Below are 113908 nucleotides of genomic sequence, written 5' to 3'. Positions count from 1 at the left end.
GAGGGCGGCCGGGGCGGGTCGATCGTGCTGACCAGCTCGACGGCCGGGCTCAAGGGGACGCCGAACACGATCCACTACACGGCGGCCAAGCACGGCGTCGTGGGCGTGATGCGGACGCTGGCCAACGAGTTCGCCCAGCACTCGATCCGGGTCAACAGCGTGCACCCGACCGGGGTGGACACCGTGATGATCCAGAACCAGAAGACGTGGGGGCTGTTCGCACCGGACGACCCGGCGCCCTCGCGGGAGAAGGCGGCGCCGATCTTCGAGTCGACCAACGCGCTGCCCGTCCCGTGGGTGGAGCCGGTCGACATCTCCAACGCGATCCTGTTCCTGGTCTCCGACGAGGCGCGCTACATCACCGGCGTGACCCTCCCGGTCGACGCCGGCTACACGGTCAAGTGACCACCGGGGCGGCCGGGGGGACACCCCGGCCGCCCCCTCACGACGGGACCCCATGGACCACACCACCCTCGACGTGCGCGCCGTCCGCGAGCGCGTCGCCACCCACCTCGTCGGCCGCGACCGCGAGCTCGACCTGCTGCTGGCCGCCGTGGCGGCCGGGCGCGACGTCCTCGTCGAGGGCCCGCCCGGGACGTCGAAGAGCACCCTGCTGCGGGCGATCACCGCCGAGTGGGGCATCCCCCTGCTGCTGGTCGAGGGCAACGCCGACCTCACGCCCACCCGGCTGGTCGGCCACCACAACCCGGCCCGGGTGCTCCGCGAGGACTACACCCCGGACAACTTCGTGGCCGGGCCGCTGGTGGAGGCCATGCGCACCGGCGGCTTCCTCTACGTCGAGGAGTTCAACCGGGCACCCGAGGACACCCTCAACACCCTGCTCACCGCGATGGCCGAGCGGACGATCACGGTGCCCACGGTCGGCACCGTCGAGGCGGTCGGCACCTTCCGGGTGATCGCCTCGATGAACCCCTACGACGCGGTCGGCACCACCCGCATGCCCACCTCCGTCTCCGACCGCATGTGCCGGCTGGCCGTCGGGTACCAGGACGCCGAGGCCGAGCGCGGCATCGTCGCCCGCCGCACCGGCATCACCGAGCGCCGGCTGGTCACCGACGCGGTCGCGCTCACCCGGGCCACCCGGGAGCGGGACGACGTCCGGCAGGGCAGCAGCGTGCGCGGGGCCATCGATCTCGCCCTGGTCACCGCCCAGCTGGCGGCGATGCGCGGCGTCGCCGTGCCCGACACCGACGAGCTGCGCGGCCTGCCCGTGGACTACACCGGCACCGTGTGGGACGCGATGGTGGTCGCCCTCAGCGGCCGGGTGCACCTCGACGAGATCGCCGAGCGGACGCCGGAGGGCGTGCTGCGGGAGATCTGGGAGGACCACTTCCTGCTGCAGCCGGCCGCGGCGGAGCCCGGTTGAAGAGCCGTCGAGGCCGACTCGCCGGTCACCCGCCGGGACCGGCCCGGGGCCCCGCGCGGGATGCGGCCGCTGCGCCGCCGTCCCAAGCAGCTGACCGAGCAGCCCAGCACCTACGAACCCGCCCGGGGCGGGGCCGGGCTGGCGCTGTCGTCGGGTGACCGGCGGCGGCAGCGGGCGCGGGTGCAGGGCGGCGGCTCGGCCCCGGGGACGACGGACGAGCCGGCCGAGCTGATCGCGCTGGCCGACCTGGACACCCTCGCCGAGGCCGACGCGGTGACCCGGCAGCGGGCCCGGCAGATCGCGCGCCGGCTGGCCGTGCCGCGCCCGCCGCGCGACCGGCGGGCCCGGCGCGGGGGGGGGGAGCTGTCCAGCGTGCGGTTCGCCGGGGGCTCGGACGCCCTCGACCTCGAGCGCACCCTGGAGTCGGTCGCCGGCAAGCCCTGGCCGGAGGACGACGACCTGGTGGTGCGGGAGCGGCTGCGCCGTCGGCGGTCGGTGGTGCTGGTGGTCGACGTCAGCGGCTCGATGAAGGGCGAACGGCTGCGCACCGCGGCCGCCACGGTGGGCGCGCTGGCCGGGGAGCTGGGCCGGGACGCCCTGGGGGTGGTCGCGTTCTGGTCCGACGCGGCAGGGCTGGTGCCGCTGGGGGCCCCGGTGGAGCCGCTCGCGGTGGTCGACCTGCTGCTGCGGGTGCCCACCCAGGGCCTGACCAACGTCTCGTTCGCGCTGGAGACCGCCGGACGACTGCTGGCCGGGGTGCCGCCGCGCGACGCCCGGGTGCTGCTGCTGAGCGACTGCGTGCACAACGCCGGTCCCGACCCCCGGATCGCCGCCGCCCGCCTGCCCCGGCTGGACGTGCTGCTGGACACCAGCGGCGAGCAGGACGTCGACCTCGGCCGGGACCTGGCGCAGGTGGGCCGCGGCCGGGTGCGGCTGGTCCGCGACCACACCGACGTCGCCCGCGCCCTCACCGCCGTCTTCGGCGACTGACGCCGTTCCCGGCGTGGATCAGCTGGGTTCACCAGACGCCGTCCTGGCTCACCGGCGTCGGCGAGCCAGGACGGCCGTGGATCAACCCAGCTGATCCACGCCGGGCGCCGGGTCAGGTGAGGGGGGACCTCGGCAGCATGCGGTCGCTGATGATCCGCTTCTGGATCTCGCTGGTGCCCTCGAAGANGTGCCCGCCCGCGGCCGCGGTCGCGGCCGCGGGCGGGCACCGGGTGGTGCTGCTGGAGGCCGCCGACCAGCTCGGCGGTCAGCTGCGGCTGGCTGCCTCGGCGCCCGGGCGGGGGGAGCTGGCCGGGTTCGTCGACGCCGACGCCCGGGCGTGCAGTCGGCTGGGGGTCGAGGTCCGCACCGGCACCGCGGCGACGGCGGACCTGCTGCGGCAGCTGGCACCCGACGTCGTCCTGCTGGCCACCGGGGCCGTGCCCGGTGCACCCGCCTGGGCCGGGGACGACGAGCGGGTGGTCGACGTGGCCGACGTCCTCGCCGGGCACGCCGCGCCGACCGGGGACGTGCTGGTGGTGGACGACCTGGGTGGTCCGCACGCCTCGTCCACCGCCGAGCTGCTCGCCGCCCGCGGGTGCCGGGTGGAGGTGGTCACCGGCGCCCTGGTGGCCGCGCAGGAGCTGGGCCCGACCCTGGACCGGGAGCTCTGGCACGGCCGGGCCGCCGCGGCCGGGATCACCCAGACCGTCGAACGGGTCCCGCTGGCGGTGGCCGCGCGCCCGGACGGGCGGCGGCAGGTCACCCTGCTGCACCACCTCACCGACACCGTCGAGACCCGGGTGGTGGACTGGGTCGTGACCGCCACCCACCCGACCCCGCTGGACGGCCCGGCCGTGCCGGACGGCGTCCCGGTGCACCGGATCGGTGACTGCCTGGCCCCGGGCGGGGTGGCGGCCGCCGTCGCATCGGCCGAGCGCGCGGTGGCGCAGCGGTGGTGAGCCTGGCGGGTGCCCGGTCGCCCGAGCTGGGCGACCGGCCGACCGTCGTCGTCCCGCTGGGGTCGGTGGAGCAGCACGGCCCGCACCTGCCGCTGGGCACCGACACCACGGTGGCCGCGGCGGCCGCGGCCGGGCTGGTGGACCGTCGGCCGGACCTGCTGCTGGGTCCGCCGCTGGCCTACGGCGCCAGCGGTGAGCACGAGGGCTTCCCGGGCACGGTGTCGATCGGCACGCAGGCGCTGACCACGGTGCTCGTCGAGCTGGGCCGGTCGGCCGGTCGCTGGGCGGGCCGGCTGCTGGTGGTCAACGGGCACGGCGGCAACCTGGAGGCACTGCGGGCCGCCGTCCCGCTGCTGCGGCACGAGGGCCGGGACGTCGCCTGGTTCCCCTGCGGCGTGCCCGGCGGCGACGCGCACGCCGGCCGGACCGAGACCTCTCTGCTGTTGCACGTGGAACCTGCCGCCGTGCGGACCGACCTGGCCGAACCCGGGGAGACCGCGCCGATCGCCGAGCTGCTGCCCCGGCTGCGGTCCGGCGGGGTGGCCGCGGTCAGCCCGAACGGCGTGCTCGGCGACCCGACCGGGGCGTCGGCCGGCGAGGGGGAGCAGTTCCTCGCCGGGCTGGTGGACCGGCTGGTCGCCGCGGTCGACGGCTGGGACCTCGGCCCCGACGGTCGGCTGCGCGGGTGAACCGGCCCGCGTGGCGGTGGCCCGGCTGGGCGTCCGCGGTCGTCGGCGGGCTCTTCGCGCTGCTCTCCTTCGCGTGGGGCCTGGGGTCCACCGTCGGGATCAGCAGCCTGGGCGGCCGGATCGAGGAGCTCGCGCGCGAGGGCGACCCGACCGTGCTGGCCCTGGCCTGGGTGACCGGGCTGGCGAAGGCCGTCGGCGCTGCGCTGGGGGTCGTCCTGGCCACCTGTCCCGGCCGGCTGCCCCGGCGCTGGTTGCTGCGCACCGCCTGGGCCGGGGCCGCCGTGCTGGTGCTCTACGGACTGGCCCAGCAGGTGGGGGTGCTGCTGGTCCTCACCGGTGCGGTCACCCCGACGACGCCGCCGGCCGACGGCGTCCTGCTGACCCGGGCGCTGCTCTGGGAACCCTGGTTCTGGGTGTGGGGCCTGCTGCTGGGTCTGGCCGCCTGGTGCGCCCCGGCCGTGTGGGACCGCCGATGACCGCGCCGATCGCCCCACCGCCCGCCGGGCGCCTGCCCGACGGGTTCCGGGTCGTGCTCGACCCCCGCACCCGACGGCGGGACGGCGGCGCCACCCTGCTCGGCGGGTCCCCGCTGCGGCTGCTCCGGCTGGCCCCCCGCGCCCGCGCCCTGCTGGCCGGCGACGAGCTGGTGGTCACCGACCCGACGACGGCCGCGCTGGCCGCCCGGCTGCTGGACACCGGCCTGGCCCACCCGGCGCTGGACCCCGTCGACCCGGCCGGCACCACCGTCGTCGTCCCGGTCAAGGACCGCACCGCCGAGCTGGCCCGGCTGCTGGCCGCGCTGCGGGCCGACCTGCCCGGCGTCCCGGTGCTCGTCGTGGACGACGGGTCGGCCGACCCGGCGGCGCAGGCCGCCGTCTGCGCCGCGCACGGCGCACGGGTGATCCGGCACGACACCGCCCGGGGTCCCTCGGCCGCCCGCAACGCCGGCCTGGCCGCGGCGACCACGCCCGCCGTGGCCTTCCTGGACTCCGACTGCGTCCCGGTCCCGGGATGGCTGGGCGTGCTCGCCGCGCACCTGGCCGACCCCCGGCTGGCCGTCGTCGCGCCCCGGGTCGTGGCGCTGCCGGCCGACCGCCGGGGCTGGGTCAGCGGGTACGAGGACGCCGTCAGCGCCCTGGACATGGGGGCCCACCCCGCGCCGGTGGCGCCGCTGACCGGGGTGTCCTACGTGCCCAGCGCGGCCCTGCTGGTCCGGCGCATAGCCCTGGACAGCGGTTTCGACGAGTCCATGCAGGTCGCCGAGGACGTCGACCTGGTCTGGCGGCTGGCCGCGGCCGGCTGGCGGGTGCGCTACGAGCCGGCGGCCCGGGTCGCCCACGAGCACCCCGCGCGGACGGCGGACTGGCTGCGGCGGCGGGCCTACTACGGCACCGGCGCCGCGCTGCTGGCCGAGCGGCACGGGGCGGCGGTCGCCCCGGTCGTGATGTCCCCGTGGTCGGCGGCGGCCTGGGGCCTGGTGCTGCTCGGTGGCCGGCCCGGCGCGGTCGCCGCGGCCGGGGTGCTCGCCGTGGCGACCCGGCGGCTGGCCGACCGGCTGGGCGACCCGCCACCGGTGCAGCTGGCCGCCGGCCTCGTCGTCCGGGGCACCTGGTCGGCGGGCCGGACGCTGGCCCGGTCGGTCACCCGGCACCACTGGCCGCTCGTCGTCCCGCTGCTCGGGGTGCGCAAGGTCCGCCGGCTGGCCGCGGCGGCCGCGGTGGTCGACGCGGTCGGCGCCTGGTGGCCGCACCGGCACCAGGTGGGCCTGCTGCGCTTCGCGGCCGGCCGCCGGCTGGAGGACCTGGCCTACGGGGTCGGGCTGTGGCGCGGCGCGCTGCGGGCCCGCGACCCCCGCGCGCTGCTCCCGGCCCGTCCGCCGCGCACGTGAACACCGGGTGACGCCGCGCGGTTCGGGGAACACCTCCGGCCGGCCGCGCCTTGGGCCTCCCTGTGCAGTCCCTGCGGGGGCCATCCGCACGACGACGCCGAGGAGCTCGCCATCAGCACCGCCACCAGCACCGCCGGGCAGACCGCGCCCGCGACCACCGTCACGCCGCCGAGCCGGCTGAAGCTCGCCCTCACCCTGGGCGCCTTCGTCGCGCTCGGGCCGCTGACCATCGACATGTACCTGCCGGCGCTGCCCACCATCGCCGACGACCTCGGGACGACGTCGGCCGCGGTCCAGCTCACGCTGACCGGCACCCTGCTCGGCCTGGCCCTGGGCCAGCTCGTCCTGGGCCCGCTGGCCGACCGGTTCGGCCGCAAGCGCCCGCTGATCGCCGGCACCGCGCTGCACGTGGTGGCCTCCCTGCTCGTGCTGATCGCCCCCAACATCGCGGTGCTCGGTGCGCTGCGCGTGCTGCAGGGCGTGGGGACGGCGGCCGGTGCGGTGATCGCCCTGGCGGTCGTCCGCGACCTCTACACCGGACGGGCAGCGGCGACGCTGCTGTCCCGGTTGTTCCTGGTCATCGGCGCGGCCCCGGTGCTCGCGCCCACCCTCGGCGGGGAGCTGCTGCGCTACACCTCCTGGCGCGGGGTGTTCGTCGCGCTGGCGGTCTACGGGCTGCTGCTCGTGCTCGTCGTCGGGGCGTCGCTGCCCGAGACCCTGCCCGCGGAGCGGCGGAACAGCAGCGGCCTGCGCGGCACCGCCCGCGCCTACACCGCCCTGTTCCGGGACCGGGTGTTCGTCGGCCTGGTCGGCGTCGCCGGGCTCACCATGGCCGGGCTCTTCAGCTACGTCTCGGGTGCCTCCTTCGTCTACCAGGACGAGTTCGGCCTGGACGAGCAGCAGTTCGGCCTGCTGTTCGGCGCCGGTGCGGTCTGGCTGATCGGGGCGACCCAGCTCAACCCGGTGCTGCTGCGCCGGTTCCAGCCGCAGGCGATCCTGGTCGGCGGTCTCGCGCTGGCCGGGGCGGCCGGGGTCGTGCTGCTGGTGCTGGCCTCCACCGGCACCGGCGGCCTGTTCGGCGTGGCGATCCCGATCTGGGTCGTGCTGGCCGGCAGCGGGCTGGCGCTGCCCAACGCCCCGGCGATCGCGCTGAGCCGGCACGGCGAGTCCGCCGGCACCGCGGCCGCCATGCTCGGCGCCGTCCAGTTCGGCGTGGGCGCGGTCGTCGCCCCGGTGGTCGGCGTGCTCGGCAACGACGGCGCGGCGATCGGGGCCGTGGTGGTGGCCGCGTTCGCCCTCGCCGGGGTCGTGCTGGCCGTCGTCGTCCGGCCGTGGCAGCTGCCGCGGTGGGAGGCCGGCGACTGAGTCCTGGCGGATTCGGGCCGCGCAGGTCACCATGGCGATGACATGAGCCACTGGGCAGAGCAGCCACGGGTGAGCGCGTGACCACGGTGAACCCCTGGCTCGCGTTGCCCGACGGCGCGCCCACCCCGGTGGTGACCCGGCGGTTGCGCGCTGCGCACGAGGCGCTGGTCACCCGCGGTGGTCGCGGCCCGACCGGCCGGCACGTGCGCCCGGTGGTCTGGGAGTCCTGGCGGCGCAGCCTGGGCAACGGCGTGGACCCCGACGGCGTGGCCGCCCCGGTCGACCTGCTCGACGACGATCTGGTCGCCTACCGGGAGGCGCACCCGCTGGCCGCGGTCATGCCGGTGATCCGCCGGTTGCTGGTCGCCGACGCCGAGGCCGACAAGATGATCGTGGCGGTCACCGACGCCGCCGGCCGGGTGCTGTGGGTCGAGGGCGACCGGCAGCTGCGCGGCCAGGCCGAGCGGATGCACTTCGTCGCCGGCTCCCGCTGGGGCGAGGACGTCGTGGGCACCAACGCCCCGGGCACCGCGCTGGCGCTGGACACCCCGGTGCAGATCTTCGGCAGCGAGCACTACAGCCGCACCGTGCAGCCCTGGAGCTGCTCGGCCGCCCCGGTGCACCACCCGGTGACCGGCGTGCTGCTGGGCGCCATCGACGTGACCGGTGGCGACCACGTCGCGAGCCCGCACGTGCTCACCCTGGTCCGGGCCACCGTGGCGGCCGCGGAGTCCGAGCTGCGCTGGCAGCACCGCGAGCAGCTGGCCGGCGGCCCGGCCCTGCCGCCGCGGCGGGTGCCGACCACCCCGCTGCTGGAGGTGCTGGGCCGCGAGCGGGCCCGCCTGACCACCAGCACCGGCCGCACCGAGCTGTCGCTGCGGCACTCGGAGCTGGTGCTGCTGCTGGCCGAGGCCGCGGTGACCGGCGAGGGCCGCAGCGCCGAGCAGCTGGCCGCGGAGGTGCACGCCGGCGACGCCGCCGCCGTCACCGTGCGGGCCGAGCTGTCCCGGGTGCGCAAGCTGCTGGGCGAGGACCTCGTCGGGTCCCGGCCGTACCGGCTGACCTCGCCGCTGGACACCGACCTGGACCAGGTCCGCCGGCTGCTGACCCGCGGCGCGGTGGCCACCGCGCTGGAGCGCTACGCCGGGCCGGTGCTGCCGCGCTCGGAGGCGCCCGGGGTGCGGGCCGCCCGCGCCCGGCTGACGGGTTCGCTGCGCGCGGCGCTGCTGCGCGCGCCCCGCCCGGACCTGCTGCTGCGGTACAGTCGGCTCCCCGAAGCCGCCGACGACGCCGCCGTCTGGCAGGCCCTGCTCGACGTGCTGCCGGTGAGCTCGCCCCGCCGGGCCGCCGCGGCCAACCAGCTGCTCCGGCTGCGCCGCACCCCGCGCCCCCGCTGATCCCCGGGCCCCGCGGGGCGGGGTGGAAAGCTCTGAACACGTGACCGCCACCGCCGCGCGCCCCGCCGCCCTCGACACCCGCCGCGCGGTGCTGGCCATCGCCGCGCTGTCCCTGGGCGCGGTGGGCATCGGGGTCAGCGAGTTCGTCACGATGGGGCTGCTGCCCGAGATCGCCGACGGCGTGGCCGTCGACATCCCCACCGCGGGCCACCTGGTCTCGGCCTACGCGTTCGGCGTGGTGGTCGGCGCCCCGGTGATCGCGGCGACCGCGGCCCGGCTCCCGCGCAAGGGCCTGCTGCTGGGCCTGCTGGTCGCCTTCCTGGTGGGCACGGCGCTGACCGTCGCCGCCCCCGGTTACGGCACCCTGCTGGCCGCGCGGTTCGTGGCCGGGCTGCCGCACGGGGCGTACTTCGGCGTGGCCTCGCTGGTGGCCGCCTCCCTGGTGGCGCCCGAGCTCAAGGGCCGCGCGGTCAGCTCGGTGATGCTGGGCCTGTCGGTCGCCACCCTGGCCGGGGTGCCCGCGGCGACCTGGCTCGGGCAGAACCTGGGCTGGCGGACGGCGTTCGTGGCGGTGGTGGTGCTCGCCGTCCTCACCGTCGTCGCGGTGCTGGCACTGGTGCCGCGCACCCCGGGCAACCCCGAGGCCACCGTGCGCAGCGAGCTGGGCGCGCTCCGCCGTCCCCAGGTCTGGCTGACCCTCGGGGTGGCCGTCGTCGGGTTCGGCGGGTTCTTCGCCCTGTACGCCTACATCGCCCCGCTGACCACCGAGGTGGCCGGCATGGACGCAGGGTTCGTCCCGGTGGTGCTCCTCTGCTTCGGCGTCGGCGGGGTGCTCGGCACGGTGCTGGGCGGGAAGCTCGCCGACGTCGCCCTGTTCCGCTCGCTGGTCTGGTCGATGGCGGCCACCGGGGTGCTGCTGGGCGCGGTGTACGTGGCCGCGCGCAACCCGGTGTCCCTCGTCGTCCTGGCGTTCTGCATCACGATCGTCACGTCGGTGCTGGTGGTGACCCTGCAGCTGCGGCTGATGGAGGTCGCGGTGGGCGCCGAGCTGCTGGGCGCCGCGCTCAACCACTCCGCGCTGAACGCGGCCAACGGCGTCGGCGCCCTGCTGGGCGGGGCGGTCATCGCCGCCGGGTGGGGGTACGAGTCCACCGCGGTGGTCGGTGTCGTGCTGGCGGTGCTGGGGCTCGGGGTGCTGGCCTGGTCGGCCGCGCTGCGCCGCCGGGAGCTCCGCGCCGGCTGAGCTGCAACAGGCCTGCAACGTTGCACGCTCCAGCAGCTGCGGCATCCGGTCGCCGTCCGGTCGGCCTCTGCGGACCCACAGGCCTGTTGTCTCCGCACACGCGGGCTGTCCCGAGTGCGGTCCGCCAGGTAAGCGTGGCCTAAGGACTGTGTCCGTCGGCACACTCGGGCCAGGTGGCGGGCGACCGCTGTCACACGACCCTGCAACGAGGCGGAGTACATGACGCAGATCAACGTGCGGGTCGACGGGGCGTCCTACGTGGACGACGTCGAGCCCAGAACACTCCTGGTCCACTACCTGCGGGAACAGCTCGGCAAGGTGGGCACGGTCGTCGGTTGCGACACCAGCAACTGCGGCGCCTGCACCGTCCACCTGGACGGCGAGAGCGTGAAGTCCTGCACCGTGCTGGCCGTCCAGGCCGACGGCAGCGAGGTCACCACCATCGAGGGCATCGCCGACGGCGCGACCCTGCACCCGATGCAGAAGGCCTTCCACGAGCAGCACGGCCTGCAGTGCGGCTACTGCACGCCCGGGATGATCATGGCCTCGATCGACCTGCTCAAGAACAACCCGAACCCGAGCGAGCACGAGATCCGCGAGGGCATCGAGGGCAACCTCTGCCGGTGCACCGGCTACGTCAACATCGTCCGCGCGGTGCAGCAGGCCGCGGGCGAGATGAGCTCCACCACGACGGGAGCACAGGCATGACCCTCACCGACGAGCCCACCACCGTCACCGAGCCGGCCAAGGAGGTCGGCTCGGCCCGCCTCCGCAAGGAGGACGGCCGACTCATCACGGGCAAGACCAACTGGACCGACAACATGGTCCTGCCGGGGATGCTGCACATGGCGTTCCTGCGCAGCCCGGTCGCGCACGGCACGATCAGCAACCTCGACGTCAGCGCCGCGAAGGACCGCCCGAACGTGGTCGCGGTCTTCACCGGGCAGGACTTCAAGGACGAGCAGGGCAGCATCCCCTGCGCCTGGCCGGTCACCCCGGACATGGTCAACCCCGGCCACCCCTCGATCGCCGTGGACACCGTGAACCACGTCGGCGAGGCCGTCGCCATCGTCGTCGCCCGCACGCGCACCGCCGCGGTGGACGCCGTCGAGGCCATCGACGTCGACTACACCAACATCCCGGTCGTGCTGGACATGGAGGAGGCCGTCAAGGACGGCGCCGACCTGGTCCACGCCTCCACCAGCTCCAACACCAGCTACCACTTCGTCTTCGACGCCGGCGAGGCCGGCACGGGCACCGACACCGACGCGGCCTTCGCCGACGCCGAGGTCACCGTGTCCCGCCGCTTCGTCCAGCAGCGCCTGATCCCGGCGTTCATGGAGCCGCGCTCGGCCGTGGTCGGCGTCTCCGGCGACAACTACACGCTGTGGTCGGCCACCCAGATCCCGCACATCCTGCGGGTCATGGGCGCCCTGACCACCGGCATCCCCGAGCACAAGCTCCGCGTGGTGGCCCCCGACGTCGGCGGCGGCTTCGGCGGCAAGCTGCAGGTCTGCCCGGAGGAGATCCTGGCGCTGCTGGTGGCCCGCCGCCTCGGCAAGCCGGTGAAGTGGACCGAGACCCGCTCGGAGTCCCTGATGACCGCCCACCACGGGCGCGACCAGGTCCAGTTCATCGACGTCGCCGCCAAGAAGGACGGCACCGTCACCGGCCTGCGGGTGCGCCTGCTGGCCGACATGGGTGCCTACCTGCGGCTGATCACCCCGGGCGTGCCGGCGCTGGGCGCCTTCATGTTCCCGGGCATCTACAAGTTCCCGGCCTACCGCTTCGAGTGCGACGGCGTGTTCACCAACAAGGTGCCCACCGACGCCTACCGCGGTGCCGGTCGGCCCGAGGCCACGTTCGCGATCGAGCGGATCATGGACGAGCTGGCTGTCGAGCTCGACATGGACCCCATGGAGCTGCGCCGCAAGAACTGGATCAACGCCGAGGAGTTCCCGTTCACCTCGGTGGCGGGCCTGCAGTACGACTCCGGCGACTACGAGCAGGCCACCCAGGCCGCGCTCGAGCTGCTGGGCTACGACGAGCTGCGCGCGGAGCAGAAGCAGCGCCGCGAGTCCGGTGACCCGGTCCAGCTGGGCATCGGCATCTCGACGTTCACCGAGATGTGCGGCCTGGCCCCCTCCCGGGTGCTCGGCTCGCTGGCCTTCGGCGCCGGCGGCTGGGAGCAGGCCTCCATCCGGATGCTGCCCACCGGCAAGGTCGAGGTCATCACCGGTTCCACCCCGCACGGCCAGGGCCACGAGACGGCCTGGAGCCAGATCGCCGCCGACCAGCTGGGTGTGCCCTTCGAGGACATCGAGGTGCTGCACGGCGACACCGCGGTCAGCGCCCGCGGCCTGGACACCTACGGCTCGCGCTCGTTGGTCGTCGGTGGCACCGCGGTGGTCAAGGCCGCCGAGAAGGTCGTGGCCAAGGCCCGCAAGATCGCCGCGCACCTGCTCGAGGCCAGCGAGGACGACCTGGAGTTCTCCGGCGGGAAGTTCTCCGTCAAGGGGACGCCGGGCGCCGGGCTGGGCATCCAGGAGATCGCCCTGGCGATCTTCGCCGCGCACGACTACCCGGAGGGCATCGAGCCCTCGATCGACGCCGAGGCGGCGTTCGACCCGGTGAACTTCTCCTTCCCGCACGGCACCCACCTGTGCGCGATGGAGGTCGACACCGACACCGGGTTCGTCAAGATCCGCAAGTACGCCTGCGTCGACGACATCGGCAACATCGTCAACCCGATCATCGTCGAGGGCCAGATGCACGGCGGGCTCGCCCAGGGCATCAGCCAGGCCCTGTACGAGGAGGCGATCTACGACGCCGACGGCAACCTGACCACCGGCACCTTCGTGGACTACCTGGTGCCCTCGGCCATGGACCTGCCGACCTTCCACACCGGCAACACCACGCACGCGGCGACCAGCAACCCGCTGGGCGCCAAGGGCGTCGGCGAGGCCGGCTGCATCGCCAGCACCCCGGCCGTGGTCAACGCCGCGCTGGACGCCGTCCGGCACCTCGGGGTAAAGGACATCCTCATGCCGCTGACCCCCGAGCGGGTCTGGCGGGCCATCCACCAGGGCGGGGACGGCGGGGCACGCGCTGCCGAGGGCAGCAACGCCTACGGCGGCGCCCGCACCACCGAGTCCGGTTACGAGGAGGCGAAGTGATCCCCGCTGCGTTCGCGTACGCCCGCCCCACCACCGTCGACGAGGCCTTGTCGGCCATCGCCGCCGGCGGGGAGGACGTCAAGATCATGGCCGGTGGGCAGTCGCTCATCCCGGTCATGCGGCTGCGGCTGGCCGCACCCGAGACCGTCGTCGACCTGACGAAGGTGACCGAGCTGCGCGGCGTCCGCGAGGACGGCGACTCGCTCGTCATCGGGTCGATGACCACCCACTCGGACATCCTCCGCGACCCGCTGATCGCCCGGTACGGGAAGCTCATCGCCGAGGCCACCGAGACCGTCGCCGACCCCGCCGTCCGGCACCGCGGCACCTTCGGCGGCGCCCTGGCGCACGCCGACCCCGCCGGTGACCTGCCGGCGGTGGCCCTGGCGCTGGACGCCGAGTTCGTCATCGCCGGTCCCGGTGGTGCGCGGCGCTCGGTGCCGGCCGCGGCGTTCTTCGTCGACTACCTGACGACGGCGCTGGAGGACGGCGAGCTGCTCGTCGAGATCCGGGTGCCCAAGCTCGGCGAGGGCTGGGGGGTCCGGTACGAGAAGTTCAACCGGGTCGCCCAGGCGTGGTCGATCGTGGCCGTCGCCGCGGCGGTGCGCCGGGAGGGCTCGACGATCGCCGAGGCCCGGATCGGCCTGACCAACATGGGCTCCACCCCGCTGCGGGCCACCGCCGTGGAGCAGGCCCTGGTCGGTGCCGACGTCAGCCTGGAGACCGTCACCGCGGCCGCCGCGCAGGCCGCCGAGGGCACCGAGCCCAGCAGCGACCTCAACGCGCAGGCCGACTACCGCCAGCACCTGGCCAGGGTGCTGACCGGACGAGCGGTGCGGGCGGCCGCCGGGCTGTAGCGTCGCCAGCAGGCTCCAGCACGTCCCCCGGACGCCGGCCGGTCCACCCCTCTCGCGGGTGGGCCGGCCGTCGTCCGCACACACCACCCGGAGGTCCACCAGTGCAGTTGGAGAACTCTTTCCTCGTCCCCGTCCCCATCGACGACGCATGGAAGGTGCTGCTGGACATCGAGCGGATCGCTCCGTGCATGCCCGGTGCGGCGCTGGACTCCGTCGACGGCGACGACTTCACCGGACGCGTGAAGGTCAAGCTCGGCCCGATCAACCTCACCTACGCCGGCAAGGCCTCCTTCATCGAGAAGGACGAGGCCACCCACAAGGCGGTCATCGACGCCCGCGGCAAGGACCAGCGCGGCAACGGCACGGCCGCGGCCGTCGTCACCGCCCAGCTGCAGGACGAGGGCACCTCGACCCGGGTCAACGTGCTCACCGACCTGAACATCACCGGCCGGCCGGCCCAGTTCGGCCGCGGCGTGATGACCGACGTCGGCAACAAGCTGCTCGGCCAGTTCGCCGACAAGCTGGCCGCCCAGCTGGGCACCAGCGACGAGCAGCACGCCCTCGACCTCGAGGCCGCCGCCCAGCAGCAGGAGCCCACCGTCAAGGGCAAGGCGGCCGAGGCCGCCGCCACCGCCGCCGGTGCGGTCGGCGAGGTCGCGGAGTCCGTGGCCAGCACTGACGCCGACACCCCGATCGCCGAGGCCGCCCGCAAGGCCGGGGCAGCCACCGCGGCCGCCGCCGACCAGGCAGCCGACGCGGCGGGCGAGGCGGCCAAGCCCGCCAAGAAGGCGCCGTCCAAGCCGCCGACCGGCACCACGGGTCCGGCGAACAAGCCCGGCACCAGCGGTCCGGCCGCCTCCCGCCCCCGGGCGGTCCAGGCCGAGCCCGAGCCGATCGACCTGCTCGAGGTCGCCGGCGGCGCGGCGTTCACCCAGTTCGCCAAGCCCGCCGCGATCGGCGTCGGCGCCCTGGTGCTGGTCGCCTTGCTGGTCCGCCGCATCCGCAAGTAGCCCCACCCGCTCCCCGGAGCGTTGATCAGGGGGGTGCCGCGAACTCCGTCCTCCTGCGCCAGATCTGGTGCAGGAGGACGGACTTTGCGGCACCCCCCTGATCCATGCTGAGGCCAGGGCGTCAGGCGAGGGCGGCGAGCCAGGTGGCGACGGCGGACCGGACGGCGGACGGGACGGCCTTCAGCGCGTGGTCGCCGCGCACGGCCACCACCTGCGCCCGGTGGTCGCCCAGCGCGCCCTGCACCTCGGCGGGGCCGCCGAACGCGTCGCTGTCGCCCTGCACGACCAGCACCGGGACGTCGACGCCGGTCAGCTCGTGCGCCCGGCTCTTGTCCGGCTTGCCCGGCGGGTGCAGCGGGAACGCCAGGCACAGCACGGCGCTGGCACCCAGCGGCCCCGCCGTCCGGCAGGCCACCCGGGCCCCGGCGCTGCGGCCGCCGAAGACCACGGGCCCGGTCAGCAGGTCGACGATGCCGGCGTGGATCGCCGTCCAGCCCTCGTCCAGCCGCGGGGGAGCCGCGGCCACCCGTTTGCCGGCCACCCGCCAGGGCTGCTCGACCCGGAGCACCCGCCAGCCGCCGGCGACGGCGGCGTCGGTGGCGGCCAGCAGGTCCGGGGCCTCGATGCCGCCGCCGGCGCCGTGGCCCAGCAGCAGCGTGCCCACCGGCGGGCCCGCCGGGTCGTCGACGGTGACCCGGGCCGGGCCCAGGGGCGTGTCGACGTCGCGGGGGCTCACGCGGTGGCGGGCCGGCGGGTCAGCGGCGGCAGCGCGAAGCCGTCGGCCACGTGCGCGGCCAGCTCCAGGTAGGCCTGGCGGGCCGGGGCACCCACGCGGTCGAGGTCGATCAGCCCGCCGGTGACCAGGTGGGTGTCGTAGGGGATCTCCACCACGGCGCGGCAGCGGGCGGCGAAGTGCGCCCGCACCATGCCCATGTCCACGTCCCCGGTGTTCGGCCGGACGCTGGAGATGACCGCCACCGACCGGGAGACCAGCTCCTCGTGCCCGTGCGCGATCAGCCAGTCCAGGGTCTTGCTGGCCCGGCTGGCGCCGTCCACCGACGGGGCGCCGACGACCACCAGGGAGTCGGCGATGGCCAGCGTCCCGGACATCGCCGAGTGCAGCAGGCCGGTGCCGGAGTCGGTCAGGATGATGTTGAAGTACCGCGCCAGGATGTCCGCGACGGTCGTGTACTCCTCCTCGCTGAACGCCTCCGACAGCGCCGGGTCCTGGTCGCTGGCCAGCACCTGCAGCCGGCCGGCCAGCGAGGTGAACGCCGAGACGTCGGTGAAGGACCGGATCCGGTCGGTGGCGGCGAGCAGGTCGCGCACGGTCACGTCGGTGACGTTGGTCAGCCGCTCGGCCAGCGTGCCGGCGTCGGGATTGGCGTCCACGGCGACCACCCGGTCACCGCGGTGGTGGGCCAGCGTCAGGCCGAGGCAGCAGGTGGTGGTGGTCTTGCCGATGCCGCCCTTGAGCGAGACCACGGCGATGCGGTTGCTGCCGCGCACCGGCGTGGTCACCCGCTGCACCAGGGCGCGGTGCTCGATCTCGGCCTGGGACAGACCCGGGTTCACCGTGCCACCGCTGGCCTTGTGCAGGAACCGTCGCCAACCGCGGGTCGGCGTCTCGGCGGCCTGGCGCAGCAGCGACTGCGAGGTCAACGAGGGCGGGGGACCGGCGGGCTGCGGCTGACCGGACTGCTGGTCCGGCGTCCAGGTGGCGCTGCCCTGGCTCTGTCCCTTACACACATACGAAGCTGCCGACGCTAACCACTATGCATGTTACGCTGGCGGCGCATACCGTTAAAAAAAAAAAAATTCTCGCCCCCTCTCTTACTCTTATCACCATCTTACTCATCCACATAGTCCCTCTGCTACTGCAACTTTATACGTGTCTCTCATCGCTGNCGGGCTGGGCGGCCGGGGCGGCGGGCTGGGGTGCCTGCAGCTGCTGCTCCCACGGACGGGCGCCCGGCGGCGGCTCCCAGGCCGGCTGCTGCGGGGCCTGCTGGTTGACCTGGTGCGACGGCACCTGCTGCTGCGGCGCCTGCTCCCAGGAGCGCTGCTGCTCCCAGGACGGCTGCTGCTCCCAGGAGGCCGGCTGGCCGACGGGCTGGTCGGCCGGTCGCCAGCTGGGCGCTGGCTGCTCGGCCGGCGCCTCGGTGCGGGGGCGCTCGGCCTCGGCGGCCTGCTGCCAGGACGGCGGCTGCTGCCAGGATGCGATGTGCTCCTGCGAGTGCTGCTCCCAGGAGCGCTCCTCGGCGGGCACGCTGGGCTGCTGGGCGGTCTGCTCCCACGACTCGGCGGCCGGGCCGCCGGGGGGTGGGGACAGCCGGATCTCCTGGGTGCCGCGCTCCTCGTCCGCGCCGGCCTGCGCGCCGTCGGTGGACCAGCTGTCCAGCGAGGCCTGCCAGCGGTCGCCGTCCGTCTTCCGGCGGGCCTCCTCCGACGGCGTCCCGGCCTCGGCGGCGGGATCGTCGGGGGTCGGGTCGGCTGGGCGGTCGGACACGGATGGGCCCCCATCGGGAGTCGGCGAGGTACCGGCCGGTGCCGGTCGGACGCGATCACGCTAGTGCAGCAGCGCGCGCCCGGCCTGCCCGATCACCCGGTCGGGGGCAGCGACACCAGGCCCTGCGCCACCGCGACCAGGTCCTCGCCGGACACGTGCGGCGGGTCGAAGACCGGCGCGTGCCGGCGCTCGGTGCGGGCCGACCACCCACCGGTCAGCCCGGCCCGCTGGGCGCCGTGCACGTCCCAGGCGTGGACGGCGACGAGCGCCAGGTCCGCCGGGACGACGTCGCACACCCCGGCGGCCCACAGGTAGACCTCGCGGGCCGGCTTCCAGGCCCGGATCGCCTCCGAGGACAGCGACCGCTCGACCAGGTGGGCCACCCCGCCGCGGGCGAGGCCGGCCTCGGCGATCCCGGGTGCGCCGTGGGTCAGCGTGACCAACCGGACCCCGGCGTCGGCCAGCAGCTCGAGGGCGGGGGCCACGTCGGGGTGCGGGGACGTGTCGGCGAACCGGTCGGCCACCGCGGACCGGTCGGCGGCGGACAGGTCGGTGAGCTGCACCAGCGCGGTGTCGAAGGCGTCGCGGAACCGGCACCAGCTGCCGGCGACGGTCCCGGCGAACCCGGTGCCCAGCGTCCGGGAGAACACCGCCGGGAAGAGCTCGGCGGACACCCCGCGGTCGACCAGCGCCTGCCGGACGGGGGACAGGTCCAGCAGCGTCTCGTTCACGTCGAAGGCGACCACCACGGGCCGCGTGCGGGTCACCGGTCCTCGTCGTCCCGGCGCCGCTCGGTCTCCAGCAGGCGGTCGGCCGCGCTGCGGTCGGGCTCGGCGTCGCCCTGGTGCAGGCGCTCGCGCACCCCGCGGACGACGAACCAGACGACGACGGCGACCACGGCGACGTAGATGACGTAGTCGAAGTACTGCAGGTAGTCGTTGACCACGTCGCCCAGGGCCACCCCGAGGCCGATCAGCAGCGAGTTCCAGATCAGCGAGCCCAGCGTCGTGTAGGCCAGGAACTGCGCCCACGGCATCTTGACCACCCCGGCCGGCACCGAGACGAAGCTGCGCACGATCGGCACCATGCGGCCGAAGAAGACGGCGGGGCGGTCGTGCCGCTCGAACCACTCGAAGGTCCGGTCCACGTCGGCGGTCTTCACCAGCGGCAGCCGGTCGAGGAACGCGTGCGACCGGCGGGGGCCCAGGGACCGGCCGACCTGGTAGAGCACCGCGGCGCCGAGCACCGAGCCCAGGGTGGCGAACAGGATGGTCGGGACCAGCGCCATCCGGCCGTCGTTGATCAGCACCCCGGCCGCGCTGAGCACGACCTCGCTGGGGATCGGCGGGACGACGGTCTCGATGAAGATGGTCAGCCCGACCCCGACCGGACCCAGGGTCTCGATCAGGTCGAGCAGGAAGCCGGTGATGCCACCCTGGTCGGACGAGGTCGCGGCGAGGACAGACATGCGCCCACGGTATCGGCGGCTAGCGTCCGGGGGCATGACGCAGCGATTCACCGCCCGGGCCGTCGTCGTCGGTGACCGGGCCGGCACCGTCGTCCCCGATGCCGTGCTGGACGTCGAGGACGGGCTGATCAGCTGGGTCGGCCCCGCGGCCGACGCGCCCCCCTCGGACGCCGAGGTGACCCGGCTGCCCGGTGTGCTGACCCCCGGGATGGTCAACACGCACTCGCACGCGCCGATGGTGCTGTTCCGCGGCCAGGGCGAGGGTCTGCCGCTGGACCGCTGGCTGCGCGAGGTCATGTGGCCGCGGGAGGCCCGGCTGACCCCGGAGGACATCGAGGTCGCCATGACCGCGGCCTCGGCGGAGATGCTGCGGCACGGGGTGACCACCAGCGTCGAGATGTACTTCCAGCCCGAGCGGATCGCGTCGGCGGTGCGGGCGACCGGTGCCCGCTCGATCGTCGCCAACCCGCTCATCGGGCTGCCCGGCTACGGCACCTTCGACGAGCAGCTGCAGACCGCGGTCGGGCTCGCGTCGTCCTCGGACGCGCAGGTGGAGTACGGGATCGGGCCGCACTCGGCCTACACGGTGCCGCTGCCGGTGCTGCGCGAGGCCGGCCTGGCCGCACGCGAGCACGGGCTGCTGCTGACCATCCACGTCGCCGAGACCGCGACCGAGGGCGCCGACCTGCTCACCGAGCACGGGCTGAGCGTGCCCTCGCTGCTGGCCTCGCACGACGTCCTCGGCGGGCGGGTGCTGGGCGACCACTGCGTGCACATGGACGACGCCGACCTCGAGCTGTGGCGGGAGTACGACGTCGCCGTGGCGCACTGCCCCGGGTCCAACGCGAAGCTGGCCAGCGGCACCGCACGGCTGCGGGACATGCTCGACCTGGGCATCCGGGTCGGGATGGGCACCGACGGTCCGGCGTCCAACGACAACCTGGACCTGTTCGAGGACCTACGGCTGGCCGCCCAGCTGGCCCGGCTCCGCGAGCGGGACGCCCTGGCGCTGACCGCACCGGAGGCGTTCTGGCTGGCCACCGGCGCCGCCGCGGACGCGGTCGACCGACCCGACCTGGGCCAGCTGGTCGTCGGCCGGCGGGCCGACCTGGTGCACCTGGACACCGACGACATCGCCTTCACCCCGGTCGGCGACATCACCGACCTGATCACCCACCTGGTGTGGTCGGTGGGCTCCCGGCACGTCCGGGACACCTGGGTGGCCGGCCGCCAGGTGGTCCGGGACGGCGTGTCCACCACCGTCGACGAGGCGGAGCTGCGCGCCCAGGTGCAGACCCGGGCCCTCCGGCTGGCCGCCGAGGCGCGCGGGTGAGGGGGCCGGCGCGGTCGCGGTGACCCGCGAACGTGTTCCGGCCGTGACCCAGGGGCAACCCGGGGGGACGAGGGTCGGCCCGGTCAGCCAGTGCCCCCGGAGGAGAACCCGTGACCGCCACGCAGCCCGTCGAGCTCACCGTCGTCGACACGACCACCGCGGCCTGGGAGCTCTTCCCGGTCCCGGCCATCGGGGCGGAGCTGGAGCACGTGCCCCTGGTCAGCGATCCCGAGACCGGGGTGACGGTGCTGAAGATGGTCTACCGCGCCGGGTTCACCAACCCCTGGCACACGCACCCGTGCGCGCACGGCGTCTACGTCCTGGAGGGCACCCTGCGGACCCACCAGGGCGACCACGGCGTCGGCAGCTTCGTCTGGTTCCCCGAGGGCGGGACCATGCAGCACGGGGCGACGGACGACGCCGACGTGACGTTCCTCTTCATCACCAACAAGGCCTTCGACATCGCCTTCGTGGATGACCACCAGCACTGATCACGGAGGGACCGGCCGCGCGCAGGAGGCCCGCGGTTGACTCAGGCGCGGAGGGAGACCGTCTGCCCCCGCGCCACGGTCCGGACGACGCCCGGGGCCCGCCGCCGCGCCACCTCGTGCACGAAGTTGCCCAGCGGGTCGCGGAAGACGCCGTAGTCGTCGTAGTGCACCGGCACGGTCACCCCCGGCCGCAGCAGGTGGACCAGGTCGGTGCCCTGGCGGGCGTCCATCGTGACCAGGAACGGGCCGATCTTGGTGCCGCCCAGGTGCGGCACCATCGCGTCCAGCGGTCCGCAGCGCTCGAGCACCTCGGCCAGCACCGGGCGGAGCAGGGTGTCCCCGCTGACGTAGCCCCGCCAGCGCACCTCGCCGTCCCGGACCAGCTCCAGCACGCTGCCCATCACCTGCGGCAGCAGCCGGGCGAGCGGGCCGGGGCCGTGCACGCCGGGCACCGAGGTCACCCGCAGCACCGCTCCGTCCCGGTCGAGGGAGGTGGTCTGCCAGGGCCGGAGGTCCTCGGTCGAGGTGAACCCGCGGTCGGCCAGGCACCGGGCCGCCTCCGGGGTGGTCACCACGCGGAGGTCCTTCGCCAGCTCCGCGGTGGCTATGCGGTCCCAGTGGTCGCCGTGCATGTGGGACAGCAGCACCCCGTCGAGCTCGGGCAGGTCGGCCGGCGTGATCGCCGGGTCGGTGAGCCGTCGGCTGCGCAGGCCGTACCCGAGGTGCGCCCACTGGCCGCGGTGCAGGAAGTTCGGGTCGGTGAGCAGGGTGAACGGGCCCAGCCGCAGCAGCGTGGTGGCGGTCCCGCCGAAGGTCAGGGAGACGTCGTCGTCAGGCATCGCCCTGCTCTACCCCGGTCGGCGGGGTGGGAGTCACCGGTCCGCGACCAGCTCCGGCAACCGGGCGACCAGGCCGGCGCAGGCCCCCTCGACCTGCGCGTACACGGTGGCGAAGCCCTCGGGCCCGCCGCCGTAGGGGTCCGGGACGGACTGGCCCGGGTCGCCGTCGGGGTCGAGGTCGCGCAGCAGCACGACCCGGGGACGACGCCGGTCGCCGACCATCTCCTCCAGGTCGGCCTGGTTCGACCGGTCCATGGCCACCAGCAGGTCGAACTCGCCGACCCGGTCGGGCGTCATCTGCTGCGCGACGTGCTGCGTCGGGTCCAGGCCGTGCTCGGCGAGGACGGCGGCCGACCCCGGGTCCATCGGGCCGCCGACGTGCCACGGGCCGGTGCCGGCCGAGCTGACGACGACACCGTCGAGCCCGTCCGCCGCGACCATCTCCCGCAGCACCACCTCGGCGATCGGGGAGCGGCAGATGTTGCCCAGGCAGACCATCGCGATGCGGTACGGGTCCTCAGCAGTGCTCACGAACTCGAGTGTTCCTGTCGGCCCCGGCTGGTAGACAGGACCTGTGTCACAACCCCGTTCCGTGGACGACTCGTTCCTGGCCCTCCCGCTGTCCGCGCTCACCGACGCCGCCCTCACCCGCGCCGTCGACCTGGGCTGCGAGCACGCCGACATCCGGGTCGAGCGCATCCGCACCCAGACCATCCGGCTGCGCGACGCGCGGGTCGAGGCCGCCGCCGACGGCGAGGACCTGGGCCTGGCCGTCCGCGTGGTGCACGAGGGCACCTGGGGCTTCGCCGCCGGCGTGGTGCTGACCGCCGCCGAGGCCGTCCGGCTGGCCGAGGAGGCCGTGCTGGTCGCGCAGGTGTCCGCGGCGGTGAACACCGACCGGGTGGAGCTGGCCCCCGAGCCGGTGTACCCCGACGCCGAGTGGGTCTCGGCCTACGAGGTGGACCCGTTCGCCGTCCCCGAGGCGGAGAAGACCGGGCTGATGGTCGAGCTGTCCGAGCGGCTGCTGGCCGCCGACGGCGTGGAGCACGTGCAGTCCGACGTCATGCACGTCAAGGAGCAGAAGTACTACGCCGACACCGCCGGCACCCGCACCCGCCAGCAGCGGGTCCGCATCCACCCGACGTTCACCGCGCTGACCGTCGACCGGGCCACCGGCGCCTTCGAGTCGATGCGCACGCTGGCCCCGCCGGCCGGCCGCGGCTGGGAGTACCTGACCGGTGACACCTGGGACTGGCGCGGCGAGATCGCCGAGATGCCCGAGCTGCTCCGGGAGAAGACCAAGGCGCCCAGCGTCGAGCCGGGCCGGTACGACCTGGTGGTCGACCCGTCCAACCTGTTCCTCACCATCCACGAGTCGATCGGGCACGCCACCGAGCTCGACCGCGCGCTGGGCTACGAGGCCGCCTACGCCGGGACGTCGTTCGCCACCGTCGACAAGCTGGGCAGCCTGCAGTACGGCTCTTCGCTGATGAACGTCACGGGTGACCGCACCGCCGAGCACGGCCTGTCCACCGTCGGCTTCGACGACGAGGGCGTCGCCGGCCAGCAGTGGGACATCGTCAAGGACGGCGTGCTGGTCGGCTACCAGGTCGACCGCAACATGGCCCGGCTGCGCGACATGGGCCGCAGCAACGGCTGCGCCTTCGCCGACAGCGCCGCGCACGTGCCGGTGCAGCGGATGGCCAACGTCTCCCTGCAGCCCGCACCCGACGGGCCGAGCACCGAGGAGATCATCGCCGGGGTCGACCGCGGCATCTACGTCGTCGGCGACAAGAGCTGGTCGATCGACATGCAGCGGTACAACTTCCAGTTCACCGGCCAGCGCTTCTACAAGATCGAGGGCGGTCAGCTGGCCGGCCAGCTCAAGGACGTCGCCTACCAGGCGACCACCACCGACTTCTGGGGCTCGATGACCAGGGTCGGCGGCCCGCAGACCTACGTGCTCGGCGGCGCCTTCAACTGCGGCAAGGCCCAACCCGGGCAGGTGGCGCCGGTCAGCCACGGCTGCCCCAGTGCCCTCTTCGAGGGCACGACCATCCTCAACACGGTGCAGGAGGGCGGGCAGTGACCGCCATGACGGGCCAGCAGATCGTGGAGGCCGCCCTGGCCGCCAGCACGGTCGACGGGCAGATCACCTACGTCGTCGACAGCTCCGAGGCCAACCTCCGCTGGGCGAGCAACAGCCTGACCACGAACGGGGCGATGCGCTCCCGCCAGGTCGTCGTCATCTCCCTCGTCGACGGCGGCGCCGGCATGGCCGCGGGCACGGTCGCCCGCACCGGCACCCCGGACATCGCCGCGCTGGTCGCCGCCAGCGAGCAGGCCGCCCGCGACGCCGGCCCGGCCGAGGCCGCGGTCCCGCTGATCAGCCCGGGCGCCCCGATGGCCCCCACGGCCGCCGGCGACTGGGACGCCGAGCCCGCCACCACGTCGATCGAGGTGTTCCGCGAGGTCGCCCCGGCGCTGGGCCAGGCCTTCGGCGAGGCCGGCGGCCGCGACGAGCTGCTGTTCGGGTTCGCCGAGCACCAGCTGTCCACCACCTACCTGGGCACCTCCACCGGCCTGCGGCTGCGGCACGACCAGCCCACCGGCCGGGTCGAGCTCAACGGCAAGAGTCGGGACTTCGGCCGCTCGGTCTGGGCCGGGGTCGGCACCCGCGACTTCACCGACGTCTCGATCGAGGCGCTGGCCGCCGACGTGCAGCGCAAGATGGCCTGGTCGCAGCGCCGGGTCGACCTACCGGCCGGCCGGTACGAGACGCTGCTCCCGCCCTCGGCGGTCAGCGACCTGATGATCTACGCCTACTGGACGATGGAGGCACGGGACGCCGACGAGGGCCGCAACGTCTACGCCAAGCCCGGCGGCGGCAACCGGATCGGCGAGCGGATCTGCGGCCTGCCGCTGACCCTGCGCAGCGACCCCGCCGAGCCGGGGCTGGAGTGCGCCCCGTTCCAGGTGGTCGGCGGCTCGTCGGGCTCCTCGTCGGTGTTCGACAACGGGATGACCACCCCGGCGATCGACTGGATCTCCGGCGGCACGCTGACCAACCTGATCCGGCCGCGGGCCTGGGCGCTGCAGCAGACCGCGCCGCCCACCGCGGCGCTGGACAACTTGGTGCTGGAGGACCCGCAGGCCACCGCGTCGACCGAGGAGATGATCGCGAGCACCGAGCGCGGGCTGCTGCTCACCACGCTCTGGTACATCCGCGAGGTCGACCCGCAGAGCCTGCTGCTCACCGGGCTCACCCGCGACGGCGTCTTCCTCGTCGAGGACGGCGAGGTGACCGGCGCGGTGAACAACTTCCGGTTCAACGAGTCCCCGGTCTCGCTGCTGGGCCGGGCCACCCAGGCCTCGCGCACCGAGCGGACCCTGCCCCGGGAGTGGAACGACTGGTTCACCCGGGCGGCCATGCCGATGCTCCGCGTCCCGGACTTCAACATGAGCTCGGTCTCCCCGGCCAGCTGACCGGTCCCGTGCGCCTGCACGGCCCGGTACCCTCGTGCCGGGCCGTGACTGGCGCACAGGTGGGACACCACCGGGGAGCGGTCCCGACGGACCGCCGCGCGCCTGGGCACCCAGCGATCCCCGGAGGAGCCCCGATGACCAGCACACCGTCGCCCGAGAGCACCGCCTTCCGCAGCGCACTCGAGGTGATCGGCGCGGTGGAACCCGCCGTCGCCGCCGCCATCGGCCAGGAGCTGGCCGACCAGCGCGACAGCCTGAAGCTGATCGCCAGCGAGAACTACGCCTCCCCGGCGACCTTGCTGGCGATGGGCAACTGGTTCAGCGACAAGTACGCCGAGGGCACCCCCGGCCGCCGCTTCTACGCCGCCTGCCAGAACGTCGACACCGTCGAGCGGCTGGCCGCCGAGCACGCCCGCGAGCTGTTCGGCGCGGAGTACGCCTACCCGCAGCCGCACTCGGGCATCGACGCCAACCTGGTCGCGTTCTGGTCGATCCTGGCCCACCGGGTCGAGACCCCGGCGCTGGCCGAGGCCGGCGTGAAGAACGTCGACGCGCTCACCGACGCCGACTGGGCCAACCTGCGCCGGGCGCTGGGCGACCAGCGGATGCTCGGCATGAGCCTGGACGCCGGTGGCCACCTCACCCACGGCTTCCGCCCCAACATCAGCGGCAAGATGTTCGAGCAGGCCAGCTACGGGACCGACCCCGAGACCGGCCTCATCGACTACGCCGCGCTGCGCAAGCAGGCCAACGAGTTCCGCCCGCTGATCCTGGTCGCCGGCTACTCCGCCTACCCGCGCCGCGTCGACTTCGCCGCCATGCGCGACATCGCCGACGAGGTCGGCGCCACGCTCATGGTCGACATGGCCCACTTCGCCGGGCTGGTCGCCGGCAAGGTCTTCACCGGCGACGAGAACCCGATCCCGTTCGCGCACGTGGTCACCACCACCACGCACAAGTCCCTCCGCGGCCCCCGCGGCGGCATGGTGCTGGCCACCGAGGAGTACGCCCCCTCGATCGACCGCGGCTGCCCGCTGGTGCTCGGCGGCCCGCTGGCCAACGTCATGGCCGCCAAGGCCGTCGCGTTCGCCGAGGCCCGTCGTCCCGAGTTCGCCGACTACGCCCAGCGGATCGTGGACAACTCCCGCGCGCTGGCCGAGTCGCTGCTGCGCCGCGGCATCACCCTGGTCACCGGCGGCACCGACAACCACCTGGTGCTGGCCGACGTCTCCGCGACCGGGCTGACCGGTCGGCAGGCGGAGTCCGCGCTGCTGGAGTCCGGGCTGGTCACCAACCGCAACGCCGTCCCGGGTGACCCGAACGGCCCCTGGTACACCTCCGGCATCCGGCTGGGCACCCCCGCGCTCACCACCCGCGGGCTGGGGACGGCGGAGCTGGCCGAGGTCGGCGACCTGATGGCCGACGTGCTGGCCGCGACCTCCGCGGTGGGCGAGTCCAAGGTCAAGTACACGATCGAGGACGGCGTCGCCGAGCGCGTGCACGCCCGGGCCAGCGAGATCGTCGGCGCCCACCCGCTCTACCCCGGCGTCGACCTGAGCTGACCCCACCCCGGACAACGATCATGGGGTTGTCGCCACCCGGCACGCCGCCTGTGCGTGTCGAGCGGGCAACAACCCCATGATCGTTTGCGGGTCCTGCGGTGTCCGGTCCGCCGTCCGGGTTCACGGGACGGCGGACCGGACACCGGTCAGACGGTCGTGCGCCGGCGACCGGCCAGGGCGAGCCCCATGCCGCCGGCCAGGGCCAGCAGGCCCAGGCCGAGGGCGTCGGTGACGTCGGCACCGGTGTAGGCCAGCGTCGCCGCGGATGAGTGCGAAGCACTCACCGAGGTGCCCTGGCTGGTCGAACCCGAGGTGCCGTGGCTGCCCGAACCCGAGGCGACCGGCGTGACGTGCTCCGCCGGGGCCGGGGCCGGGGCGACCGGCTGGACCGGGGACGGGGTCTCCGGCTGCACCGGGGCGGTCGGCTCCTCGCTGGGGCAGTCACCGGCCGCGTGGACCGCGCAGCCACCGTCGGCAGAGGTGTTGCCGCTGGCGGAGGTGGTGTTGGTGGCCGAGCCGCCGTTGCCGCCGGTGCTGGTGTTGGTGGCGGCGCCGGTGGTGGTCACGGGGTTGCAGTTGTCGTTGCTCTTGTAGTTCCAGCAGTGGACGGTGACCGAGGCGCCGCTGTAGGCGATGCCGTAGTTGCCTCCGTCGCCGCCCCGGACGTTGCCGCTGTTGTCGGCGTCGTTGCCCTCGGCGTAGCCGCCGTTGGCCCGGGTCGGTGCGTCGACGACGGTCTCGGCGGACGAGCTGCCGAAGCCGACGGCCTCGGAGCTGGCCGTCACGTCGCCGCCCATGGCCCGGCCGCCGTCGGCGGAGGTGGTGCCGCTGGCGGAGGTGGTGTTGGTGGCCGCGCCGCCGTTGCCGCCGGTGCTGGTGTTGGTTGCGGCGCCGGTGGTGGTCACGGGGTTGCAGTTGTTGTTGCTCTTGTAGTTGAAGCAGTAGACGGTCACCTCGACGCCGCTGGTGGCGATGCCGTAGTTGCCTCCGTCCCCGCCCCGGACGTTGCCGCTGTTGGTGGCCCAGTTGCCCTCGGCGTAGCCGCCGTTGGCCTGCGTCGGGGCGTTGACCAGCGTGCCGGCGCCGTTGCTGCCGAAGCCGACGGCCTCGGAGCTGACCGTCACGTCGCCGCCCATGGCCCGGCCGCCGTCGGCGGAGGTGTCGCCGCTGGCGGAGGTGTGGTTGGTGGCCGCCCCGCCGTTGCCGCCGGTGCTGGTGTTGGTGGCGGCGCCCGTGGTGGTCACCGGGTTGCAGTTGTCGTCGCTCTTGTAGTTGAAGCAGAAGACGACGACCGTCGCGCTGCTGTCGGCGACGCCGTAGTTGGCGCCGGTCCCACCGACGACGTTGCCGCTGTTGTCGGCCCAGTTCCCGTACGCCTCCCCGCCCATGGCGCGGGTGGGGTTGTTGATAGCGGTCACCGCACCGGTGCCCGACCCGACCGACTCGCTGGACCCGGTGGTGGACCCCCCGGTCGCCGTGCCCCCGTCGGCCGAGGTGGTGCCGCTGGCGGAGGTGGTGTTGGTGGCCGCGCCGCCGTTGCCGCCGGTGCTGGTGTTGGTGGCCGGGCCGGTCATGGTCACCGGGCTGCAGTTGTTGGTGCTCTTGTAGTTGAAGCACACCACGTAGACGACGGCGCTGGTGGTGGCCTGACCGCTGTTGTAGCCGTCCCCGCCCACCACGTTGCCGGAGTTCGAGGCCTCGTTGCCGACCGCGACCCCGCCGTTGGCCCGGGTCGGTGCCGTCGCCAGCGTCTCGGCGAAGAGGCTGTCGTACCAGCCCACCCCGTCCCAGTCGGGGTAGCCGTAGCCCCGCAGCCAGGCCAGGAAGTCACCGAAGTCGACGGCCTCCGAAGTGGCGTCGCCGTCCCCGCCGCTGGCGGTGCCGCCGTCCGCGGAGGTGTTCCCCGTGGCGGTGGGGGGGTTGGGGGCCGCGCCGCCGGTGCCGCCGGTGCTGGTTTTGGTGGCGGCGCCGGTGGTGGTCATCGGGTTGCAGTTGTCGTCGCTGTGGAGGTTCTCGCAGCCGACACCGACCCCCGCACCGCTGGACGCCTCGCCGGAGTTCCCGCCGTCCCCGCCCCGGACGTTGCCGCTGTTGGTGGCCACGTTGCCCTCGGCGTAGCCGCCGTTCGCCGACGTCGGTGCGTGCACCGAGGTGTCGGCGCCGCTGGAGCCGGAGCTGGAGCCGGAGCTGGAGCTGGAGCTGGCGACCGACGGGGTGCCGCCCCCGCCGCCGCCCCCGCTGCCCACGGCCTCCGCGGAGGCCTGGACGGCGGGTGAGGTGGCGGTGCCGCCGTCGGCGGAGGTGTCCCCGGTGGCCGTGGTGCTGTTGGTGGCCGCGCCGCCGTCGCCGCCGGTGCTGGTGTTCGTCGCTGCCCCGGTCGTCGTGGTCGGCGAACCGTTGCCGTCGCTGCGGTGGTCGTCCTGGCCGACCGCGACGGTGGCACCGCTGGAGGCCGACCCGCTGTTCGAGCCGTCACCGCCCGACACGTTGCCGTCGTTGGTCGCGGTGTTGCCGACGGCCTCGCCGCCGTTGCTCTGGGTGGGGGTGTCGGTGGTGGTGACCGCCGAGCCCTCGTCGGCGGTGCTGGTGGCGGCGACCTCGTCGGCCGAGGCGACCGCTTGCCCGAGGAGCCAGACACCCCCGGCCATGGTGGCGACGGCGAAGCCGTTGCGCACGGATCGATTCATGTCAGGTGTTCCTTGTCGCTGGTGTGCGTCGTTGCGCACGAGCTGGTGGTGCGGGAGGGGTGGTGCAGAGGTGGTGCGGTCGAGCCCCCGTCTGGACTGCTGACCCGTGGTGCCGGAGGCCGAGGTCTGCTCGGCTGGTGCGGGGCTGCTGCGCGGTGGACCAGGCTGGCCAGGCCGTGGAGGTCGCCCGTCGTGGTGTGCCCCCCGTGGGCACACCGGGGACGGGGCGGCTCGCGCGGCGGCGGTGCCTAGTCGGGGCGGGAGCCCGGGTCGCCGACGAGGTCGGCGACGGGTGCCACGGCGGCGAGGGTGCGCGCGGTGGCCGCCCCGGCCGCGAGGGCGGGGACGTCGGCGGCGAGCACCGCGGTGGCGGTGCCCGGGCCGGTGGCGGTCTGGCCGTTGGCCGCACCGCCGGAGGGTGCGCAGGGCGCCGCGACGGCGACCGGTGCGTCGGGGATGCCGGTCGCCGGCAGCGGCGCCGGTCCGGTCGGGGCCGGTCGCCCGGCGGCGTCGACGGAGACCGGGGCCGGTGAGCTGGATCCGGCCGGGGCGATGACGGCGTACTCGGTGAGGGCGGTGGACGTCCGGCCGGGTGCGGTGGCGGCGGAGCGCGGGGAGCCGGCCACGGCCTCGGGCTCCGGCGTGCAGAGCGGCCCGGTGACCGCGGCGGTCGGCCCGGACGGGGCGACGGCGGCGCCCGCGGTCCCGGTCGCCGGGTCGGTCACCGTGGCCCCGGTCGACTCCGACGTCGCAGCGGGTGCGGTGGCCGTGGCGTCCGCGGCCGAGGCGGGAGCCGGCGCGGGCTCCGGGGGGTGCGGCGGCGCGGGGGGCGTCGGGGGGGGGGGGGGGGGGGTGGATGAGGTGCCGCCGGTCGGCGTAGCGGCAGCCGGCGACGGGCTCGGCGGGGGGCTCGTCGGGTGCCCGCCACAGCTGCGGCTGCTCACTGGCTACCGCTCGGGCGCCACCCGGCTGACCGAGCCCACCATCCCGCAGCTGTGGCGNGCACGCATCGCTCAACGACTGCTGGCCCTGACCGCCGCGATCTGGCACAACCGCGCCACCGGCCAACCAGTCACAAGATCACTGATCGCCTACGACCACTGATCCAATCGGACTTACTCATCTAGGGACCACCGCAAGCACCGCGCCACGGTTCCGGTACCGAAGCGCCCCAACACGGCGTGTCGCGGCGCCGTGATGTACGGACCGTTCCGTCGCGATCACGCAACGTGCACCCGCTAGGGTTGTGTGTGACGCATGACACCACCGGTGGTATCACTCGCCGGCAGGTGCGTGCTCTGTCAGGAGCGAACCCATGGCGATGACGCTGCGGTTGACGCCGGGCCAGGTGGAGGCCCTGCGGAGGCAGGCGCGGGTGGAGCACGCCTCCATGCAGGAGGTCGCCAAGCGCGCGCTGGAGGAGTACCTGGCCGCCCATGCCCGGCGGACGCCGCTGGACGTGGTGCTCGACGTCGAGCTCGACCGCTACGCCGCGGCGATCGAGGAGCTGTCCCGGTGGACGGACTGACCCTCGACGCGCTGCTGCAGGTGGCCGTCCGGGTCGTGGGGCCCGACGTCGTCGTCCGCGACCCCGGCCTGCTGGTGGGTGCCCTTGCCCGGGTCGACGCGGTGGCCGACGGGGTGGAGGTGTACCCGACGCCGGCGGAGAAGGGCGCGGCGCTGCTGCACTCCCTGGCCGCGGGTGCACCGCTGGCCGGCGGCAACCGGCCCTTCGCCCTGGCGGCCTGCCTCGCGCTCATGGGCCTGCTGGACGAGCCCGCCGGCATCGGTCCCGAAGCCGCGGTCGACCTGGTGACGGCCATCGTCACCGGTCGGGTGGACGACGTGGCGGACATCGCCGCAGCGCTGCGCGGCACCCGCCAGGTGGACGACCGCCACCGACGGTGACCAGAGCCTGGGACGCGTGGGGCCGGTGGGACAGACACACCCCGCGGTGTACGGGACGGCGGGCACTCGTCTAGTTACGTTGCGTGTCGACTCGCTCGGCGACGACACCCCTCCCCGAGTGCCCGAGCGCGACCCGGAGGACATCCCATGACACCCCGATCGACCGCTCGTCGCTGGTCCCGGGTCGCCGTCCCGGCCGTGGTCACCGGCGTCCTGCTGACGCTGGCCACCGGCCCGGCCGTGGCCGTACCGGCCACCGCCGCCGAGGCCGCCGCCGCCGTGACGCAGACCGCCCAGCAGGTCGAGGTGCTCAGCGAGCAGGTCAACGACGCCGAGCTCGCCGTCGCCGACCAGCAGGCCCTCGTCGCCACCGCGGACACCGCGGTCCAGGTCGCCGACGCGGCGGTGTCCCAGCTGCAGCCGCAGGTCGACGCCATCGTCCGCAGCGGCTTCGTCGACGGGGTGCCCTCGGGCCTGGAGACCGTCCTGACCAGCGGGTCCGCCGACGAGATGCTGGACCGGGTGTCCACCATCAGCCAGCTGACCGACCACACCGACGCGGTGCTCGGCGAGGTCGCCGCCGCCCGTCAGGTGGCGGCCGACGCCCGGGCCGCTGCCGCAGCGGCCCAGTCCGCGGCCGACGCCGCGCTGGCCGACCTGCAGGCGCAGCAGGACCAGCTGAACAGCCAACTCGCCCGCTACCAGGCCGACTTCGCCCTGCTGTCCGCCGTCGAGCAGGCTGCGGTCACCCGCACGGCCGTCGGCCCGGAGGTCGACGCGGACGCCACCGCAGCCGCGGCGGCCGCGGCACCCGCCGCCGCGCCGACCGAGGCGGCTGCGATCGCCGTGCAGACGGGCCTGGCGCAGGTCGGGAAGCCCTACGTCGTGGGGGGTGCCGGCCCCGGCGGCTTCGACTGCTCGGGTCTGACCCAGTTCGCCTACGCCGCAGCAGGCCTCTCGTTGCCGCACTCGAGCCGGACCCAGTCCGGCATGGGTGCTCCGGTCGCCCGGCAGGACCTGCAGCCCGGCGATCTCGTCTACTACTACAGCCCGGTCAGCCACATCGGCCTGTACATCGGCAACGGCCAGATGGTGCACGCCAGCGTGTCCAGCCGGCCGGTCGCCGTCACCAGCGTGGACATGCCCGGCTACGCCGGCGCCCGCCGCCCCACCGCCTGACCGACGTCCGCCCCGCCGGGGGCAGGTCCGGCGCCGGCCGCGGACCATCCCCCGGCCGGGCGGACCGTCCTCAGGCGGCGGTCGGCGTCGACCGGTGCCGGCGGACCCGCCACACCAGCAGGCCGACCACGACCACCGCGGCGACCACGACCGCGCCGGTGGTGCCCACCGTGCTGGCCACGCTCTCCCACGAGGCGCCGGCCAGGTAGCCGATGAGCACCGCGCCGATGCCCCACAGCAGGCCGCCGACCGCGTTCCAGGTGAGGAACGTGCGGTAGCGCATCCCCGCCGCGCCGGCCAGCGCCGGGGTGACCGCCCGGAGGAACGCGGTCAGCCGGGCGAGCAGGACGGCGGGGCCACCCTTGCGCGCCAGGGTGTCCGTGGCCCGGTCGATGCCCTCCTGGTGCCGGCGCGCGATCCGGCTGGCCAGCAGCCGGGGACCGGCGTGCCGGCCGACCTCGTAGCCCACGGAGTCCCCGAGGACCGCGGCCGCCACGACCAGCGCACCGAGCAGCCAGACCGACACCCGGCCCTGCTCGGCGGCGGCCGGCACCACGAACCCGACGAAGAGAGCCAGAAGGACCTGATCGCCCCCCACGACGTGCTCCGCACGCCGCGGGACCCTGCGACCAGGCCGAGGAGGGCGGTCACCCGCGCACCCTGCCCAGCGCACCTGGACGGCGGCTGGGCGCAGGCTGGGAGGTGAGGTCGATCAGCCGCCCTCGCGCATGCCCCAGGGCGAGCCGTAGGCGGTCAGCAGGTCGAGGAACGGCTGGCTGTCGAACGCCTCCGGGCCCAGGACGCCGGCGCCGCTCCAGGTGCCCGCGGCCACCAGCTCGAGGGCGACCACGGGGTTGACCGCGGTCTGCCAGACCACCGCCTGGTGGCCGTACTCGCGCATCGACCACTCGTTGTCCACCACGTGGTACAGGTAGACCTGCCGGGGCTCGCCGTCCTTCCCGGTGCCGGTGACCCACAGCCCGGCGCAGGTCTTGCCCGACATCCGGTCCCCCAGGCGGGCGGGGTCGGGCAGGCACGCGGCGACGACGTCCCGCGGGCTGACCTGCACGCCCTTCACCGTCACCGGGTCGGTGCGGTCCAGGCCCACCTTGTGCAGCGCCTTGAGGACGTCGATGAACTCCGTGCCCAGGCCGTACTTGAAGGTGACCCGCTTCGCGTCCACCCAGCGCGGCATGAGGAGCACCTCCTCGTGCTCCACGTTCACGCACTCCACCGGGCCGATGCCCTCGGGGAACTCGAACACCTCGGGCTCGCTGAACGGTGCCGTGGTGAAGAACCCGCGCCCCTCCTCGTAGACGACCGGCGGGGTGAGGCACTCCTCGATCGTCGTCCAGATGCTGAACGACGGGGCGAACTCGTAGCCGGACACCTCGAGGTTCGCGCCGTCGCGGACGCCGAGCTCGTCGATGGCGGAGAACAGGGGGTCGGCGGCGTACCGGGCGAACACGTCGGACAGCCCGGGCTCCACGCCCATGCCGACCAGCGCCAGCTGCCCGGCGGCCTCCCACTCCCCGGCCAGGGCGAACTGCTCGTCGCCCAGCTTCACGCCGGTCTCGGTGTAGGGGTTCTCCGGGTGCGGGCGGGACAGCGACATCGCCATGTCCAGGTAGGTCGCCCCGCCGGCCAGCGCCGCCCGGAACAGCGGCATGACGAACCGGGGGTCGACGGCGTTCATCAGCACGTCGCACCGGTGCTCGGCCAGCAGCGCGGCCACGGCGTCGGCGTCCCCGGCGTCCACGGACCCGGCGCTGCTGAACCGCTCGTCGTCCACGGCCGAGGCGGTGGCCTCCGCCCGTGCGCCGTCGTAGTCGGTCACGACCAGCGCCTCGAAGAACGACCGGCGGGCCGCGATCGCGGCGAACGCGCTGCCGACGCCACCGGCGCCGACCAGGAGGATCCGCATGCTGTCCTTCTCTCGGGAGGGGAGGCCGAGCGTAGGTGACGACCGACACGGGCGCGACGGCTTCCGTCGCCGTGCGAACTCGTAACACGCGAAACCCTTGTGGAGCGGTGATCCACCTGCGATAACCGTGGCATGACGGAACCAGTGAGCCAGCCGTGAGCGAGCCGGGTGCCCAGCCACAGCTGAAGCAGGGCGCGATCGGCTTCGTCGACGCCCTGGTGATCGGCCTGGCGTCGACCTCCCCGGCGTACTCGCTGGCCGCCGTGGTCGGCGCCGTCGTCGCCCTGGTCGGCGTCTACGCGCCCGGGGTCTTCCTGGCCTCGTTCGTGCCGATGCTGCTGATCGCGTCGGCCTTCTACTACCTCAACCGCGCCGACCAGGACTGCGGGACGACGTTCTCCTGGGTGACCCGGGCGATGGGCCCCTGGATCGGCTGGCTGGGCGGCTGGGCGATCGCCATGACCGGCGTGCTGGTCATCGGCTCGCTGGCCGACACCGGCGTCCGGTTCGGCCTGCTGGCCCTGCAGCTGGACGGGCTGGCCGAGAACACCTTCCTGGTGCGCACCCTCACCGTGCTGCTGATCTTCGCCATGACCTGGATCTGCGTGATCGGCACCGAGACCAGCGCCAAGCTGCAGAACGGCCTGATCATCGCCCAGGTCGGCGCCCTGCTGGTGTTCGCCGTCGTCGCCCTCGTCGCCGGCCTGTCCGGCAACGGGGAGGCCGACGGCGGCAACCTGACCCCGTCGCTGTCCTGGCTGAACCCCTTCGGCGCCGGCGGTGCCGCGCTCACCGGCGGGCTGCTGCTCGGGGTGTTCATCTACTGGGGCTGGGAGTCCGCGGTCAACCTGACCGAGGAGACCTCGGACGCCGAGTCCACCCCCGGCAAGGCGGCCATCGTGTCCACCGTCGTCCTGCTGGTGACCTACCTCGGCGTCACGGTGGCGATCCTGAGCTACTTCGGCACCGACTTCCTCGCCTCCCGCGAGGACGAGGCCGAGACCATCTTCGCCACGATGGCGACCGAGGTGCTCGGCGGCTGGGACTGGGTGCTCCTGCTGGCGGTGGCCACCTCGGCGATCGCCTCGACGCAGACGACGATCCTGCCGGCCTCGCGCACCGGGCTGTCGATGGCCCGCCGGCACGCGATGCCCGCCTCGCTGGCCCGCATCCACCCGCGGTTCCGCACCCCCGACGTCTCCACCTGGCTGGTCGCGGTCATCGCCGCCGCCTGGTACGTGGTGGTCAACCTGATCAGCGAGAACGCCCTGTTCGACTCGCTGACCGCGCTGTCGCTGCTGATCGCCTTCTACTACTCCCTGACCGGCATCGCCTGCGCGGTGTTCCACCGCCGCCAGCTGACCCGCAGCGTCAAGGACTTCGTGCTGATCGGCGTCGGCCCGCTGGTCGGAGCGGCGATGCTGATCTGGCTGCTGATCGAGTCGATCGGCGACCTGGCCGACCCGGCCAACTCCGACCTGGGCACCGCGTGGTTCGGCCTCGGCCCGCCGCTGGTGATCGGCATCGGGATCTTCCTGGTCGGCGTGGTGTTCATGCTCGTCTGGCGGCTCAAGGACGCCCGGTTCTGGGACGAGAAGACGACGACCGCCGAGCGCCTGCAGGCCGACATCGAGGCCGGCCGCACCGCGGCCGCCGTCGAGGACCCCGCCCCGTGACCGCACCCGACCGAGGAGAGACGCACCGATGAGCATCGTGCTGGGCTACGACGAGTCCCCGGGCGCCCGGCGCGCCCTCGGGCTGGCCCTCGACCTGGCCGCCCGGCTGGACGAGCCGCTGGTCCTGGTCTACGGCGCCGCGCCGCCGGGGGTGGTCGGCGAGGAGGCCGGGTCGCACACCCAGGCGCTGGCCGAGATCGGCCAGGCCGCGCTGGCCCACGCCGTGGCCGACGCCGAGGAGGCCGGGGTGCGCACCGTGCTGGAGCTGGTCGACGAGAAGCCGGTCAACGCGCTGCTGCACGCCGCCGAGAAGCACGACGCGCGGGTCATCGTGGTGGGCACGTACGGCGAGACCCCGCTGCGCGGCGCGATCCTCGGGTCGGTGCCGCACAAGCTGCTGCACCTGTCCGACCGCCCGGTCCTCTGCGTCCCCGCCGAGCGCTGAGCGGCGTGGATCAGCTCAGCTGATCCACGGCCGTCCTGGCTCACCGGCGCCGGTGAGCCAGGACGCACGGTGATCAGCCCAGCTGATCACCGCCCTACAGGCGGGACCAGGCCTCGGTGAGCACCGAGCGCAGGGTCTGCTCGATCAGGTCGAACTCGGGCTGGTCGACGGTCAGCGGCGGGGCCAGCTGGATGACCGGGTCGCCGCGGTCGTCGGCCCGGCAGTACAGCCCGGCGTCGAACAGGGCCCCGGAGAGGAACCCGCGCAGCAGCCGCTCGCTCTCGGCGTCGTCGAAGGTCTCCTTGGTCGCCTTGTCCTTGACCAGCTCGATCCCGTAGAAGAAGCCGTCGCCGCGGACGTCGCCGACGATCGGCAGGTCGGACAGCTTCTCCAGGGTGCGGCGGAACGCGCCCTCGGTCTCCAGCACGTGCTGGTTGAGGCCCTCCCGCTCGAAGATGTCCAGGTTGGCCAGCGCGACCGCCGAGCTCACCGGGTGGCCGCCGAAGGTGTAGCCGTGCGGGAACGAGACGCCGGGCCGCAGGAAGGGCTCCATCACCCGGTCGCTGGCGATCATCGCGCCGATGGGGGAGTAGCCCGAGGTCATCCCCTTGGCGCAGGTGATCATGTCCGGCACGTAGCCGAACTTCTCGCAGGCGAACGTGGTGCCCAGCCGGCCGAAGGCGCAGATGACCTCGTCGGAGACCAGCAGCACGTCGTGCCGGTCGCAGATCTCGCGCACCCGCTCGAAGTACCCGGGCGGGGGCGGGAAGCAGCCGCCGGCGTTCTGCACCGGCTCCAGGAAGACCGCCGCGACGGTGTCGGGGCCCTCGAACACGATCGCCTGCTCGATCTGGTCGGCGGCCCACTGCCCGAAGGCCTTCGGGTCGTCGCCGAAGTAGGGCGCCCGGTAGATGTTGGTGTTGGCGGCCCGGAACGCACCGGGGACCAGCGGCTCGAAGTCCTGCTTGAGCGCCGGCAGCCCGGTGATGGACAGCGCGCCCTGGGTGGTGCCGTGGTAGGCGATGGCCCGGCTGATCACCTTGTGCTTGGCCGGCTTCCCGACCAGCTTGAAGTACTGCTTGGCCGCCTTCCACGCCGTCTCCACGGCCTCGCCGCCGCCGGTGGTGAAGAAGACCCGGTTGAGGTCACCGGGCGCCGCGGCCGCCAGCCGCTTGGACAGCTCGATCGCCGAGGGGTGCGCGTAGGACCAGATCGGGAAGAAGGCCAGCTCCTCGGCCTGCTTCGCGGCGGCCTGCGCCAGCTCGCGCCGACCGTGCCCGGCCTGGACGACGAACAGCCCGGCCAGCCCGTCCAGGTACTTCCGCCCGCGGTCGTCCCAGATGTAGGCGCCCTCGCCCTTCACGATCACCGGCGGGGCCTGCTGCGTGTAGGAGCCCATCCGGGAGAAGTGCAGCCACAGGTTGTCCATGTCGCCCGGGCCGTACCGCCCGGGCTCGGTGACCGACTGCTCGGTGGTGGTCATGGCTGCACTCCCGGTGGCTGCGGATTCCGTCGTCGGGGGACGGGTCGACGCCTGGGAGCGTAGCGATCGGACCCCCTCCCTGACGAGACCGTCGTCAGATGCGTTTCCCGGTCGCCACCCGGTCGACCAGGTCGGCGATCGCCGCGGCCCGGCCGGCCGCCGTCCGCTTGGTGTGCACCCGGTGCAGGACGGCGTACCGCTGCGCCTTCGTCATCGCCTCGAACCGGTCCGGGGCGCCGGGGGTCGCGGCCAGCGCGGCGGCCAGGTCGTCGGGCACCGTCATCCCGGCCGACCCGGCGTAGGCCTGCTCCCAGCGCCCGTCGGCCTGCGCGGCCTCGACCTGGGCCAGCCCGGCCGGCCGCATCCGGCCGGCGGCCACCAGCTCGGCCACGGTGGCCACGTTCTTCGCCGACCAGATGCTGCGCGGGCGCCGCGGGGTGGTCCGGATGGTCCAGCTGGTGTCGTCGTACCGGTTGCCCCGGCCGTCGATCCAGCCGTGGCACAGCAGGCCCTCGACCAGCTGCTCCCAGGTGATCGACGGGAAGTCGGCGCCCTTCTTGGCCAGCCGGGCGTACAGCCCGGGCGCGGTCGCGCCGTGCTCGTCGAGCCAGGCGTCCAGCTCGGCGCCGTCGGCGAACACCCGCACCTCGAACTCGTGCTCCACGGCGGACCCCTCCCAGGTTTCGGAACTCGTGCGGGCGGTCAGGCAGGTCCGGTGACCCGCAGACCGCCCGGCCCAGAGCAACTGTGGCTGGTCCGGCACGGGGAGAGCCAGGGCAACCTCGCCGACGCCCGCGCGCACGAGCTCGGCGTGGACCGGCTCGACCTCGACGTCCGCGACCCCGACGTCCCGCTGTCCCCGACCGGCGAGCAGCAGGCCGACGCGCTGGGCCGCTGGCTCGCCGCCCAGGACGGGCCGCCGACCGCGGTGCTGAGCTCGCCGTTCGTCCGGGCCGCCGACACCGCCCGACGGGCTGCGGCCGGGCTCGGGCTGCCGGTCCGGTTCGACGAGCGGCTCCGCGAGCGGGACTTCGGCGCCTTCGACGGCATGACCTCCCACGGCATCCGGGAGCGCTACCCGGAGGAGGCGGAGCGCCGGCAGCTGCTGGGCAAGTTCTGGTACCGGCCGCCGGGCGGCGAGAGCTGGGCCGACGTCGCCCTGCGGGTCCGCAGCGTGCTGGCCACCGAGGCGCTGCGGCACGACGGCGAGCGGCTGCTGCTGGTCAGCCACCAGGCGGTGGTCATGGTCTTCCGCTACGTGCTCGAGGAGCTCGACGAGCAGCACCTGCTGGAGATCGACCGGCACGAGCAGGTCGCCAACACCTCGGTCACCCGCTACCGCGCGGGCGGCGAGGGCTGGTCGCTGGAGGCGTTCAACTCCGTCGAGCACCTGGCGGACACCCCGGTCACCGAGGAGCCCGATGTCCCGCACCCCTGAGTCCACCCTGGTCACCCCGCAGGTGCTGCGCGGCTGGCGGTTGCCCGAGCCGACCGGAGGCAAGGAGGCCCGCGGCTCGATCCTGGTCGTCGGCGGGAGCACCGAGACCCTGGGTGCGGTGCTGCTGGCTGCGGAGGCCGCGCTGCGCTCGGGGGCCGGGAAGCTGCAGGTCGCCGTCCCGCGGAGCCTGGCGCCGGTGACCTCGTCGGCGCTGCCGGAGGCCCTGGTGCGCGGGCTGGCGGAGACCGAGGAGGGGGCGATCCGCGCCGACGCCGCCGACCGGGTGCTGGACCTGGCCCAGAGCGCGGCCGCCGTGCTGGTCGGCCCGGGGATGGTCGACGAGGAGCAGACCCGGGAGCTGGTGCAGCGGCTGCTGCCGGAGGTGCCCGGGCCCTTGGCCCTGGACGCGCTGGGCCTGGCCGCGGTCACCGCCGACCCGGCCTGCCTGCACCACCTGGACGGCCGGGTGGTGCTGACCCCGAACCCGACCGAGCTGGCGTTCGGGTTGCACGTGGAACACGTCGAGGACCCGCCGGTCGCGGCGCGGGAGATGGCCGACCGGGCGCGGGCGGTGGTCGCGCTCGGCGGGGAGACCAGCTGGGTGGCCGCCCCGGACGGCCGGCTGTGGCGGGACGAGAGCGGCGGGGCCGGGCTCGGCGTCTCCGGCTCGGGCGACGTCCGGGCGGGGACGGTCGCCGGGCTGCTCGCCCGCGGTGCCGAGCCCGCCCAGGCTGCCGTCTGGGCCGGGCACCTGCACGGCCGGGCCGGGGAGCGGCTGGCCGCCGAGGTCGGCCGGATGGGCTTCCTCGCCCGCGAGCTGCCGCCCCAGATCCCGCGGGTGCTCGCCGAGGTCGACCTGTAGGGGCTTGCCGCCGCGGGCAGACGTCGATAAGTTGCAGCTTATGTTGACCGACCCCGCAGCCACCGCCGGACTCGTCGTGCGGGAGGTGCGCTCCGCCGAGCGGGACGGCGTCCCCACCCGGGTCGCCGTCGCCCGCCGGACCTACCGCACCGACCGGGCCGACCTCTGGGACGCCGTGACCAGCGCCGAGCGCATCCCCCGCTGGTTCCTCCCGGTGACCGGGGAGCTGCGCGAGGGCGGTCGCTATCAGCTGGAGGGCAACGCCGGCGGCACCGTGCAGGAGTGCCGGGCGCCGGAGTCCTTCGCGGCGACCTGGGAGTTCGGCGAGATGGTGTCCTGGCTGACCGTCACGCTCACCGAGGCCGACGGCGGCACCGTGCTGGAGCTGGCGCACGAGGCGCCGGTGGACCCGCAGATGTGGACGCAGTTCGGCCCCGGCGCCGTCGGCGTGGGCTGGGACCTGGGCCTGATGGCGCTGGGCCTGCACCTGGAGTCCGGCGCCCCGGTCGACCCGGCCACCGGGCTGGCCTTCCCGACCACCCCGGAGGGTGCGGTGTTCGTCGGTGCCGCGGCCGCCGGCTGGGGCGACGCGGCGGTCGCCGACGGGGACGACGAGGCGCAGGCCCGGGCCGCCGCCCGGGCGACCGCCGCGTTCTACACGGGGACGCCCGAGGCCGGGTGACCGCTGCCGCGCAGGCCCTGGACGCCCTCGGCGACCCGACTCGCCGCCGCATCCTGGAGCTGCTGGCCGGCACCGAGCGGACGGTGGGCGAGTTGGTGGCCGGGCTGCAGGAGCGCGGCCGGATCTCCCAGCCGGCGGTCTCCCAGCACCTGGCCGCGCTCCGCGACGCCGGCCTGGTCCGGGTGCGGCCCGAGGGCACCCGCCGGTTCCACGCCGTGGACGACGGCGGGGTGGTGGCGGTGCGGGCGTGGCTGGACCGGCTGGGCGACCCGTTCGACCAGCCGCTGGACGCGCTGGCCACCGAGGTGGCCCGCGGACGGCGCGCGCGCCGGGGGGAGGTCCCCGCGGATCAGCCGGCGGCGCGGCGGGCGCGGTAGGCCGCGGCGTGCGTGCGGTTGGCGCAGCTGGCGTCGCAGAACCGGCGGGACCGGTTCTTCGTCAGGTCGACCAGGGCCGCCCCGCAGCCCTCGGCCTCGCAGCGCCCCAGCCGGTCCAGCTCCTCGGCGCGCACCAGGTCGGCGACGGCCATCGCGGCCTCCACGGCCATCCGGTGCGGGACCGGTGCGTGCGGCTCGGTGGCGTGGACGTGCCAGCCCCAGTCGTCGTGCCGGACCAGCTGCGGCTGTGCCTGCCCGTCGCGCAGCAGCCGGTTGACCACGGCGACGACGCCCTCGGTGTCGGCGTCCCACATCTCGGCGAGCTCGGCCCGCAGCGCGTGCACCCCGGCGAGCTCGGCGGCGTCGCCGGCCCGGTCGCCGGTGAACCCCCAGGCGTCCAGGAACGCGGCGAGCGCCGGGGGGTCGGGCAGCAGCTCGGTGCCCGTGCCGGACCCCGTCGCGGTGTTCACCAGCTCGGCCGCGGCGTTGAGCCCGACCTCCGTGTCATGGGCAAAGCGCATGTTGCTCCTGACTCTGCTAGCGTCCCGTTCGTCAGGAGTGTAGGTCGTATCGGTCCTGACACAGCTCCCGAGGAGATGTCGTGCCCGATCGTCGTGCAAGCCTGACCGGACTGCTGCTCGCCCTGGCCTCCGCGGCCGCCTTCGGCACCTCGGGGGTCTTCGCGTCGGCCCTGCTGTCGTCGGGGTGGAGCGCGGCCGCCGCGGTCACCCTCCGGGTGGGCCTGGGTGCGCTGGTGCTCACCGTGCCGGCCCTGCTGCAGCTGCGCGGGCGGTGGTCGCTGCTGCGGGCCAACCTGGGGTCGGTGGTCGCGTTCGGGCTGCTGGCCGTGGCCGGCTGCCAGCTGGCCTACTTCCTGGCCATCGGCCGGCTCTCGGTCGGGGTCGCCCTGCTGCTGGAGTACTCCGGCGTCGTCCTGGTGGTGCTGTGGACCTGGCTGCGGCACGGCCAGCGGCCCAGCCCGGTCACCGCCGCCGGGGTGGTCGTGGCGATCGCCGGTCTGGTCCTGGTGCTGGACGTGGTCCGCGGCGCCGAGATCGACCTCCTCGGTGTCTTCTGGGGCCTGCTCGCCGCGGTCGGCCTGGCCGTCTACTTCGTGGTCTCCGGGCGGACCGACGGCGCGCTGCCCCCGCTGGTCAGCGCCTGGGGCGGGCTGGCGATCGGCGCGGTCGTGCTCGGCGCGGCCGCCGCGGTCGGGCTGGTGCCCTGGCGGACCACCGCGGCCGACGTCGACCTGGCCGGCACGCAGGTCAGCTGGCTGGTGCCGCTGCTGGGCCTCGCCCTGGTCGCCGCCGCGTTCGCCTACGCCACCGGCGTCGCCGCGATCCGCCGGCTCGGCTCGCGCACCAGCTCCTTCGTCGGGCTGACCGAGGTGCTCTTCGCCGTCCTGTTCGCCTGGTTGGCGCTGGGGCAGCAGCCCGGGCCGGTGCAGCTGGTCGGCGGGGTCGTCGTCCTGGCCGGCATCGTGCTCGTCCGGGCGGGGGAGGGGGACCCGGCGCCGGTGGAGCCGGTGCCCGGTCGGGACCCGGTCGCCCAGGCCTGAGGGCGGGGTCGCCGCGGGGGGCATCCGGCCAGGTCACGGCGGGTTCGTGACCCCTTCGGTCCGCACTGCGCCTATCGTGGCGGGATGACCGGCAACCCTGACACGACGATCGATGCTGCGGTGCGCGCGATCCGGGTCGCCGACGCCGAGCGGCAGACGGCCCGGTAGCGTCAAGCAGCGTTGAACTTCAGGGTGTGGATCTTGAAGTCGATGGTGTTGGTCGGGCGTAGAGCTTGGGTCAGTGTGGTCCAGGCGGGGTGGTCGGTCATCCGGGCCAGTTGGATGGTGACCAGGTCGCGTAGGCCCTCGACTGACCAGCGGGTGCCGCCGATGTCGGTGCGGGCGTTGAGTTCGCGCATGACGCGCTCGATGACTCCGGAGCCCAGTTCGGGTCCGCCCAGGGGTGCCAGTCGTTGTCGGAGTTCGGGGCGCAGGCAGGTGAAGACCTGGTCGCGGGCGCCGGTGAGCAGCTGTGCGGCGGCGTGGTGGTCGGCGTCGGTGATGGTGTCGACGAAGGCGTCGTAGAGGTCCAAGGCCTGGGCGTGGGTGAGTCGTTCGCGGGCCACGCGGTGCAGGAGGTCGACCAGTCCGGCGCGCTGGGCGTTGGCCCAGGGGTGCGGTGCCTTGTCGGCGTAGAGGGCCCAGCGCAGCGCACGGGGCAGGTGCCACCAGCAGCGCTGGATCGGGGCGTCGGGCCACACGTCCTGGGCCAGTCGGGTGATCGCCAGCTCCCCGTCCACGACGACCATCGCCGGTGGGTCCACCGCACGCAGCTGGGTGGCCATGGCCGACCACGGCTGGCCCAGGGTCAGCCCGAGCAGGTTGACCGTGGCGCGGCGGCGGCGGCGTGGGCCGGTGCGGGCGGTGAGCCCGATGGCGATGTTGGTGTCCACGCCCAGCCTGCGGCGACCGGCGCGCATGCCGGTGCCATCCAGGATCACCACCTCGGCCCGCCCGGGGGCACCAGGTAGGTCTGCGCACCCCACCCCATCAAGCATCGGGGCCAGGTCGGCCACAGCCGAGTGCGCTCGCCCGGCCGTCCCGGGTGCCCCGAACTGCGCGGCCACAGCCCCGGCGCGGGCGAAGGACATCTGGGTGGCCAACTCGGCCAGCTCGACCATCAACCGATCAGTGCGTCGCCGGCCCGACAGGTCCAACAACAACAGCAGCGGGGCGAACACCCGCCCGCACGACCGGCACCCCACGTTGGCCAACTGGATGCGCACGATCCCGGTGGCGGTGTCCAGCCGGCGCGGACGGGTGCGCTTGCCCTTGCGGGCGAAGTCGCTCATCACCCCGCACCCCGGGCACCCGAACGGCGCCGGCAGGTCCCACACCGGCAGCCATCTGGGACCACACACCCGGTCGATCAGCCTGTCCTGCAGCTCCTCCACAGCCGCCGCTACCGCGGCGGCGGGCACCTCATCGCGCATCGCCACCGCCCACGCCTCCAGCTGCGACCAGGTCAACGAACCACCCAGCTCAGGCAGCTCAACGGTCAGGGCAAGGGTAGTGACAACCACCAGGAACTCCTCGGATCAGGCGACCCCCACCTCAAGCCCAAGATCCGAGAACTTCAACGATGCTCTGCGCTACCGACGGCCCAGGCCGCGGCCCGCGAGGCACAGCGACGCTGGGAGGCGGCCCTGGTGGCCGCCGTCGAGGCCGGCCACGCGCCGTCCGCGGTGGCCCGCGAGGCCGGGGTCACCCGCAACCGGGTGTCCCAGCTGGTGTCCGCCCGCCGGGCCGCCGGCCAGGACGACCTGGCCCCCCGGACTCCCCGGATCGTGCCCAGTCCGCTGAGCTGAACCGTGGGGTGCGTAAACAGCGTTTAAGCTTGACCGGGAACGGTTAGGTGGACGCAGACAGCAGCACCCGACGAGGAGGCCACCGTGCCCGACAACCTGCGCGGTTCCCGGATGGGCACCACGAGCCTGGAGAGCGTCCGGGGCGCGGTGCTGGCCGAGGCCGCCACCCACACGTACATCTGCGAGACCGACCACCAGGTCAAGGTCACGTTCGCGGCCGACGCCATCCCCCCGGCGATCTGGACCTGCCCGCGGCACGGGCGGCCCTCGGCCCTCGTGGTCACCGCCGACACCCCGGTGGCCGCACCGACCGACGAGGACGAGGCGCCGCGCGGCCGGGCCCGCAAGACCGGACCGCCCCGGGTGAGCAAGACCCCCTGGGAGATGCTGCTCGAGCGCCGGGAGATCACCGACCTCGACGAGCTGCTCGCCGAGCGGCTCGAGGTGCTGAAGGCCCGCCGCACCCGCGCCTGATCCCGTGCGGTAGGCAGGGCAGATGGCCGAACCGCTGATCGCCGCCCTGGGGGACCGCGTCCCCGCCGTGGACCCCGCCGCCTTCGTCGCGCCGACCGCCGTGGTCGTCGGGGACGTGAGCCTGGGCCCGCGGGCGTCGGTCTGGTACGGCGCGGTGCTCCGGGCCGACGCCGAGTCGATCGTCGTCGGCGCCGACTCCAACATCCAGGACGGGTCCACCCTGCACAGCGACCCCGGCTTCCCGCTGGTGCTGGGCGACCGGGTGACCGTCGGCCACCGGGTGGTGCTGCACGGCGCCCGGGTGGACGACGACGTCCTGGTCGGGATGGGCGCGGTGGTGATGAACGGCGCGCACATCGGGTCCGGGTCGATCGTCGCGGCCGGCGCCGTGGTCACCGAGGGCGCCGAGGTGCCGCCCGGGTCGCTGGTCGCCGGCGTCCCGGCGAAGGTCGTCAAGGACCTGGGGGACGCCGCCGTCGAGCGGATCCGGGCCAACGCCGTCAGCTACACCGACCGGCTGGAACAGCACCGCGCCCTGCGACCCCTCTGATCACGAGAGCTCTGCGGCCACCAGCGGGGTCAGGGTGAGGTGCGGCTTGTTCTGCTGCAGGGCGCGCAGCGACCACTTGTCGGTGAACAGGGCCAGCAGCTCGCCGTCGGGGCGGGACATGACCTCGGCGCCGCGGGCCTTGGCGATCTCGGGGGCGGACTCGGCGTCGGTGGCCCGGGCCAGGGAGTAGGGCAGGTTCTCCAGGCTCACCTTGGCGCCGAACTCGTGCTCCATCCGGTGCTGGGCCACCTCGAACTGCATCGGCCCGACGACGGCGAGCACCGGGGCGCCGTCGCCGCGGCGCTCGGAGACCAGCACCTGGACGACGCCCTCGCCGGCCAGGGTGTCCATCCCCTTGCGGAAGGCCTTGTACTTGCTGGTGTCGGCGACCCGGGCGACCGCGAAGTGCTCCGGGGCGAACGTGGTGATCGGCGGGTAGACCACCGGCACGTCGGTGTAGAGGGTGTCCCCGACGCCGAGGGCCTGGGCGTTGACCAGCCCCACGACGTCGCCGGGGTAGGCGGTCTCGATGGTCTCCCGGTCGCGGCCGAACACCTGCTGGGCGTACTTGGTGGCGAAGGGCCGGTTGTTCGCGGCGTTGGTGACGACCATGCCGCGCTCGAAGACCCCGGTGCACACCCGCATGTAGGCCAGCCGGTCGCGGTGGCCGGTGTCCATGCCGGCCTGCACCTTGAAGACGAAGGCGCTGAACGGGTCGTCCAGGGCGCGCGGCTTGCCGTCGGCGTCGGGCCGGTCGGCCGGCGGGGGAGCGAGGTCCACCAGGGTGTCCAGCAGCAGGCCGACGCCGAAGTTGCTCACCGCGGAGGCGAAGAGCACCGGAGTGGTCGCGCCGGCGAGGAACAGCTCCTGGTCGTGGTCGGCGCCGGTCTCGCCGAGCAGCTCGGCCTCCTCGACCGCCGTCGTCCAGGCGTCGCCCTCCTGGGCCAGCGCGGCGTCGGCGGTCATCACGCGCTCGGGCGCGATCGTGGCGCCGCCGGCGGTGCGGGTGAAGTGCCGGTAGGAGCCGTCCCGCCGGTCCAGCACGCCGCGGAAGTCCCCGGCGATGCCGACCGGCCAGGTCAGCGGTGTCGGGGTGAGCCCGGTGCGCTCGCTGATCTCGTCCATCAGGCCCAGGGCGTCCAGGCCGGGGCGGTCCCACTTGTTGACCACGGTGATGATCGGGATCCCGCGGTGCTTGCAGACCGCGAAGAGCTTCATGGTCTGGGTCTCCAGGCCCTTGGCCGCGTCGACCAGCATCACCGCGGCGTCGACGGCGGTGAGCACCCGGTAGGTGTCCTCGGAGAAGTCGGCGTGACCGGGGGTGTCGACCAGGTTGACCACGGCCTCGCGGTAGGCGAACTGCAGCGCCGCGGAGGTGATCGAGATGCCGCGGGCCTTCTCCATGTCCATCCAGTCGGACACGGTGGCCCCGCGGCCGGCCTTGCCGTGCACGGCACCGGCCCGGCCGATCACGTGGGCGTGCAGGGCCAGGGCCTCGGTGAGGGTGGACTTCCCGGCGTCCGGGTGGCTGATGACGGCGAAGGTCCGACGGCGCGCGGCCTCGCCGGCGGCAGTGCTCATTCCGGCGAGTCTACGGCGCTGCGGGGCCGGGCCGGTCCGCTCGGCCGCGACCCCGTCCACCCGCCCGTCCGGGAATGGCTCCGGAATGGTTGTCGACACGGGTGTCGGTCACCGTCCCGCGGGCTGTCGACACGTCGACCCGGAATGGCGGTGACCGATCAGCGCGGGCATTGATCCGTGACCGGGTATGCCGTTGAGCTGCGCGTTCATCCATAGGGGTGGGGTCGGCGCGCCGGGTCGCCGCCCGGTGCGGGAATGGTCACCGGCATTCCTCCGCGCGTATCGGGAAAAGCGGTTCCGAACTTGAGCTCTCGGGTTGAGAACTGCTCGGTCCGTGCCGTTGTGGACCCTGACAAGGAGGGGCTGACGGCCCCCGGCGCAGCAGGGAAGAGGACCACCGTGGACGGCTTGGACGACATCGTCGAGGACTTCCTCGTGGAGAGCCACGAGAACCTGGACCAGCTCGACCGGGACCTCGTCGCCCTCGAGCAGGAGCCCAACTCCCGGGAGCGGCTCTCGAGCATCTTCCGCACGATCCACACGATCAAGGGCACCAGCGGCTTCCTGGCCTTCGGGAAGCTGGAGCAGGTCGCGCACGTCGGGGAGAACATGCTGTCCCGGCTGCGGGACGGCGCCCTGCAGCTCACCCCGCACCGCACCGACGCGCTGCTGACCATGGTGGACACCGTCCGCGAGCTGCTCGGCTCCATCGAGACCACCGGTGGTGAGGGCTCGGTCGACGTCAGCCGCGCCGTCGAGCTGATCAGCGCCTCCATGGAGGACGGGCCCGCCGCCGAGGCGCCCGCCGCCGACCCGGTCGCCGCCGAGGCCGTGGTCGAGGCCGCCGCCGAGGTCGTCGAGGAGGAACTGGCCGCGCTCGAGGTCGCCGCCGACCAGCTCGCCGCGGTCGCCGCCCCGGCCGCCGCCGCACCCCCGGCCGTCGTCCCGGTCCCGGCCGCGGCCCCGGTCCCCGCGCCGGCGCCGGTCGCCGCCGTGAAGCCGCTCGGCGGGGAGGACGAGCCCGCCCCGCGCCGCGCGGTCGCCGACTCCACCATCCGGGTCGACGTCGACCTGCTCGACGCCCTGATGCAGCTGGTCGGGGAGCTGGTGCTGACCCGCAACCAGATCGTGCAGTACGTCTCGCGCCAGGCCGACACCGACCTGGTGCGGGCCGGCCAGCGGCTGAACCTGATCGCCAGCGAGCTGCAGGAGGGCGTCATGAAGACGCGCATGCAGCCCATCGACCACATCTGGTCCAAGCTGCCCCGCGTCGTCCGCGACCTCGGCCAGCAGTGCGGCAAGTCCGTGCGGCTGGCGATGGAGGGCAACGAGACCGAGCTGGACAAGACCCTGCTCGAGGCGGTCAAGGACCCGCTGACCCACCTGGTCCGCAACTCCGTCGACCACGGCATCGAGAAGCCCGACGCCCGCCGGGCCGCCGGCAAGGCCGCCGAGGGCGTGCTGACCCTGCGGGCCCGGCACGAGTCCGGCCAGGTCGTGGTGGAGGTCGTCGACGACGGCGCCGGCATCGACCCGGCGAAGATCGGCGAGAGCGCCGTCCGCAAGGGCCTGGTGACCGCCGACGCGCTGTCCCGGATGGCCACCTCGGACATCCTGCAGCTGATCTTCGCTCCCGGGTTCTCCACCGCCGCCGCGGTCACCAACGTCTCCGGCCGCGGTGTCGGCATGGACGTCGTCAAGACCAACATCGAGGCCATCGGCGGCACGATCGAGATCGAGTCCGAGCCCGGCCGGGGCACCTGCACCCGGCTGCGCATCCCGCTGACGCTGGCCATCGTGCCGGCGCTGACCATCGAGTGCGCCGGCGACCGCTACGCCATCCCGCAGGTCAGCCTGCAGGAGCTGGTCAGCCTGGACGCCGAGAAGGCCGCCACCGCGGTCGAGGAGATCGGTGGCGCCCGGGTCTACCGCCTGCGCGGCGAGCTGCTCCCGCTGGTGCAGCTGACCGACGTGTTCGGCACCAGCTCCGAGCGCCACGACGGGCACGTCGTCATCGCCGTCCTGCGGTCCGAGGGCCGCCGCTTCGGCCTGGTCGTCGACCGGGTCATCAACACCGAGGAGATCGTCGTGAAGGCAGTCGGTGCCCAGCTCAAGGCCATCGGCCTCTACTCCGGGGCCACCGTCCTCGGCGACGGCACCGTCGCCCTGATCCTCGACGTCCAGGCCCTCGCCCGCCGGGCGCTGCGGGCCGAGACCGTCGAGCGGGCCGAGCAGCGGACCGCGGCCAGCGCCGCGGCGGCCACCGCGACGGTCGGCACCGAGCGGACCCGGATGCTGCTGGCCGCGATCGGCGGCGGACGCCGGGTCGCGATCCCGCTGGACACCGTCACCCGCCTGGAGCAGATCAAGACGGCGACGGTCGAGCGGGTGGGCTCCCGGGAGGTCGTGCAGTACCGCGGCGCCATCCTGCCGATCGTCCGGCTGGACCAGCACCTGGGTGCGGCGTCGTCCTACGGCTACGGCGACGAGCCCACGAAGGACACCCTCGAGGTCATCGTCTACGCCGACCGCGACCGCAGCGTCGCCATCGTGGTCGAGGAGATCCTCGACATCGTCGACGACACCGAGGTCCAGCACTCCGACATCGACGACATGGGCCTGCTCGGCTCCGCCGTCTTCGGCGACAAGGTCACCGAGCTGCTCGACGTCCGCGCCGCGATCCTCGCGGCCGACCCCGGCTTCTACGCCTTCGACACCGCCGCCCCCGCGGCCTCCGACGACCTGATGGCGGTCTGACATGAGCACGGCAACCACGCAGGGCACTGCCCAGCTGGCCACCTTCTGGCTGGACGGCGACCTCTACGGCGTCGAGGTCGAGCACGTGCAGGAGGTGCTCCGGGCGCAGAAGCTCACCCGGGTCCCCCTGGCCCCGCCGGCCGTCGCCGGCCTGATCAACCTGCGCGGCCAGGTGGTCACCGCGATCGAGCTGCGCGAGCGGCTGGGCCGCCCGGCCCGCGCCGAGGGCGCCGAGGCCGTGGTGATCGTGGTCCGGATGCACGGGGAGGCGGTCAGCTTCCTGGTCGACGGGATCGCCGACGTCGTCCACGTCGACGCGGTCGACTTCGAGCAGCCGCCGGACACCCTCGACGGGCGGGCCCGGGAGCTGATCCGCGGGGCCTACAAGCTCGACGGCCGGCTGCTGCTGGCCCTGGACGTCGCCCGCGTCGTCAGCCCCTGACGCCGGCCCACCCCTTCCCCCCTCCCGGGTCGAGAGACCCTTCCTGAACCAGGAGTCCTCCGTGTCCACCCCCGTCACCACCACGGGCCCCGGTTCGGTCAGCCGGATCTGGTCCGACCGCAGCGTGAAGGTCAAGGTCCTCACCGCGGTGGGCGCCGCCTCCGCGGTCGCCGTCACCATCGGGGTCGTCGGGATCGTCGCCCTGGGCGACGCCGCCGACACCACCCAGCGCCTCTACAGCCAGAACCTCGAGGGCGTCGCCGCCATCGGCGCGATGACCAACGACGTGCAGGACCTCCGGATCCAGAACCGCAACGCCATCCTGGCCACGGACACCGCGGCGACCCGGACCGCGCTGCAGGCGGTCACCACGGCCGCCGACGAGTTCCGGACCCACCTCGAGGACTACACCGCCACGACCATGGACGCCGACAAGCAGGCGCTGGTCGACGACGCGACGGAGCAGCTGCAGACGGCCACCGGGCTGGTGGACGACGTGCTGGCCCCGCTGGCCCTCGCCAGCGACTACGAGGGCTGGGCCCGGGCGAACGACCAGCAGGTGAAGTCGGTGCTGGACACCGTCACCGACGACCTGGCACAGCTGCAGGCCCTGGAGCAGGAGCAGGCCGCCGCGGCAGCCGCGAGCGCGGCCTCGTCGGCGTCCTCGGCCCGCACCCTCAGCCTGGTGGTGCTCGGGATCGGGGTGCTGCTCGCCCTGTCGGTCGGGTGGTTCGTGGCCACCGGGATCGCCCGGTCGGTGCGCCGGGTGCGCGCGGTGACCGACGCCCTCGCCGGCGGCGACCTCACCGTGAGCGCCGGGTTGACCTCGCGCGACGAGCTCGGCCTGATGGGCGCCTCGCTGGACAGCGCCATGGTGGAGCTGCGCGCCCTGATGGCCTCCGTCGCGGCGTCGGCCGATGCGGTGGCTGCCTCCAGCGAGGAGCTGTCGGCCTCGTCGGCCCAGATCTCCGCGTCGTCGGAGGAGACCAGCGTGCAGTCCGGCGCGGTGTCCGGTGCCGCCGACGAGGTGTCCCGGTCGGTGGCCACGGTGGCCGCCGGTGCCGAGCAGATGAGCGCCTCGATCCGGGAGATCGCGCAGAACGCCAACGAGGCCGCCCGCGTGGCCGCCGAGGCGGTCACCGAGGCGGAGGCCACCAACGTGACCATCACCAAGCTCGGGGTGTCCTCCAAGGAGATCGGTGACGTGATCAAGGTGATCACGAGCATCGCTGAGCAGACCAACCTGCTGGCGCTCAACGCCACGATCGAGGCCGCCCGCGCCGGTGAGGCCGGCAAGGGCTTCGCCGTGGTGGCCAACGAGGTCAAGGAGCTGGCGCAGGAGACCGCCCGGGCGACCGAGGACATCGCCCGCCGGGTCGAGGCCATCCAGGCCGACACCGGCGGGGCGGTCGCGGCGATCGGCCGGATCGGCACGGTCATCGGCCAGATCAACGACTACCAGCTCACCATCGCCTCCGCGGTGGAGGAGCAGACGGCGACGACCAACGAGATGTCGCGCAGCGTGGCCGAGGCCGCCGGCGGCACCACCGAGATCGCCGCGAACATCAGCGGGGTCTCCACCGCCGCGGAGTCCACGACCCAGGCGCTGTCCCAGACCCGGGTGGCCGTCGACGAGCTGTCCCGGATGGCCGCGGACCTGCGGACCACCGTCGGCCGCTTCACCCACTGATCCACCGGTCCGGACCGCGGCCACCTGCCCGGTCCGGACCGCCCCGCGGGACAGCGTCGCCCGCACCACCCACCGATCGACCCCGCGCAGCAGCAGTGCGACGCAGACCCCCAGGAGACCTCATGCATGCCGACCGGCAGCCCGCCCGGCGACGGACCGCCGACCGACCGCTCGGCGTGAAGATCGGTGCCGCCGTCCTCACGCTCGCCCTGGTCGCGGTGGGCCTGGCGGTGCTGGCCGCGAGCAGCATCGGGTCGCTGCGCGACTCCGGCCAGCAGCTGTACCGCGGCACCATCGTCCCGCTGACGCAGCTGGCCGAGATCCAGCGCAGCTTCCAGGGCGACCGGGCACGGGTCATCCAGTACGGCATCGCGGACGCCGACGTGCGGGCCGAGCTGGTCACCGACCTGGCCGACCGCCGCACCGACATCGACGACCAGATCAGCGCCTACGCCCCGTCCGCCGCGGACCCGGCAGCCTTCGGTGAGTTCCAGGACCAGCTGTCCGCCTACTACGCGCTGGCCGAGGACACCCTGTTCCCGCTGGCCGACGACGGCGACGCCGCGGGCTTCGCCGAGGTGTTCCAGGACCAGGTGCGGCCGCAGACCACCGCGGTGGTCGAGCCCCTGCAGGCGGAGGCCGACGCGCAGGCCACCGTGGCGCAGGCCCGGGCCCAGGCCGGCGAGGACGAGGCCTCGTCCGCCGTGTGGACGATCTGGATCGCGCTCGCGGCGGGGCTCACCGTGGCCACCGGGCTGACCGTGCTGATCGTGCGCCGGATGCTGGCGTCGCTGCGCTCGCTGCGGGCCTCCATCGACGCCCTCGCCGCCGGCGACCTGACCGTCGACCCGGTGGTGACCTCGCAGGACGAGCTCGGCCAGACCGCCGCGGCGCTGCGGACCGCCCTCGCCGAGCTCCGGTCGGTCATGTCCACGGTGGTCGCCTCGGCGGACGCGGTGGCCGCCTCCAGCGACGCGCTGTCGTCGTCGGCGGCGCAGATCTCGGCCGGTGCCGAGGAGACCAGCGTGCAGTCCGGCGCGGTGTCGTCGGCGGCCGACGAGGTGTCCCGGTCGGTGGCCACGGTGGCCGCCGGTGCCGAGGAGATGTCGGCGTCGATCCGGGAGATCGCGCAGAACGCGAACGAGGCGGCCCGGGTGGCCGCGGACGCGGTCGCCGAGGCCGAGGCGACGAACGCGACGATCACGAAGCTGGGTGTGTCGAGCAAGGAGATCGGTGACGTGATCAAGGTGATCACGAGCATCGCGGAGCAGACGAACCTGTTGGCGCTGAACGCGACCATCGAGGCCGCTCGTGCCGGGGAGGCCGGCAAGGGCTTCGCGGTGGTGGCCAACGAGGTCAAGGAGCTGGCGCAGGAGACGGCGCGGGCGACCGAGGACATCGCGCGTCGGGTGGAGGCGATCCAGGCCGACACCGGTGGTGCGGTGGCCGCGATCGGCCGGATCGGCACGGTCATCGGCCAGATCAACGACTACCAGCTCACGATCGCCAGTGCGGTCGAGGAGCAGACGGCGACGACCAACGAGATGTCGCGCAGCGTGGCCGAGGCCGCCGGCGGCACGACGGAGATCGCCGCCAACATCACCGGGGTCTCCGGGGCAGCCACCTCCACCACGCAGGCCCTGGGCCAGACCCGGGTCGCCGTCGACGAGCTGTCCCGGATGGCCGCGGACCTGCGGACCACCGTCGGCCGCTTCACCCACCGGAGCACCTCGTGACCCGCTCGCTCCGACGCCGCGCGGCCGACCTCGGGCTGCGCGCCCGGCTCGGCCTCGCCTTCGGCGGCGTGGCCCTCGTCGTCCTCGCCTGCGCCGCCGGCGGGGTGACCGCGGTGAGCCAGCAGCGCGACCTCGCCCAGCAGGTGGGCGCCGCCGACGGCGTCCTGCGGGACGCCGAGACCATGCGCTTCCAGATCGCCGACGCCACCGGGTGGCAGGGCTTCGTCCTCGCCGACGTCGCCGCCTTCGGTCCCGAGGCCGCGCTGCAGGACGACTCGTACAACCGGGCGGGCTTCCTCGCCAGCAAGGCCTCGGTCTACGCCTGGCTGGCCGACGTCCAGACCTCCGGGATGAACCGGGCCGAGCGGGCCGCGTTCGACGAGCTGGAGCCGGCCTGGGACAGCTACTTCTCCTGGGACGACCAGGTCGTCGAGTGGATCCGGCCGGGCACGCAGGCCGGGCTGGCCACCGCGCAGACCTCGATCAACGGCGGCGAGGCCGGTGAGGCCTACACGATCGTGCTGGGCATCGCCGACACGATCGCCACCTCGGCGCAGGCCCGGCTGGACGCGCTGGGCGCCGAGCAGTCCGCCGCCCAGACCCGCGCGACCTGGCTGCTGTGGTCGGCCGGCGTGCTGGGGGTGCTGCTCGCGGCCCTGCTGGCCTGGCGGGTCACCCGTTCGCTGGCCCGACCCCTGGACCGGATCCGGCACGTCGCCGAGGGCCTGGGCTCCGGGGACCTGACCCGGCGCACCGGGCTGACCGGGGCGGGTGAGATGGGCCGGACCGGGGCCGCGCTCGACGTGGCCGCCGAGCAGCTGCGCGGGGTGATGGCCTCGGTGGTGGGCGCCGCCGACGCGGTCGCCGCCTCCAGCCAGCAGCTGGCCGCCTCGGCGGCGCAGATCTCGGCGTCGTCGGAGGAGACCAGCGTGCAGTCCGGCGCGGTGTCCGGTGCCGCCGACGAGGTCTCGCGCAGCGTCGCGACCGTCGCCGCCGGCGCGGAGCAGATGAGTGCGTCGATCCGGGAGATCGCGCAGAACGCCAACGAGGCCGCCCGCGTGGCCGCCGAGGCCGTGAGCGAGGCCGAGGCGACGAACGCGACGATCACCAAGCTGGGTGTGTCGTCGAAGGAGATCGGCGACGTGGTCAAGGTGATCACGTCGATCGCGGAGCAGACGAACCTGCTGGCGCTGAACGCGACCATCGAGGCCGCCCGGGCCGGCGAGGCCGGCAAGGGCTTCGCCGTCGTCGCGAACGAGGTGAAGGAGCTGGCGCAGGAGACGGCCCGGGCGACCGAGGACATCGCGCGGCGGGTGGAGGCGATCCAGGCCGACACCGGTGGCGCGGTGGCCGCGATCGGGCGGATCGGGACCGTGATCGGCCAGATCAACGACTACCAGCTCACGATCGCCAGTGCGGTGGAGGAGCAGACGGCGACGACGAACGAGATGTCGCGCAGCGTGGCCGAGGCCGCGGGCGGGACGACGGAGATCGCGGCGAACATCGGCGGGGTCTCCACCGCCGCGGAGTCCACGACGCAGGCGCTGTCCCAGACCCGGGTGGCCGTCGACGAGCTGTCCCGGATGGCCGCGGACCTGCGGACCACCGTCGGCCGCTTCACCCACTGACCAGGACGAGGTCCCCGTCATGCCCTACTCCCTGGTCAGCGCAGCGACCCTCGGCTTCGACCTGGTCCGCCTGCCCGGCGGTCCCGACGCCGCGGCGGTCCTGCTCGCCGGCATGGGCGCGTCCCCCGACCACCTGCGCGGCTGGGCCGCGCAGCACCCGGTCGCGACGGGCACCGCCGCCCAGCGCACCCGGTGGGCCGACCGGTCGGCCCGCATCCGCGAGCTGGCCGCCGCCGGCGTGCCGGGGTTGCGCTCCGCGCAGGCCCACCCGCAGGCCCGCTCGGAGGCGCTGGTCGCGCTGCTGGAGCAGGGCACGATCGGGGACGCCGCATCGATCGAGCGCGTGCTCCGGGAGGACGTGCTGGGTCCGGAGTCCGCGGCCGCCGTCCTGGTGGGCGTCGACGTGCGCGAGCTGGCCGCCGACGTGCTGGCCGACGCGGCGGTCGCCGCCTGGGGCTCGGCCGCGGTCGCCGACCGCGACCGTCGTACCGCGGCGCAGGCCGTCGCCCGGGTGGGCCCGGTGCCCGACCCCGACCTCGGCCCCCGCGCGGAGGCCGTCACCCACCTGCTGGCCCGGGTCACCGCCTTCGACGAGCTCTCCCTCGGCCGCTGGCGGGTGGCCACCGACGAGGTCCGGGACGGTCGCCGACCCTGGGCGGCCGCCATGCACGGCGCCGCCTGGGCGGCGCACGTCTCCGGCCGGACCCGGGCGCTCGGCGCGGCCCAGCTGATGGCCGTCGGCGCCTTCCGGACGGCCGGGTTCACCCCCGCCGACGGTGCCCGCGGGCTGTGGAACGCGGTGAGCGGCTGCGTGCAGGCCGTGGCCATGAGCGACCTCCTCGACGGCCCGTCGCTGGACCAGCTGCTGCTGCCGTGGCTGCTCGCCGAGGGGGACCACCCGCCCGGGTTGCACCGCGCGCCCTCCTGAGCCGACCGGCTCAAGTAGTCCGGTCCCGTGCCGAAACTCCAACCAGTGGCTGCCCGCGGGCCGGCCCCAGCAGAGAGCAGGATGCCGTGCCCCCGATCCGCGTGATGGTGGTCGACGACTCGATCGTGGTCCGCAAGATCGTCACCGACGTGCTGGCCGCAGACCCGGCCATCGAGGTCGTCGGGACCGCGGTCAACGGACGCGTCGCGCTGGCCAAGCTCGACCAGCTGCGCCCCGACCTGATCACGATGGACATCGAGATGCCGGAGATGGACGGCATCCAGACCGTCGCCGCCATCCGCAAGCTCGGCCGCCGGACCCCGATCATCATGTTCTCCACGCTCACCGAGCGCGGGGCCACGGCCACCCTGGACGCGCTGGCGGCCGGGGCCGACGACTACGTGACCAAGCCGGCCAACGTCGGCAGCATCACCCAGTCCAAGGAGAGCGTCCGGGACCAGCTGATCCCCCGGATCAAGGTCCTCACCGGCCGCCAGCGCGTCCAGGGTGGCCGTGGCCCCGCGCTCGGTGAGCGTGGAGAACATGATGATCGGGGTCCGGNTGGTCATCGGGTCCTCCACCGGGGGACCGGACGCGCTGACCAAGGTCATCCCGCGGCTGCCCCGCGACTTCCCGCTGCCGGTGCTGGTCGTGCAGCACATGCCCCCGGTGTTCACCAAGCAGTTCGCCGGCCGGCTGGACCGGCTCAGCGCGCTCAGCGTCGTCGAGGCCGTCGCCGGCACGCCGATCGCACCGGGCACCGTGCACATCGCCCCCGGCGACTTCCACCTCACCGTGTCCCCCGGGGCCGGCGTCCGGCGCACCGTGCTGGACCAGGCCGCCCCGGAGAACTTCTGCCGCCCGGCCGTCGACGTGCTCTTCCGGTCCGCCGCGGCCGCCTACGACGGCGCCGTGCTGGCCGTCGTCCTGACCGGCATGGGTTCCGACGGCAAGCTCGGCGCCGGCCGGATCCGCGAGGTCGGCGGCACCGTCGTCGCCCAGGACCAGGCCACCTCCGTCGTCTGGGGCATGCCCGGCGCGGTCACCCAGGCCGGCCACGCCGACGAGGTCGTCCCGCTGGACCGGGTCTGCGACGCGATCCTCCGCCTGTCCTCGTCCCGACCCTCGACCCTGGTGGGAGCCCGATCATGACCACCGCACTCGCCACGCCCGGCTTCGACTGGGTCTGCCAGCTCGTCCGCCGGGAGTCGGCCATCGTGCTCGCCCCCGGCAAGGAGTACCTGGTCGAGGCCCGGCTCATGCCGCTGGCCCGCCAGCTCGGCCTGTCCGGGGTGTCCGAGCTGGTCGAGCGCTGCCGCGCGCGGCCCGACCCGGCCACCAACCGCCGGATCGTCGAGGCGCTCACCACCAACGAGACCTCGTGGTTCCGCGACGGCGACCCGTTCACCGCGCTGACCAGCACCGTCATGCCCGCGCTGCAGGCCGCGCGCCGGCCCACCGACCCGATCGCCATCTGGTCGGCGGCCTGCTCGAGCGGGCAGGAGGCCTACACGATCGGCATGCTGCTGGCCGACTCGATGCCCGGCGCCGCCAGCCGCGTCCGGATCACCGCCACCGACCTGTCCCGCGACATGGTCGCCCGCACCCGGGCCGGCCGCTTCAGCCAGCTCGAGGTCAACCGGGGGCTGCCCGCCCCCATGCTGGTCCGGCACTTCAGCCGGGTCGGCACCGAGTGGGAGATCGCGCCCGCACTCCGCCAGATGGTGACCGCCAGCGAGCTCAACCTCGCCGGCCCCCTGCCCCGGCTCGGTCCCTTCGACGTGGTCTACCTGCGGAACGTGCTCATCTACTTCGACCCGCCGACCAAGCGCGAGGTGCTGCGCAAGGTCCGGCAGGTCATGCGCCCGGACGGCTGGCTCTTCCTGGGCGCGGCCGAGACGACGCTGGGCGTCGACGACTCCTGGGAGCGGGTCCCCTGCGGCCGCGGCTCCGCCTACCGACCGACGAAGGGGAAATGAGATGCGAGCGCTGGTGATCGACGACTCCCGCGCCATGCGCCGGATCGTCGCCTCCATCCTGGAGGGCTTCGGCTACGAGACCCGGCCGGCCGGCCACGGTCGCGAGGCCCTCGACGTCCTCGAGGAGGGCTGGGTCCCCGACCTGGCCTGCATCGACTGGAACATGCCGGTGATGGACGGGCTGCAGTTCGTCTCCGCCGTCCGGGCGGTCCCGGCCTGGCGCTCGGTGACGCTGATGATGGTCACCACCGAGAGCGAGCACGGCCAGATCGTCAAGGCGCTGGCCGCCGGCGCCCACGAGTACGTCATCAAGCCGTTCACCGCCGACGCCATCGGCGACAAGCTGGCGCTGCTGGGCCTGCTGCCCACCGAGGTGCCGGCGTGAGCGCCCCGATCACCCACCTGCTGGACGGCGAGACGGTCACCGCGGTCGCCGGCGAGGTGTGGAGCGCGCTGGTCGGCGAGGAGGAGTACCTGGTCCCCGGGTACGGCCTCGACGGCCCGCCCGTGGCCGGTCCCAGTGCCTGGGTCACCGTCACCGGCCCCTGGAACGGACTGGTCGTGCTCACCTGCGACCAGGCCGGCACCGCCGACCTCACCCGGTCGGTCCTGCAGATGCGGGCCGACGAGGAGGCCACCGAGGAGGACGTCGACGACGTGCTCCGCGAGCTGGCCAACATCCTCGGCGGCAACGTGAAGTCCCTGCTCCCGGGCCCCTCGGTCCTGGGGCTGCCCGAGACCGGTGCCGCCCCGCTGCGCGCATCGGACGAGGACACCTGCCGCGTCGCCGCCAGCTGGCGCGGTCACCACCTGGCCATCACCATCCAGGGCGCCACGGAGGCGCCCGTGTTCACCACGGAGGTCCCGCTGTGAAGATCCTCGTCACCGACGACAGCCGCGTGATGCGGCAGATCGTCATCCGCACGCTCCGCCAGGCCGGGTACGACGACGTCGACATCGTCGAGGCCGAGGACGGCGTCGAGTGCCTGGCCAAGGTCGGCAGCGACGCCCCCGACCTCGTCCTGTCCGACTGGAACATGCCGAACATGTCCGGCCTGGAGTGCCTGAAGGCCCTGCGGGCGCAGGGCTCCACGGTCCCCTTCGGCTTCGTCACCTCGGAGGGCTCCCCGGAGATGCGCGAGCAGGCCGCCCAGGCCGGCGCGCTGTTCCTCATCGCCAAGCCGTTCACCGCGGACACCTTCCGCGACGAGCTGGACTCGGTGCTGGCGTGAGCGCCCCGGTCAAGACCGGGCTGCCGACCAACAAGGCCGTCCTGGACCTGCTCCAGGGTCTGCTGGGCCGGGGCATCACCGTCGCCCCGGGTGCGCCGGTCACCCCGACGCCGTCCCGCCCGACGGCGTTCGCGACCTACGTCGACCCGGGCTACGGCCTCAACGCCGTCGTCCTCATCGACCTGCCGCTCGCGGCCTGGTGCGCCGGGGCCCTCGCGCTGCTGCCCAAGGGCGGCTGCGAGGACTCCGTCTCCGACGGCGAGCTCTCCGAGATGCAGGTCGAGGTGCTGCACGAGGTGGTCAACGTGGCCGCCTCGCTGTTCAACGCCGGGGGTGTCCTGCACTCCAAGCTGGACCGGCTCTACGCCCCGGGCGAGGCGGTGCCGGCCGACATCGCCGCGCTCACCGGCTCGACCAACCGCCTGGACCTCGACGTGTCCGTGACCGGCTACGGCAGCGGGTCGCTGTCGATCATCCTGGCGTGAGGTGACCGCCCTGGTCCGGGGCTGCCAGCAGTTCCCGGACCAGGGCGCCCACCGCGGCCACCTCGACGAGGAAGCCGTCGTGGCCGTACGGGCTGGGCACCACCCGCAGCGGGACGCCGAGGGCGTCGGCCACCCGCTGCTGCTCCTCGACCCGGTACAGCCGGTCGGTGTCGATCCCGGCCACCAGGCAGTGCGCGGTGACCCGGGCCAGCGCCGCCTCCACCCCGCCGCGTCCGCGGCCGACGTCCCAGGTGTTCATCGCCTGGGTGAGCAGCACGTAGCTGCCGGCGTCGAACCGGCGGGCCAGCTTGGTGGCGTGGTGCTCCAGGTAGCTGGCCACCGCGAAGCGGCCGTCGTCCTGGACGTCGTGGCCGAACCGGGTCTCCAGCTCGAACGCGCTGCGGTAGGTCAGGTGGGCGATCCGCCGGGCGGTGCCCAGGCCGGCGACCGGTCCTTCGCCGGCGGCGTAGTCCCCACCGGCCCACCGCGGGTCCGACGTCACGGCCACCTGCTGGGTGGTCTGGGTGCCGATCTGGTCGGCCGTGGCCACCGCGCCCGAGGCCAGGAAGAACAGCCGGGCCACCTGGTCCGGACGGGACACCGCCCACTCCAGGGCACGCATCCCGCCCATCGACCCGCCGATGACCGCGGCCCACCGGTCCACGCCCAGCGCGGCGGCCAGCCGGGCCTCGACCTCGACCTGGTCGGCGATGGTGATCTCCGGGAACCGGGAGCCCCAGGGCCGGCCGTCCGGCGCGGCCGACGACGGCCCCGTCGTCCCCTGGCAGCCGCCCAGCACGTTGGCGCAGACCACGAACGTGCCGGCCAGCGGGGCGCCGTCCCCGATCAGGCCGTCCCACCAGCCGGGGGTGGGCTGGCCCGGTCCGGTCGGCCCGACCACGTGGCTGTCCCCGGTCAGGGCGTGCTCGACCAGGACGGCGGGGTCACCCGGCGTCCCCCAGGTCTCGTACGCCACCCGGACGGCGGGCAGCGAGCCGCCGCGCTCCAGCTGCAGCGGGCCGACGTCGGCGAACCGCCGGTCCCCGACCGGGTCGCCCTCGACCCAGCCGCCCGAGCGCGCGGGCAGCCGGGTCGAGGGCGCGCCCGTCACCTCAGGCGCTCTTCGCGGCCCGGAAGCCGGCGTCGAGGTCGGCGAGGATGTCCTCGATGCCCTCCAGGCCGACGGCGAGGCGGACCAGGCCCGGGGTGACACCGGTGGTCAGCTGCTCCTCGGGGGTCAGCTGGGAGTGCGTGGTCGAGGCCGGGTGGATCACCAGGCTGCGCACGTCGCCGATGTTGGCCACGTGGCTGTGCAGCTCGAGGGCCTCCACGAACGCCTTGCCGGCCTCGACGCCGCCCTCGATCTCGAACGCGAGCACCGCGCCGGGGCCCTTGGGGGCGTACTTCTGCGCGGCCGCGTGCCACGGGGAGGAGGCCAGGCCGGCGTAGTGCACCGACTGCACCTCGTCCCGGGCCTCCAGCCACTCGGCCACCCGCTGGGCGTTGGACACGTGCCGGTCCAGCCGCAGTGACAGCGTCTCGATGCCCTGCACCACCAGGAAGGCGTTGAACGGGCTGATCGCCGGGCCGAGGTCGCGCAGCAGCTGCACCCGGGCCTTGAGCGCGAAGGCCGGCGCACCGAGGTCGGCGTAGACCACGCCGTGGTAGGTCGGGTCGGCGGTGGTGAACATGGGGTGCTTGCCCGCGGTCCAGTCGAAGTTGCCGCTGTCGACGATCACGCCGGCCACGGCGGTGCCGTGCCCGCCCAGGTACTTCGTCGCCGAGTGCACGACGATGTCGGCGCCGAACTCGATGGGCCGGATCAGGTACGGGGTGGCGATCGTGTTGTCCACGATCAGCGGGACGCCGTTGCGGTGCGCGACCTCGCTGACCGCGGAGATGTCCAGGACGTCGCCCTTGGGGTTGCCGATGGTCTCGGCGTAGAAGGCGCGGGTGTTGTCCTGCACCAGGGACTGCCAGGCCTGCGGGTCGTCGGGGTCCTCGACGAAGGACACCGTGATGCCGAGCTTGGGCATCGAGTGGTGCAGCAGGTTGTAGGTGCCGCCGTACAGCGACGCCGAGGCCACGATGTGGTCCCCGGCCTCGGCCAGGTTGAGGATCGCCAGGGTCTCGGCGGCCTGCCCGGAGGAGACGGCGAGCGCGGCGACGCCGCCCTCGAGCGACGCGACGCGCTGCTCGAGCGCGTCCTGCGTCGGGTTCATGATCCGGGTGTAGATGTTGCCCATCTCGGCGAGGGCGAACAGGTCCGCGGCGTGCTGGCTGTCGCGGAACTGGTAGCTGGTCGTCGCGTAGATCGGCAGCGCCCGGGCGCCGGTGGTGGGGTCGGGGCTGGCTCCGGCGTGGATCTGCCGGGTCTCGAAGCTCCAGTTGTCGCTCATGCGCCGTCCTCCTGGGTGTCGGGAGGGCCCGCGGCGCGCGGGCACTCCGTCGGTTGCCGGGCGGCGGGTGCCGTCCGACCGGCTCTTCCCCTGGGAGCACCGCAGACGGAGTAGCGGTTGCCGGGCAGCAAGCCAGGTGCTTGTCGCTGCCTCTCGTGAGCCACAGAGGATGGTAGAGGGGTCCAGGCCCCCGCGTCACCCGAGGGTGGTGTCGTGCCCCAGCTCCTGCGCGAGGCGCTCGATCTCGGCCTTGTCGGCGGCCGGGACGACGACCAGCGGGTAGGCGTCGGAGTCCTCGGCCAGGTGCACCAGGCAGAGCCCGGCCGGTGCGAGCACCGCGTCCGCGGCCCGGACGGCGGTGGGCACGTCGCCGTCGGTGTCGGTGACCGGGCCGAGGTCCAGGCGGGCCCGCACCACCCGGGGCACCCGGGTCAGCGCGTCGGCCAGCTCCTCGCCCTGGTCGCCGGCGTCGAGGTAGGCCAGCGCGCCGACGTCGTCCAGGCCGTCGAGCAGGGCGGTCCAGGGGTCGGCGGGCGGGTCGTCCAGGGTGGCCTGCACGGTCGGCCAGAGCTCGGGGTCGTCGTCGAGCAGGGCGCACAGGCGCTCCCAGCGGGCGCGGGTCGCGGCGTCGGGATCGGGCACCCGTCGACGGTAGAGGTTCCTACGCCGGGACGGCGACAGCCCCGGCCAGCGCGGCGTACCGGCCGCCGGCGGCGACCAGCTCGTCGTGCGTGCCCTGCTCCACCACCCGCCCGTGGTCCAGCACCGCGATGGTGTCGGCGTCGCGGACGGTGGACAGCCGGTGGGCGATGGTGATCGTCGTCCGGCCGCGGGCGACCTCGTCGAGGGCGGCCTGCACGGCGCGCTCGGTCTCGTTGTCCAGCGCGCTGGTGGCCTCGTCGAGCACCAGCACCCGCGGGTCGCGCAGCAGCGTGCGGGCGATGGCCAGCCGCTGCTTCTCCCCGCCGGAGAACCGGTGGCCGCGGGCGCCGACCATCGTGTCGTAGCCGTCGGGCAGCGCGGCGATGACCTGGTGCACCTGGGCCCGCCGGGCCGCCTGCTCGATCTCCTCGTCCGTGGCGTCGGGCTTCGCGTACCGGAGGTTCTCCCGGATCGTGGTGTGCAGCAGGTAGGTCTCCTGGCTGACCACGCCGACCACCCGGGCCAGCTCGGCCAGCGACAGGTCGCGGACGTCGACGCCGTCGATGGTCACCCGGCCGGTCGTCACGTCGTTGAGCCGGGACACCAGCGAGGCCAGCGTGGACTTGCCCGAGCCGGTCTCGCCGACCAGGGCCAGCGTGCTGCCGGCCGGGACGACCAGGTCCACGTCGGTGAGGGCGGGGCGGCCGCCGTCGTAGGAGAACCCGACGTGCTCGAGCCGGACCTCGCCGCGGACGTGCGGCAGGGCGACCGGCCGGGCCGGGTCGTCGATGTCCACCGGCAGGTCCAGGTACTCGAACACCCGGCTGAACAGCGCCATCGAGGTGACCAGCTGGCCACCGACGTCCAGGAGGCCCATCAGCGGGCGGAAGAGCGTGCCCTGCAGCGCTGTGAAGGCGACCAGGGTGCCGATCGTCATGCCGCCCGACGTCGCGGGCAGGCCGGCGAACAGGTAGATCAGCGCCGGGATCCCGGCGAACACGATGCTCATGGTGGCCATCCGCCAGCGGCCGGCCAGCTGGGAGCGGACCTCGAGGGCGGCCAGCTCCTCGGACGTGCGGGCGAACCGCTGCGACTGCGCGGGGCCGGTGCCCAGGGTCTTGCCGAGCTGGACGCCGGAGATCGACAGCCCCTCCTCGACCTGGGTCTGCATGTCGGCCATCCGGCGCTGGCGCTCGCCGGTGACCTCGCGGCGCATGAGCGCGACCTTGCGGGTCAGCCAGATCGCCGGGGGCAGCACGACGAGGGACAGCAGGGACAGCCGCCAGCTCAGCGCGGCCATGGCGACCACGGTGCCGACGACGGTGGTGGCGTTGGAGGCCAGGCTCGTCGCGGTCGAGGTGACCACGGACTGCATGGAGCCGATGTCGTTGGTCAGCCGGGACTGCACCTCACCGCCGCGGGTGCGGGTGAAGAAGCCCAGCGACTGGCGCTGAAGGTGGGTGAAGACCGACGTGCGCAGGCCGTGCATGACCTTCTGGCCGACGGTGGTCGACAGCCAGGTCTGGACGACGCCGAGCAGCGCGGTCGACGCGGCGACGGCGACCATGCCGGCCACGGCCCAGGCGAGCAGCCGGACGTCGGAGTGCGGGAGCGCGTCGTCGATGACGGTGCGGACCAGGAACGGGGTGGCCAGGGCGATCAGCGAGCTGAGCACGATCAGCGCCATGACGGTGCCCACCTGCAGCCGGTGGGGGCGGAAGAGCGCCAGCACGCGTCGGAAGGACACGGGGGAGCGCTCGAGCTGTGACTTGTCGGCCGCGGCGGGCCGGGTCTCGGGGCGTGGCATCCACGTCCCCCTCTCTGTCGGGGATATTGGTGAGGTTACCTCACGGTGAGGTAATGCTCGTTGTTCCGCTAGCATTCCCGCGTGCCGAACCCCGTCCCCGACGACGACCTGGGCGAGCTCATCGTCCGCGCGGCCCGCTCGTTGCGCGGTCGCTGGCGCGAGGTGCTCGAGCCGTGGGACCTCTCGCCGCACCAGGTCCGCGCACTGATGGTGGTCGGGCGCACCGACGGTCTGCGGCTGTCCGGCCTGGCCGAGGCGCTGCGGATCGCGCCGCGCTCGGCGACCGAGGTGGCCGACGCCCTCGCCGGGCGGGACCTGGTCGAGCGGGTGCCCGACCCCACCGACCGGCGTGCGGTGCTCGTCCGGCTGACCGACGGCGGTCGTCGGGTGCTCGACGAGGTCCGGACCGCCCGCGCCGCGGACTCCCGGGCCGCGCTGTCCGGCCTCCCCGCGGCCGACCGCGCCGAGCTGGCCCGGCTGCTCCGTCGCTTCGTCGACGGCTGACGTCCAGCTGCTGCACAGGTCGGCGGTGCACCGTGGGGGCATGAACCTGGGTGCACCCGAGATCGGCCTCATCGTGCTGGCCGTCTTCCTGCTCTTCGGCTACAAGAAGCTGCCCGACGCCTCCCGCTCGCTGGGGCGCTCGCTGCGGATCTTCAAGGGCGAGATGGGCGGCATGAAGGACGACGACGCCCGCGCCGCTGCTGCCCCTGCCGTCCCGGACCTGGAGCGCGAGGCCGCCGAGGCCGAGGCCGCTGCGCTGGAGGCCCGCGCCCGCGCGGCCCGGGCCCGCGCCGACGCGCAGCACCCCCAGCTCCCCGCCTGACATCCTCGGGGCCGTGCGCGCCCTGGTGTTCGAGGAGTTCGGTGGCCCGCTGACCGTCCGCGAGGTGCCCGACCCGGCGCCGTCCGCGGGCGGGGTGGTGGTCGAGGTCGGCGCCAGTGGGGTGTGCCGCAGCGACTGGCACGGCTGGTCGGGGCACGACCCGGACGTCGTCCTGCCGCACGTGCCCGGGCACGAGCTGGCCGGGACGGTGGCCGCGGTGGGGGCCGACGTCCGCGGCTGGTCGGTCGGCGACCGGGTGACGGTGCCGTTCGTCTGCGCCTGCGGCAGCTGCCCGCCCTGCCGGGAGGGCGCCGGTCAGGTGTGCCTGCGGCAGACCCAGCCCGGGTTCACCCACTGGGGCTCCTTCGCGCAGCTGGTCGCTCTCGACGCCGCCGACGTCAACCTGGTCGCCCTGCCCGAGGACCTCGCGATGCCCACCGCGGCCGCCCTCGGCTGCCGGTTCGCCACCGCCTTCCGCGCGGTCACCGGGGTCGGCCGGGTGGCGCCGGGGGAGTGGGTCGCCGTCCTGGGCTGCGGCGGGGTGGGGCTCTCCGCCGTCCAGGTCGCGGTCGCCGTCGGGGCGCGGGTGGTCGCCGTCGACCCCTCGCCCGGTGCGCGGGAGCTGGCCGCGGCGATGGGCGCCGAGCACGTCCTGCCCTCGGCGGACGGCGTCGGCGAGCTGACCGGCGGCGGCGCGCACGTCGCGCTGGACTGCCTGGGTTCCCCCGCCACCTGCGAGGCGTCGATCCGCTCGCTGCGCCCGCGCGGACGGCACGTGCAGGTCGGGTTGCTGCCGCCCTCGGAGGGCCGGGCCGTCGTCCCGATGGAGCTGGTCGTCGCCCGCGAGCTGGCCGTGCTCGGCAGCCACGGCATGGCCGCCGCCGACTACCCCGCGATGCTGTCGATGATCGCCGCGGGTCGGCTGCGCCCGCAGGACCTGGTCACCCGCGAGATCGACCTGGCCGATGCCGGTGCCGCCCTGGTCGAGGTCGGCCGGACGCCGGGCGTCACGGTCGTCACCTCCTTCTGAGCCGGCCGCCGCTGCGTGGCGAGCTGTCGATCGACGCTGGCTGATCACCCCGATCGATCACCAGCCATCGATGGGCGGATGTGGCGGTTGACCTCGGTTTTCTTGTTGTCCGATGACCACATCGGCGGGGGGGCTGCTGAAACCCAGCCGAAGGGGGGGGGGGGGGGGGGGGGGGGGGGGGGGGACACGTCCCTCTCTATCAACGAAGCGGGCGGGCGCGCGTCCCGGGTGTGGATCTTTGTGGTGAGAGCGGGACTATAAAAAAAAAATATGAAGATGAGACAGCTGTGACGAGAGTNGGAGCGCTGGGCGCCGAACGACCGGCAGCTACCTCGCCGATGATCGCGGCGCAGCGACTGCCCGAACCACCACCTGAGGACGTCGCGACAGCCATCGCCGCGGCCCTGTCCGCCGCCGGTGCTGGACTGGGCCCCGGGACCTCGTCGGCCGAGCTGCTGGGCCGGGCCCGTGGACTGGCCCGCCTGGTGGGCATCGCCCAGACCGAGCTCGCCCGCGTCGTGGCCCACGCCGAGACCCTCGACGCCGCCGCTGCCGACGGGCTGACCGGGATGAAGCCCTGGCTGCGCGGGCACGTCGCCGCCAGCGGCCCCGAAGCCGCCGCCGTGCTGGCAGCCGGACGCCTGATCGACCGGATGACGGTGCTCGGTGCCGCCTCGGCCACCGGCGCGGTCACCGCCGGTCAGCTCGCCGTCGTCGGGAAGATCCTGACCGCCGACGTGTGGGCCACCGCTGACGCGGCCGGGGTCGACCTGACCGCGGTGGACCGGGTCGTCACCGACACCGCGGTGCAGGCGCCGCGGACGCTGGCTCAGGTGTGCCAGCGGATCGCCGACATCATCGACCCCGACGGTCCCGAGCCGGTCGACCCGACCGAGGGTCGGTCGCTGCGGATCACCCGCCGCCCCGACGGCTCCCGCATCCTGCGCGGATCGTTGGATGCCGCCGGCGGGGAGAAGGTCGAAGTAGCCCTGGAGGCCATCGCCGCCGCCGGGCGCTGCGAGGGGGACCTGCGCACCCCCGACCAGCGTTCAGCCGACGCGCTGGTCCAGCTCGCCGACCTGCAGCTGGCCGCCGGGAACCTGCCCGTGCTGCGCAAGAGCCGCCCCCAGCTGACGACGTTGATCCAGCTCGAGGACCTCGCCGACCCCACCACCCAGCACGCCGCCACCCGCCTGGGCTCCGGTGCCACCGCCAGCAACACCGTCGCCCGCCACGCCGCCTGCGATGCCGACATCGCCCGCATCCTGCTCGGCCCCGACGGCCTCCCCCTCGACGTCGGCCGGTCCGTGCGCCTGGTCCCCGCCCACATCCGCCGCGCCGCTGAGGTCCGCGACGGCGGCTGCGTGTTCACCGGCTGTCATGCCCCCTCCTGGTGGTGCGACGCCCACCACCTCGTCCACTGGATCGACGGCGGGGCCACCAGCCTGGACAACACCGCCCTGCTCTGCGAACGCCACCACACCCAGGTCCACCACGGCTACACGCTCCTGTGGGACCCGGGCCAGCGGTGTTGGCGCACCTCCCGACCCGACGGCCGGGAGATCATCACCGGCGCCCTCACCGACCCCCGTGGTGACCTGCTCCCCGACCTGCACACCCCCGACCCCCCTCTGTTCCCGCTGCGGCCCTGACGCGTCCGCTCACCCGCCGAGCAGGTGCCGCAGGTGGTGACCCGCCGACGAGTCATCAGCGGCTGCGCCCCGGTGAACTCGGCCTCGGCGGCGTCCTGATCGGCCCGGTCTTGACTCCTGGGCCGGTGATGCTCTGATCACCGCATGGGCTGGTGGCGGCGGGGGCCGGGGCGGGCACCCGACGAGGTCGGGCAGCTGTCGGTGCTCCGGCTGCTGGATGCACACCCCGGCAACGGGGTGCCGGCGATCGGCAGCCCATGGGAACGGGAGGTCGAGGAGTCGCTCGCCGACCGGGACTGGCGAGCCGCTGTCCAGGCAGAGGGCCTGAGCCGGGACCGGTCGTGGGTGCTCCTGGGGTGGGTGGAGGACGCGGCGACGCGGGTCGCCCGCGATTGCCACCGGTCGACCCTCACCACCGCGGCCTACGCGCTGGCCATGCTCGAGGTCGGCCGGGTGGACCGGCGGGACGTGCTGGTGGTCGCCGCGCTGCTGCACCGCGCGGCGGACCTCGCCGGCCTGCGGTGGGACCGGGGTGTCGAGGACGCGGTCGCGCGCGCCGGCGGCCTGGGCGCCACCTGGCTGCCGACCGTGCCCGCGGCGACGCCGGCCACCCACGGTGAGTCCGGCGCCGGGCGCTCTTTCGCGTTCGTCCGCCGGCCGGCGACGTTCGACCCGGTCGCGCTGGAGCGGCGGCTGGACCCCGAGGTGGCGCAGCGACGGGTGCTGCTGGGCCAGGTGGCCGGCCTGCTCCGTGCCGTCCAGCGCGGGCCCTTCTGACCGAGCGTCAGCTGGTGGGGGCGGCCGACGTGGGTGGGTCGTCGGTGGTGCGCGGTGTCGTCGTCTGCGGGGCGGTCGTCGTGGGCGCCGGCGCGGTGGTGGTGGGTGCCGGGGTGCTGGTCGGTGACTCGTCGTCCTCGGTGGTGGTGCTCGGCGCGGTCGTGGTGGAGCTGGTGCTCGGCGGCGCGGACGTCGTCCCCCCGCTCGTCGTGGGCGTCGGCTCGGTCGTCGTGGTGGTGGGCGCCGGGGCGTCGGTGGTCGGGGCCGGCTGCTCGGTGCTGGCCGGCGCCGGGTCGCTCAGCGAGGTGGACATGGCCGAGGGGTCCCAGGCGAAGAACAGCGCCACGAAGAGCACCGCGAGCACCACGGTGGAGGTGCGGGCCCGGCCGATCCGGGCGGGCACCCGGCGGGGCCAGACCCGGGCGCGACGGGTGGCCGGCTCGGCGGTGACGGTGGCAGCGGAGGTCACGGTGGGGACCGGGGTGGTGGGCTGGCGCTCGCTCACGACGGCACCTCCCGCGGGTCGTGGCCGGTGACGGGTTCCTCGGGGCTCTGCGGTTGCACCACGATCCCCTCGCGCCGGAAGGCCAGCGCGATCCGGGAGCGCAGGTCGCGGCCGACGTCGAACTGCTTGCCCGGCAGGGTGCGGGCGACGATCCGCACGTTGACCTCGTCCAGGCCCAGGCTGGTGACGCCCATGACGCTCGGGGTGTCCAGCAGCAGCTTGGCCAGCTGCTCGTCGGCGAAGGCCTGCTCGCCGACCTCGCGGAGCACGTCCTGCACGTGGGTGACGTCGGTGGACGCCGGCACCGGGACGTCGATGACCGCCCGGGCCCAGTCGCGGGAGAGGTTCACGACCTTGACGATCTGCCCGTTCGGGATGATCACGACCTCGCCGTTCACCGACCGCATGCGGGTGATCCGCAGCGTGACGTCCTCGACGGTGCCCTCGGCCGGGTCGCCGCCGCCGACCACCGCGATCGAGACGACGTCGCCGAAGCCGTACTGCCGCTCGGTGATCAGGAAGAACCCGGCCAGGACGTCCTGCACGACGCGCTGCGCACCGAACCCGAGGCCCACGCCCAGCACGGTGGCGGGCGCGACCAGGCTGGTCACCGGCAGGCCCAGCGTCGACAGCACGGTGACGGTGGCGACGGTGTAGATCACGACGACGGCGACCCACTGCAGCACCTGGGTCAGCGAGTGCCGGTGCTTGGCGGCCTCCGAGCGCACCAGGGCGTCGCCGCCGCCGGCGCTGGCGTCGATCCGGGCGGTCACCTTGCCGCCCACCCAGGTCACCAGCCGGGCCAGCAGGACCGAGCCGATGACGATCAGCACCACCGCGAGACCCCGGCCACGGACCCAGTCGGTCAGGTTGGCCAGGGGTGCGATCGCGAGGACGTCCATCGCTCCCCAGTGTGCCGCTGCCCGGGGCGGGGCAGCATGTGCGGGTGTCCGACATCGTCGCCCGTGCCCGCGCCCTCGCCGACGACCTGCTGTTCCCCGGCGCCACCGCGGTGGACAGCGACGGCGCGGTGCCCGACGCCGTCCTGGACTCCCTGGCCGCGGCCGGGCTCTACGGCCTCACCGGGCCGGTCTCCCACGGCGGGCTGGGCGCCGACGCACGCACCGTGCACGCGGTCACCGAGGCGCTGGCCGGTGGCGACCTGTCCTCGACGTTCATCTTCCTGCAGCACCTGACCGTGCCGGCGATGGTGGCCGGGTCGCCGCTGGCGGAGGCCTACCTGGCCGACCTCTGCGCCGGTCGGGTCCGGTCGGGCATCGCGCTGCTGGCGGCCACCCGGCCCGAGCCGGTGGCGATCACCGCCCGGCGGGACGGCGACGCGTTCGTGCTGGACGGCGGCGTCCCCTGGGTCACCGGCTGGGACCACGTGGACGTCGTCCTGGTCGCCGCCCGCACGCCGGACGACGTCTGCCACTTCCTGCTCGTGGACGCCGAGACCGGCCCGACCCTGGAGGTGATCCCGCAGCAGCTGGTCGCGGTGCAGGCCAGCTCCACCGTCGAGCTGCGGCTGCACGACCACCGGGTGCCCGCCGACCGGCTGGTCCGCTCGGTCCCGCTGGCCGACTGGCAGGCCGCGGACCCGGGCAACCTGCGGACCAACGGGTCGCTGGCGCTGGGGGTGGCCGCCCGCTGCGCTCGGCTGGCCGAGCTGCCCGGGCTGGACGCCGACCTGGCCGCCGTCCGGTCCCGGCTGGACGCCGCGGGACCGGCGGAGCTGCCGGGGGCCCGGGCCGCGGCGGCGGCGCTGGCGCACCGGGCGACCGGGCTGCTCGCGGTCGCCGTCGGCAGCCGGTCGGTCTCCCGGGGGCACCCGGCCGAGCGGTTGGCGCGGGAGGCCCACTTCCTGCTGGTCTTCGGTTCCCGGCCGGCGATCCGGACCGCGCTGCTGGCCGAGCTGGGTGGTTGAGCGCATCACGATCCGGTCTCGACCGCGCCGACGGGCTGGCCACACCGCCGTCCTCAGGTGAGGCTTGCCTTACCGATCGTCGACAGCTGAGGAAGACCATGTCCCGCCGCACCGCCCTGGCCGCCGTCACCGCGGCCGCCGCCCTCGTCCTGACCGCCTGCGGCGGGTCGTCCTCCGACGACACCGCCGAGGGTGCCGGTGGGTCGGCCGCCGCAGAGGGGGCCTTCCCGGTCACCATCCCCAACGCGTTCGGCGAGACCACCATCGAGTCCGCGCCCGAGCGCGTCGTGGTCACCGGCTACACCGACGTCGACACCGTGCTCGCCCTCGGCGTCACCCCGGTCGCCTTCCAGGAGTTCGCCGCCTTCCCCGACGCCACCGTGCCGGGCCTGGGCCCGTGGGCGCAGGACGAGCCCGCCGCGACCGCCGGGGACATCGAGGTGCTCCCGGTCAGCGGGACGCCGTCGGTGGAGGACGTGCTCGCCCTGCAGCCCGACCTGGTCATCGCGATCGGCGGCGGCATCGAGCAGGAGGAGTACGACCAGCTCTCCGCGCTGGTGCCCGTGCTGGCCCGGCCCGAGGGGTCGACGGCGTTCCTGGTCGACCGCGAGGACGCCACGCTGGCCATCGGCCAGGCCCTGGGCAAGGAGGACGAGGCGCAGGCGCTGCTCGACGACGTCGACACCCAGCTGGCCGACGCCGCGCAGGCCAACCCCGACTTCGCCGGGAAGACCGTGACAGTGGTGGTCCCCGACACCACCGGCGCCGGCGGGTACGGCGTCTACGTGGCCGGCGACACCCGGGTCGAGTTCCTGCGCAGCCTGGGCTTCGAGCTCACCGACGACGTCTCCGCGCTGGAGACGGACAGCTTCTTCACGACGGTCTCGGCCGAGCAGGCCCAGCTGCTGGACGCCGACCTGCTCGTCGTCCCCGCGCTGTTCTCCCTGGAGGACACGCAGGCCCAGCTCGAGGCCGACCCGGTGTTCTCGGCGATCCCCGCCGTGCAGGCCGGCCGGGTGCTCTACCTGAGCCCGTCGACCGAGGGCGGCGCCATCTCCTACAACGACGTGCTGAGCATCCCGTACGCCCTGGACGGGCTGGTCCCGCAGCTGCAGGAGACACTCGCCGGCTGACCTCGTAGCAGGTCCGGCCGGTGCGCCCGGGATGGGGTACCGGCCGGGTCACGAATGGGTTGCTGTGGGCGGGCTCGGTTTGCGTTCCGGTGCGGGTGGGGCGGACGGTGGGTAGTCGGCCCGGCCGTCCCACCTGCGGGGACGCCGGCCGAGACCTGTTCCCGAGCCCGGATGGAGGGGCGCCGAGACCCGTGCGCCGCACCCGATCGTGACCACCACCGCACCACGTACCCACCCGACGGCCGGTGACCCCGGCGACGAGCCGAGCCGCACCGGCGGCGCCCCCGCCGACACCGGCGAGCACCCGGCGATCGCCGAACCGCCCCCGGCCCGCGCGGACGAGAAGGGCCGGCTCGACACGGTCGTCTTCGGCGTCTCCGCGGCCCTGGCCCTGGCCTTCGTGGTGTGGGGCTTCGCGAGCCCCATGGGTCTGGGGTCGGCGAGCTCGTCGGCGCTGGGCTGGATCGAGTCCAACCTCGGCTGGTTCTTCGTGCTGGCCGCGTCGGGCTTCGTCGTCTACGTGATCTGGCTGGCCGCCTCGCGCTACGGGCGCATCCCGCTGGGCCGGGACGACGAGGGTCCGGAGTTCACGACCGTCTCCTGGATCGCCATGATGTTCAGCGCCGGGATGGGCATCGGCCTGATGTTCTTCGGCGTCTCCGAGCCGCTGGCGCACTACACCTCCCCGCCCCCGGGCACCGTCGAGGGCGAGAGCGCCGCCGCGGTCTCCACGGCCATGGCCACCACGCTGTTCCACTGGACGCTGCACCCGTGGGCCATCTACGCCGTCGTCGGCCTGGCCATCGCCTACGGCACCTTCCGGCGCGGCCGCAAGCAGCTGATCAGCGCCGCGTTCGCCCCGCTGCTGGGTGAGCGCCGCACCAGCGGCCCGGCCGGCAAGGTCATCGACGTGCTGGCCATCTTCGCCACGCTGTTCGGCTCGGCCGCCTCGCTGGGCCTGGGCGCGCTGCAGATCGGCTCCGGCGTCGAGATCCTCGGCTGGGCCGGGGACGTCGGCAACGGCGTCCTGGTCGTCATCATCGCCGTGCTGACCATGGCCTTCGTCGCCTCGGCCGTCTCGGGCATCTCGCGGGGCATCCAGTGGCTGTCCAACACCAACATGGTGCTGGCCCTGGTGCTCGCGGTGTTCGTGTTCGTCGTCGGCCCGACCGTGCTGATCCTCAACCTGATCCCCACGGCGCTGGGCAGCTACTTCTCCGACCTCGGCGAGATGGCCGCCCGGACCGAGGCCTCCGGCGGCGACGCCATGGCCACCTGGCTGCAGGGCTACACCGTCTTCTACTGGGCCTGGTGGATCAGCTGGACCCCGTTCGTCGGGCTGTTCATCGCCCGGATCAGCCGCGGCCGCACCATCCGGCAGTTCGTCACCGGCGTCCTGCTGGTGCCCAGTGCGGTCAGCCTGGTCTGGTTCGCCGTCTTCGGCGGGGCCGGCATCGCCGCGCAGCAGTCCGGCACCGACATCGCCGACCAGGGCACCGACGAGGGCAAGCTCTTCGGCGTCCTGGAGCAGTACCCGCTGGCCACCGTGGCCACGGTGCTGGTCATGGTGCTGGTGGCGATCTTCTTCGTCTCCGGCGCGGACGCCGCCTCGATCGTGATGGGCTCGCTCAGCCAGCGGGGCACGCTCGAGCCCTCGAAGTGGGTCGTCGTGTTCTGGGGCGTCGTCATGGGCTCGGTGGCCGCGATCATGCTGCTCATCGGCGGGGACGCCGGGCTGACCGGGCTGCAGAACCTGACGATCATCGTGGCGCTGCCGTTCGTCTTCGTGATGATCGGGCTGGCGTTCTCGCTGGCCAAGGACCTGCGCAGCGACCCGATGATGCTGCGCAGCGTGGTGGCCACCGAGGCCGTCGAGCAGGCCGTCGTCCACGGGCTGCAGACCCACGGCGACGACTTCGTGCTCTCCGTGCAGCACGCCCCGGACGAGGACGGCGACGGCGTCGCCGACGGGCCGACGCCCAGCCGCACCGTCGCCGGTCGCCGGCCGGGGAGCGCCTCGGCGAAGGACGTGGGGTCTCCGCTGCCCAGACCCTGATCCTGGACCCGGGTGGTGAAGTCAGGTTAGCCTGACCTCACCACCCGCTCCCGGAGGTCCGTCCGTGCCGCTCAAGCTCCCCGTCGCCAGCGTCGTCGCCCTGCTGGGCCCGGCCGCGGTCCGCGCGCAGGTCTGCGGCGCGCTGGACGAGAACACCGCCCGGTGCGCCGGGGGCCACGGCGGCCTGCGGGTGACCCGCCTCGGCGCGCAGCCGGGTGACCCGCTGCTGGACCGGCTCGACGCCGTCCGCAGCACGCAGGCCCGCATCGTGCTGGTCGAGCGGCTCACCGCCGGGCTCGACTCGGGCGCGCGGCGGCTCGTGCTGTCGGCGCTCGAGGACCTCGCCGGCGCCGGCGCCACGGTCGTGGTGGACGACGACGACCCGGTGGCCGTGCTGGCCGTGGCCGACGCCGTCCTGCGGGTCACGCCCGCCGGCGAGGTGCTGCTGGAGACCCTGCCCGACGCGCAGGCGCTCGCCCCGCTGCTGCCCTGAGGCTCAGCGGGCGGAGTAGGTGAGGCAGTCGGCCTTGTCGGCGGCCGAGCCGACCTGGACCGACGCCGCGCCGCACTCCAGCTTCTCGTTGTGCACGCACTCGCTGCGGTGGCAGGCGCCGACGACGCCGGTGCGCTCGATCCCGGAGCGGAACGAGATCTCCACGAACGTGCCGCAGTGGGCGTGGTCGCCGCCGATGGTGATGGCGCCGGCGTGGCAGCCGGAGTCGGCGTTGTAGGAACAGCTGCTCACGGAGCAGTCCTGGACCTCGGGCATCTGCTGGGTGCTGGTCATGGCGCCACCCTGGCAGCGCGACAGCGGCCCCGCCACGAAACGAAGCCTTGCCTGAGCTGCCCGCAGCCCGCTGAGCTGGGCGGATGCCTCAGCGCAGGCGACGCACCGGGACGACCATCGGCGTGCCGGACACGGGGTCGGGGATGACCCGGGCCTCCAGGTCGAACACCTCGGCGAGCAGCTCCTCGGTGAGCACCTCGGCCGGGGTGCCCGAGGCGACCAGCACGCCGTCCTTCATCGCGACCAGGCGGCGGGCGTAGCGCGCGGCCAGGTTGAGGTCGTGCAGCACGACGGCGACGGTGCGCCCGCGCTCGGTGTGCAGCCGCTCGACCAGCTCCAGCACGTCGATCTGGTGCGACAGGTCGAGGTAGGTGGTCGGCTCGTCCAGGAGCAGCAGGTCGGTGCCCTGGGCCAGTGCCATGGAGATCCAGGCGCGCTGCCGCTGACCGCCGGACAGCGCGTCGACCGGGCGGTCGGCCAGCTCGGCCATGTCGGTCCAGCGCAGCGCCTCGGCCACGACGTCCTCGTCGTCCCGGGACCACTGGCGCAGCCAGGACTGGTGCGGGTGCCGGCCGCGCGCGACCAGGTCGGCGACGGTCAGGCCCTCGGGGGCGACAGGGGTCTGCGGCAGCATGCCGAGCACCTTCGCCACCTCGCGGGTGGGGGTCTTGGCGATCGGCTTGCCGTCGAGCACCACCTGGCCCGAGCTGGGGCGAAGCAGCCGGCCCAGGGCGCGCAGCAGGGTGGACTTGCCGCAGCCGTTGGGGCCGACGATCGCGGTGAACGACCCGTCGGTGAGCGCGAGGTCGAGGGAGTCGACGACGACGTTCTCGCCGTAGGCCAGCCGGACCTGCTCGGCCGCCAGCCGCACCCGGGGTGCGCCGGTCTCGTCGAGCAGCGGCTTGGTCAGCGTGGCGGTCATCGGTGTGTCCTCACGTTATGGCGCGGCGGCCGCGGACGAGCAGCCACAGCAGGTACGGGGCCCCGATGACGGCGGTGACGATCCCCACCGGCAGGGCGACGGGCAGGACGGTGCGGGCGAGCAGGTCGGCGCCCACGACGAGCAGGGCGCCCAGCAGCGCGGAGGCCAGCAGGGGCGGGCGGGACCCCCCGGCCAGCCGGACGGCGACCTGGGGGACGACGAGGGCGACGAAGCCGACCGGGCCGGCGGCGGCGACCGACACGGCGGCCAGCGAGACCGCGACCAGCACGACCACGGCCTGCGCGGCGCCGACCCGGATGCCCAGCGCCCGGGCGGTGTCCTCGCCGAACTGCAGGACGCCGAGCTGGCGGCTCATCGCCAGCGCCACGGGCACCAGCACCGCGAGGGCGATGCCCAGCGGCCAGGCCTGGTCCCAGGTGCGCGCGTTGAGCGAGCCGGTCAGCCAGACGGTGGCCGCGGCGGCGTCGGTGATGTCGGAGCGGGTGAGCAGCCAGTCGACGCCGGCGAGCCCGACCGAGGACAGCCCGACCCCGACCAGGATCAGCCGGTACCCGTCGACGCCCTTGCGCCAGGCCAGGCCGAAGATCAGCAGGGCGGTGAGCAGCCCGCCGGCCAGGGCGGCCACCGGCAGGCCCAGCCCGCCGAGCAGCTGGCCGGCCGAGCTGCTGCTCCCGCCCAGGACGATCACCGCGACCGCCGCGGCCGAGGCGCCGGCGTTGATGCCCAGGGTGTCCGGGGAGGCCAGCGGGTTGCGGGCGAAGGTCTGGATGAGCGCGCCGGAGATCCCCAGCGCCAGCCCGACCAGGACGCCGACGACGATCCGCGGCGCGCGCAGCTCGGTGACGATGAACTGCTGGGTGGGGTCGCCGATCCCGACCAGGGTGCGCAGCACGTCGGTCAGGCCGATCGGGTAGTCGCCCCGGCCGAGGCTGGCCGCGCTGACCAGCACGAGGGCGACGAGGGTGATCAGCGGGACCAGCAGCTGGCGGGTGCGGACCACCCCGGACACCGGGCCGATCCGGAGCACCCGGCGGCGGTCGGTGTGCACGCCGGGTCCGCGGGTGCTGATCGTCGTGGTCACAGCGCCGACAGCTTCCGGCGGCGGACCAGGGCGATGAAGAACGGTGCGCCCACCAGTGCGAGCACGATGCCGACCTGGAGCTCGCCGGGGCGGACGACGACCCGTCCCACGACGTCGGCGACCAGCAGCAGGACGATCCCGAGCAGACCGGAGTAGGGCACCAGCCAGCGGTGGTCGGGGCCGGTGACCGCGCGGGCGATGTGCGGGACGACCAGGCCGACGAAGCCGATCGGACCGCAGGCGGCCGTCGCCGCGCCGGTGAGCAGGGTGATCGAGGTGATGCCGACGACCCGGGCCAGCAGCACGTTCTGGCCCAGCCCGCGGGCGACGTCCTCGCCGAGGCCGAGCAGGTTCAGCGCCGGTGCGTTCAGCATGGCCAGCACGAGGCCGACGGCGATGAACGGCAGCACCTGCCAGGCGATCGAGGCGTCCCGGCCGGCGAGCGAGCCGACGACCCAGAACCGGAAGCTGTCCAGGGTCTGCTGGTCGCTGACCAGGATCGCCCGGACCAGGGCGTAGAGCAGGGCGGAGATGGCCGCGCCGGCCAGCGCCAGGCTGACCGGGGTGGCCCCGCCGCGGCCGCTGGACCCGATGGCGAACACCGCCACCGAGCCCAGCAGCGCGCCCAGGAAGGCGAACCAGACGTAGCCGGACGGCGTGCTGATGCCCAGCAGGAAGATCGCGGTGACGACGGCGGCCGAGGCGCCGGCGGCCACCCCGAGCAGGCCGGGGTCACCGAGGGGGTTGCGGGTGTGGCCCTGCATGAGCGCACCGGCCACCCCCAGGGACAGCCCGACCAGCACCCCGAGCAGCGTCCGCGGGATGCGCAGCTCGCGGATGATCACGGCCTCGTCGCCGGCCATCCCGGAGTCGGTCAGCGCCTGCCAGACCGTGCCCAGCCCGATCGACCGGGTGCCGACGGCGATGCTCAGCCCGGCGGCGACCACGGCCAGCACCACCAGCAGCCACAGGCCGCCGAGCCGGGTCGCCGGGCCGTGGAGCACCCCGCGGCGGCGCTGCTCCTGCCGGGCGTCGGCGGCCAGCTCCGCGTCGGTGCGCCGCGAGGTGACCTCGGGCGCAGGCGCGACCTCGGGCACGGGCGTCTCCAGGGCTGGCGGGCTCCGACCCCGGAGGGCCATGATCGGTAAGCCTCACCTTACCCGCCGGTCTGCCGCCCGGGTCAACCCCGGGCAGCGGTGCCCTCAGGGGTGGTGCAGGCCGGCGACGACGAGGGCGGCGAGCTCGGCGTAGGCGGCGGCGTCGTCCAGGTCGGTGGCCGCGGCGATCCGACCGGCGTGGATCGCCGACATCACCTCGGTCACCGCGGCCCCGACGAACGAGGCGTGCGCGGGGCGCAGGGTCCCGGCGGCGACGCCGTCGCTGACCAGCTGCTGCACCCGCCGTCCCGCGGTCCGGGTGTTGCGGGCGTAGACCTCGGCGGCCGGCGGGAAGGCGGCCAGGTCGGCGAAGAACGTCGCCGACGCCGGGCGGAGCTGCTCGCTCACCGCGAGCAGGTAGGCCTCGATCGCCCCGGCGGCGTCGGCGGGCTCGGCGGCGCGGGTCTCGACCGCGACGGTCGCCCGGGCGAAGAACCGGCGGACGGCGGCCACCACCAGCTGCTCCTTGCTGCCGGCGACGGCGTACAGCGTGGACTTCGAGCAGTGCAGGCGGCGGGCCAGCTCGTCGAGGGTGAACGCGGCGAAGCCCTCGGCCAGGAAGAGCGCGACGAGGTCGTCGAGCACCGCCTCGCGGCGCGCGGGTCCCCGGGTCGCCGCTCTGGCCGTCGTCACGTCGTCCAGGCTATCTTCTGTACTGCACGGAGTCCTGCAGTACTGATGAGAGGTGCCCGTCATGCCGGTCCAGCGTCTGGTCCCCACCCAGGAGGCCGCCGACCTCCTCGCCCTGACCCGGGAGATCGCGCAGCAGGAGCTGGCGCCGAGGGCGGCGGCCGCCGAGGCCGACGAGCAGTTCCCGCGGGAGGTGTTCCGCACCCTGGGCCGGGCCGGCCTGCTGGGCCTGCCCTACGGCGAGGAGTTCGGCGGCGGCGGGCAGCCCTACGAGGTCTACCTGCAGGTGCTCGAGGAGATCGCCAGCGTCTGGGCCAGCGTCGGCGTCGGGGTGAGCGTGCACGGGCTGTCCTGCTTCGGGCTGGCCACCCGCGGCACCGACGAGCAGAAGCAGCGGCTGCTCCCGGACATGCTGGGCGGCGAGCTGCTGGGCGCCTACTGCCTGTCCGAGCCGCACGCCGGCTCCGACCCGGCCGCGATGCGCACCACCGCCGTCCGGGACGGGGACTCCTACGTGCTGACCGGCGAGAAGGCCTGGACGACGCACGGCGGGCAGGCCGACTTCTACAAGGTCATGGCCCGGACGTCGGACCACCGCTCCCGCGGCATCTCCTGCTTCCTGGTCCCGGCCGACAGCGCGGGCCTGTCCGCCGACCCGGCCGAGCGGAAGATGGGCCTGACCGGCTCGACCACCGCCCTGATGCGCTTCGAGGGCGTCCGGGTGGACGCCGACCGGCGCCTGGGCGAGGAGGGCGAGGGCCTGCCGATCGCGCTGGCCGGGCTGGACGCCGGCCGGCTGGGCATCGCCGCGGTCGCCGTCGGGCTGGCCCAGGGCGCGCTGGACGACGCCCTGGCCTACGCCAAGGAGCGGGAGACCTTCGGCGTCCCGATCATCGAGCACCAGGGCCTGGCGTTCGTGCTGGCCGACATGTCCGCCGCGGTGGAGACCGCCCGGGCCATGACCCTGCACGCCGCCCGGCTCAAGGACGCCGGCCTGCCCTACTCCCGGCAGGCGTCGATCGCCAAGCTGGTGGCGACGGACAACGCGATGAAGGTGACCACCGACGCCGTCCAGGTGCTCGGCGGGTTCGGCTACACCCGGGACTTCCCGGTGGAGCGCTACATGCGCGAGGCCAAGGTCATGCAGATCTTCGAGGGCACCAACCAGATCCAGCGGCTGGTGATCAGCCGGGCGCTGGCCAAGGGCGGCGCGGTGACGACCTCGGTCGCCCCGGCAGAGTTCGCCCTGGCCTGAGGGGGTGCCGGCGGCCTAGCGTGACCGGCATGTGCCGCAACATCAGGGTCCTGCACAACCTCGCGCCGGAGACGACGCCCGACGAGGTCGACGCCGCCGCGCTGCAGTTCGTGCGCAAGGTCAGCGGATCGGTGAAGCCGTCGCAGGCCAACCAGGAGGCCTTCGACCGGGCGGTCGCCGAGATCGCGCACGCGACCCGGCACCTGCTCGAGGACCTGACGACGTCGGCACCCCCGCGCGACCGCGAGGTGCTCGCCGCCCGCGCCCGCGAGAAGGCCGCCACCCGCTACGCCCGCTGATGGAGTCGCAGAGCATCGGGAACCGAGCTCTGCGACTCCATCAGGCGTTCCGTCAGTCGAAGACGATGACGCCGCGGATGTTCTTGCCCTCGTGCATGTCGCGGTAGGCCTCGGTGACCTGGTCGAGGGTGTACTCCTTGGTGATCAGCTCGTCGAGCTTGAGCTGACCGGCCTGGTACATGCGCAGCAGCTTCGGGATGTCCGAGTGCGGCGACTGCGCGCCGATGATCGCGCCCTGCAGACGCTTCTGCAGCAGGGTCAGGTCGAACGCCGAGATCGGCGTGGTCTCGGCCATGTTGCCCAGACCGGTGACGACCACGGTGCCGCCCTTGCGGATGGACGCCAGGCCCTGGGCCGGGTGCTCGGGCTTGAGGACGCCCACGGTGATCAGGGCGACGTCGGCGCCCTGGCCCTCGGTGATGGACTGGGCGAACTCGGTGGCCTGCTCCATGTTCTCGAACACGTCGGTGGCGCCGAACTCCTGCGCCATCTCGCGCTTGAACGGGATCGGGTCGACGGCGATGACGTTGGTCGCGCCGGCGTGGGCGGCACCCTGGACGGCGTTGATGCCGATCCCGCCGATGCCCATGACGATCACGACGTCGCCGGGCTTGACCCCGCCGGCCTTGACCGCGGTGCCGAAGCCGGTGGGCACGCCGCAGCCGACGAGGGCGGCGGACTTGAGCGGGATGTCCTTGTCGATCTTGATGACCGAGGCGACGTCGGCGGTCGTGTACTCGGAGAAGGTCGAGATGCCGCACATCTGGCCGACGTTCTGGCCGTCGAGCTTCATGCGGAAGTCCTCGGCGTCGTCCGAGCGCGAGCCGACCAGCAGCAGGGCGCCCTTGTCGCAGAGGTTGAAGTCGCCGCGGCGACAGGCGGAGCACTGCCCGCAGGAGGGGACGAAGGAGAAGACGACGTGGTCGCCCTCCTCGAAGCCGGGGGTGTCCGGCCCGACCTTGGTGATGACGCCGGAGCCCTCGTGGCCGCCGCAGAAGGGGTAGGTCATGACCTGGAGGTCACCGGTCTGCAGGTGGTCGTCGGAGTGGCACAGCCCGGAGGCGGCCATCTTGACCTGGACCTCGCCCTTGCGGGGGTCGTCCAGCTCGAGGGTCACGGTCTCGTACTCGCCCGGGGACTGACGGATGATCGAGGCGCGGGTGGTGGTGGGCATCGTTGCTCCTGCTTCGCTCGCCTGGTGGCACCTGGTGTCACGTGCCGATGTGACCATAAACGCATCCGTCGCCCAGCGGTGACCCGCGTCACGGAGGACGCCGCAGGTGCAACCTGCTGCAACGCTCAGAGCCCGCCGGCCACCCGCAGCACGGTGCCGCTGACGTAGCCGGCGTCGGGCCCGAGCAGCCACACCACGGCGGGCGCGATCTCGTCGGGTTCGCCGGCCCGGCCCAGCGGGACCCGGCCGGTGACCCGGTCGACCCGGCCGGGGTCGCCGGCGCCGGTGTGGATGTCGGTGCGCACCAGACCCGGTGCCACGCCGTTGACCCGGACGCCGGAGGCGGCCAGCTCCTTGGCCAGCCCGACGACGAGTGCGTCGACGCCGGCCTTGGCGGCGGCGTAGTGGACGTACTCGTGCGGGGACCCCAGCGTGGCCGCGGAGGAGGAGATGCAGACGACCGCGCCGCCGGCCCCGCCCCGGTCGGTGGCCATCACCTGGGCCGCCCGTCGGCAGCACAGCACGGCGCCGAGCAGGTTGACCTCCAGCACCGTGCGGACGACGTCGACCGGGGTGTCCGCCAGGTCGCCGAGGTGCGCGGTCAGCCCGGCGTTGGCGACCAGCCCGGTCGGCGTCCCGAGGTCGGTGGCGAACAGCCGGTCGACGTCGGCGGGGTCGGTGACGTCGGCCCGGACCGCCACCGCCCGGACGCCGACCGCCTCGGCGTCGGCGACCACCCGCGCGGCCGCGGCGCCGTCCGAGCGGTAGCCGACGACGACGTCGTGCCCGGCCCGGGCCAGTGCGGCGACGGTGGCGGCGCCGATCCCGCGGCTGCCCCCGGTGACGACGGTGAGTGGTGCGCCCATGCCGCGATCCTGCCCGCCGCGCACCGGGCCCCGACGCAGCGCGGCCCCCGATCCAGGAGAGGACCGGGGGCCGCGTCGTGCGGGGTGCTGCGGGTCAGGCGGGCTGCATGGCCCCCAGGACGGCGAGGACGTCGTCCTGCGTGCGGGCCTGCTCGAGGCGGGCCACCTGGGCGTCGTCGGTGAAGATCTCCGCGATCCGGCCCAGCAGCTTCAGGTGGTCGTCCCCGGCACCGGCGATGCCGATCACGAACTTCACCTGCTTGCCGTTCCAGTCGACGCCCTGCGGGAACCGCACGAACGAGATCGCCGACCGCTTGATCGCGGGCTTGGCCTCGTTGGTGCCGTGCGGGATGGCCAGCAGGTTGCCCATGTAGGTCGACACCGAGGTCTCCCGCTCGTGCATGGCCCGCACGTAGGAGGTGTCGACGGCACCGGCGGCGACCAGGAGGTCACCGGCCTGCTCGATCGCCGCGGCCTTGTCGCCGGAGGCGTCGAGCACGATGGACTCGCGGGCCAGCAGGCCGCTGTCCACCCCGCCGGCCGAGGACGCCGCCGCCGGGGTGCCGGCACCGGAGCCGTTCTGCCGCTGGAGCAGCTCGACGATCTCGTCGTAGCGCGGGCTGGCCATGAAGTTCTCGACCGAGACGTGGGTCGCGGACGGGGTCCTCTGCCGGGCCCGGTCGGTGAGGTCCTGGTGGGTGACCACCAGGTCGACGTCGTCGCTCAGGTTCGAGATGGCCTTGTTCACCACGGTGACGTCGGTGAAGCCGGCGCCGTGCACCTTCTTGCGGAGCACCGAGGCGCCCATGGCCGAGGAGCCCATGCCGGCGTCGCAGGCGAACACGATCGAGTGGATCGGGCCGTTCCCCGCCGCACCGGAGCCGGCGAGCATGCCCGACACCGAGGACTTCTTGCCCTTGTTGGCCTCCATCTGCGCGGTCGCTGCGCTCAGGTCGCCGTCGTCCGTGCCCTTGTCGATCTTGAGCAGGAAGGACGCGACCAGGAAGCAGACACCGGCGGCGACGATGACCGAGGCGGTGACGCCCAGCAGGCTGCTCGGCGGCGAGGACGCCCACACGGCGATGATCGAGCCGGGCGAGGCCGGCGAGCGCAGACCCGAGCCGAAGATGACGTTGGTGAACACGCCGGCCATGCCGCCGAGGATCACCGCGGCGATCAGCTTCGGCTTGGCCAGCACGTACGGGAAGTAGATCTCGTGGATCCCGCCGATGAACTGGATGAGGATCGCGCCGGGGGCCGAGGACTTGGCGGCACCGCGGCCGAAGACGGCGAAGGCGAGCAGCAGGCCCAGGCCCGGGCCGGGGTTGGCCTCGAGCAGAAACAGGATCGACTGGCCGTCGGTCTGCGCCGCCGTGGTGCCCAGCGGGGTGAGGATGCCCTGGTTGATCGCGTTGTTCAGGAACAGGATCTTGGCCGGCTCGATGAAGATCGAGGTCAGCGGCAGCAGGTTGCGCTCGACCAGGAAGTCCACGACGTTGCCGGCGAAGGTGCTGAAGCCCTGCACGAACGGCCCGGCGACGACGAAGCCGACGACGGCGAGGATGCCGCCCCAGATGCCGGCGGAGAAGTTGTTGACCAGCATCTCGAAGCCGGGGCGGATCTTGTGCGCCCACAGCGCGTCGAGCTTCTTCATCGACCAGCCGCCGAGCGGGCCCATGACCATGGCGCCCAGGAACATCGGGACGCTGGCCCCGGTGATGGCGCCCATCGTGGCGATCGCGCCGACGACGCCGCCGCGCAGCGAGTCGTTGTACATCATCCGGCCGCCGGTGTAGCCGATCAGCAGCGGGAGGAGGTACGTGATCATCGGGCCGACGATGCCGGCGCTGTCGTGCATCGGGGTGCCGTCGGCGTTGGTCCAGGCGCCCAGGACCGAGACGAAGCCGTAGCCGCCGTCGTAGCCGAAGGCGTCGCCGATGAGCTTCACCCAGCCGGTCTGGATGAACAGGGCCGTGATCAGCCCCCAGGCGATGAACGCGCCGATGTTCGGCAACACCATGTTCGACAGGAACGTGCCGAAGCGCTGCACGTGCAGTCGGGCGCCACCACGGGGGGCGGCGTCGGTTGTGCTGGCCATGGATGACCTTCTTCTGGATGGGGCCGAGACCGGATCGCGGACGGCTGAGGTGCGGATCGTAGGCACAGTCTGTGACAGCTGTCACGAATCTGTGAATTGATTTGTATACGTCGTTTCACGCCCGGTCAAGCACCGTTCACGGATCTCTCCGGGCCCGGATGCGTACGATCGGAGCCAGAGGGCGGCATCACTAGGGTGATCCACGGCACACCGGGCGTTCCCCGGTCGTCCCGACCGCCCGTCCCGGCACCTGTGGAGGACACGATGAAGGCACTGCGGTTCTACGCCCCGGAGGACGTCCGTCTCGAGGACGTGCCGGAGCCCGAGTGCGGGCCGGGCGAGATCAAGATCAAGGTCAAGAACTGCTCGACCTGCGGCACCGACGTCAAGATCTTCCACAACGGCCACCAGAACCTCACCCCGCCGCGGACGATCGGTCACGAGATCGCCGGCGAGGTCGTCGAGGTCGGCGCCGACGTCAACAGCACGTACGGCAGCAGCTGGGCCGCCGGTGACCGCGTCCAGGTCATCGCCGCGGTGCCGTGCGGTGAGTGCTACGAGTGCCGCAAGGGCTGGATGGCCGTGTGCCAGAACCAGACCTCGGTCGGCTACCAGTACGACGGCGGCTTCGCCGAGTACATGATCGTGCCGCAGCAGGTGCTCAAGGTCGACGGCCTCAACCGGATCCCGGAGAACGTCGGCTACGACGAGGCGTCGGCCGCCGAGCCCTTCGCCTGCGCGATCAACGCCCAGGAGCTGCTGGGCATCGAGGAGGGCGACACCCTCGTCGTCTTCGGCGCCGGCCCGATCGGCTGCATGCATATCCGCATCGCCCGCGGCGTGCACAAGGTGGGCAAGGTCTTCCTGGTCGACGTCAACGCCGAGCGCCTGCAGATGAGCGCCGACGCCGTGCAGCCCGACGAGACCATCAACGGCGCCGAGGTCGACGTCGTCGAGCGGGTCATGGAGCTGACCGGTGGCCGGGGTGCCGACGTCGTCATCACCGCGACCGCGGCCAACGTCACCCAGGAGCAGGCCATCGCGATGGCGGCCCGCAACGGCCGGATCTCCTTCTTCGGCGGGCTGCCCAAGACCAACCCGACGATCACCTGCGACTCCAACGTCGTGCACTACCGCCAGCTGCACATCCACGGCGCGAACGGCTCGGCCCCCGAGCACAACAAGCGGGCGCTGGAGTACATCTCGTCGGGCCAGGTCCCGGTCAAGGACCTGATCACCGCCCGCCTGCCGCTGGAGCGGGCGCTGGAGGCCTTCGACATCGTCAAGGCCGGCACCGCCATCAAGGTCACCGTCGAGCCCTAGCCGCACCCCCGTCCCCCAGCGTTGATCAGGGGGGTGCACCACATTCCGTCCTCCTGCACCAGATCTGGTGCAGGAGGACGGACTTCGATCAGAGCCCCTGATCGACGCTGGGGTGGGTCAGGGCCGGAGCAGGACGCCGGACGCGATCCCGCGCCCGGTCCGGACGGCGACCGTCGCCCAGGCGACCAGCAGCCCGACGAAGAAGAGCACCGCGGCGACCTGCAGGAAGGTCTCCCCGGTGTGCGCGGCCAGCCCCGAGGTGCCGGTCACAAGGGTGCCGACCGGGAAGGTGAACGACCACCAGCCCAGGCTGAACGGCAGGTGGGCGCGCGCGGTCCGCACCGTCACGGTGGCGGCGACCCCGACCCACAGCAGGGCGAAGCCCCACAGCGGCAGGCCCAGCACGAGCCCGGCCGCGCGGAACGCGGTCGCGTAGGGCTCGGGCAGCGCCAGGTCGGCCTGGGCGCCGAGGTTGTTGGCGGCGGTGACCGCCTGGCCCAGCGGCCCGAGCACGATCCACAGCGTGGGCACCGCGGCGGCCGGGCCGATGCCGTGCCGGGCCAACCGCCCCCAGATCAGCGTGGTCACCGCGAACGCGGCCAGCAGGGACAGCCCGAACATCGACCAGCACAGGGTGAACAGCGTCGTCCGCAGCTGGCCGGCGGGCAGCTCCGGCACCAGCAGGGCGCCGGTGGCCGCGGAGACCATGGGTGGCACGACGGGCAGCAGCCAGCTGCCGGACGCCTCCCCGGACCGGCCGGGCCGGGTGAACAGCGCCACCGGGACGGCGACCGCGGTGACCAGCCCGCCCACCGTCCCCAGCACCCAGAGGACGGCGAACACCGCCAGCGCCGCCCGGGCCCCCACCAGGTCGCGGCCGACCAGCTGGGTGGCCGCGCCGAAGGCCAGCAGCCCCATCGGCGGGGCGCCGTAGGCGTGCACCATCACCGGGTCCGAGGCGTGCCCGCGGGCGGCCGCCGGGTGGTGCACCCAGTGCGCCGCGGTGGCCGCGACCAGGGCGACGAGCACCAGCGCGGCCAGCACCCAGACCGCCTGCGCCAGCAGGCGGAGCCCGGGGACCTGCACCGGCAGCGTGGCCGCGGCGGTCGCCACGATCGAGGTGCCCATCAGGGCGGCGAACCAGTTCGGACCGATGGCGGCCACGCCGGCCCACCGGGATCGGTCGAGGACCGGCGCGGGGGAGGGCTCGGCGGCGACGGTGCTGGTCATGGCTCCACGGTGCGCCCCCGCCGGCCGGTCCGGTAGGCACGGCGTGGGCGTGCATGCACAAGCCGTGCTTGTGCATCTGCGTCGCCGGACCTAGCCTCGCCGGGTGCCGCTGAGCCCGCACGTCCCGGACCTCGGCGCCCTCGAGCTGCTGCTCGACGTGGTCGCCACCGGCAGCATCGGCGCCGCCGGGCGGGTGCACGGCATCACCCAGCAGGCGGCCTCGGCGCGGCTGCGCGCGCTGGAGCAGCGGGCCGGGGTCGCCCTGCTGGACCGGCGGGCCCGCGGCACCCGGCTGACCGAGGCCGGCACGGCGTTCGCCGCCTGGGCGACTCGGGTGGTCGAGGCGGCGCACGACCTGGACGCCGGGCTCGCCGCGCTCCGGCACCAGGGCACCGCCCGGCTGCGGCTGGCCGCCAGCATGACGGTGGCCGAGCACCTGGTGCCGGGCTGGTTGGCCGCGCTGCGCGCGCGGGACCGCGCCGACCCGGTCCAGGTGACGCTCACCGCCACCAACAGCGCCGCGGTGGCCCAGCTGGTCCGCGACGGGGCGGTGGACCTCGGCCTGGTCGAGGGGCCGGAGCCCTTGGCCGATCTGTCCCGGCGCGTCGTCGGCACCGACCGGCTGGTGCTGGTGGTGGCCCCGGACCACCCCTGGGCCGCGCGGCGGAGCGTGTCGGCCGCCGTGCTGGCCCGCACCCCGCTGGTCACCCGGGAGGTCGGGTCGGGCACCCGCCATGCCCTGGAGCAGGCGCTCGCGTCGGCCGGGGCGTCGCCGTCCGCCGTCCCCACCATGGAGCTGAGCACCGCGACCGCCGTCCGGGAGTCGGTCCGGGCCGGGCTGGGGCCGGCCGTGCTGTCCCGGCTGGCGGTGGCGGCCGACCTGCGCGAGCAGCGGCTGGTCGAGGTCCCGGTCGCCGGGGTGGACCTGGCCCGTGAGCTGCGCGCGGTGTGGACCGGTCCGGCCCACTCCCCACCGGCGGGTCCGGCCCGCGACCTGGTGGCGATCGCCGCCCGGTCTCAGCCGGAGACGCGCTTGTAGGGGTCCGAGGGCGCCGAGCCGGCCGCCACCACCACGTCCGACCAGGCCGCCAGCTGCGCGGTGAGCGCGGGCAGGTCGTCGCCGACGGGGGCGAGCACCCGGTCCATCGCCGCGTCGGTGGCCTGCTCGATCCGGTCGCGCTCGGCCTGCCCGGTGGCGGTGAGCGCGCCGTCGGCGAGCCAGCCGCGCTCGCGCAGGTCGGCGTCGGCGGCGTCCATGACCTCGGCCGACCAGCCGCGGGTGCCGGCGTAGGCGCGCGGCTCCCAGCCGATCCAGTACTCCGTCACCAGGTTCATCTGGACGCCGGTCAGCCCGGCCGCGACGTTGGCCGCCTGGTGGGTGTCGCCGCGGTGCTCCCGCAGGATGTTCAGCGCGTGCCACAGCCGGCCCCAGGCGTCGTCCGGCCAGTCGAGCGACGCCAGGCCGGCCACCAGCGGGCGGCCGGCGACGTCGGACACGGCCACGTCGGTGGCCCGGCGCAGCTGGGCGACCGCGGCCTCGACCCCGCGGGTCGGGACGTCGCCGAGGACCTGGTGCAGCGAGGCCACCGCGCCCTGCTCGCGGGCGGCCAGCACGTCGGCGCGGGAGGCGATCCCGCGGGCCTGCTCGTACAGTGAGGTCACCAGCCCGGGCTCGAACACCCCGAACGCGGCGACGACCACCGGCGCGGTCGGCTCGCCCATCGGCGCGGTCCGGCCCCAGACGTAGCCGGTGAGGAACTCCAGGCCGAGCGCGGCGACCGCGTCGTAGGCCTGCCGGCCCCAGAACCCGATCGTGGCCAGCGGCTCCGCGGCGTCGCGCAGCGCCCGGGCCGGGCCGGTCGGCACGCGGGGCGCCGGGCGCCCGGGGGCGGGGTCGGACAGGAAGGCGGCCGACAGCTCGGCGTGGTCCACGGTGGCTCCCAGGGGTCGACCCGGACGACGGCGTCCTGGGCTGTGGCCGGGCGCACAACCCGCCCGCACCCTAGGCCGGTGCGGGTGGGCATGCTGGCGGGCATGACCGCGCACCCCGGCACCGACGACGCGACCCTCCGCCAGGTCGAGCAGCGGGTGCTGTGGCTGGCCAGCGCGATCGTCGACCACGCCAACCGGGTGCGGCCCAACCCCTCGGGGCTGAAGGTGGGCGGGCACCAGGCGTCGAGTGCGTCGATCACCACGATCATGACCGCGCTGTGGCTGGAGACGCTGGGCCCGGAGGACCGGGTGTCGGTGAAGCCGCACGCCTCGCCGGTGCTGCACGCCCTGGAGTACCTGCTGGGTCAGCTGCCGGCGGAGAAGCTGACCACGTTGCGGGAGTTCGGCGGGCTGCAGTCCTACCCGTCGCGGCTCAAGGACCCGGTCCCGGCGGACTACTCCACCGGCTCGGTCGGGATCGGGGCGACCGCGCCGATCTGGGGCGCGATCGCCCGCCGCTACGTCAACACCCAGTTCGGCACGGGCGGCGCGGGCCGCCAGTGGTCGCTGGTCGGGGACGCCGAGCTCGACGAGGGCGCGGTCTGGGAGGCCGTGGTCGACCCGATGGTCGCCGAGCTGGGCGAGGTCGTCTGGGTGGTCGACCTCAACCGGCAGTCCCTGGACCGGGTGGTGCCCACGTTCGGCGCGACCCGGCTGCAGGGCATGTTCGCCGCCGCCGGCTGGCAGGTGCTCACCGTCAAGTACGGCGCCCTGCTGGAGGAGCTGTTCACCCGGGACGGCGGCCCCGAGCTGCGCGACCGGATCGACACCATGACCAACCCGGAGTACCAGCGGATGCTCCGGCGCACCGCCGCCGAGCTGCGCGAGCACCTGCCCGGGGACGGCGAGGGCGCGGCAGCGGTGGCCGGGCTGATCGCCGGGGTGGCCGACGAGGACCTGGTGGCCGCCGTCCGAAACCTGGGCGGGCACGACCTGGCCGCGCTGCGTGCCGCGTTCGGCCAGATCGACGACACCCGGCCCACCGTGGTGCTGGCCTACACGCTCAAGGGCTACGGGCTGGCCACCGAGGGCCACCCGCAGAACCACTCCGCGCTGCTCAGCGAGGCCCAGCTGCACGAGCTGGCCGCCCGGGTCGGCGTGGACCCGGCCGACCCGTGGGCGCCGTTCGACCCGGGCTCCGCGCCCGCCGAGCTGCTGGCCGGGGCAGCCGCCCGGTTGCGGCGCACCGAGCACGAGGGCGCGAAGGCCCCGGCCGTCCCCAGCGACCTGGGCCGGACGCCGAGCGGGACGGCGACCACCCAGGCCGCGCTCGGTCGCACCTTGCTCGACCTCAACCGGGCCGCGCCCGAGGCCGGCGCCCGGGTGGTCACCGTCAGCCCCGACGTGTCGTCCTCGACGAACCTGGGCGGCTGGGTGAACAAGGTCGGCGTCTGGTCGGCCGAGGACCGCCGCGACTGGTTCTCCGACGACCCCGAGACGATCCTGCACTGGCGCGAGCGCCCGTCGGGCCAGCACGTCGAACTCGGCATCGCCGAGGTCAACCTGGTCGGGCTGATGGGCGAGCTGGGTTCCACGTGGAACCGGTGGGACCAGCCGCTGCTGCCGATCGGGGTCATGTACGACCCGTTCGTCTCCCGGGCGCTCGAGCCGTGGAGCTTCGGCGTCTACGCCGGCGGCCAGTCGATCCTGGTCGGCACGCCGTCCGGGGTGACGCTGGCCGGGGAGGGCGGGGCGCACCAGTCGATCACCACGCCGTCCATCGGCCTGGAGCAGCCCGGCGTCGTCACCTACGAGCCGGCGTTCGCCCTGGACACCGAGTGGTGCCTGCTGGCCTCGCTCGGCCGGCTGGGCCGGCCCGACGGCACCAGCGCCTACCTGCGGCTGTCCACCCGCCCGGTCGACCAGACGCTGGCCTCGGTCCCCGAGGACCCGGCCGCCCGCGAGCGCCGACGTCGCCAGGTGGTGGCCGGGGCGTATGCGCTGCGCCGGGTGACCGACCCGTCCGTCACGGTGGTGACGATGGGCGCCCTGGTCCCCGAGGCGCTGGCCGCCGCCGACCGGCTCGCCGGGCTGGGCCACCCCGCCGACGTGGTCGTGGTGACCAGCCCGGGGCTGCTGTTCCGCGCGCTGCAGGCCCGCCGCGGGCAGGACGACGCCCCGACCGCCGTCCTCGACCAGGCCTTCCCGGCCGAGCGGGCGACCCCGATGGTCACCGTGCTGGACGGGCACCCGCACACGCTGGCGTTCCTGGCCGGCGTCCACCGGGTGCCCGCGGTGCACCTGGGCGTGACCCGGTTCGGCCAGTCCGGCGACCTGGCCAGCGTCTACGCCCACCACGGCATCGACACCGACGCGGTCGTCGCCGCGGCGCTGGACCTCGTCGACTGAGCCTCAGCGCCCCCGGTTGCGGGGGTGCTGGCGGGCGGTGCGCTCGTTGCCGCGGGCGTAGTTGCCGGTCACCCGGGCCATCAGCTGCTGGGGGTCCGCCCCGGCGGCGACGTCGGCGAGGAACCGGGCGGCCGCGGCCCCGCGGAGGGTGGCCGCCGGTCGGCCGTGGTGGGTGACCTCGACGTCGCCGTCCTTGCGGACGCGGTGGTCGAAGCCCTCGGGGACGCCGGTCATCCCGGCATCCTGCCCGGGTCAGACCAGGAAGCGGTAGGCCGTCGTGCCGGGGGCCAGGTGCTGGATGCGCAGCGGACCGGCGGCGATCCGGGCCAGCAGCGGGGTGAGGCCGGTGGCGGCGCCGAGCTCGATGCCGACCAGCGCGGCGCCGGTCTCGCGGTTGTCACGCTTCTGGTACTCGAACAGCACTATGTCGTCGTCCGGGCCCAGCACCTCGTGCAGGAACCGGCGCAGCGCCCCGGGCTCCTGCGGGAACTCGACCAGGAAGTAGTGCTTGAGCCCGCGGTGCACGAGCGAGCGCTCGACCACCTCGGCGTACCGGCTGACGTCGTTGTTCCCGCCGGACAGCAGCGCCAGCACCGTCGTCCCCGGGTCGACGGTGACCACCCCGGACGCCAGGGCGGCGCCGGCGAGCGCCCCGGCGGGCTCGGCGATGACGCCGTCCACCTGGTACAGGTCGAGCATCTCGGTGCAGACCGCGCCCTCGGGCACCGCGACCACCTCGACCCCGGCGTCGCGCACGAGCGGGAAGGTGACCTCCCCGGCCCGGCGGACGGCGGCACCGTCGACGAAGGTGTCGATCTCGGCCAGCGTCACCGGTTCCCCGGCGACCAGCGCGGCGGCCATCCCGGCGGCCCCGGCCGGCTCCACGCCGACGACCCGGGTCCCGGGCGCGTGCTCGCGCAGCCAGGTCGCGCAGCCGGCCAGCAGGCCGCCGCCGCCGACCGGCAGGACGACGACGTCGGGCACCCGCGCCAGCTGGGCCAGGAACTCCACGGCCACGGTGGCCTGCCCGGCGACGGTGGACAGCGCGTCGAACGCCGGGACGACGACCGCGCCGGTGCGGGCGGCGAGGTCGGCGGCGACCCGGGCGGAGTCGTCGTAGGTGTCGCCGTCGACCAGCAGGGTGATCGCGTCCCCGCCGAGCGCGGCGATCCGCTGCCGCTTCTGCTTGGGCGTCGTCCCGGGGACGACGACCGTGCCGCGCACCCCCAGCGTCGCGCAGGCGTGCGCGAAGCCCTGCGCGTGGTTGCCGGCGCTGGCGGTGACCACGGCGCTGCCCCGGTCGAGCTGGGCGATCGTGTTGTAGGCGCCGCGCACCTTGTAGGAGCGGCCGACCTGCAGGTCCTCGCGCTTGAACCAGACGTCGGCGCCGGTGATGGCCGACAGCCGCGGGTTGCGCTGCACGGGGGTGCGCTCGGCGACCCCGGCCAACCGGCCGACGGCGTCCTCGACCAGCCGGGAGAAGCTCACGGGGGCCATCCTCCCCTCAGCGCCGCAGTTGATCATCGCCAGGTGCAGCCCGGACACGCCCAGGAGTGCGCGTCCTCACCTGCAGCTGACGATGATCAACTCGCCAGGGAGGTCGCCCAGGCGGGAGCGGGGCCCGTGCCCAGGCGCCATCTCGCGGCCTCCTCGCTCGGGCTGTGCGAGCCCAGGGCCAGGTTGAGCGCGCGGAGCTGGGCCTCGGTGACCAGCAGCTGGGCACGGTCCAGCGGCGACCGGGACGCGCGACCGGGCACCCGGGCCAGCGGCGCGATGGTGGGGGAGACCAGCCGGGCCGCGCCGCCGGAGAACCCGGCGTAGACCAGCCGCTCGGGCGCGGACAACCCGGTCGGGGCCTGCAGGAACGCCAGCAGGTCGTCGGGCACCGGCTCCAGCACCGGGCGGTAGCCGCGGATGGCCTCGGCCAGCTCGGTCCGGGTGGTCGGCAGGTCGGTGGCACCCAGCCGCTCCGCGGTGCGGGCCCACTCGCGCACGTAGTCGTCGCCCCAGCGCGGGCCGAACCGGCTCATGTCCCGACCGACGGCGGTCTGCGCGGCCAGGAACGCGTCGGTGAAGGCCAGGTGCACCCAGCGCAGCAGGTCGGGGTCGCCGGCGGAGTAGGTGCGGCCGTCGTCCAGCGTGCCCTTCACCCGGCGGTGCATGCCACGGACCCGGGCGGACTCCCGCTCGGCCAGCTGCGCCGAGCCGAAGGTGCTCACCACGAGCCAGCGCGCGGTGCCGGCCAGCCGCTTCCACGGGTCCTCGCGGTAGGCCGAGTGCCGCTGCACGCCGGCCAACGCGAGGGGGTGCGCGCCTTGGCCGAGCAGCGCCGCCACCCCGCCGACCAGCGTGGACAGGTCGCCGTGCACCCGCCAGACGACGCCGTCCGGGTCGAACCAGCCGTCACCCGTGCCGACGGTGGCGATCTCCCGGACCCAGTCGGGTGCGCCGGTGGGATCGCCGGAGACGCGCCCGCGGAAGGCGGCCCGCGCCGCGTCGAAGGGGTTCACCACCCCACTCTGCGGGTTCCGTCGTGCACCCGCCCGCCGTCACATGACGCCTACGCACCATTCGAGGCCGGGAATGGTGCGTCACCGTCACATGACGCCTCAGGCGAGGAGGAGCAGCACCGACGCGACGGTCGCCGCTGCCGTGCGCAGCGAGTTCCACCGCGTCCACGCCCGCAGGTACGCCGGCCAGGTCGACGGATCCCGCTCCAGGCGGTCGTTGAGCGGCACGTTCGCCGCGATCGTCACCCCGACGGTGCCGGCCAGGTACAGCCCCGCACCCACCCGGGGCAGCACGCCGGGGCCCACCACGAGGACGGCGACGCAGGCGGCCGCCGTCCCGAACAGCAGGACCATCAACGGCGGCCGGACGGCGGTCACGTTCACCGCCCGCATCGCCGACGCCCCGTCGTCCAGCCGCCCCAGCGCGGGCATCACGAACCCGCTGAACGCGAAGAACACCCCGCCCACCAGGGCGCAGCCGACGGCGGTGAGGGTGCCCAGCAGCTCCACGAGCGGCACCGTACCGGCCTCCTTGACGGTGCTTATATCAAGTTCTGAGCAGAAAACTTGATATGAGCACCGTCCATGTCCAGCGCTCTTGACGTCGACCGGACGTGCCGGGCGGCGGCGGTCAGTCTGTCGGGGGAGCGCTGAGCACTCGGACCACGTCGAGGGCGACGAATCGACGACGGCGCCCAGCGGGTGGTCTCTCGGCGAGGACCCCCAGCTCGAGGAGCTTGTTCATCGCCGTCAGGATGGCCTGGGAGGTCCGGCCGGTCCTGCGCGCCGTGGCGGGTACGTCCAGGTACGGGTAGGCGATGAGGGACTCCGCGATGTCCCTGACCACACCTTGCGTCGCCGAGGCACGCACGAGCGAGAGGTACTGCTCCTGGAGCCGCAGGAGTGCATCCACGCGATGTGCCGTATCGGTCGCCGACGCCTCCAGGCCGCGAGCGAAGAAGCGGACCCAGGCGTCCCAGTCGCCGGTTCGGCTGACCTCCAGCAGGTGGTCCTGGTACTCACGGCGCCTCTGCTCGAACCAGGGGGAGATGCTGAGGAGCGGCTCGTCCAGGACGTCGTCGTGCAGCAGCTGCAGCACGACGAGCAATCGCCCGATGCGTCCGTTGCCGTCGTTGAACGGGTGCAGGGTCTCGAACTGGTAGTGGGCCTGGGCAGCGGCGACGACTGCGTCACGCGGCTCATCCTCGGTGATCCAGGTGAGGAGATCTCGCAGTCCGGCTTCGAGGGCCGGACCTGGCGGCGGCGGGACGAAACGCGCGGATTCGATGCCGCCGTCCGGGCTGCCGATGGCGACCTGGATGGCACGCACATGCCCGGCTCGGCCCGTGTCCGCCCCGGTCCCGGCGACCAGCCTGCCCTGGAGGTCCTCGAGCAGGGAGACGGTGAGCGGACGACCCTCGGACAGCCACTCGAAGGCATCCTCCGCGGCGTAGACGTAGTTGAGGACCTCGAGCAGGTCGGCGGAAGCCGCTGGGTCCGCGCTCTCGGCTCCGGCCGCCAACACGTCCTCGAGCGGGGCGAACGTGCCCTCCAGAGCCGAGGTGCTCTGGGCCTCGCGGCGCAGCGTCGGGCGCCTCAGGAGGGCAGGCGCGGGAACCTGGCGACCAGCCTGGTGAAGCCTGCCCAGCGCACGGTTGGCGCGGCTGACTGCTCGCCAGGTCTCGGACGTGAGGGCAGGCTCGGCATCGAGGGCATCCGGGAGGAACGCGGCGTGGTCGTACTCCCTGCCGCTGCGTCCATCCGTGCCGCGGATGGGGATGAGTGATCCCACCGGGCTGTTCCGGAACCTGGCTACGTCCACCGAGCCTCCTACATCAAGTAGTTGCCTACTTTACTTGATATAGGAGGGCTGGATGTCCAGTTGGCTTGACGTGGCTCAGATGTCGCGCCAGGGGCCCTTCGCGGCGTTCTCCTCCGGGCGGGACTCGAACACGTTGCCGTCGGTGGGCGGCACCGAGTCCCGGCTCATCCCGAACACCTTGAGCAGCGGGCCGACGAGGGTGTCGAACACCTGCGGCACCAGCCGGTAGCCGGCGATGATCACCGGGTTGGCGATGCCGGACTGCTTGAGCCGCCGCGGCTTCTCGGCGACGGCCAGGATCGCCTGGCCGACCCGGCGCGGGGAGTAGACCGGCGGCGGCGGGTGGCCGGTGTTCCCGAGCACGGTCGCGGCCTGGTAGTAGATCGGGGTGTTCACCCCGCCCGGGGAGACCGCGGAGACGTGGATCCCCTTCACGTCCCGGGTCTCCTGCTGCAAGGTGCGGATCAGCCCCAGCTGACCCCACTTGGCGGTGGCGTAGGCACCCATCGTCGGCGCGGTGATCGAGGCCAGCAGCGAGCTGACCACGACCAGGTCGCCGCGGCCCTGCCGGCGGAAGGTGGCCAGCACCGGCCGCGCCACGTTCGCCGTCCCGTGGATGGCGGTGTCCACGACCTGCTCGAACACCTCGGGCGGCAGGTCCTCCACGTCGCCGTAGGCCATCACGGTCGCGGAGTGCACGACCAGGTCGAGGGCACCGGCCCGCTGGACGACGGCGGCCATGCCCTCCCGGTCGTTGACGTCGCAGGTCTCGACCACCACGTCGGCGGCGCCGGCGGCCCGGCACTCGGCGGCGGCCTCGTCGAGGGCGGCGCGGCCGCGGGCCAGGAGCACCAGGGAGGCGCCCTGCTCGGCCAGCAGGAGGGCGGTGGCGCGACCGATGCCGCTGGAGGCGCCGGTCACGAGGGCGGTGCGCGGAGAGGTCACCGTCCTGTCGTGCCCTGCCGCTACGGTGCCCACACCCGTCGCCGCTCCCCGGGAGTCCCCGTGTTCCAGAAGGTCCTGGTCGCCAACCGCGGGGAGATCGCCGTCCGGGCGTTCCGCGCCGCCTACGAGCTGGGGGCCGGCACCGTCGCGGTGTTCCCGCACGAGGACCGCAACTCGGTCCACCGGCTCAAGGCCGACGAGTCCTACGAGATCGGCGAGCCCGGCCACCCGGTCCGCGCCTACCTCGACGTGGCCGCCGTCGTGGCCGCCGCGAAGCGGTCCGGCGCCGACGCCGTCTACCCCGGCTACGGCTTCCTGTCCGAGAACCCCGACCTGGCCGCGGCCTGCGCCGACGCCGGCATCACCTTCGTGGGCCCCAGCGCCGCCGTGCTCGAGCTGACCGGCAACAAGGCCCGCGCGATCGCCGCGGCGGCGGCCGCCGGGCTGTCGGTGCTGGCCTCGACCGAGCCGACCGACGACGTGGACACCCTCATCGCCCAGGCCCGGGACATGCCCTACCCGCTGTTCGTCAAGGCGGTCGCCGGCGGCGGCGGGCGCGGCATGCGCAAGGTGGACGACGAGGGCGCCCTGCGCGGGTCCGTCGAGGCCGCCATGCGCGAGGCCGAGTCGGCGTTCGGCGACCCGACGGTGTTCATCGAGCAGGCCGTGGTCAACCCGCGGCACATCGAGGTGCAGATCCTGGCCGACACCCAGGGCACCGTCATCCACCTCTTCGAGCGCGACTGCTCAGTGCAGCGCCGGCACCAGAAGGTCATCGAGCTGGCGCCCGCGCCCAACCTGGACCCCGAGCTGCGCGAGCGCATGTGCGCCGACGCCGTGGCCTTCGCCCGGGCCATCGACTACACCTGCGCCGGCACCGTCGAGTTCCTGCTCGACGAGGCGGGCAAGCACGTGTTCATCGAGATGAACCCGCGCATCCAGGTCGAGCACACGGTCACCGAGGAGGTCACCGACGTCGACCTGGTGCAGGCCCAGCTGCGGATCGCCTCGGGGGAGTCCCTCGCCGACCTGGGGCTGAGCCAGGACACCGTGCAGCTGCGCGGGGCGGCGCTGCAGTGCCGGATCACCACCGAGGACCCGGCCAACGGCTTCCGCCCCGACACCGGCCGGATCACCGCCTACCGCTCGCCCGGCGGCGCCGGGGTGCGGCTGGACGGCGGCTCCTCCATGGGCGCCGAGGTGGGCGCGCACTTCGACTCGATGCTGGTCAAGCTCACCTGCCGTGGCCGGGACTTCGGCGTCGCGGTGGCCCGGGCCCGCCGGGCGGTGGCCGAGTTCCGGATCCGCGGGGTGGCCACCAACATCCCGTTCCTGCAGGCGGTGCTGGACGACCCCGACTTCCGCGAGGGCCGGGTGACCACCTCGTTCATCGAGCAGCGCCCGGAGCTGCTGACCGCCCGGCAGTCCGCCGACCGCGGCACCCGGCTCCTGGCCTACCTGGCCGACGTCACGGTCAACGCCCCGCACGGCGAGCGCCCGCACCTGGTCGACCCGATGAGCAAGCTGCCCGCCGTCGAGCTGGTCGGCCAGCCCCCGGCCGGCTCCCGGCAGCAGCTGCGCGAGCTGGGCCCGGTGGCCTTCGCCGCCGGGCTGCGGGCCCAGCGCGCGCTCGCGGTCACCGACACCACGTTCCGCGACGCCCACCAGTCGCTGCTGGCCACCCGGGTGCGCACCAAGGACCTGCTGGCCGTGGCCCCGCACGTCGCCCGCACCACGCCGCAGCTGCTGTCCCTGGAGTGCTGGGGCGGGGCGACCTACGACGTCGCGCTCCGCTTCCTGCACGAGGACCCGTGGGAGCGGCTGGCCGCGCTGCGCGAGGCGGTGCCCAACATCGCGCTGCAGATGCTGCTGCGCGGGCGCAACACCGTGGGCTACACGCCGTACCCGACCCAGGTGACGACGACGTTCGTGCACGAGGCCGCCCGCACCGGCATCGACGTGTTCCGGGTGTTCGACGCGCTCAACGACGTCTCCCAGATGCGGCCGGCGATCGAGGCCGTGCGGGAGACCGGTACGGCACTGGCCGAGGTGGCGCTCTGCTACACCGGCGACCTGTCCGACCCGGCCGAGCAGCTCTACACGCTGGACTACTACCTGCGGCTGGCCGAGCAGATCGTCGAGGCCGGGGCGCACGTGCTGGCGATCAAGGACATGGCCGGCCTGCTCCGGCCGCCGGCCGCGGCCACCCTGGTCACCGCGCTGCGCGAGCGGTTCGACCTGCCGGTGCACCTGCACACCCACGACACCGCCGGTGGCCAGCTGGCCACGCTGATGGCGGCCTGGCAGGCCGGGGTGGACGCCGTCGACGGCGCGGTCGCCAGCATGGCCGGCACCACCAGCCAGCCCCCGCTGAGCGCGATCGTCGCGGCCACCGACCACACCCCGTACGCCACCGGCCTGGACCTGACCGCGGTCAACGACCTCGAGCCGTACTGGGAGGCCGTCCGGCGGGTGTACGCGCCGTTCGAGTCCGGGCTGCCCAGCCCGACCGGGCGGGTCTACACCCACGAGATCCCCGGCGGGCAGCTGTCCAACCTGCGCCAGCAGGCGATCGCGCTGGGCCTGGGTCAGCGGTTCGAGGAGGTCGAGGACGCCTACGCCGCGGCCGACCGGCTGCTCGGCCACCTGGTCAAGGTCACGCCGTCGTCCAAGGTGGTCGGCGACCTGGCGCTGCAGTTGGTGGGCGCCGGCGTCGACGTCGCCGCGTTCGCCGACGACCCGGCGAAGTTCGACGTGCCGGACTCGGTGGTCGGCTTCCTGCGCGGCGAGCTCGGCGACCCGCCCGGCGGGTGGCCCGAGCCGTTCCGCACGAAGGCGCTGGAGGGCCGCCGGGCGGCGGAGCCCGCCGCCGAGCTGTCCGACGAGGACCTGGCCGGGTTGCGCAGCACGCCGCAGCCGACCCTCAACCGGCTGCTGTTCGCCGGGCCGACGAAGGAGTTCGAGGCGCACCGGGAGGCCTACGGCGACACCTCCGTGCTGCCGAGCAAGGAGTTCCTCTACGGGCTGCGCCGCGGCACCGAGCACGCGGTCGACCTGGAGCCCGGCGTCCGGCTGCTGATCGGGGTGGAGGCGGTCGGCGAGCCCGACGAGCGCGGCATGCGCACCGTCATGTGCACGCTCAACGGCCAGCTGCGGCCGGTCAGCGTGCGCGACCGCTCGGTGGACTCCGCGGTCAAGGCGGCGGAGAAGGCGGACCGGTCCGACCCGGGCCAGGTGCCGGCGCCGTTCGCCGGCGTCGTCACCCTGCAGGTGGGCGAGGGCGACGAGGTCGCGGCCGGCGACACCCTGGCCACCATCGAGGCCATGAAGATGGAGGCCGCGATCACGGCACCGCGGGCGGGGTCGGTCTCCCGGGTCGCGATCGGCGCCGTGCAGCAGGTCGAGGGCGGTGACCTGCTCGTCGTCCTCACCTGATCGGGGGGCTTGGCGCGTCGTTACGGATTGAAGTGTTCCGGATGTGCAAAGGTAGGAAGAACCACATCGGATTGTGCACGATGAGAGGCTCTGCCCCGTGACGTCCGCCCCCGCACCGCCGATCGATCACCTCGCGCACGTGCTCGGCCGGCTGCACCGCCTGGTCGGGATGGGCGCGGCGGCCGAGGACCTCGCGGTCAGCGTCGTCACCCGTTTCCTCACCGGTGACGAGCCGGCCTGGCTCCGTGGCCGGGCCGAGCACGTGCGGCTCGACGTCCTCACGGTGCACGGCGTGCTCGCGGCCCGCCGCGGCTGACCCCGCGGCTCAGCCGGGGATCGGCGCAGGCGCGACCGGGAGGACCGGCGCGGCCTGCTCGGCCAGCCAGGTCGTCCAGGCGGCCGACGGCATGGGGCGCCCGGTCAGGTAGCCCTGCACCGTGTCGCAGCCCAGGGCGACCAGCGCGTCGAGCGCCTCGGGGTCCTCGATGCCCTCGCCGACCACCCGCAGGCCCAGGTCGTGGGCCAGCGCGATGCTGTGCCGGGCGATGGCGGTCGCGGTGGGGTTGGTGGCCAGGTCACGGGTCAGCGACCGGTCGAGCTTGAGCTCGTCCACCGGGAGCTCGTGCAGGTAGGACAGCGAGCTGTACCCGGTGCCGTAGTCGTCCAGGGCGACGCCGACGCCCATGTCGCGCAGGTCGCGCAGCACCTCGGCGACCCGGGTGGGGTCGACCATGAGGGTGTCCTCGACGACCTCGATGGTCAGCGCCCACGGCGGCAGGTGGTGCTGCTGCAGCAGTCCGTGCACCCGCTCGGGCAGCCGGCGGTCGCCGAGGTCGGTGGCCGACAGGTTGACCGAGACCGGCACCGGGAACCGCGCCCACCAGCCGCCGACGGCGGCCACGGCCATGCCGAGGACGGCGTCGCCGAGGGCGGGCAGCAGCCGGCCGTGCTCGGCGGCGGACAGGATGGTCTCCGGGCCGAGCAGGCCGCGGTCGGGGTGCTCCCAGCGGACCAGGGCCTCGCAGCCCGCGACGGTGGTGGTGCGGCCGCCGGTGCCGACCGGGCCCGCCGGGGCCACGTGCAGCTGGGGCTGGAACCACAGGACGAGCTGGGCCGTGCTGATCGCGGTGTGCAGCTCGTCGGCCAGCTGGAGCCGGGAGACCTCGACCCCGGGGTGCGCCGGGGTCTGGTCGTCCACCACGACCGCCTCGGCGCGGTGCTTGGCCTGGGTGAGGGCCTCGTCGGCCCGGCGCAGCAGCGCCAGCGGACCCGACGGCCGGCCGGGGGTGGTGACGGCGACGCCGACGCTCGCGGTGAGCCGGACCCGGGTGCCGTCCACCTGCAGCGGTGCCCGCAGCCGGGTGGCCATCTCCTCGGCGACCCGGCGGGCCTCCTCGGGCCCGGTGCCGCGGAGCACCAGGGCGAACGTGTCGCCCTCCAGCCGGACGGCGACCCGCCCGGTCTGGTCGCCGCCGGTCAGCCGGGCGGCCTGCAGGCGCAGCACCTCGTCGCCGGCGGCGTGGCCCAGGCCGTCGTTGACGTCCCGGAAGCTGTCCAGGTCCAGCAGCAGCAGGGCGGCGGGGAGGTCGTCGGGCAGGTCGGCCAGGGCGGCGTCCAGGGTCCGCCGGTTGCCCAGCCCGGTCAGCGGGTCGCTGAGGGCCTGGGCGCGGAGCTCGTAGAAGTTCTCGGTGGCGCGCAGGGTGAGCACGGTCCGGGTGGCCATCGAGACCAGCGCGGCCACGGCCAGCAGCACCGGGGCGGGGCCCAGCGGGTGCAGCGCGCTCCAGGCGAGCACCACCAGGGCGGCGGTCGCCCCGCCCGCGGGCAGCACGATGCGGCGCACCTCCAGCCGCAGCCGCCAGGACTGCTCGCGGACGGTCCAGTCCGGCGGGCAACGGTGCGCCGCCCAGGCGAGCAGGACCGGGCCGGTGACGTAGAGCAGGTCCGACGGCGCGCCGAGCCCGCCGGCCAGGTACTGGCCCAGGTCGGCGACCAGCTGCAGCCCGACGGCGAGCACCGGCAGCAGCACGCTGCGCAGGCAGCCCAGCACCGAGCCCAGGCTGGCCAGCAGGGCGATGAGCAGCAGGTCGGCGCCGACGTAGCCCAGGGCCAGCATCGTCGCGGCGTCCGCGTCGTCCACGGTGGCCAGCACGAGGGCGGCGGCCAGCGCGAGCGCGCCCAGGCCGGTGGTGAGCCCGTCGACCCACACCGTGGGGTGCGGGCGCAGCCGCAGCCGGCGGAGGAAGAGGAAGGGCATGGCGAGCAGCGCGAGGTAGGCGGCGCCGTAGACGCCGTCCACCCAGGACGGGCCGGCCCCGAGGGAGGGCGATGCCACGTAGGCGAGGTCGGCCGCGGTGAACAGCAGCATGACGACGGCGAGGGAGCCCCAGAGGGGCGCCAGCGTGGTCGCCCGCACCGCGGCGCACCCGGCCACGACCGCGCACAGGGTCGACAACAGCCCGAAGGCGACGGGAGCCAGGGTCCCCTGCCAGGGGTTCGCCAGGTCGGGGGACACCGCGAGACCGCCGACGGCCAGCACGGCGAAGACCGTCGCCGACCAGACGGCGACCCGGCTGGCCGTGGACCAGCCGGGGTGGTCGCGCCGGGGGCCCCGGCGTCGCGGATCCCTGCCCGCCATCCCCTGCATGACCGCACCATCGGCGGGGAAAGGTCTGATGTGTAGCGACTACAGCCACCCTCACCCCGCCGGGGTGGGGTCAGCCGGCGAAGCGGGCCTCGTCGGCGCGCAGCTCGGGCAGGCCGATGGTCTGCAGGAAGCCGTCGAAGTCGCCCATCGGCGCCCCGGCGGTGGACGACGTCAGCTTCAGCGTCGAGAGCGCAGCCTGCATCGCGTGCGTGGCTGCGAGCAGGGTGCTGATCGGGAACAGGACCAGGGAGAAGCCCAGCTCGGCGACCCGCTCCATGGTCAGGCCCTCGGTCTGCCCGCCCTCGACCCAGTTGAAGAGCAGGTGGTGGCCCTTCAGCTCGGTGGCCACCAGCTCGACGTCCTCGGCGGTGCGCGGGGCCTCGACGAAGAGCACGTCGGCGCCGGCGTCGGCGAACCGCAGCGCGCGGTCGATCGCGGCCCGGGTGCCCTCGACCTGGGCGACGTCGGTGCGGGCGATGACCACCAGGTCGGGGTCGGTGCGCGCGGCGACGGCGGCCCGCACCTTCGCCACGGCCTCCTCGACGTCGATGACGGCCTTGCCGGCCATGTGGCCGCAGCGCTTGGGCGAGACCTGGTCCTCCAGCTGCAGCCCGGCGACGCCGGCCTGCTCGTACTCCCGCACCGTCCGGACGACGTTGAGCGCGTTGCCGTAGCCGGTGTCGGCGTCGGCGATCAGCGGGACGTCGACCGCCTGGGCCATCCGGCGGGCGTTGTCGGTCATCTCCGCACCGCCCAGCAGTCCGACGTCCGGGCGGCCCAGCAGCGAGGCCGACGTCCCGAAGCCGGTCATGTAGACGACGTCGAAACCGGCCTGCTGCACCAGCCGGGCGCTCAACGCGTCGTAGGCGCCGGGGGCGATGAGCGGGCCGGGAGCGGCCAGCAGCTCGCGCAGCCGGGCGCGCGGGTTCGGGCGGGGGGCGACGAACGAGGTCACGGGGGTCCTTCCGGGCAGGCGGACCGGCGGGGCCCGGTCGGGGCCCCGCCGGGGAGATCAGCCGAGGAGGGGCCGGACCTTCTCGCCGAAGGTCTTCACGCCCTTCTCGAAGTCGTCGAAGGTGAACATCATCCCCTTGACCCCGGGCATCTTCGCGACCTCGTCGATCTGCCGGGCGACGGTCTCCGGCGAGCCGACCAGCGTGGCCATGTTGAAGTTGACCGCGCCCTCGGGGAGGTTGATCGTCCGCGCGGTGCCGCCGGAGTCGGCCGAGGTGTCCTTGGACCCCTCCTCGCTCATGTAGCCGAGCGCGCCCAGGTCAGCGCCGTCGTGGTAGCTCTGCCACTTGGCCTGGGCCTCCTCGTCGGTGTCGGCCATGATCGCCATGAACAGCGGCAGCGAGCCGACGTCCCGACCGCTCTTCGCCGCGGCGGCGGCCAGCTTCTCGGTGGGCTCCCGGTAGGTCTCGGGGGTGTTCACGCCCGGGGAGAGGATGAAGTTGTAGTCGCCGTGCTCGGCGCAGAACTGCATCCCGCGCTCGGACTGGCCGGCGCACACGATGTCGATCGGCGCGCTGGGCTGCGGGGACAGCTTGCAGTCGGTCATCTGGAAGTACTTGCCGTCCAGGTCGCAGGTGCCGGTCTCCCACAGCGCGCGCAGCACCTGGACGTACTCGGTGGAGTAGTCGTAGCGCTCGCCGAAGTACTGGTCGCCGGGCCACAGGCCCATCTGCGAGTACTCGCCCGACGCCCAGCCCGACACGATGTTGATGCCGAACCGGCCCGGCGCGATGGAGTCGATGGTGGTGGCCATCCGGGCGACCAGCGCCGGCGGCAGGGTGAGGACAGCGGTCGAGGCGTAGAGCTTGATCTTCTCCGTCACCGCGGCCAGGCCGGCCATCAGGGTGAACGACTCCAGGTTGTGGTCCCAGAACTCGGTCTTGCCGCCGAACCCGCGCAGCTTGATCATCGACAGCGCGAAGGCGAAGTCCTGCGCCTCGGCCTCCTGCACGATCCGCTTGTTCAGCTCGAAGCTCGGCATGTACTGCGGAGCGTTCTCGCTGATCAACCAGCCGTTGTTGCCGATCGGGATGAAGACGCCGAAGTCCATGCCTGCTCCTGTGACTAGAAGGTGGGGTGGGCCGGCGTCGCTGCCGGGGTCTGGGGGTCAGCCGGCGGCGCAGGCCTCGGCGAACGTGCGGGCGGAGGTGTCGGTGGCCTCGCGGCCCAGGGACAGGACGGCGGCCAGCACCCGCTCGGTGGTGGCCTCGTCGGCCACCGGGGCCATCGAGCCGCGGAACTTGGTGACGACGTCGTCGTCGGTGAGCGGTCGGTCGGCGTGGCCGCGGTTGACCTGCTCGCGGTGGGTCAGCACCCGGCCGTCGGTGGTGGTGATCTGCACCCAGCCGGAGTAGGCGGCCGGGAAGGCGCTGTCCGGGTCCGGGACGACCTCGACCTTGCGGGCCAGGGCGAGCACCTCGGGGTCGCGCAGCGCGTCGTCCTCGAGCTCGGCGAGGGTGAACCGGCCGCAGGCGAGCGCGGTGGAGACGACGTAGGGCAGCGAGAACTTGGCGTCGTACTCGTCGCGCGGCTCCCACTTCGCCGCGGCGGGCTCGCAGACCACCTTGCCGGGCACCGGGTGGATGGCGCAGCGGATCGCGGCGACGTCCTCGGTGCGCAGGTCGTGCTGCTCGCGCAGCAGCAGGACGGCGTCGGCGAAGGCGTGCGCGAAGTGGCAGATCGGGTAGGGCTTGACCGCGGTCTCGGCGGTCTCCCAGCGCTCGCCCAGGCCGGCCGCGACCAGCTCGGGGTGGGTCTCCCGGCCGGCGAGGTGGGTGGCGAACAGGCCGAAGCGGCCCTCGTAGACGGCCTCCGGGCCGCTCCACCCGGCCTTCGCGAACGCGGCGGCGGTGATGCCGGACTGCGCGGCCCAGCCGGGGTGCAGCCGCTTGGTCCAGGAGCCGTCCTCGAGGAACTCCAGCAGCCCGGCGGCCATGGACCCGACGACGCCCTGCGCGGCGACCAGTTGGTCCTCCGCGAGGCCGGTGACCGAGCCCGCCGCGACCGCCGAGCCGAACGCGCCGGCCAGGGCGGTGGGGTGGAAGCCGAGGTCGTGGAACGCACCGGCGCCGGCCAGGCCGACCCGGGCGGCCACCTCGACGCCGAGCACGTAGCCCAGCAGCAGGTCGCGGGTGCTGGCGTCGGCGGCGACGGCCGCGGAGATCGCGGCGGGCAGCGCCGAGGCGGACACGTGGGTGACGGCGCCGATGTGGGTGTCGTCGAAGTCCAGGCCGTGCACCAGCACGCCGTTGAGGACGGCGGCGTCGCGGGCGGGCAGCCGGGTCTTGCTGCCCAGCACGGGGACGTCGCCGGGGCCGAAGGAGCCCAGCGCCTGCGCGGCGGTGTCCGCGAAGGGGTGGGCGGACGCGGCGAAGGCGAGGCCGACGGCGTCCAGGACGAGGTGGCGGGCGCGGTCGAGCACGGGGGTGGGGACGTCGTCCGAGGTGGTGCGGGCGACGACGTCGGCGACCTGGCGGGCGAGGCTCATGGGTGACTCCCTCCTGTGACGGCGACCATAGGTCAGACGTTTAGCCGGCGGTAGACCCCAGCGCGCGGAACCAGGCGGCGCCGTCGGGCACGACGTCGGCGTACCGGGCGTCCAGGTCGACCAGCGCGGCGTCGTGGATCGCGGTGGACCGGTCGGCGACGGCGTCGGCGAGGACGACGGGGGCGTAGTCCAGCGAGGCGGCGTCGACGACGGTGGCCCGCACGCAGCCAGCGGTGGTGAACCCGGCGACGGCGAGGGTGTGGACGTCGAGCTCGTGCAGCAGGTCGTCGAGCACGGTGTGCACGAACCCCGAGGCCCGCTTCTTCGTCACCACCGGGTCGCCGTCGACGTACCCGACGCGGTCGTCGAACTCGGCCAGCTCGGCGCCGGGGCGCAGTTGCTTGAGGGCAGGGGCCTTCGCCGTCCAGACCGGGCCGAGCTCGTCGTCGTCCTCGAAGAGCACCCGCAGCCAGACGACCGGGACGCCGGCGGCGCGGGCGGCCGCGGCGGCCCGGCCGCAGCCCTCGGCGGCCGCGGAGACGGCCGGGTCCAGGGTGAAGAGCTTCTGGCAGTCGACCAGGACCAGCCCGGGTCGCTCGGTGGAGGCCAGCCGGCCCATGCCGACCAGGACCGGCTCGGCGGTCATCCCGCGAGCCCGTCGGCGACGATGCCGGCGAACTTGGCGAGGCGCACGCCCTGCAGCCGGCAGGCCTCCAGGGCCACGTCGTCGGGGGCGGCGCCGGAGCGGGAGACGAAGGAGCCGCCGTAGGGGTTGCCGGACTCCTTCATCAGGTGCCGCTCGCCGTAGCCGAGGGGGAGGACCAGCGAGCCCCAGTGGTAGAGCACGTTGTTCATCGCCAGGATCGTGGACTCCAGGCCGCCGTGGCCGGTGGAGGCGCTGGTGAACGCCGTCCCGACCTTGTCGGCGAGCTTGCCCTGGAACCACAGGCCGCCGGTGGTGTCGAGGAACTCCTTGAGCTGGCCGGCGGGCAGGCCGAAGCGGGTGGGGCTGCCCAGGGCGATGCCGGTGGCCCACTCGAGGTCGTCGAGGGTGGCGGTCTCGTAGCGGGCCTCGTCGACGAAGGCCTGCCACTTGGGGTTGGCGGCGATCGCGGCGGGTGGGGCCAGCTCGGGGACGATCCGCAGCCGGACCTCGGCGCCGTGCTCCTCGGCGCCCTTCCCGATGGCCTCGGCCATGGCGGCCAGGTTGCCGGTGGAGGAGTAGAAGACGACGGCGATGCGGGAGGTGGCGGGCACCGGGGGAGCTCCTCGGGTCGGGGAGCTCCATCCAAGTGTCAGACGATTGCCGCCGTCAACGCCGGCCCTGTCAACACCGTGTGAACCGGGTGCGCGCTGGCAGGATGGGTCGGGTGACGGGGCCTGCGTACGCCGTGCTGGCGGGGACCATCCGGGCCCGGATCCTCAGCGGCGAGCTGGCGCCGGGGTCGCGGCTGCCCAACGAGCAGGAGCTGTCCGCCGACTTCGGGGTGGGTCGGTCGACGGTGCGCGAGGCGCTGCGGTCGCTGGCGTCGCAGGACCTCATCCAGACCACCCGGGGTGTCTCGGGAGGGAGCTTCGTGAGCGTGCCGACGGTCGGGCACCTCTCGGCGCACCTGGAGACCGGGGTGACGCTGATGGCCGCCGCCGAGCGGGTGACGGTCGGGCAGCTGATGTCGTTGCGTCACCTGCTGGAGGTGCCGGCCGCCGGGGAGGCGGCGCGGCACCGCACCGACGAGCAGCTGGAGGACCTGCGGCGGGCGGAGTTCGACCCCGCCGAGTCCACCGGCGAGGCGACCTACTCCGCGAACCAGGACTTCCACCTGGTGCTGCTGCGGGCGACCGGCAACCCGCTGCTGGAGGTCATCACGGCGCCGTTGTTCCGGGTGCTGGCGACGCGGTTCGGCCGCGACCACGCGCCGGACGGGTTCTGGTCGTGCGTCGCCGACGACCACGCGGAGCTGCACGACCTGGTCGCGGCGCGGGACGCCGACGGGGCGATCACCGCCATGCGGCGGCACCTTGACCATCTGACTGGCGCGTATCTGCAGATGGACCGCTTGAGCCGAGGTTGATGGCCGATCTTATGCTCCGATGTTCGGGGGGCTTCTCGGGTAGCAGAAGGGTGATGTGCGAATAATGGTCAATCCTCAAATGGGCGATCGTCCAGCATTCATGCGTCTACAAATAAGATCGTGGCGCCAATTTAGTGAGATTGATTTAGCGTTCCACCCGCGCTTGACGGTCATCACGGGCGCTAACGCCTCTGGTAAGACCACCCTTTTAAATATTCTCGGCCGGCACTTCAACTGGCAAAGTCAACTACTGGGCGTTCCGGAAGGTGGCGGTCGGCAATACTGGCGCTCGGACGGGCGAGCGGAGGAGCGTGCTGGTGTAAGAAGCGTGGGGACCCTTTGGTACGAACTGGGGGGCCAAACCGATCTGTTGCTTTATCCAGACCCGTCCTCCGCCGAGCAGACACTAAATCTGAACCAGCAGCAGGCTGTTCCGGGTCTATATATCTCTTCGCACCGCTCGATTAGTCGTTACCAGCCTCTCGTCAACATCCCTGCACAGTTCTCATCGGCGGACGTAGTTTTCGAGCAATTTTTCGCGGAGATTCTGAACAGATATTCTGGCGCGTACACCGCCAAGAATCCACTGACCGCCATGAAGGAAGCACTGATTGCCGCAGCACTGTTCGGGCGGGATTCGGAGTCCGTCGAAGCCAATCCTGAAGCTCGAGATGTGTGGGAATCTTTCCAGGAAGTACTGTCGTTAGTCCTGCCGGGGTCGTTCGGATTCGTGCGGCTAGTTGTGCGATCTCCAGACATTGTCGTCGTGACGACAAACGGCGAATTCTTGATGGACGCCGTCTCTGGCGGAATCAGTTCCATCATCGAACTTAGTTGGCAATTGCTGCTGCGAAGCCGCGCTTACCGCGCCTTTACCGTCTGCATGGATGAACCTGAGAATCACTTGCACCCCAGCCTCCAGCGTTCACTAATCCCGGGCCTTCTTTCCGCCTTTCCCACGATTTCATTCATTATTGCCACCCATTCTCCGTTCATCGTTACATCGGTTGCGGATAGTCACGTGTATGTCCTAGAGGACGTTGCTGGCGCCGGAATCAGTAGCAGACTGTTGGATCAGGCCAACAAGTCAGCCTCGGCGGACGAGACCCTCCAGCGGGTCCTGGGAATGAGCACGACAATCCCAATGTGGGTGGAGGGGGCGCTGGCGGAAGCAATGGCGGCATTTGAGATAGGTGGAGCGACTGCCGAAAATCTGCGGTCACTTCAGTTGGCGATGCGAAGCGTTGGGTTGCAAGATCAATTTCCGGCAGCTGTTAACTCGTTGAGTCGAGCAGGCGATGCGTAAGCTGACTAAGGATGCGGGGCCAGCGGTCTTGCAATCAAAGGGGTCGACCTGGGCGGCGGACTACGCGGCGGCCGCAGATGACTCAAAGCCTTCCCCGTGGCGACACCGTGAGATTCTGAGTCTGCTTATTGCCGAAACTAGCGAAAAATGTGCTTACTGCGAATCGAAAATCAGTAGTGTCGCCTATCTGCACGTCGAGCACATCTTGCCGAAAAGCCGGCGCCCAGATCTCGTGGTCGATTGGGGAAATCTCACGCTCGCATGTCCGGTCTGCAATACAGCGAAGGGTGCATACTACGATGCGTCAGCACCTCTACTCAATCCCTACTCTGATGAGCCGAGTGCGCATCTCGCAATTGTGGGGCCGTGTATCGAGGGGCGCCCCGGGGACGAATTGGGCCGGCGGACAGTCGATAAGTTGAAGCTGCGCCGCGTGGCGCTACTCATTGAAAGAGCGAAACGGATCGAGGCCTTGCACTGCCTCATCGAACGGTGGGCCTTAGCTGTTGGCAGTGACCGTGAGACGCTCGCCGAGGTGATTGTTGACGAACTGGCGGATGAAGTGGAGTTCTGTCAAACACTGCGCGCCTATGCGGAGACCCAGGGATTCATTGCCACCGAAACTGGCGCTGTCGGAGAGTAAGAACGACCGGTAGTGTGTTGGTGGCCGCGAGGGCTGCTTGTCGAGTTCGCGGACTGGGTGCGGCCGGATGGCACTGCTTGTCCCCGGAGCAGAGCGCGGGGCCGGCGCTTCATTGACGGTGCCAACGGGTGACGTGTGGTTCCGGACGCCCGCTGGCCGCTAGATACGCCTGTGGCTGGGCGCTGGTGTGCCGATGGACTCCAATTCCTCGACCGGAACGCGGTCCTGCTGCGGCCGATGCCTCAGCGGGACGGCGCTGCTGCCCCTCGGCCTCGGGACGGTGTCGACCGGCGCCTGAGCGATGTACCCAGCTCAGGGCCGGAAGTGGGTGATCTCGTCCGGGCGGTAGTAGTCCTGGGCGGTGCCGATGCGCACCAGCCACTGCTCCCGATCGGCGTACCACCAGACCACGGTGCCGACCTGGCCCAGGCCGACCGCCCGGGTGATCTGCACGGTGTCGCCGACCTGGAACTCCTCCACCACTCCACCCTGGCACCGTTCCGGAACCGTCGCGCGGCGGGCCTGTGCGGCACTACGGTGCCGAGATGGCGGACCCCGGCTGGCGCAGCATCGGCGGCTCGGCGACGGCGTGGTTCGTCGCGCCGTCCCAGGTGCAGGCAGCCGCGCTGGCCAGCCGCATCGCCGAACTGGCGCCCGGCAGTGCCGTCGACGTCCGGGCTGGCGGCGCCCGGGTGCGGCTGGACTCCGCCGAGCACACCGCCGCGGTGTCGGCGGCCGCGAGCGACCTCGGGCTGACCGCCGATCCCGGGGCACTGCAGCGGCTGGACGTCGTCCTGGAGTCCGCGGACCCGGCGGGCGCGGCCCGGTTCTGGGGGTCGGTGCTCGGGCTGGACCCCGCGGATCGCGACCCGGCCCTGCTGATCCGGCGGTCCGACGAGCACCGACCGCTGCGCAGCCGGATCCACCTCGACGTCGTCCGCCCCGCCCCGGTGGTCGCGGAGCTGGGGCTGGGCGCGGGGGTGGGCCCGTACGGCGTCCGACAGGCCGACCCCGAGGGCAACGAGGTCGACCTGCTGCCCGGCGGACCGCTGGGCGAGGGCGCCGAGGAGTGGTGGGCCGTGTTCAGCGCGATGGCCTGCTACCGCACCGACTCACCCGCACGGCTCGCTGCCGCCGCCGCGGACCTGGTCGCCGGCACCGGGCTGCCGCTGCTCGTCGACGTCCGACCCGACCTCGTCGTGCTCGCCAGCGGCAAGGCCCAGTGGGAGGACGGCGTCTGCGGCTCGGCGGCCGCCGCCCCCGCGCTGCCCACCCGCCTGCAGTCCGCGGCCCGCGACCTCGGCGCCGTCGCCGACCCGCAGCTGCCGCGGTTCAGGCAGCTGTTCCTGGACGCCGCCGACGTCGCCGCCGTGCAGGCGTTCTGGACGGCAGTGCTCGGCTACGTCGCCGACGAGCGGCCCGGGCTCACCGAGATCCACGACCCGCGCCGGCTCGGACCGGTCATGGTCTTCCAGCCCCTCGACCCGGCCGAGGAGGACCGCCGCCGCCAGCGCAACCGCCTGCACCTCGTGCTCACCGTGCCCGAGGACGCCGTCCGGGCCAGGATCGACACCGCCCTGGCCGCGGGCGGGCGGCTGGTCGACGAGGGCCGGGTCGTCGACCCCGAGGGCAACGAGCTCGTCGTCACCTCGGGCTGAGCGAGGTCAGGAACTCGGCGAAGGCGGCGTCGGTGCGCTCGGCGTCGCCGGTGGCCTGCCGGTCGATCAGCAACCCGCGGATCACAGCCAGCACCAGCGTGGCGAGCTCGGGACGACCGAGGGTGGCCAGCCCGGCCTCGAGCGGGCCCAGCCAGTCGGTCGTGGCCAGCCGGCGGAACTCCGGCCACAGCTGCTGGTCGGCGTCCTCGCGCAGGGGTGAGAACACCCGCAGGAACGGCGCCCCGTCCGGGCCGGAGATGCCGGCCCAGGCCCGGGCCAGGGTGTCGGGGTACGGCTCGCCGGGGCGGGCCCGCAGCAGGTCCTGGTACGCGGCGACCTGACGGTGCCGGGCGCGCTCCAGCACGGCGCGCAGCAGCTGGTCGCGGGTGCCGAAGTGGTACAGCAGCATCCGGGCCGACGTGCCGGTGGCCGCGACGAACGGGGCGGTCCGGTCGGGCAGGCCGTGGGCGAGCGCGTGGTCGGCGCAGGCGTCCAGCAGCTGCTCCCGGATCTCCGGCTGCGGTCGTCGTCCCACCGCCACAGCTTTTCGCGTAACGATCGCTACGTCTAGCGTTCTCGGTGACGGAGTCGAGACATTCGGGAGCAGCGATGAGGGTCGTGTTCGTGCACGGGGCGTGCGTCCGGGACGGCGCGTGGTGGTGGCACCGCACCGCGGAGCTGCTGGCCGAGCGGGGCGTCGCCAGCGTCGCGCCGGCGCTGCCCAGCTGCGGCGAGACCGGCCCGGCCGCCGGCACCGGCGGACCCGGGCTGACCGAGGACGTCGCCGCCGTCCGCGCCGTGCTGACCGGCAGCGACGAGCCCACCGTGGTGGTGGCGCACAGCTACGGCGGCATCGTCACCGCCGAGGCCGCCGCCGGCGTGGGCGCCGTGCGGCACCTGCTGCTGGTCTCCAGCTACCTGCCGGAGGTCGGGCAGTGCCTGGCCGACTTCGGCGGGGACGGCGGCCCGGCCCCCTTCCTCGCCGTCGACCCGGATGCCGGCACCTTCGCCGTCCGGCCCGAGCTGCTGGTGGACACGTTCCTGCAGGACTGCGCCAGCGACGTGCAGCAGCAGGCCACCGAGCGCCTGGCCCGGCAGGGCGTGCAGGTCCTCGGCCAGACCGTCGGGGCGGCCGCGTGGCACGACGTGCCCTCGACCTACCTGGTCTGCACCCAGGACCGGGGGACACCGGCCGACCGGCAGCGGGAGTTCGCGCAGCGGGCGGGCCGGGTCGTGGAGATCGACGCCGGGCACCACCCGTTCCTCTCC

The 113908-nt window shown here is 73.9% G+C and carries 109 protein-coding genes, 2 pseudogenes and 2 riboswitches (2 of these 113 cut by a window edge); of the genes and pseudogenes, 66 read left to right on the top strand and 45 right to left on the bottom strand.

Translation table 11 applies throughout. From position 1 onward, the window contains the following. From LFA75_RS09945 to LFA75_RS09885, 13 genes are all read left to right on the top strand, one after another. Positions 1 to 405, top strand: partial view of a mycofactocin-coupled SDR family oxidoreductase gene (locus tag LFA75_RS09945; RefSeq protein ID WP_225233484.1) — the 3' portion only. The gene continues 432 nt to the left of window position 1, outside the view; the window shows 405 of its 837 coding nt (coding positions 433-837); its start codon lies beyond the left edge, outside the window; it ends in the stop codon at positions 403 to 405. Positions 406 to 457: 52 nt separating this feature from the next. Then, positions 458 to 1387 carry an AAA family ATPase gene (locus LFA75_RS23830; RefSeq protein WP_263639369.1) on the top strand — a complete coding sequence of 310 codons (930 nt, stop codon included), beginning with the start codon at positions 458 to 460 and terminating at the stop codon, positions 1385 to 1387. A gap of 60 nt (positions 1388 to 1447) precedes the next feature. Beyond that, complete coding sequence (locus LFA75_RS09935; RefSeq protein WP_225233483.1) at positions 1448 to 2377, top strand: vWA domain-containing protein; 930 nt, start codon at positions 1448 to 1450, stop codon at positions 2375 to 2377. 955 nt (positions 2378 to 3332) lie between these two features. Next, positions 3333 to 4025, top strand: coding sequence for a mycofactocin biosynthesis peptidyl-dipeptidase MftE (gene mftE / locus LFA75_RS09930; RefSeq protein ID WP_225233482.1), 693 nt, complete (start codon positions 3333 to 3335; stop codon positions 4023 to 4025). Then, entirely contained in the window at positions 4022 to 4501 is a 480-nt protein-coding gene (locus LFA75_RS09925; RefSeq protein WP_225233481.1) for a DUF3995 domain-containing protein, read from the top strand. The genes mftE and LFA75_RS09925 overlap by 4 nt, the downstream gene beginning before the upstream one ends. Continuing rightward, positions 4498 to 5913 carry a mycofactocin biosynthesis glycosyltransferase MftF gene (mftF, locus tag LFA75_RS09920; RefSeq protein ID WP_225233480.1) on the top strand — a complete coding sequence of 472 codons (1416 nt, stop codon included), beginning with the start codon at positions 4498 to 4500 and terminating at the stop codon, positions 5911 to 5913. The genes LFA75_RS09925 and mftF overlap by 4 nt, the downstream gene beginning before the upstream one ends. A gap of 60 nt (positions 5914 to 5973) precedes the next feature. Continuing rightward, entirely contained in the window at positions 5974 to 7278 is a 1305-nt protein-coding gene (locus LFA75_RS09915; protein ID WP_318250070.1) for a multidrug effflux MFS transporter, read from the top strand. 77 nt (positions 7279 to 7355) lie between these two features. Further along, complete coding sequence (locus LFA75_RS09910) at positions 7356 to 8675, top strand: sigma-54-dependent transcriptional regulator family protein (protein WP_225233479.1); 1320 nt, start codon at positions 7356 to 7358, stop codon at positions 8673 to 8675. A gap of 40 nt (positions 8676 to 8715) precedes the next feature. Continuing rightward, positions 8716 to 9918 (top strand): MFS transporter, encoded by a 1203-nt coding sequence (locus LFA75_RS09905; protein WP_225233478.1) that lies wholly within the window; start codon positions 8716 to 8718, stop codon positions 9916 to 9918. 219 nt (positions 9919 to 10137) lie between these two features. Next, positions 10138 to 10626, top strand: coding sequence for a (2Fe-2S)-binding protein (locus tag LFA75_RS09900; RefSeq protein ID WP_225233477.1), 489 nt, complete (start codon positions 10138 to 10140; stop codon positions 10624 to 10626). Continuing rightward, positions 10623 to 13094 carry a xanthine dehydrogenase family protein molybdopterin-binding subunit gene (locus LFA75_RS09895; protein ID WP_225233476.1) on the top strand — a complete coding sequence of 824 codons (2472 nt, stop codon included), beginning with the start codon at positions 10623 to 10625 and terminating at the stop codon, positions 13092 to 13094. The genes LFA75_RS09900 and LFA75_RS09895 overlap by 4 nt, the downstream gene beginning before the upstream one ends. Continuing rightward, on the top strand, positions 13091 to 13951 hold the full coding sequence (locus LFA75_RS09890) for an FAD binding domain-containing protein (RefSeq protein WP_225233475.1): 861 nt from the start codon (positions 13091 to 13093) through the stop codon (positions 13949 to 13951). Before LFA75_RS09895 ends, LFA75_RS09890 begins: the two co-directional genes overlap by 4 nt. 101 nt (positions 13952 to 14052) lie before the next feature. Beyond that, positions 14053 to 14961: an SRPBCC family protein gene (locus LFA75_RS09885; RefSeq protein WP_225233474.1), complete on the top strand. Its 909-nt coding sequence runs from the start codon at positions 14053 to 14055 to the stop codon at positions 14959 to 14961. Between the two features lie 121 nt (positions 14962 to 15082). On the opposite strand, the gene LFA75_RS09880 is transcribed toward LFA75_RS09885, so the two are convergent. The 4 genes from LFA75_RS09880 to LFA75_RS09865 form a co-directional block, all read right to left on the bottom strand. Next, positions 15083 to 15697 (bottom strand): alpha/beta hydrolase family protein, encoded by a 615-nt coding sequence (locus LFA75_RS09880; RefSeq protein ID WP_225233473.1) that lies wholly within the window; start codon positions 15695 to 15697, stop codon positions 15083 to 15085. After that, on the bottom strand, positions 15694 to 16710 hold the full coding sequence (locus tag LFA75_RS09875; protein WP_225233472.1) for a MinD/ParA family ATP-binding protein: 1017 nt from the start codon (positions 16708 to 16710) through the stop codon (positions 15694 to 15696). Before LFA75_RS09875 ends, LFA75_RS09880 begins: the two co-directional genes overlap by 4 nt. 852 nt (positions 16711 to 17562) lie before the next feature. Then, positions 17563 to 18237 (bottom strand): HAD family hydrolase, encoded by a 675-nt coding sequence (locus LFA75_RS09870; protein WP_225233471.1) that lies wholly within the window; start codon positions 18235 to 18237, stop codon positions 17563 to 17565. Next, on the bottom strand, positions 18234 to 18938 hold the full coding sequence (locus LFA75_RS09865; protein ID WP_225233470.1) for a DedA family protein: 705 nt from the start codon (positions 18936 to 18938) through the stop codon (positions 18234 to 18236). Before LFA75_RS09865 ends, LFA75_RS09870 begins: the two co-directional genes overlap by 4 nt. A 34-nt stretch (positions 18939 to 18972) precedes the next feature. Here LFA75_RS09865 and LFA75_RS09860 point away from each other — a divergent pair, with 34 nt between their 5' ends. After that, positions 18973 to 20271, top strand: coding sequence for an amidohydrolase family protein (locus tag LFA75_RS09860; RefSeq protein WP_225233469.1), 1299 nt, complete (start codon positions 18973 to 18975; stop codon positions 20269 to 20271). A gap of 110 nt (positions 20272 to 20381) precedes the next feature. Further along, positions 20382 to 20762, top strand: coding sequence for a cupin domain-containing protein (locus tag LFA75_RS09855; RefSeq protein WP_225233468.1), 381 nt, complete (start codon positions 20382 to 20384; stop codon positions 20760 to 20762). A 41-nt stretch (positions 20763 to 20803) separates the two neighbouring features. Here the strand turns inward: LFA75_RS09855 and LFA75_RS09850 are convergent, their stop codons facing one another. Continuing rightward, entirely contained in the window at positions 20804 to 21601 is a 798-nt protein-coding gene (locus tag LFA75_RS09850; protein ID WP_225233467.1) for an MBL fold metallo-hydrolase, read from the bottom strand. Positions 21602 to 21634: 33 nt separating this feature from the next. Next, a complete protein-coding gene (locus LFA75_RS09845; protein ID WP_225233466.1) occupies positions 21635 to 22132 on the bottom strand; it encodes a low molecular weight protein-tyrosine-phosphatase in 498 nt (165 codons plus the stop codon). 61 nt (positions 22133 to 22193) lie between these two features. On the opposite strand from LFA75_RS09845, the gene LFA75_RS09840 reads away from it, so the two are divergent. The 3 genes from LFA75_RS09840 to LFA75_RS09830 all read left to right on the top strand — a co-directional run bounded on the left by LFA75_RS09840 (position 22194) and on the right by LFA75_RS09830 (position 26649). Beyond that, positions 22194 to 23690: a TldD/PmbA family protein gene (locus LFA75_RS09840; protein ID WP_225233465.1), complete on the top strand. Its 1497-nt coding sequence runs from the start codon at positions 22194 to 22196 to the stop codon at positions 23688 to 23690. Between the two features lie 5 nt (positions 23691 to 23695). Continuing rightward, complete coding sequence (locus tag LFA75_RS09835) at positions 23696 to 25087, top strand: metallopeptidase TldD-related protein (RefSeq protein WP_225236037.1); 1392 nt, start codon at positions 23696 to 23698, stop codon at positions 25085 to 25087. 34 nt (positions 25088 to 25121) lie between these two features. Continuing rightward, positions 25122 to 25202, top strand: a riboswitch (ZMP/ZTP riboswitch). Between the two features lie 19 nt (positions 25203 to 25221). After that, positions 25222 to 26649 carry a glycine hydroxymethyltransferase gene (locus LFA75_RS09830; protein WP_225233464.1) on the top strand — a complete coding sequence of 476 codons (1428 nt, stop codon included), beginning with the start codon at positions 25222 to 25224 and terminating at the stop codon, positions 26647 to 26649. Positions 26650 to 26795: 146 nt separating this feature from the next. On the opposite strand, the gene LFA75_RS09825 is transcribed toward LFA75_RS09830, so the two are convergent. Next, the gene (locus LFA75_RS09825) at positions 26796 to 29336 is read right to left on the bottom strand and encodes a beta strand repeat-containing protein (RefSeq protein ID WP_225233463.1); all 2541 of its coding nucleotides are present in this window, start codon (positions 29334 to 29336) and stop codon (positions 26796 to 26798) included. Positions 29337 to 29584: 248 nt separating this feature from the next. Beyond that, complete coding sequence (locus LFA75_RS09820) at positions 29585 to 30061, bottom strand: hypothetical protein (RefSeq protein ID WP_225233462.1); 477 nt, start codon at positions 30059 to 30061, stop codon at positions 29585 to 29587. 277 nt (positions 30062 to 30338) lie between these two features. On the opposite strand from LFA75_RS09820, the pseudogene LFA75_RS24080 reads away from it, so the two are divergent. The 4 genes and pseudogenes from LFA75_RS24080 to LFA75_RS09805 all read left to right on the top strand — a co-directional run. Then, positions 30339 to 30440: pseudogene (locus tag LFA75_RS24080) on the top strand (IS982 family transposase); the annotation flags it as partial. A gap of 211 nt (positions 30441 to 30651) precedes the next feature. Beyond that, a complete protein-coding gene (locus LFA75_RS09815) occupies positions 30652 to 30864 on the top strand; it encodes a hypothetical protein (protein WP_225233461.1) in 213 nt (70 codons plus the stop codon). Next, entirely contained in the window at positions 30852 to 31244 is a 393-nt protein-coding gene (locus LFA75_RS09810) for a type II toxin-antitoxin system death-on-curing family toxin (RefSeq protein WP_225233460.1), read from the top strand. The genes LFA75_RS09815 and LFA75_RS09810 overlap by 13 nt, the downstream gene beginning before the upstream one ends. 147 nt (positions 31245 to 31391) lie before the next feature. Then, positions 31392 to 32423, top strand: a complete 1032-nt coding sequence (locus LFA75_RS09805; protein WP_225233459.1) for a C40 family peptidase — start codon at positions 31392 to 31394, stop codon at positions 32421 to 32423. 70 nt (positions 32424 to 32493) lie between these two features. Here LFA75_RS09805 and LFA75_RS09800 read toward each other — a convergent pair whose 3' ends face one another. Next, positions 32494 to 33021 (bottom strand): DedA family protein, encoded by a 528-nt coding sequence (locus LFA75_RS09800; protein WP_225233458.1) that lies wholly within the window; start codon positions 33019 to 33021, stop codon positions 32494 to 32496. A gap of 114 nt (positions 33022 to 33135) precedes the next feature. Further along, complete coding sequence (locus LFA75_RS09795) at positions 33136 to 34347, bottom strand: saccharopine dehydrogenase family protein (protein ID WP_225233457.1); 1212 nt, start codon at positions 34345 to 34347, stop codon at positions 33136 to 33138. 155 nt (positions 34348 to 34502) lie between these two features. Between LFA75_RS09795 and LFA75_RS09790 the strand changes: the two genes are divergently transcribed. Together LFA75_RS09790 and LFA75_RS09785 are read left to right on the top strand one after the other, a co-directional pair. Then, a complete protein-coding gene (locus LFA75_RS09790) occupies positions 34503 to 36023 on the top strand; it encodes an APC family permease (RefSeq protein ID WP_225233456.1) in 1521 nt (506 codons plus the stop codon). Between the two features lie 28 nt (positions 36024 to 36051). Beyond that, positions 36052 to 36468: a universal stress protein gene (locus LFA75_RS09785; RefSeq protein ID WP_225233455.1), complete on the top strand. Its 417-nt coding sequence runs from the start codon at positions 36052 to 36054 to the stop codon at positions 36466 to 36468. 94 nt (positions 36469 to 36562) lie between these two features. Here LFA75_RS09785 and LFA75_RS09780 read toward each other — a convergent pair whose 3' ends face one another. After that, the gene (locus LFA75_RS09780) at positions 36563 to 37951 is read right to left on the bottom strand and encodes an aspartate aminotransferase family protein (RefSeq protein ID WP_225233454.1); all 1389 of its coding nucleotides are present in this window, start codon (positions 37949 to 37951) and stop codon (positions 36563 to 36565) included. A 94-nt stretch (positions 37952 to 38045) separates the two neighbouring features. Next, positions 38046 to 38615, bottom strand: a complete 570-nt coding sequence (locus LFA75_RS09775; RefSeq protein WP_225233453.1) for a YdeI/OmpD-associated family protein — start codon at positions 38613 to 38615, stop codon at positions 38046 to 38048. Positions 38616 to 38666: 51 nt separating this feature from the next. Between LFA75_RS09775 and LFA75_RS09770 the strand changes: the two genes are divergently transcribed. The 4 genes from LFA75_RS09770 to LFA75_RS09755 are packed head-to-tail and all read left to right on the top strand — an operon-like array spanning position 38667 to position 41310. Continuing rightward, positions 38667 to 39389 (top strand): histidine phosphatase family protein, encoded by a 723-nt coding sequence (locus tag LFA75_RS09770; protein WP_225233452.1) that lies wholly within the window; start codon positions 38667 to 38669, stop codon positions 39387 to 39389. After that, positions 39373 to 40251 (top strand): NAD(P)H-hydrate dehydratase, encoded by an 879-nt coding sequence (locus tag LFA75_RS09765; protein WP_225233451.1) that lies wholly within the window; start codon positions 39373 to 39375, stop codon positions 40249 to 40251. Before LFA75_RS09770 ends, LFA75_RS09765 begins: the two co-directional genes overlap by 17 nt. 40 nt (positions 40252 to 40291) lie before the next feature. Beyond that, the gene (locus LFA75_RS09760) at positions 40292 to 40933 is read left to right on the top strand and encodes an SRPBCC family protein (RefSeq protein ID WP_225233450.1); all 642 of its coding nucleotides are present in this window, start codon (positions 40292 to 40294) and stop codon (positions 40931 to 40933) included. Then, positions 40930 to 41310: an ArsR/SmtB family transcription factor gene (locus LFA75_RS09755; protein WP_225233449.1), complete on the top strand. Its 381-nt coding sequence runs from the start codon at positions 40930 to 40932 to the stop codon at positions 41308 to 41310. Before LFA75_RS09760 ends, LFA75_RS09755 begins: the two co-directional genes overlap by 4 nt. On the opposite strand, the gene LFA75_RS09750 is transcribed toward LFA75_RS09755, so the two are convergent. Further along, positions 41283 to 41831: a CGNR zinc finger domain-containing protein gene (locus LFA75_RS09750; protein WP_225233448.1), complete on the bottom strand. Its 549-nt coding sequence runs from the start codon at positions 41829 to 41831 to the stop codon at positions 41283 to 41285. The two genes, LFA75_RS09755 and LFA75_RS09750, sit on opposite strands and share 28 nt — an antisense overlap. An 80-nt stretch (positions 41832 to 41911) precedes the next feature. Here LFA75_RS09750 and LFA75_RS09745 point away from each other — a divergent pair, with 80 nt between their 5' ends. After that, the gene (locus tag LFA75_RS09745; RefSeq protein WP_225233447.1) at positions 41912 to 42871 is read left to right on the top strand and encodes an EamA family transporter; all 960 of its coding nucleotides are present in this window, start codon (positions 41912 to 41914) and stop codon (positions 42869 to 42871) included. A gap of 170 nt (positions 42872 to 43041) precedes the next feature. On the opposite strand, the gene LFA75_RS09740 is transcribed toward LFA75_RS09745, so the two are convergent. Then, a complete protein-coding gene (locus tag LFA75_RS09740) occupies positions 43042 to 44340 on the bottom strand; it encodes a transposase (RefSeq protein WP_225233446.1) in 1299 nt (432 codons plus the stop codon). A gap of 180 nt (positions 44341 to 44520) precedes the next feature. Between LFA75_RS09740 and LFA75_RS09735 the strand changes: the two genes are divergently transcribed. The 3 genes from LFA75_RS09735 to LFA75_RS09725 all read left to right on the top strand — a co-directional run bounded on the left by LFA75_RS09735 (position 44521) and on the right by LFA75_RS09725 (position 45703). Continuing rightward, the gene (locus LFA75_RS09735; RefSeq protein WP_225233445.1) at positions 44521 to 44679 is read left to right on the top strand and encodes a helix-turn-helix domain-containing protein; all 159 of its coding nucleotides are present in this window, start codon (positions 44521 to 44523) and stop codon (positions 44677 to 44679) included. A gap of 84 nt (positions 44680 to 44763) precedes the next feature. Then, complete coding sequence (locus LFA75_RS09730) at positions 44764 to 45153, top strand: RNA polymerase-binding protein RbpA (RefSeq protein WP_225233444.1); 390 nt, start codon at positions 44764 to 44766, stop codon at positions 45151 to 45153. Between the two features lie 22 nt (positions 45154 to 45175). Then, entirely contained in the window at positions 45176 to 45703 is a 528-nt protein-coding gene (locus LFA75_RS09725) for a gamma carbonic anhydrase family protein (protein ID WP_225233443.1), read from the top strand. On the opposite strand, the gene LFA75_RS09720 is transcribed toward LFA75_RS09725, so the two are convergent. Then, entirely contained in the window at positions 45704 to 47284 is a 1581-nt protein-coding gene (locus tag LFA75_RS09720) for a peptide chain release factor 3 (RefSeq protein WP_225233442.1), read from the bottom strand. 399 nt (positions 47285 to 47683) lie between these two features. Between LFA75_RS09720 and LFA75_RS09715 the strand changes: the two genes are divergently transcribed. The 13 genes and pseudogenes from LFA75_RS09715 to LFA75_RS09655 all read left to right on the top strand — a co-directional run bounded on the left by LFA75_RS09715 (position 47684) and on the right by LFA75_RS09655 (position 60161). Continuing rightward, a complete protein-coding gene (locus LFA75_RS09715) occupies positions 47684 to 50041 on the top strand; it encodes a chemotaxis protein CheA (protein WP_225233441.1) in 2358 nt (785 codons plus the stop codon). Between the two features lies 1 nt (position 50042). Next, on the top strand, positions 50043 to 50483 hold the full coding sequence (locus LFA75_RS09710; protein WP_225233440.1) for a chemotaxis protein CheW: 441 nt from the start codon (positions 50043 to 50045) through the stop codon (positions 50481 to 50483). A gap of 61 nt (positions 50484 to 50544) precedes the next feature. Further along, positions 50545 to 52173 carry a methyl-accepting chemotaxis protein gene (locus LFA75_RS09705; protein ID WP_225233439.1) on the top strand — a complete coding sequence of 543 codons (1629 nt, stop codon included), beginning with the start codon at positions 50545 to 50547 and terminating at the stop codon, positions 52171 to 52173. Positions 52174 to 52295: 122 nt separating this feature from the next. Continuing rightward, entirely contained in the window at positions 52296 to 53909 is a 1614-nt protein-coding gene (locus LFA75_RS09700) for a methyl-accepting chemotaxis protein (RefSeq protein ID WP_225233438.1), read from the top strand. After that, positions 53906 to 55537 (top strand): methyl-accepting chemotaxis protein, encoded by a 1632-nt coding sequence (locus LFA75_RS09695; RefSeq protein WP_225233437.1) that lies wholly within the window; start codon positions 53906 to 53908, stop codon positions 55535 to 55537. Before LFA75_RS09700 ends, LFA75_RS09695 begins: the two co-directional genes overlap by 4 nt. A gap of 19 nt (positions 55538 to 55556) precedes the next feature. Next, a complete protein-coding gene (locus LFA75_RS09690; RefSeq protein ID WP_225233436.1) occupies positions 55557 to 56465 on the top strand; it encodes a hypothetical protein in 909 nt (302 codons plus the stop codon). Between the two features lie 104 nt (positions 56466 to 56569). Beyond that, a pseudogene (locus LFA75_RS09685) lies at positions 56570 to 56839 on the top strand (response regulator); the annotation flags it as partial. Positions 56840 to 57008: 169 nt separating this feature from the next. Further along, positions 57009 to 57617, top strand: coding sequence for a CheB methylesterase domain-containing protein (locus LFA75_RS09680; protein ID WP_455428477.1), 609 nt, complete (start codon positions 57009 to 57011; stop codon positions 57615 to 57617). Further along, on the top strand, positions 57614 to 58444 hold the full coding sequence (locus LFA75_RS09675; protein WP_225236036.1) for a CheR family methyltransferase: 831 nt from the start codon (positions 57614 to 57616) through the stop codon (positions 58442 to 58444). Before LFA75_RS09680 ends, LFA75_RS09675 begins: the two co-directional genes overlap by 4 nt. A 1-nt stretch (position 58445) precedes the next feature. Next, positions 58446 to 58829 (top strand): response regulator, encoded by a 384-nt coding sequence (locus tag LFA75_RS09670; RefSeq protein WP_225233434.1) that lies wholly within the window; start codon positions 58446 to 58448, stop codon positions 58827 to 58829. Then, complete coding sequence (locus tag LFA75_RS09665; RefSeq protein ID WP_225233433.1) at positions 58826 to 59317, top strand: chemotaxis protein CheX; 492 nt, start codon at positions 58826 to 58828, stop codon at positions 59315 to 59317. Before LFA75_RS09670 ends, LFA75_RS09665 begins: the two co-directional genes overlap by 4 nt. Next, positions 59314 to 59676: a response regulator gene (locus LFA75_RS09660; protein ID WP_225233432.1), complete on the top strand. Its 363-nt coding sequence runs from the start codon at positions 59314 to 59316 to the stop codon at positions 59674 to 59676. Before LFA75_RS09665 ends, LFA75_RS09660 begins: the two co-directional genes overlap by 4 nt. Then, complete coding sequence (locus tag LFA75_RS09655) at positions 59673 to 60161, top strand: hypothetical protein (protein WP_225233431.1); 489 nt, start codon at positions 59673 to 59675, stop codon at positions 60159 to 60161. The genes LFA75_RS09660 and LFA75_RS09655 overlap by 4 nt, the downstream gene beginning before the upstream one ends. On the opposite strand, the gene metX is transcribed toward LFA75_RS09655, so the two are convergent. The 4 genes from metX to LFA75_RS09635 form a co-directional block, all read right to left on the bottom strand. Continuing rightward, entirely contained in the window at positions 60148 to 61272 is a 1125-nt protein-coding gene (gene metX / locus LFA75_RS09650) for a homoserine O-acetyltransferase MetX (RefSeq protein WP_225233430.1), read from the bottom strand. The genes LFA75_RS09655 and metX overlap by 14 nt on opposite strands. 1 nt (position 61273) lies before the next feature. After that, a complete protein-coding gene (locus LFA75_RS09645) occupies positions 61274 to 62560 on the bottom strand; it encodes a bifunctional o-acetylhomoserine/o-acetylserine sulfhydrylase (RefSeq protein WP_225233429.1) in 1287 nt (428 codons plus the stop codon). A gap of 44 nt (positions 62561 to 62604) precedes the next feature. Then, a riboswitch (SAM riboswitch) is annotated at positions 62605 to 62721 on the bottom strand. A 34-nt stretch (positions 62722 to 62755) separates the two neighbouring features. After that, positions 62756 to 63202: a DUF6630 family protein gene (locus tag LFA75_RS09640; protein ID WP_225233428.1), complete on the bottom strand. Its 447-nt coding sequence runs from the start codon at positions 63200 to 63202 to the stop codon at positions 62756 to 62758. A gap of 19 nt (positions 63203 to 63221) precedes the next feature. Continuing rightward, positions 63222 to 65009, bottom strand: coding sequence for an ABC transporter ATP-binding protein (locus LFA75_RS09635; protein ID WP_225233427.1), 1788 nt, complete (start codon positions 65007 to 65009; stop codon positions 63222 to 63224). Between the two features lie 81 nt (positions 65010 to 65090). Between LFA75_RS09635 and LFA75_RS09630 the strand changes: the two genes are divergently transcribed. The 5 genes from LFA75_RS09630 to LFA75_RS09610 all read left to right on the top strand — a co-directional run bounded on the left by LFA75_RS09630 (position 65091) and on the right by LFA75_RS09610 (position 69294). Next, entirely contained in the window at positions 65091 to 65513 is a 423-nt protein-coding gene (locus LFA75_RS09630) for a MarR family winged helix-turn-helix transcriptional regulator (protein ID WP_225233426.1), read from the top strand. Between the two features lie 40 nt (positions 65514 to 65553). Then, on the top strand, positions 65554 to 65835 hold the full coding sequence (gene tatA, locus LFA75_RS09625; RefSeq protein ID WP_225233425.1) for a Sec-independent protein translocase subunit TatA: 282 nt from the start codon (positions 65554 to 65556) through the stop codon (positions 65833 to 65835). Between the two features lie 13 nt (positions 65836 to 65848). Then, positions 65849 to 66865 (top strand): zinc-binding dehydrogenase, encoded by a 1017-nt coding sequence (locus LFA75_RS09620; protein WP_225233424.1) that lies wholly within the window; start codon positions 65849 to 65851, stop codon positions 66863 to 66865. A 338-nt stretch (positions 66866 to 67203) separates the two neighbouring features. Continuing rightward, positions 67204 to 68517 carry a DUF222 domain-containing protein gene (locus LFA75_RS09615; protein ID WP_455428476.1) on the top strand — a complete coding sequence of 438 codons (1314 nt, stop codon included), beginning with the start codon at positions 67204 to 67206 and terminating at the stop codon, positions 68515 to 68517. A 144-nt stretch (positions 68518 to 68661) separates the two neighbouring features. After that, positions 68662 to 69294 carry a hypothetical protein gene (locus LFA75_RS09610; protein WP_225233422.1) on the top strand — a complete coding sequence of 211 codons (633 nt, stop codon included), beginning with the start codon at positions 68662 to 68664 and terminating at the stop codon, positions 69292 to 69294. Positions 69295 to 69301: 7 nt separating this feature from the next. On the opposite strand, the gene LFA75_RS09605 is transcribed toward LFA75_RS09610, so the two are convergent. Both LFA75_RS09605 and LFA75_RS09600 read right to left on the bottom strand, forming a co-directional pair. Continuing rightward, positions 69302 to 69799 carry a hypothetical protein gene (locus tag LFA75_RS09605; RefSeq protein ID WP_225233421.1) on the bottom strand — a complete coding sequence of 166 codons (498 nt, stop codon included), beginning with the start codon at positions 69797 to 69799 and terminating at the stop codon, positions 69302 to 69304. Continuing rightward, the gene (locus LFA75_RS09600) at positions 69796 to 70701 is read right to left on the bottom strand and encodes a mechanosensitive ion channel family protein (protein ID WP_225233420.1); all 906 of its coding nucleotides are present in this window, start codon (positions 70699 to 70701) and stop codon (positions 69796 to 69798) included. The genes LFA75_RS09605 and LFA75_RS09600 overlap by 4 nt, the downstream gene beginning before the upstream one ends. A 44-nt stretch (positions 70702 to 70745) precedes the next feature. Between LFA75_RS09600 and LFA75_RS09595 the strand changes: the two genes are divergently transcribed. The 4 genes from LFA75_RS09595 to LFA75_RS09580 all read left to right on the top strand — a co-directional run bounded on the left by LFA75_RS09595 (position 70746) and on the right by LFA75_RS09580 (position 75408). Continuing rightward, positions 70746 to 71726 (top strand): acyl-CoA dehydrogenase family protein, encoded by a 981-nt coding sequence (locus LFA75_RS09595; RefSeq protein ID WP_225233419.1) that lies wholly within the window; start codon positions 70746 to 70748, stop codon positions 71724 to 71726. A gap of 98 nt (positions 71727 to 71824) precedes the next feature. Further along, complete coding sequence (locus LFA75_RS09590; protein WP_225233418.1) at positions 71825 to 72859, top strand: iron-siderophore ABC transporter substrate-binding protein; 1035 nt, start codon at positions 71825 to 71827, stop codon at positions 72857 to 72859. A 208-nt stretch (positions 72860 to 73067) separates the two neighbouring features. After that, positions 73068 to 74915, top strand: a complete 1848-nt coding sequence (locus LFA75_RS09585) for a BCCT family transporter (protein WP_225233417.1) — start codon at positions 73068 to 73070, stop codon at positions 74913 to 74915. A gap of 64 nt (positions 74916 to 74979) precedes the next feature. Then, the gene (locus tag LFA75_RS09580) at positions 74980 to 75408 is read left to right on the top strand and encodes a hypothetical protein (protein WP_225233416.1); all 429 of its coding nucleotides are present in this window, start codon (positions 74980 to 74982) and stop codon (positions 75406 to 75408) included. Between the two features lie 3 nt (positions 75409 to 75411). Here LFA75_RS09580 and LFA75_RS09575 read toward each other — a convergent pair whose 3' ends face one another. The 5 genes from LFA75_RS09575 to LFA75_RS09555 all read right to left on the bottom strand — a co-directional run bounded on the left by LFA75_RS09575 (position 75412) and on the right by LFA75_RS09555 (position 79516). Next, positions 75412 to 75702, bottom strand: a complete 291-nt coding sequence (locus LFA75_RS09575) for a DUF1540 domain-containing protein (protein WP_225233415.1) — start codon at positions 75700 to 75702, stop codon at positions 75412 to 75414. Between the two features lie 88 nt (positions 75703 to 75790). Then, entirely contained in the window at positions 75791 to 76624 is an 834-nt protein-coding gene (locus LFA75_RS09570; protein ID WP_225233414.1) for an ABC transporter ATP-binding protein, read from the bottom strand. 10 nt (positions 76625 to 76634) lie between these two features. Then, positions 76635 to 77726, bottom strand: coding sequence for a FecCD family ABC transporter permease (locus LFA75_RS09565; protein ID WP_225233413.1), 1092 nt, complete (start codon positions 77724 to 77726; stop codon positions 76635 to 76637). Beyond that, positions 77723 to 78823: a FecCD family ABC transporter permease gene (locus LFA75_RS09560; protein WP_225233412.1), complete on the bottom strand. Its 1101-nt coding sequence runs from the start codon at positions 78821 to 78823 to the stop codon at positions 77723 to 77725. The genes LFA75_RS09565 and LFA75_RS09560 overlap by 4 nt, the downstream gene beginning before the upstream one ends. Before the next feature lie 105 nt (positions 78824 to 78928). Next, complete coding sequence (locus LFA75_RS09555) at positions 78929 to 79516, bottom strand: TetR/AcrR family transcriptional regulator (RefSeq protein WP_225233411.1); 588 nt, start codon at positions 79514 to 79516, stop codon at positions 78929 to 78931. Positions 79517 to 79577: 61 nt separating this feature from the next. Between LFA75_RS09555 and LFA75_RS09550 the strand changes: the two genes are divergently transcribed. Next, positions 79578 to 80768, top strand: a complete 1191-nt coding sequence (locus LFA75_RS09550; protein WP_225233410.1) for an acyl-CoA dehydrogenase family protein — start codon at positions 79578 to 79580, stop codon at positions 80766 to 80768. 29 nt (positions 80769 to 80797) lie between these two features. Next, entirely contained in the window at positions 80798 to 81067 is a 270-nt protein-coding gene (locus LFA75_RS09545) for a DUF2277 domain-containing protein (protein ID WP_225233409.1), read from the top strand. Between the two features lie 52 nt (positions 81068 to 81119). On the opposite strand, the gene LFA75_RS09540 is transcribed toward LFA75_RS09545, so the two are convergent. The 3 genes from LFA75_RS09540 to LFA75_RS09530 form a co-directional block, all read right to left on the bottom strand. After that, the gene (locus LFA75_RS09540; protein WP_225233408.1) at positions 81120 to 82241 is read right to left on the bottom strand and encodes an NDMA-dependent alcohol dehydrogenase; all 1122 of its coding nucleotides are present in this window, start codon (positions 82239 to 82241) and stop codon (positions 81120 to 81122) included. A 125-nt stretch (positions 82242 to 82366) separates the two neighbouring features. Further along, on the bottom strand, positions 82367 to 83107 hold the full coding sequence (locus LFA75_RS09535; RefSeq protein WP_225233407.1) for an SDR family oxidoreductase: 741 nt from the start codon (positions 83105 to 83107) through the stop codon (positions 82367 to 82369). A 94-nt stretch (positions 83108 to 83201) separates the two neighbouring features. Beyond that, entirely contained in the window at positions 83202 to 85205 is a 2004-nt protein-coding gene (locus LFA75_RS09530; RefSeq protein ID WP_225233406.1) for a PTS mannitol transporter subunit IICBA, read from the bottom strand. Positions 85206 to 85469: 264 nt separating this feature from the next. On the opposite strand from LFA75_RS09530, the gene LFA75_RS09525 reads away from it, so the two are divergent. Beyond that, complete coding sequence (locus LFA75_RS09525) at positions 85470 to 86528, top strand: zinc-dependent dehydrogenase (protein WP_225233405.1); 1059 nt, start codon at positions 85470 to 85472, stop codon at positions 86526 to 86528. Between the two features lie 117 nt (positions 86529 to 86645). Here the strand turns inward: LFA75_RS09525 and LFA75_RS09520 are convergent, their stop codons facing one another. After that, positions 86646 to 87758, bottom strand: coding sequence for a TDT family transporter (locus LFA75_RS09520; protein ID WP_225233404.1), 1113 nt, complete (start codon positions 87756 to 87758; stop codon positions 86646 to 86648). A gap of 103 nt (positions 87759 to 87861) precedes the next feature. Here LFA75_RS09520 and LFA75_RS09515 point away from each other — a divergent pair, with 103 nt between their 5' ends. Then, entirely contained in the window at positions 87862 to 88797 is a 936-nt protein-coding gene (locus LFA75_RS09515) for a LysR family transcriptional regulator (protein WP_225233403.1), read from the top strand. Here the strand turns inward: LFA75_RS09515 and LFA75_RS09510 are convergent. Beyond that, positions 88776 to 89690, bottom strand: coding sequence for an SCO6745 family protein (locus LFA75_RS09510; RefSeq protein WP_225233402.1), 915 nt, complete (start codon positions 89688 to 89690; stop codon positions 88776 to 88778). The two genes, LFA75_RS09515 and LFA75_RS09510, sit on opposite strands and share 22 nt — an antisense overlap. Positions 89691 to 89792: 102 nt before the next feature. On the opposite strand from LFA75_RS09510, the gene LFA75_RS09505 reads away from it, so the two are divergent. Further along, positions 89793 to 92099 (top strand): transketolase-like TK C-terminal-containing protein, encoded by a 2307-nt coding sequence (locus tag LFA75_RS09505; RefSeq protein ID WP_225233401.1) that lies wholly within the window; start codon positions 89793 to 89795, stop codon positions 92097 to 92099. A 3-nt stretch (positions 92100 to 92102) separates the two neighbouring features. On the opposite strand, the gene LFA75_RS09500 is transcribed toward LFA75_RS09505, so the two are convergent. From LFA75_RS09500 to LFA75_RS09475, 6 genes are all read right to left on the bottom strand, one after another. After that, on the bottom strand, positions 92103 to 92333 hold the full coding sequence (locus LFA75_RS09500; RefSeq protein WP_225233400.1) for a hypothetical protein: 231 nt from the start codon (positions 92331 to 92333) through the stop codon (positions 92103 to 92105). Positions 92334 to 92351: 18 nt separating this feature from the next. Beyond that, entirely contained in the window at positions 92352 to 93587 is a 1236-nt protein-coding gene (gene ilvA, locus LFA75_RS09495; protein ID WP_225233399.1) for a threonine ammonia-lyase IlvA, read from the bottom strand. Positions 93588 to 93682: 95 nt separating this feature from the next. Then, positions 93683 to 94609, bottom strand: coding sequence for an oxygenase MpaB family protein (locus LFA75_RS09490; RefSeq protein WP_225233398.1), 927 nt, complete (start codon positions 94607 to 94609; stop codon positions 93683 to 93685). A gap of 99 nt (positions 94610 to 94708) precedes the next feature. Next, positions 94709 to 95128 carry an anthrone oxygenase family protein gene (locus LFA75_RS09485; protein ID WP_225233397.1) on the bottom strand — a complete coding sequence of 140 codons (420 nt, stop codon included), beginning with the start codon at positions 95126 to 95128 and terminating at the stop codon, positions 94709 to 94711. A gap of 112 nt (positions 95129 to 95240) precedes the next feature. Further along, positions 95241 to 96401, bottom strand: coding sequence for a Fic family protein (locus tag LFA75_RS09480; protein WP_225233396.1), 1161 nt, complete (start codon positions 96399 to 96401; stop codon positions 95241 to 95243). A 105-nt stretch (positions 96402 to 96506) separates the two neighbouring features. Further along, on the bottom strand, positions 96507 to 97376 hold the full coding sequence (locus LFA75_RS09475; protein ID WP_225233395.1) for an SDR family NAD(P)-dependent oxidoreductase: 870 nt from the start codon (positions 97374 to 97376) through the stop codon (positions 96507 to 96509). Between the two features lie 60 nt (positions 97377 to 97436). Here LFA75_RS09475 and LFA75_RS09470 point away from each other — a divergent pair, with 60 nt between their 5' ends. Continuing rightward, entirely contained in the window at positions 97437 to 100811 is a 3375-nt protein-coding gene (locus LFA75_RS09470; RefSeq protein WP_225233394.1) for a pyruvate carboxylase, read from the top strand. A gap of 97 nt (positions 100812 to 100908) precedes the next feature. Next, a complete protein-coding gene (locus LFA75_RS09465) occupies positions 100909 to 101127 on the top strand; it encodes a hypothetical protein (protein ID WP_225233393.1) in 219 nt (72 codons plus the stop codon). 9 nt (positions 101128 to 101136) lie between these two features. Here the strand turns inward: LFA75_RS09465 and LFA75_RS09460 are convergent, their stop codons facing one another. The 6 genes from LFA75_RS09460 to wrbA all read right to left on the bottom strand — a co-directional run bounded on the left by LFA75_RS09460 (position 101137) and on the right by wrbA (position 108217). Beyond that, entirely contained in the window at positions 101137 to 103458 is a 2322-nt protein-coding gene (locus LFA75_RS09460; protein WP_225233392.1) for a putative bifunctional diguanylate cyclase/phosphodiesterase, read from the bottom strand. 70 nt (positions 103459 to 103528) lie between these two features. Next, positions 103529 to 104413, bottom strand: coding sequence for an isocitrate lyase/PEP mutase family protein (locus LFA75_RS09455; RefSeq protein WP_225233391.1), 885 nt, complete (start codon positions 104411 to 104413; stop codon positions 103529 to 103531). 57 nt (positions 104414 to 104470) lie between these two features. Next, entirely contained in the window at positions 104471 to 105523 is a 1053-nt protein-coding gene (rutA, locus tag LFA75_RS09450) for a pyrimidine utilization protein A (RefSeq protein ID WP_225233390.1), read from the bottom strand. A gap of 57 nt (positions 105524 to 105580) precedes the next feature. Then, a complete protein-coding gene (locus tag LFA75_RS09445) occupies positions 105581 to 106960 on the bottom strand; it encodes an MmgE/PrpD family protein (RefSeq protein WP_225233389.1) in 1380 nt (459 codons plus the stop codon). A 40-nt stretch (positions 106961 to 107000) separates the two neighbouring features. Further along, the gene (locus tag LFA75_RS09440; protein ID WP_225233388.1) at positions 107001 to 107606 is read right to left on the bottom strand and encodes an isochorismatase family protein; all 606 of its coding nucleotides are present in this window, start codon (positions 107604 to 107606) and stop codon (positions 107001 to 107003) included. Then, positions 107603 to 108217 (bottom strand): NAD(P)H:quinone oxidoreductase, encoded by a 615-nt coding sequence (gene wrbA, locus LFA75_RS09435; RefSeq protein WP_225233387.1) that lies wholly within the window; start codon positions 108215 to 108217, stop codon positions 107603 to 107605. Before wrbA ends, LFA75_RS09440 begins: the two co-directional genes overlap by 4 nt. Before the next feature lie 113 nt (positions 108218 to 108330). On the opposite strand from wrbA, the gene LFA75_RS09430 reads away from it, so the two are divergent. The 3 genes from LFA75_RS09430 to LFA75_RS09420 all read left to right on the top strand — a co-directional run bounded on the left by LFA75_RS09430 (position 108331) and on the right by LFA75_RS09420 (position 110981). Then, entirely contained in the window at positions 108331 to 109032 is a 702-nt protein-coding gene (locus tag LFA75_RS09430; protein ID WP_225233386.1) for a FadR/GntR family transcriptional regulator, read from the top strand. A gap of 64 nt (positions 109033 to 109096) precedes the next feature. Further along, positions 109097 to 110338: an AAA family ATPase gene (locus LFA75_RS09425; RefSeq protein ID WP_225233385.1), complete on the top strand. Its 1242-nt coding sequence runs from the start codon at positions 109097 to 109099 to the stop codon at positions 110336 to 110338. Continuing rightward, positions 110331 to 110981 carry an HNH endonuclease signature motif containing protein gene (locus tag LFA75_RS09420; protein ID WP_225233384.1) on the top strand — a complete coding sequence of 217 codons (651 nt, stop codon included), beginning with the start codon at positions 110331 to 110333 and terminating at the stop codon, positions 110979 to 110981. The genes LFA75_RS09425 and LFA75_RS09420 overlap by 8 nt, the downstream gene beginning before the upstream one ends. Positions 110982 to 111293: 312 nt before the next feature. Here LFA75_RS09420 and LFA75_RS09415 read toward each other — a convergent pair whose 3' ends face one another. Beyond that, positions 111294 to 111461, bottom strand: coding sequence for a hypothetical protein (locus LFA75_RS09415; RefSeq protein WP_225233383.1), 168 nt, complete (start codon positions 111459 to 111461; stop codon positions 111294 to 111296). A gap of 65 nt (positions 111462 to 111526) precedes the next feature. On the opposite strand from LFA75_RS09415, the gene LFA75_RS09410 reads away from it, so the two are divergent. Continuing rightward, positions 111527 to 112639, top strand: coding sequence for a VOC family protein (locus tag LFA75_RS09410; protein ID WP_225233382.1), 1113 nt, complete (start codon positions 111527 to 111529; stop codon positions 112637 to 112639). Here LFA75_RS09410 and LFA75_RS09405 read toward each other — a convergent pair. Further along, a complete protein-coding gene (locus LFA75_RS09405) occupies positions 112626 to 113174 on the bottom strand; it encodes a TetR/AcrR family transcriptional regulator (protein ID WP_225233381.1) in 549 nt (182 codons plus the stop codon). The two genes, LFA75_RS09410 and LFA75_RS09405, sit on opposite strands and share 14 nt — an antisense overlap. 74 nt (positions 113175 to 113248) lie before the next feature. On the opposite strand from LFA75_RS09405, the gene LFA75_RS09400 reads away from it, so the two are divergent. Next, a protein-coding gene (locus LFA75_RS09400) for an alpha/beta hydrolase (RefSeq protein ID WP_225233380.1) crosses the window boundary here: on the top strand, positions 113249 to 113908 show its 5' portion. It continues 45 nt past the right edge of the window; the window shows 660 of its 705 coding nt (coding positions 1-660); it begins with the start codon at positions 113249 to 113251; its stop codon lies off the right edge, out of view.

Origin of the sequence: Klenkia terrae (assembly GCF_900491935.1) — a bacterium.
Taxonomy (GTDB): Bacteria; Actinomycetota; Actinomycetes; order Mycobacteriales; family Geodermatophilaceae; genus Klenkia; species Klenkia terrae.
This window is presented reverse-complemented; position numbering and strand designations above follow the sequence as displayed.

Bases quoted from the DNA above. Each gene is read 5' to 3' on its own strand.
- LFA75_RS23830 (WP_263639369.1), top strand. From the start codon at position 458: ATGGACCACACCACCCTCGACGTGCGCGCCGTCCGCGAGCGCGTCGCC.
- LFA75_RS09935 (WP_225233483.1), top strand. From the start codon at position 1,448: ATGCGGCCGCTGCGCCGCCGTCCCAAGCAGCTGACCGAGCAGCCCAGC.
- mftF (WP_225233480.1), top strand. From the start codon at position 4,498: ATGACCGCGCCGATCGCCCCACCGCCCGCCGGGCGCCTGCCCGACGGG.
- LFA75_RS09900 (WP_225233477.1), top strand. From the start codon at position 10,138: ATGACGCAGATCAACGTGCGGGTCGACGGGGCGTCCTACGTGGACGAC.
- LFA75_RS09895 (WP_225233476.1), top strand. From the start codon at position 10,623: ATGACCCTCACCGACGAGCCCACCACCGTCACCGAGCCGGCCAAGGAG.
- LFA75_RS09865 (WP_225233470.1), bottom strand. From the start codon at position 18,938: ATGTCTGTCCTCGCCGCGACCTCGTCCGACCAGGGTGGCATCACCGGC.
- LFA75_RS09860 (WP_225233469.1), top strand. From the start codon at position 18,973: ATGACGCAGCGATTCACCGCCCGGGCCGTCGTCGTCGGTGACCGGGCC.
- LFA75_RS09850 (WP_225233467.1), bottom strand. From the start codon at position 21,601: ATGCCTGACGACGACGTCTCCCTGACCTTCGGCGGGACCGCCACCACG.
- LFA75_RS09835 (WP_225236037.1), top strand. From the start codon at position 23,696: ATGACGGGCCAGCAGATCGTGGAGGCCGCCCTGGCCGCCAGCACGGTC.
- LFA75_RS09830 (WP_225233464.1), top strand. From the start codon at position 25,222: ATGACCAGCACACCGTCGCCCGAGAGCACCGCCTTCCGCAGCGCACTC.
- LFA75_RS09825 (WP_225233463.1), bottom strand. From the start codon at position 29,336: ATGAATCGATCCGTGCGCAACGGCTTCGCCGTCGCCACCATGGCCGGG.
- LFA75_RS09815 (WP_225233461.1), top strand. From the start codon at position 30,652: ATGGCGATGACGCTGCGGTTGACGCCGGGCCAGGTGGAGGCCCTGCGG.
- LFA75_RS09805 (WP_225233459.1), top strand. From the start codon at position 31,392: ATGACACCCCGATCGACCGCTCGTCGCTGGTCCCGGGTCGCCGTCCCG.
- LFA75_RS09795 (WP_225233457.1), bottom strand. From the start codon at position 34,347: ATGCGGATCCTCCTGGTCGGCGCCGGTGGCGTCGGCAGCGCGTTCGCC.
- LFA75_RS09785 (WP_225233455.1), top strand. From the start codon at position 36,052: ATGAGCATCGTGCTGGGCTACGACGAGTCCCCGGGCGCCCGGCGCGCC.
- LFA75_RS09780 (WP_225233454.1), bottom strand. From the start codon at position 37,951: ATGACCACCACCGAGCAGTCGGTCACCGAGCCCGGGCGGTACGGCCCG.
- LFA75_RS09765 (WP_225233451.1), top strand. From the start codon at position 39,373: ATGTCCCGCACCCCTGAGTCCACCCTGGTCACCCCGCAGGTGCTGCGC.
- LFA75_RS09760 (WP_225233450.1), top strand. From the start codon at position 40,292: ATGTTGACCGACCCCGCAGCCACCGCCGGACTCGTCGTGCGGGAGGTG.
- LFA75_RS09750 (WP_225233448.1), bottom strand. From the start codon at position 41,831: ATGCGCTTTGCCCATGACACGGAGGTCGGGCTCAACGCCGCGGCCGAG.
- LFA75_RS09725 (WP_225233443.1), top strand. From the start codon at position 45,176: ATGGCCGAACCGCTGATCGCCGCCCTGGGGGACCGCGTCCCCGCCGTG.
- LFA75_RS09720 (WP_225233442.1), bottom strand. From the start codon at position 47,284: ATGAGCACTGCCGCCGGCGAGGCCGCGCGCCGTCGGACCTTCGCCGTC.
- LFA75_RS09710 (WP_225233440.1), top strand. From the start codon at position 50,043: ATGAGCACGGCAACCACGCAGGGCACTGCCCAGCTGGCCACCTTCTGG.
- LFA75_RS09700 (WP_225233438.1), top strand. From the start codon at position 52,296: ATGCATGCCGACCGGCAGCCCGCCCGGCGACGGACCGCCGACCGACCG.
- LFA75_RS09690 (WP_225233436.1), top strand. From the start codon at position 55,557: ATGCCCTACTCCCTGGTCAGCGCAGCGACCCTCGGCTTCGACCTGGTC.
- LFA75_RS09675 (WP_225236036.1), top strand. From the start codon at position 57,614: ATGACCACCGCACTCGCCACGCCCGGCTTCGACTGGGTCTGCCAGCTC.
- LFA75_RS09670 (WP_225233434.1), top strand. From the start codon at position 58,446: ATGCGAGCGCTGGTGATCGACGACTCCCGCGCCATGCGCCGGATCGTC.
- LFA75_RS09645 (WP_225233429.1), bottom strand. From the start codon at position 62,560: ATGAGCGACAACTGGAGCTTCGAGACCCGGCAGATCCACGCCGGAGCC.
- LFA75_RS09635 (WP_225233427.1), bottom strand. From the start codon at position 65,009: ATGCCACGCCCCGAGACCCGGCCCGCCGCGGCCGACAAGTCACAGCTC.
- tatA (WP_225233425.1), top strand. From the start codon at position 65,554: ATGAACCTGGGTGCACCCGAGATCGGCCTCATCGTGCTGGCCGTCTTC.
- LFA75_RS09615 (WP_455428476.1), top strand. From the start codon at position 67,204: ATGATCGCGGCGCAGCGACTGCCCGAACCACCACCTGAGGACGTCGCG.
- LFA75_RS09610 (WP_225233422.1), top strand. From the start codon at position 68,662: ATGGGCTGGTGGCGGCGGGGGCCGGGGCGGGCACCCGACGAGGTCGGG.
- LFA75_RS09600 (WP_225233420.1), bottom strand. From the start codon at position 70,701: ATGGACGTCCTCGCGATCGCACCCCTGGCCAACCTGACCGACTGGGTC.
- LFA75_RS09590 (WP_225233418.1), top strand. From the start codon at position 71,825: ATGTCCCGCCGCACCGCCCTGGCCGCCGTCACCGCGGCCGCCGCCCTC.
- LFA75_RS09575 (WP_225233415.1), bottom strand. From the start codon at position 75,702: ATGACCAGCACCCAGCAGATGCCCGAGGTCCAGGACTGCTCCGTGAGC.
- LFA75_RS09570 (WP_225233414.1), bottom strand. From the start codon at position 76,624: ATGACCGCCACGCTGACCAAGCCGCTGCTCGACGAGACCGGCGCACCC.
- LFA75_RS09550 (WP_225233410.1), top strand. From the start codon at position 79,578: ATGCCGGTCCAGCGTCTGGTCCCCACCCAGGAGGCCGCCGACCTCCTC.
- LFA75_RS09545 (WP_225233409.1), top strand. From the start codon at position 80,798: ATGTGCCGCAACATCAGGGTCCTGCACAACCTCGCGCCGGAGACGACG.
- LFA75_RS09540 (WP_225233408.1), bottom strand. From the start codon at position 82,241: ATGCCCACCACCACCCGCGCCTCGATCATCCGTCAGTCCCCGGGCGAG.
- LFA75_RS09535 (WP_225233407.1), bottom strand. From the start codon at position 83,107: ATGGGCGCACCACTCACCGTCGTCACCGGGGGCAGCCGCGGGATCGGC.
- LFA75_RS09530 (WP_225233406.1), bottom strand. From the start codon at position 85,205: ATGGCCAGCACAACCGACGCCGCCCCCCGTGGTGGCGCCCGACTGCAC.
- LFA75_RS09525 (WP_225233405.1), top strand. From the start codon at position 85,470: ATGAAGGCACTGCGGTTCTACGCCCCGGAGGACGTCCGTCTCGAGGAC.
- LFA75_RS09520 (WP_225233404.1), bottom strand. From the start codon at position 87,758: ATGACCAGCACCGTCGCCGCCGAGCCCTCCCCCGCGCCGGTCCTCGAC.
- LFA75_RS09505 (WP_225233401.1), top strand. From the start codon at position 89,793: ATGACCGCGCACCCCGGCACCGACGACGCGACCCTCCGCCAGGTCGAG.
- LFA75_RS09500 (WP_225233400.1), bottom strand. From the start codon at position 92,333: ATGACCGGCGTCCCCGAGGGCTTCGACCACCGCGTCCGCAAGGACGGC.
- LFA75_RS09460 (WP_225233392.1), bottom strand. From the start codon at position 103,458: ATGCAGGGGATGGCGGGCAGGGATCCGCGACGCCGGGGCCCCCGGCGC.
- rutA (WP_225233390.1), bottom strand. From the start codon at position 105,523: ATGGACTTCGGCGTCTTCATCCCGATCGGCAACAACGGCTGGTTGATC.
- LFA75_RS09445 (WP_225233389.1), bottom strand. From the start codon at position 106,960: ATGAGCCTCGCCCGCCAGGTCGCCGACGTCGTCGCCCGCACCACCTCG.
- LFA75_RS09440 (WP_225233388.1), bottom strand. From the start codon at position 107,606: ATGACCGCCGAGCCGGTCCTGGTCGGCATGGGCCGGCTGGCCTCCACC.
- LFA75_RS09425 (WP_225233385.1), top strand. From the start codon at position 109,097: ATGGTCAATCCTCAAATGGGCGATCGTCCAGCATTCATGCGTCTACAA.
- LFA75_RS09420 (WP_225233384.1), top strand. From the start codon at position 110,331: ATGCGTAAGCTGACTAAGGATGCGGGGCCAGCGGTCTTGCAATCAAAG.
- LFA75_RS09410 (WP_225233382.1), top strand. From the start codon at position 111,527: ATGGCGGACCCCGGCTGGCGCAGCATCGGCGGCTCGGCGACGGCGTGG.